This is a genomic window from Neobacillus sp. S1227 (genome assembly GCF_055385255.1).
The window spans coordinates 4,981,553-5,096,895 of sequence record NZ_AP038276.1 but is presented as its reverse complement, the minus strand read 5'-3'; the positions used below and the strand labels follow the sequence as shown (position 1 = coordinate 5,096,895).

Genomic DNA, 115,343 nt, shown 5'->3' with positions numbered 1-115,343 from the left:
CTTGACAATCATTCGATTCAACGGATTTTGCGTGATGTGGACAGCGAAGACTTGTATTTGGCATTGAAAATTGCAAGCGAAGACCTCAAAGAAGCTATTTTTAAAAATATCTCCAAACGACGTGCCGAGGCACTCGAGGAACAAAGCCAATTCGATCGCCCTGTCCGCTTAAAGGAAGCGGAGGAAGCGCAGGGACGGATCGTCCGTATCATTCGCAGGCTCGAAGAAGAAGGCTCCATCATCATAGAGCGAGGGGTGGAGGAAATTGTCATCTAATCTATTTAAAGCAACGTCCATCTCGCCGGTGATTGAAACGAAATACCTATCCATACATAAGGGGAAGGATGGTTATTTCCCCCATTCCGTTCAAAGTGCTGAGGAAATCATGCACGAAGCGGAACAGCAAGCAGAGGAAATCCTTCTGCAGGCACAAATGAAAGCAGCGATGGAAAAAGAACAAGCTGCTGAAGAACTGGAAAAGTGGAAGCAATTAGAGCAAGAAAAAGTCATGGCGGAGCTGGAGGAAATCAAGCGGCAGGGATTCAGGGAGGGCTATGACGAAGGTCTGCAGCAAGCCCATCGCGATTTCGCAGGCAGGATTCAGTTGGCCCAAGAAGTTCTGGATAAAGCGTACGAGGAAAAGAAGCTTATTATCAAGGAATCAGAGCCGTTTGTGATTGATTTATCGATCCAAACAGCAGCCAAGGTGATACAGAAAGAACTGGCAACCAACCCGGAAGTGCTATTGCACTTGATTAAGCAGAGCTTAATGTATTCGAACGAACGCTCAACGATTTCAATTTGCGTCAGTCCGGACGATTATGAGTTTGTGCAAAACCAGCGCCAGCAAATTCTTGAATCGGTGGAAGGACAGGTCGAGGTGAAAATACTGCCGGAGCACTCGATTGAAGAAGGCGGCTGCGTGATCCGCACTTCATACGGAAGTATCGATGCCAGGATTGATGTCCAGTTGAAGGAAATCAAACAGGCACTGCTGAAAACACTGAGGGATGATGTGTACGAACAAGCAATGGAAAATTGATTGTGATTGACTGGCTGCCGCAGCATACATTAAGGGATGATTCTAGTGAACAAGCTCTTGAAAATTGATAAATATCTGCAAACGTTGCAGACCATTAACCCAATCAAATTTAACGGAAAAGTCACACAGGTCATTGGCTTGACGATTGAATCGCAGGGGCCGGATGTGAAGCTGGGCGATGTCTGCCTTATTTATCCGTCTTCCTCTGAGAAGCCGTTAGAAGCGGAAGTCGTCGGCTTTAAAGGAAACCGGGTTCTGCTGATGCCTTTGGGTGAACTTGTTTCCATCGGCCCGGGCTGTGAGGTGGTCTCGACCGGGAAGCCGCTTACCGTCAAAGTGGGCATGGAATTATTGGGCAAGGTGTTGGACGGTTTAGGCAAACCAATGGATGAAAGTCCGCTGCCGTCCGGGTTGATTGAGGTGGATACAAACAACAATCCGCCCAATCCATTGAAGCGGCCAAGAATTCATACACCACTGAGTGTTGGGGTTCGAGCGATTGACGGGCTGCTGACGATTGGAAAAGGCCAGCGGGTCGGCATTTTTGCCGGCAGCGGCGTTGGGAAAAGTACTTTGCTCGGGATGATTGCTCGGAACACTAGTGCAGATGTCAATGTCATTGGCTTAATCGGTGAACGCGGCCGGGAGGTGCTTGATTTTATTGAACGGGACCTTGGCAAGGAAGGTTTGGAAAAATCGGTCGTCGTCGTGGCTACGAGTGACCAGCCGGCACTGGTGCGCATAAAGGGTGCCATTATCGCAACAACGATTGCGGAATTTTTCCGGGATCAGGGCTTAAGTGTCAACCTGATGCTTGATTCTGTCACCCGTTATGCGATGGCGCAGCGGGAAATCGGATTGGCGATAGGCGAGCCGCCGACGACGAAAGGGTACACTCCTTCCGTTTTCGCGATGCTGCCGAAGCTGCTTGAACGGGCTGGAACCGGACCACGCGGAGAAATTACCGCTTTTTACACGGTGCTAGTAGATGGCGATGACATGAACGAACCGATTGCTGATACCGCCAGAGGAATCTTGGACGGACATATTGTGCTCGACCGGAAGCTTGCACAGCAAGGACACTTCCCATCAATCAACGTCCTGAACAGTGTCAGCCGGGTAATGAAGGATATCGGTGACCCTGAGCATCTTCGGAGCGCAGACATTCTGAAACAGCAGATGGCCATTTATAAGGAAGCAGAGGATTTGATTAAAATCGGTGCCTATAAACAGGGAACGAATACTGAAATTGATTTGTCCATTAAACATAAGGCTTGGATAGACAGCTTTTTGAAGCAGGGCGTCAACGAAACCTCTCATTTAGATGATGCGGTCATGACGATGATTCAACAATTTGGAGGAATGGCTACATGAGTTTCCAATTTCGTTTCGAAAAGATATTAATTATGAAGGAAAAAGAAAAAGAATCGGCTTTAAATGAACTGAATGTGGCGCGGAAAAAGAAGCAAATAGCCGACGGAGAACTGCTCGAGCTTGTAGAACGGAAAGAATGTTATTTGCGAGATTTTGAGCAAAAGACTTCTCTTCGAGTGACGGAAATGCTGGAAAGAGAACAATATCTTTACTTTTTGGACAAGCAAATCGAGCGGGGGAAGAGGAAGGTCGTGGATTTGACGAAGGAGTTCAATCTGAAAAACCAACTGCTGCTCGCGAAAAATCAGGAAGAGAAGGTTTGGTCCACCTGGCGGGAAAAGTCCTTTGATGAATATTCTGAGAAAATCAAACGGGACGAGCAAAATATGTTAGATGAGATGGCTGTTATTCGGTATTTTCACAATAGATGATTTCGATTCGCCGATAGAACTGTTCAATTCGCCGATAGAATGCGGAAATTCGCTGATAGAATCGTTGAATTCGCCGATAGAACCCAAAAATTCGCCGATAGAGTGTAATTTAACATAAAGAAACCGACCTGTAATGGGCCTAAATCACGAAAACAGTCTAAATAACCAAGAGGGAGTGCGATCCAATGAGTGAAAAGCAAATAAAACAGATCAAAGCAGTCCAATTTGCCCCTCTTTTTGATGAAGCAAAGTCATCCGGTGCAGGAAATGAGCTAAATTCGATTGATGATGTCAATCTGCAGCTCATCGTCGAACTCGGTAAGACTCATATGAAGGTGAAGGACATCCTGAAGATTAAACCAGGCGTGATTATTCCGGTAGACAAGCTTGCCGGGGAACATGTGGATGTCGTCATCAACGGATCAGCCGTTGCTGAGGCCGAGGTCGTCGTCGTCGATGAGAAGTTTGCCATCCGGATAACCGATATCGTTTCCAAGCAGGAACGTGAAGAAAGAATGCACGATTAGAGGTGGCCCGGTTGCAGATTGTTTCTTTTTTTAAAAAAATAACCCTTGCCTTAACAGTGGTGTTCTTCTTTTCTTCTATTAATAATCATGTCGTTTTCGGACAGGGAAATGGAGGCACCGTGTATGATGCCTATTCCAAGGATCAACAAGCCAAAACAGAGAATCCATCGACTGTCCCTGCAACGGAGCAGCCGTCACTTGTCCCATCCTTTATCAAATTTATATTTTCATTTGCAGCCATCATCATCTTGCTGCTGTTATGTTTAAAATTTTTAAAATCGAAATCGAAACCACTATTATCGCAAGGTCCGATCCATTCGCTGGGCGGATACCCATTAGGCGGCAGCAAGTCCGTACAAATGGTCATGATTGGGAAAACCTTATACATTTTAGGCATCGGAAACGAGGTCCGCCTCCTGCAGACAATCGAACCGGGAGAGGAGCAGGACCTTATCATGCAATCTCTTGTAGAACAGACTGAGCAAAAAAAACAGCCCATTAACATTAGGAAGTTTTTTAAAAAAGGGGCTGTGAAACAACCCCAACAAGCAGAAGACTGGGAGCAGACCCTTCTCTCGCAAATCAATCAAGTGAAACAAACGAGCATTCCAATCAACAAACTAAAAGACTAGACAAAAATGGCGGAGATTTAGTTGGCAAAAAAAATTCTCATTTTCATACCTATTTTCTTTTTTATTTTTCAAGATGTCAGCTTTGCTGCTCTCAATTCCCCTATCCCTGGGATCAATACATCGTCCGAACCCCAGGCAGTGGCCTCGTCGATTAAGATAATTCTCTTATTAACGGTTCTTTCGGTGGCCCCGGCCATTTTGCTGCTGATGACGTCGTTCACGAGGATTGTGATTGTGCTGTCATTTGTCCGCACCTCTATAGGAACGCAGCAAATGCCGCCTAATCAGGTGCTCGTCGGTCTGGCGCTGTTTCTGACAATGTTTGTGATGGGACCCATTTTTTCAGATATCAACCAGAACGCTTTCCAACCGTTGATGGATGGGAAAATTACGCAGGAGCAGGCCTTTGAAACTGCCAGCAAGCCGCTGAAGGAATTCATGGCGAAACAAACGAGGGAAAAGGATTTGAATCTCTTTTTGGATTACTCGAAGACAGAAAAACCGCAAACGATTCAGGATATTCCCTTGCATGTGCTAGTACCGGCGTTCGCTATCAGCGAGTTAAAAACTGCCTTTCAAATGGGCTTCATGATTTTTTTGCCTTTTTTAATCATTGATATGATCGTATCCAGCATTTTAATGGCGATGGGCATGATGATGCTCCCGCCGGTTCTGATCTCACTGCCATTTAAAATTCTGTTATTTATCCTGGTCGACGGCTGGCATCTTATCGTCAAATCCTTGCTTACCAGCTTTTAGGGGGTCAGACCCCCGCTGGTTCACCGCATTAAAGTACCGGGGGTCTGGCCCCTCAAATAACGGAGGTTTTCATCATCATGACACCGGAAATGGTCTTCGAAGTATCTAGGCAAAGCGTTTATACCACTCTATTAGTTGCTGCACCCGTTTTGGGAATTGCTTTGGTGGTCGGACTTGTTATCAGCATTTTTCAGTCTGTAACCCAGATTCAGGAGCAAACTCTAGTGTTTGTTCCGAAGATTATCGCAGTGTTTGTCGGGTTGCTGCTGTTTGGGCCGTGGATGCTCCAGCATCTATTAGACTTTACGCAAAATATCTTGGGCAATCTGTCCCATTATACAGGGTAGTGCAGCAGCATGGACTGGTTGAATCAAATTCCCGACTTTCTGCCTATCCTGGCACGTGTCAGCTGTTTTTTCATCACAGTACCGGTGTTTATGATGAGAACAATTCCGGCACCCTTTAAGATTGGACTCTCATTTTTCATGGCCGTCATTGTATTCATTTCTGTGGAACCGTCACATACCCCACAGGCTTTTTCAGGCGGTTATATCGTGCTACTTATAAAAGAAGGCCTAGTCGGTTTGGGACTCGGCTTCATCGCATCTATTCTCTTTTACGCTATCCAATTGGCAGGGACCCTTATTGACCTGCAGGCTGGCTTTTCAATGGGCGCGGTTTTTGATCCGCAATCGGGTACAAATGCCAATTTAACAGGCAGGCTAAAAAATGTGCTGGCGACCCTGTTCTTTCTGTCAATGAATGGCCATCACCTGCTTCTTCAAGGAGTATTGGAAAGTTACCGCTGGATTCCGATTGAAGCGCTTGTGCCGGCGTTTACAGACGGCAGAATCTCAACGTTCATGCTCGAAACTTTCAAAAACTCGTTTGTGATTGCCTTTTTACTGGCGGCCCCCATCGTGTTTACGTTGTTTTTGGTCGACCTATTGCTTGGTATCATCGGGAAAACCTCCCCGCAAATCAATCTGATGGTGGTCGGTTTTTCCTTGAAAATAGGGGTTCATTTTCTTGTCATGCTTGTGGCATTGCCGAGTTTTTTCCTATTGCTCAATACCTTGTTTTCCCAAATGGTAGAATCACTCAGCGAGATGATTCGCATCATAGGGGCATCATCATGAAGACTAAGGGTTCCTTTTTACTAACAGTAGATTTGCAATTTTTCTCGGAGGAAAAAACGGAAAAAGCGACCCCGCAAAAAAGAAGGGAAGCTAGAAATAAGGGTCAAGTGGCCAAAAGTATGGAGTTGTCTTCGTCTTTGATGCTTGCTTCCTTTTTCTTATTTCTCCTTATTTACGGAAAATATCTTGGAACTCAGCTGCTTTTTCTGTTCCGCGAACTTTTTTCCTCCTATTTAATAAGAGAGCTGTCGCCGGCAGGCACCCATAAGTTGTTTGCAGATTTGACCGTGCTCTGTTTTAAAATAGTCTTGCCGGTTTTGCTTGTTTCGTTCGTAGCGGCGTTATTCTCAAACTACATCCAAATCGGCTTTTTATTTACAACGGAAAACCTTAAATTCAATTTGAAAAAGTTAAACCCCGTCGAAGGGGCGAAACGCATTTTTTCAATGCGTTCGGTGGTGGAGCTGCTAAAAAATATCCTGAAAATCACATTGATTGGGGGTGTTTCCTATTGGCTTTTAAAAAAAGAAATAGGATCCATCCTGCAGCTTTCGCAAATGGGTGATGCAAAAATGATTTCCTACCTGTTTACTGTTATCGTCAAACTGGGACTGATTACCTCAATTCTGTATGTCGTTATCGGAGTGGCCGATTTTATTTTTCAAAAATTTGACCATGAAAAGAAGCTGCGAATGTCGATCAAGGAAATCAAGGATGAGCATAAAAAGAGTGAAGGGGACCCGCTGGTAAAAGGGAAAATCAGAGAGCTCCAGCGGGAGATGTCGATGAACCGGATGATTCAGGACGTACCAACTGCGGATGTCGTCATCACCAACCCGACTCATTATGCGATTGCAATTTCCTATGATGCTTCCAAAGCATTTGCGCCGATCGTCTTGGCAAAGGGTGTCGGTTTCATGGCACAAAAAATCAAAGAAATCGCCAAAGAAAATGGCGTCATCATAACAGAGAATAAACCTTTAGCGCGTGCGTTATATGCCAACGTAGAAATTGGCCAGGAAATCCCGGAGGACTTATTTAAAGCGGTTGCTGAGATTCTGGCCTATGTGTATCGGTTAAAAGGTAAGTTTTGAAGAAGAAGGTGAAGAGATGAAATTTAAAGATATTTCCGTGCTCCTTGCGATATTGCTGATTGTCGTTATGATGGTCATTCCATTGCCGCCAATTCTGTTGGATATTTTACTGATTATCAATATATCGCTGTCGATTACGATTTTATTGGTGGGGATGAATACAAAAGAGCCTTTAGATTTCTCGATTTTCCCTTCTCTCTTACTGATTACGACACTTTTTCGCTTGGCGTTGAATGTATCGACGACAAGGGCGATCTTGTCGCATGGGCATGCGGGCCAAGTTGTGGCTACCTTCGGGGAGTTCGTTATCGGCGGAAATCCTGTGATCGGTTTTATCATCTTTTTAATTCTGATTATTATCCAATTCCTTGTTATTACGAAGGGCTCCGAGCGGGTCGCAGAGGTAGCGGCGCGCTTTACCTTGGATGCGATGCCGGGTAAGCAGATGAGCATTGATGCCGATTTAAACGCCGGTCTCATCAGTGAAAAGGACGCCCGGGCGAGACGGGAAAAGGTCGGTCATGAAGCAGATTTCTACGGGGCCATGGACGGTGCCAGTAAATTTGTTAAAGGCGATGCCATCGCCGGAATCATTATTCTTTTTATCAATGTTATTGGTGGCTTCATCATCGGGATGACGATGATGGGGATGGATTTTGCTCAGGCCGCAGGCACGTTTACCCTCCTTTCTGTCGGGGACGGTCTCGTCAGCCAAATTCCTGCCCTGCTCATTTCAACAGCAACCGGTATTATCGTGACCCGTGCAGCCTCAGATGGAAACCTCGGTGATGACCTGACCCGCCAGCTATTTGCTTACCCGAAGCTAATTTATGTGGTAGCCGGCTGTATCGCCTTGTTTGGTCTAGTGACGCCAATCGGCATCTTGTTAACCTGGAGTATAGCCGGATTGCTTGTGTTGGCTGCTTATAAAATGCAAAAAGCGAAGGAAAAAGAGGAAGATGCACAGGAGGAGGTCAGTGATACTCCTCCTGCGGAAGAAAATAGTCCGGAGAATGTGCTTAACCTTCTTCATGTCGATTCACTTGAATTTGAGTTTGGTTTAGGATTGATTCCGTTAGCTGATACCTCCCAGGGCGGGGACATCTTGGACCGGGTGATTGCGATTCGTAAGCAGGTCGCCTTGGAATTGGGGCTGGTCATTCCGATCATCCGGATTCGCGATAATGTCAATTTGGAGTCCAATGAGTATGTCATCAAATTAAAAGGAAACGAGATTGCTAGAGGGGAAATTTTTCTAAACCATTATCTGATGCTGTCGCCAGAGGATGAAGATCATGGCATTGCTGGAATTGAAACAACCGAGCCGACGTTCGGACTTCCAGCTTTATGGATTCAGGAGGAGATGAAGAAAAGGGCGGAAATTTTCGGCTTTACAGTTGTCGATGCTTCTTCTGTCATTACAACCCATCTTGCGGAAACGATCAAGCGGTATGCGCATGAAATTTTAGGAAGAGAAGAAACGAAGCAGCTAATCGACAAGGCAAAGGAGCACTACCCTTCCCTGGTGGAGGAATTGGTTCCGCAGCTGTTATCGGTCGGGCAGGTTCAAAAGGTATTGCAAAAGCTGTTAAAAGAAAAAATTTCGATCCGGAACCTGCCGGTTATTCTTGAAACACTTGCCGATTGGGCTGTATTTACAAAAAATCCGGATTATTTGGCCGAATATGTGAGACAAGGACTCGCACGGCAAATTACCAGCCAATTGGCCGTCAATAAAATGATTCAAGTGATTACGGTGAATGCCAATGTTGAAAAGGTGATTAGCGAGAATGTACAAGAAACGGAGCAGGGTGTGTATTTAACGCTGGACCCGCAAACGATTCAGCAATTGGTGCATTCCTTAAATGACACGATTCAACAGGTGGTTAATGTGGGAATTCAGCCGATTATCCTGACTTCGCCGGCAATCAGGATGTATCTCAAACAAATTGTCGAACGGATTAATGCTGATATTCCCGTTATCTCGTTTAACGAGTTGGAATCTGATGTCGAGGTCCAAAATATTGGTGTCGTTCATTTTCAACATGCTGGAGTGGTTGCTTAATGAAGATTAAGAGATATATAGTCGATTACCTGCCGCAGGCGATTCAACTGATCCGCCAGGAGTTGGGTGAAAATGCGGTGATTTTAAACACGAAGGAAATCAAAACTGGCGGGTTGTTCGGCTTTTTTCAGAGGAAGCAATTGGAAGTGATTGCTGCTTCAGAGGTAGTGGAGAAGCAACCGGAAGAGCAAAATAAGGCAAAACAGCCCCAAGCGGAAGAATCGGAAGTGCTGAGACGGTTGGAAAATGTGGAGAGGCTGCTTGAGAATTTTTCAAAAAATGATGAACCTGTGGCGGCTATACGATTGGGCCAAAAGCTTCAGAAATGGCGGGTGCGGTTAGAGGAGCAGGAGGTTGACGAGGAAGTCATCTGTTTTATTGAAAAAAAAATCACTGCACAATCCCCTTCGTTAGAGGAACTAACCGAACAACAAGTGGGCGAATTGGTCTACGACGCCATAACGGGGCTGTTTCAGGATGGCATCGCACCTGGTGGGCTGGATTCAGCGGTCAACATGATTACGCTGTTAGGCCCAACGGGTGTCGGAAAAACGACTACGATTGCGAAACTAGCATCCAGACAGGTGCTTTATCAACGAAAAAAAGTTGGCCTATTAACAGCAGATACGTTTCGGATAGCAGCAGTGGAGCAGCTCCGGACCTACGCCAATATCTTAAATGTGCCGATTGAGGTCGCTGATAGTCCTGAACAGGTGAAACTTGCGATGGAGCGCCTAGAGCATTGCCAAATGATTTTTATGGACTCGGCCGGCAGGAATTATCTAGAGGAGCAATATATTGAGCAAATGAATGAGCTTCTCTGTAAAGCGTCCAAGCAGGAAAATCACCTTGTGCTCAGCATGACCTCTAGATGGAAAGATATGAAGCGTATAGTGGAAAAAATGAAATCGCTGCAGATCGACAAAGTCATCCTGACGAAGTGGGATGAAAGCACTTGTTTCGGGTCGGCGTTAAATCTGGTGTATCACTATCCCTACCCTTTATCTTTCCTGAGTTTGGGGCAAGGGGTTCCCGAGGACATCATGCTTGCAGAGGCGCAATTTATGGCGAAAAAGATAATGGGAGTAGATGAACGTGCAGGATCAGGCGCAGAGACTGAGAGAATTGTATCAGCGTTTTAATCGAGTTGAGCAGGAATCAGCTCCTGAAACATCGATAAAGGCCCACGGTGGAGCAGTATCCGAAGCGGCAATTTTTGCCCAACGCGGAATAACACCAAAAGCAGATGCAGTTCCACAACACGAAAAAGCAACAAAGGTAATATCCGTCACAAGCGGCAAAGGCGGGGTGGGCAAATCCAATTTTGCGTTAAACTTTGCCCTCAGCTTGAGCGAATCGGGTAAAAAGGTGGTCTTAATTGATTTCGATATTGGCATGGCTAACCTGGAAATTTTACTGGGCATAACACCAAGGTATCATCTCATCGATATGGTGATGGAGAAAAAAAGCATCTGGGAAGTCCTTGGAAAAGGACCGAACGGACTAGAACTGATTTCCGGCGGGAGCGGCTTTGATAAAATTTTGGATTTAAGTGATGATGATGCCAATTATTTGTTTGCCGAACTTGGAAAACTGCAGGGGTACGCAGATATTGTTCTGTTTGATACAGGAGCGGGTCTATCGAGGGAATCGCAACGCTGCCATTTAGCAGCGGATGAAATTATTCTAGTGACAACTCCGGAACCGACTGCAATTACAGATGCTTATTCAGTGATAAAAATTTTGCATTACCAAGATTCGAACCTGAACGTTCGGTTAGTGGTCAACCGTGTTGCCAATTCCAAGGAAGGAATCGCCATTGCCGGAAGAGTACGGACGGTAACGAAAAGATTTTTAAATAAAGAGATTGAGATTCTTGGATTCATGCCGGACGATTCCCTTGTGTTTCAATCTGTCCTAGAGCAGACACCTTTTTACCTAAACTATCCGAAATCTCAAGCAGCCAAGTGGATGAAGGACATGGTAAATATTTATTTACATAGAGACGGGGACAGCCGCCATGCAGCCACAGGAATTAGAGGGTTTATCCAAAAGATGTCCCGTTTTGCTGCGAAAAAGTAAACTTGTCAGTATTTGAGGGAGGAGGAGATAACATTGAAGCAACAGCATGAAGAAGAGTTATTTAATCGCTATCTGCCGTTAGTTCATAAAATCGTCAAAGCAATGAAAAGAAGTCTGCCCCGCCATGTCGAGGAGGACGAGCTCGTTTCGTTTGGGATGATGGGTTTATTAGATGCCTTCCGCAGATACAACCAGCGTAACAATGTCAAGTTTGAAACCTATGCGACGCAGCGCATCCGCGGCGAAATTTATGATGGGCTCCGTCGCAACGATCCGCTCTCAAGGACATTGCGGAAAAAAGAAAAAGAAGTCATGAAGGCCTTTGAAATATTGGAGCAAAGACTGTTCAGGCAGCCCTCCCTTAATGAAGTCAGCGAATATTTAAAGATAAGTGAGAAAGAATGCAAGGATATTCTTACGCAGGCATCCTTTGAAAAACAAGCCTCCTTAGACGAGCCGGTTGAAGCCGGGGAGGAAAATGTCCTGAAAATCGATTTTCTTTCTGATGACTCGTTTGTTGACCAGGCAAAGCTGGTGGAAGAGAGGGAGCGCAGCCAAATCCTCGTCTCCCTTATCGACGAATTGCCAGAAAAGGAAAGAATCATTCTCTCCCTTATTTACGACGAAAACTTAAGCATGAGCGAGGTGGGAAGAATCCTAAACCTACATAAATCGCGAATTTCCCAAATCCACTTAAGAATCATAAAAAAACTAAAATTGGCCTTTGAAAAAGAATACATGTGAGTCATGGGGGGGCTTGTGCCTCACTCAGTCCCCAATAGTGCATCAGATTTTTATATAAAAATAGGAAAATGGCTCAACGCCGGATGGAAAACGGTCGTTACTAGTATTATTCATTTTATATAAAAATCGTAGGTAAGGGGATTAGGTTGCAATGGTTTTAAAAATGAAAGAGAAGGACTTTAGGGTCAACATCCCATTTCCGATGGAATCAGAACTGACGCTTATGAATGTAGAAGCCAATATGGAAAATGTCGTCGTCGTTGTCGAGAATGTTGGCCCAGGGGGACTAAGATTTATATCCAATTTAGATTTATTACTTGATCAAGAAGTCGTCTATTCTCTTCCATCAGATTTATTAGAAGAAAAAATCCTCCTTCCGGGAACTATCATCTGGAAAGAAGAATTAGCAAACGAGCTGTACCAATACGGCGTCCATTTCAACACACCTGAAACTACACGCGCCTATCTAAACAAACTCATGGCAGTTTGAAGTAAAAAGTCATTAAGAAAAAGGCTAAAGGCTCCCTTTGGGAGTCTTTTTACTATAATACGCACGTTGTACAAGTGTATTCCTTTTCGTTTCGTATAAGTGATAAATCGCTGCATTACGTTTCCAATATCCAGTTGTTCGATTAATTTATTTTGGAGTAGAATGAAACATATAAGATTAGATTGAAGGGCGGCGTAGACTGTTGAAGCAAAAAGTGTATATAACGAAGAAATTGCCGGATGTACTCTATAAGAGACTTACGAGCCAGTTTGAGGTAAGAATGTGGGACGAAGAAGAAACCCCTGTCCCAAGGGAGGTCTTATTGAAGGAAGTAACAGACGTCGACGGCCTTTATTGTTTTATCACAGACACAATTGACAAAGATGTACTCGCGCAGGCTAAAATGCTAAAGATGATCAGCACCTGCTCGGTTGGCTATAACCATATTGATGTCCAAGCGGCAGCTGAAAAAGGTGTCAAGGTGGGTTATACACCTGGCGTCCTTACAGAAACAACTGCCGATTTGACGTTTGCCTTATTGATGGCCACGGCACGGAGAGTGGTGGAGGCCTCGGACATATTACATAACGGCGAATGGGGCTCATGGTCACTCATGCAAATGACCGGTCAGGACATATACGGCGCTACTATCGGAATTATCGGTTTGGGGCGGATTGGCGAAGCCCTTGTGAAACGGGCAAAGGGCTTTGATATGAAGGTTCTTTACAATAGCCGGACGCGAAAGCCAGAAAAAGAGGAAGAGCTTGGTATCGAGTATGCTGACCTAAAGGGCTTATTGCAGCAGTCTGATTTTGTCTGCCTGATGCTTCCATACAGCGCCAAGGTGCATCACCTTATCGGCAGTGAAGAATTAGCCCTGATGAAAAAGAACGCGATTCTGATTAATACGGCCCGGGGCGGAATTGTCGATGAGGCTGCCTTGTATGAGGCCCTGAAAAACGGAGACATTTGGGGTGCCGGCCTTGATGTCTTTGAACAGGAGCCGGTTTCGCTCGACAATCCTTTATTAACCCTGCCAAACGTAGTAGCGCTCCCGCACATTGGCAGTGCCAGTGTCCAAACACGGCTGGGAATGGCAAATATGGCCGCAGATAATCTTATCCATGTGTTAACGGGGGCTGTGGAAAAAGCAAACGTTGTCGGGAGCTAAATCTTTTTAAAAGGAGGACCTTACACAAAGATCCTCCTTTTCCCTATTTTAAAGGATATAACCCTTCGTTTTGCGTCTTATAGAGGAATTTATTTTTATACATCTCATGATCAGCACTTTCCAGGATGTCATCAAGTGTAACTGGCGCACCTGGCTTATAGTGGTAAAACCCGTGGCTGGCGGAAATTTTGTATGGCTTCTGACCGGTCTCGTTCAAGTTCTTGAACGCATCCTCGATATTCATCCAAACCTGCTCGACATCTTCCAATTCTTTTTCAAAAAAGACAATGATGAATTCGTCACCGCCGAGGCGGAAGAGAATATCGCCCCGGACGATTTGGCTCTCAATCGTTTTGCAGCATGTCCTAATCAAATCGTCACCGATTGCATGCCCTAAGTTGTCATTGACCTTTTTTAATCCATTAATATCAAGGAAAAAAAGAATAAACTCGCGGGAATTGGCTCCGGCACTTAACTCTTTCCTAAGCAGTTCAATGCCGCTGCGGCGATTGCGGACGCCTGTCAGAATATCGATGGAGGCACGCTCAATAAGCTCCTGTTCCTTTCGCTTGATGTCGGTAATATCAGTAGTGTCAATCAGGATGCAGGTTTCATCATGATAATCCACTAACTCAAAATGCAAAAGCGACCATTTCTTTTGACCGGGAGCAAGCTGCTGCTCGGTCACGTAATTTTTGACACTTTTCTCCATATACAATCGTTCCATAATATCTTGTCTTTCAGCCGGATTGCCGAACAAGAAACCAGCATCAAGCGCCGCTAATTCTTTTCCCTCCAGTTGATAGTACTGGACCGCTTGCTGATTGACCAGTTGGATTTCGTTGTTCAAATTGGTAAGTATCAACGGATTGGGATTTCGCTGGAACAAGCGGCGGAAGCTTTCCTCGTTTTTTGTTAACTTCCTCTTGTTAAAAAAATCATTTTGTCGAAATCTGTAAAAGGTTAAAGCTATTGTAAACGCGATTATGGCGGCCCCAGTTGAATTGACAAGATTTAAAACGAAAGAATAATTTATATTTCCCAAAAAGGCCACTCCAGCGATAGAAAAGAGATGGGCGCCGAGCATCATCGTGAGCATGTGCTTTGGCCGGATGGGAAAAATAACCGCAACCGCAAATAAAATAATCAGATAGGCGTAGATGTTTCCAGTGTACAGCTGGCTAGTAATTGATGAGACAGCTCCTATCAGCAGATATAGCGAAATATAGGAATGGACAACCCGGCTTTTGGAAACCATATGTCTCCTGCTGCGCCGGTAAATCATGATGAATGCAAGGGAGATGACTAGCCCAAAAAGATGCACCACTATAAGGGTCCATTTAAAGGCAGGCTGCTGGAGATTTTGCAAGAAGAAAAAATCAACAATGAAAAAGCATGGATAGGTGTAGATGAGCATATAGGAAACTAGCTTCAATCTCTCAAAGAGGGTGTCGTAGTTAGATTGTTGAAACTCTCGGTCAGGAACGGAATTCTTTTGCTGTTTTATAGTATTTTTCTTCAAGTCAATCATCCTTTTCCCGCCAAAATCAAATTTTCCCAATGTAGTGTATCATAGGTATGGGGGCCTGTCCACGCAACAATTAAACTATTTTTAAAAGTCATTTTATTTAAATAATGCTGTTTTCAGAGTATTATGGATTTAGTACATATTTTTCAAAAATAAATAGTAATGGAGTGAATGAGATGAAGGCAGTTGTGCATGCGGACAAGGCTGGTTTTGAGGGACTGGCTATTCGTGAAATGGAAGAGTTGAAGCCAGGATTTGGTGAGGTACGGGTCAAGCTGAAAACGGCGGGACTCAATCATCGTGACTTGTTCGTGCTGGTACGCCACAAACCGACAGACCCGCCGCTCATCATTGGTTCAGACGGCGCCGGCGTTGTCGATGCGGTTGGTGAGGGTGTTGTTGGTGTCAAGGTGGGCGATGAAGTGCTCATCAACCCAAGCCTTGGCTGGAAAGAAAAGAGCGATGCACCGCCAGCAGGGTTTGAAATTCTTGGCCTCCCGTTCCATGGAACGTTTGCGGAGCAGGTCGTTGTTCCGGCCGATAACGTTGCCTTGAAGCCTGGCTATCTAAGCTGGGAAGAGGCAGGCGTGCTTTCACTGGCGGCCTTAACAGCCTACCGGGCTTTATTTACACAAGGCCAGGTGCGCGAAGGAATGAAGGTATTAATCCCAGGTATCGGCAGCGGAGTTGCGACTTTATTGCTTCAGTTTGCCAAAGCAGCTGGTGCAGTTGTTTATGTGACTTCCCGTTCGTTAGAAAAATGTCAGAAGGCTTTAGAGATTGGTGCGGATAAGGCGTTTGACAGCAATGAAGAATGGGAGCAAGCGCTTGGCGGTGAAAAAATGGATCTTGTCATCGAATGCGTCGGTGCGGCAACTTTTAATAAGTCATTGAAGCAGCTCCGCCCGGGGGGAACGATTGTGACTTTTGGAGCTTCAGCGGGTGATGTTGTCGAATTCAATCTGCGCGACTTTTTCTACGGCCAGTATAAGTTGTTTGGAACCACATTGGGGAGCGGCGAGGAATACAAGGAAATGCTTGAGTTTGTAACGAAGCATGAAATTAAGCCAGTGGTTGACCGGATGTACTCATTTGAGGAGTTCGGCGCGGCTTTTGAGCGGATGGAAAAAGCAGAGCAGTTAGGAAAAATTGGGTTTTATATTGGATAATATATTTAGGAAATTGCCTGATATCAGCCTTCGGGAGTGGCATCAGGCAATTTTTTTAAAAAATATACCTGTTTTGAGGCATCTAAAGGCGTTTGGCGGATTCTTAATCAGTATAATCATAAAAAAGAACGGGTCCTAAAGAACCCGCTCCATTCATTATTTTACTGCAGCGCCCACTCTTCGCTCGACAAACCGCTGCATTCTCTTCAATGCCTCCTGCAGCTGTTCCATGGATGTTGCATAGGAGCAGCGGATATACCCTTCGCCGCTTTCACCGAAGGCATTGCCTGGTACAACGGCGACTTTTTCCTCCATCAGCAATTTCTCGGCAAATTGCTCGGAGCTCAGGCCGGTTGCCTTAATCGATGGGAACACATAAAAGGCGCCGCCAGGAACATGGCAGTCCAGCCCGATATTGTTCAGAGTATCGACCACATAATTCCGGCGCCGGCGATAGCTATTACGCATAGATTCAACCTCATGATATGTGTTACGCAGTGCTTCAATGGCTCCGTGCTGAAGCATATGCGGCGCACACATAGTCGTATATTGGTGAATTTTTAGCATATGCCCGACAAACTCAGCAGGAGCAGCCAAGAATCCCAGCCTCCAGCCTGTCATCGCAAAGCCTTTGGAAAAACCGTTAATTAAAATCGTCCGATCATACATGCCATCAATTGCGGCAAAGCTAGTGAATTCCTCATCATAGGTCAGTTCCGCATAAATTTCATCCATCACGACAATTAAATCATGTTTTTCAACTGTTCTAGCAATTTCCTCAAGATCCTTACGAGTTAACGCAGTTCCCGTTGGATTGTTAGGAGAACAAATTAAAATGGCTTTTGTTTTGTCCGTAATGGCTGCTTCGATTTGTTCAGTCGTAATTTTAAATCCGTTAGCAGGTGAAGTGGACACAGGGATTGGTGTTCCGCCTGCCAACGCCACCAATGGAGCGTAAGAAACGAACGAAGGTTCTACGATAAGGACTTCATCGCCAGGATTCACAATCGCCCGAAAGGCAAGGTCGATTGCCTCGCTCGCACCAACGGTGACGATGATTTGGTTAACGGGATTGTAATCCACGTTAAAGCCTCTTTGTAGATAGGCTGCAATTTCCTCACGCAGCTCCAGCAAGCCGGCGTTTGCCGTATAGGAAGTGAAGCCTTGCTCGATGGATAGAATCGTTGCTTCACGTACGTTCCAAGGAGTGATGAAGTCCGGTTCCCCGACACCTAGCGAAATGACACCTTCCATGCTGGCGGCCAAATCGAAAAATTTCCGAATGGGTGATGGCTTAAGTTCTTTAGCTGTATGTGAAAGATAGTTCGAAATGCCCTTCGTCATGGTGTAACCACCATTCTGCGGTCTTTTTCGTCGCCGCCGTCAAAGCGTACTCCATCATGCTTGTATTTTTTCAGCATGAAATGAGTAGTTGTGGAAACAACACTTTCAATTGGCGATAATTTTTCAGAAACAAAGGAAGCGACCTCGTTCATGGTTCTTCCCTCGACAGTTATTGATAAATCGTAAGCTCCTGACATTAGATATAAGGAGGAAACCTCTGGAAAACGGGCGATTCTTTGCGCCACTTCGTCAAATCCTACCCCGCGCTTTGGTGTGACCTTTACCTCAATCATGGCAATGGTATGCTCCTGCCCTTCAACCTTGCTCCAGTTGATCAATGTTGGGTAGCTCATGATGATTTTTTTCTCTTCAAGTTTCTTGATTGTTTCGCTGACTTTCTCCTCGCTGCTCATGACCATGGATGCGATTGTCGCTGTAGATATTTTGTGGTTTTCTTCAATGATTTTCAGAATTTCAATTTCTTCGCTATTAAGCTTCATAATGGAGTACCTCCTAAACTAGCTAAACTTAAAAAATCCTACCTATGATTTTAATCCTTCTAAGCATGAAAGTCACTCCCAAATACTGTTATACAACAAATAAATTGTGCTATCACAAAAAACGCAGCCACTCAATAAAAAGTGTCCACGCAGGGAAACAATGTCCACGGCTAGTTGTCAAGAACCAGTGGAAAGACATTAATGCAGGAGACAACAATGAAGGAGCTATCGGAGATAGTAGATAGTAAACACTGATGAAAAAAGCCCGCTCAAAAAGCGGGCTGCCATTTCCTATTAAATTACTAGCTTATTCCACTAAAATGAACACATCCGGAATTCCGGCATTTTTAATGGCGTTCATCCGCTTTTCGGCATTTTCACGGCTGGAGAATGCCCCGGCCTGGGCTCGGTACCAGGCTGTCCCGCTGATGACAACGGTATCGACAAACACTTCGAACCCTTTCGACTTCAGCAAGGCGACCTGCTTGTCCGCGTTTTCTCTGGACTGGAACGATCCGGCGATTACCTTGTAAAGCGTACCGGTGGCAGGCGGCGGGGGAGATGCTGGTTTACGCTGCAAATTAAAAGCCTTGGCAAGCCCGTTTGCATGGCCTTGTGCAATATCTTGACGCCACGTCGCTTGTTTCATAAGCGCGGAATCATGGGCATTGGTAATAAAGCCGTTTTCCGACAGCATCGCCGGCATGGACGATTCGCGGAGGACATGAAAGTTGGCCTTTTTCATTCCGCGGTCGATCAGTTGGTTCATTTTTACAACTTCCCCATGGATGGCTTCGCGGTACTTAGCCGTTTGCGAGGAATCTGACAGACCATTATAAGTGTAATCCTCGTATCCTTGTGCAGTGCTTGAAGCAGCATTAATATGAATTGATAAATAATAATCGGCACCCCAAGCATTTGCCTCGTTTGTCCGCTGGCTTAAGCTTTTCGAGAAATCACCTTCCCTGCTCATCTTTACCTCAACATTTTCAAATTGATTGATTAAAATGCTGCGCAGTCTGAGGGCAATATCGAGCGTTACATCCTTCTCGTTCAATCCATTGCCCTGAGCGCCCGGGTCGGTGCCTCCATGGCCTGGATCAAGATAAATCTTCATTTCATCACCTCCATTCTGATTCACCTATATCTTATGAAAAAAAGTTGGACAAGGTTCGGGCAGGTGTCAGCCAGCCTTGTATCCTTGCCACCTTTTATTTATGAAAAAAGGCCGCAAAAGGACAGGCTATGGATAACTTTATTCTGGAATTCGTTATAAAAAATAGCCCTTTTTTGAAAAAGGGCTTAGAACAAAATCTAATCAAACGTTTGAAGAGGAAATATGCTTGTTTTTGAAAAAATCAGTAAATCAATCTACTCTTATGGCTTCCAAAAGGATAATGCAAACTAATGAAAATAGGGAGAACCACTGCTTGCTTTTCGCCAAACGTTTAATTAGCGGAAACCCTCCTTAATATGGAATCTCCTTTTGGATACTATCCAGATTTTGAATGGAGAAATTCACCATCCGTTTATAAAGGTTTAAAACCAATTGACCATACGTAGTTCCCGGTACGGCCCACTTTCCGTTTAAGGAGGTCCATGTCGGTGCAGTACCCCGATTGACAAGGTGGAAACGAGGATCCACTAAAGGGTATTGGTTTGGCAGCGGGTTCGTGGTTGCATAGGCGAACAAGTGCTGCAGGTGAGCGAGTACCCCTTCTTCAGGTGTTTGGAAGCTGGCCCCCGGATTGTTGGGCCCGGTTGCTCCGATCCCAGCGAAGTTGTCCTGCCCCGGTTTGACGACCCCAGTGAATCGGAAGAAGTTCGTCTCGTGAACAGCCTGTGCAAATGCGACGTCTCCTCGAATTCCGTAATATTCGCCATATTTTAAATAAAGGCTTCCCAAATCAGGGGCGCTTGGATTGACTGTTTTTACAAACCGATTCATATGCTCTGGCGATACAAGGGTTGGCCCGAAAATTGAGTTAATAGATGAATCTTGGCCAGGGGCGCTAGGGGTTTCACTGACTATGTCAGAACGACTGCTTGAGTCAGAATCGCCCCCTAATGCAGTACCGTTATTCGGGTCAGTAGTGTCGGATGGGGCTGATTCACTCGCTTCATTTGGACCGGTGCCGGTATTCGACCCAACATCTGGACTTGGAGCGTTACCTACATCAGCATTAGAGTTGCTGTCTGTCGCTTTGGAATTATCTGTTGGGCTTGCGACAGTTCCACCTGACGGGCTTGCAGCAGTTACGCCGCCTCCTTCGATAATAATGAAAGAATCATTTAATCCGGCAATTTGCACAACTTTCAAGCGCTGCTCGGCGTTTTCCCGGTTTGCAAAAGCACCTACTTGGACGCGGTACCAAGTCCCACCTGAAATGTTTGTGATATCAACAAAGGCATCAAATCCCATGGACCGAAGTTTGGCCACACGCTCGTCTGCATTTTCTCTTGATTTGAAGGAACCGGAATAGACTTTGAAGAGGGTTCCGGACACGGGAGCTGCCGGTGCAGGAGCAGGTGTTTGGTCCGGAGATGGCTGCTGCACAGGTGCAGGATTGTTTTTTCGAACAAGATTAAAAGCTGCTGCGAGACCGTTCGCATGGCCTTGAGCGACCTTCTGCCGCCACGCATCCTGCTTCATCAGAGCGGAATCATGGGCGTTTGAGATAAAGCCATTTTCCGTAAGGACGGCTTCCATATTGGACTCGCGAAGCACATGGTAATTGGCCTGCCTCGTGCCGCGGTCATTTAGCTCGTTTACCTTCATTACCTCTGCATGAATGATACTTTGGATTTGGGCTGTTCGTGAGGACCTGGAAAGGCCGTTATAAATATAGTCCTCATAACCTTGAGCGGAAGCGCCCGCTGAATTGATGTGGATGGACAGGTAAAAGTCAGCGCCCCAAGAATTGGCCTCGCTTGTCCTTGAACCCAGGCTTTTGGTGATGTCACTTTCACGGCTCATTTTTACTTGTACGTTTTCAAAATCATTCACTAAAATGGAGCGCAGCTTCAGTGAAATATCCAAGGTAACATCCTTTTCATTAAGACCGTTTCCTTGAGCACCGGGGTCATTTCCGCCATGACCAGGATCTAAATAAATCTTCATTTCATCTCCTCCATTTCCATTTTTTAATCATATATATCCTATGGCAAGACGGAGAATTGGTTCGGGCCTAGTCCATTCGGCCTATGCTCCTGCCTTCCTAGGCATTGACCGGTTCTTCAAAGCTTCTTGAAAAAATACTAAGGAACCGGAAATAGAGCATCCTTTTTTTAATATGGTATAATACGTAGGTCACGTGAATCTTATATAAGGGGAAATGAACTATGATCCTTGTTGTAGGCGGCGCAGGTTATATTGGCAGCCATCTTGTGAAAGAATTAGTTGAAAAAGATGAAGTCGTCGTATTGGACAACCTGTCTACCGGCCATCGAGAAGCCGTTAACGACCAGGCGATTTTTGTAAAAGGCGACCTTGGCAATGAAGAAGATTTGGACATGATTTTCCATAGTTATCCGATACAAGCCGTGATGCATTTTGCGGCTAACAGTCTCGTTGGCGAGTCAGTCGTGGACCCGATGAAGTATTATCAAAATAATGTCTCTTCTACTTTAACTTTATTAAAGGTTATGATGAAACACAATGTAAAAAACTTTATTTTTTCCTCCACAGCAGCTACCTACGGGATTCCGAATGTGGACATCATTGATGAATTAACTCCAACGGCGCCGATTAATCCGTATGGCCATTCAAAACTGATGATTGAACAAATCCTGGCTGATTTTTCAAAAGCCTATGATTTACATTATGTTGTTTTGCGCTACTTTAATGCAGCGGGCGCTCACGAATCTGCGGTAATTGGAGAGAGTCATGATCCGGAAACTCACTTGATTCCGATTGTTCTGCAGCAGCTGTTAGGCCAGCGGGAAAAGATTTCTGTTTTCGGTTCTGATTACGATACTGAGGACGGCACCTGTATCCGCGACTATATTCATGTCACCGATTTGGCTTCCGCACATATTCTTGCCCTTGAGGCGCTCTTATCAGGAAAGAAAACAGCAGAGATTTACAATCTTGGCAACGGGCTAGGATACTCTGTTAAAGAAGTAATTGAAACGTGTGAACGAATAACAGGCGTAAAGGCCAATGTCGAAATGGCCGACCGCCGTGCCGGCGACCCAGCAAGACTTGTTGCCTCTTCCGATAAAATATTCAACGAACTCGGCTGGAAAGCAGAACGAAACCTAGAACGCATCATCGCCGACGCCTGGAACTGGCATCAGGAGCAAAGGTACTGATGCACGGGGACGGGGCTTTTGCCTTATTTGAATAGACTAGCACCATTTAATTAAAAAAGTCCAATTCGCATCAATTCAGCGGATTGGACTTTTCTCATATTGATGTATATTAATGCTGTAAAAAGGCTAGTTGGATAAAGAACAGCACAGCAAAAACATAGACAAGCGGGTGAACGTCACGCCCTTTTCCTTTGACCAATTTTAATAGCGGATAACTGATAAATCCAAGGGCGATACCAGTTGAAATGCTCGAAGTGAGCGGCATGGCTAAAATCGTCAAGAAAGCAGGGAACGCTTCCTCAAGCTCGCTCCAACGGATTTTTGCAATGTTACCCATCATCAGGCTGCCGACAATAATCAACGCTGGAGATGTAATCGCCGAAATCCCGGAAACAGCACCGACTAGCGGCCCAAAGAAAGCTGACAGGATAAACAGTCCGGCAACTGTAAGAGTGGTTAAGCCAGTCCGGCCGCCAGCAGCAACCCCAGATGTTGACTCAATGTAGGCTGTAGTTGGGCTCGTCCCAAACATTGCCCCAGTGGCAGTAGCCACTGAGTCGGATAACAAGGCGTGGCGGGCCCGCGGCAGCTTGTCACCTTTCATTAATCCTGCTTGGTTTGCAACTCCGACCATCGTTCCAGTCGTATCAAAAATCGTTACTAAAATGAAAGAGAAAACAACCGCGTAAAGGCTGTGATGAATGACATCGCCAACCGCTGTGATTGGATTGGCGACCATCAACCCTTCTGGAAGTGAAGGGAAGGATAGGAATCCTTTATCAAAGGAAAGCTGACCGGTGAAAAAAGCGACGACTCCAGTGATAATCATCCCGAAAAACAAGGCCCCGTTCACTCTTAAAACCATAAGGATAAGAGTAACGGCAAGCCCTAAAATGGTTAACAGAGCAGATGCTGAATGAAGATTGCCGAGACGGACTAGATTGACTGGATCTGCAACGATAATTTTGGTAAGCCGCAGCCCGATAAAGGCGATAAAAAGCCCAATGCCGGCGGTTATTCCGTGCTTTAGGTTCTCCGGAATGGCTTCAATTAATTTTTCCCTGAGTGGAGTTAATGACAAAATGACAAAGATAATACCAGCCACAAAAACAGCGGCAAAGGCGGTGGTGTAACTGATATGCTGCCCGCCGACGACGGAATAAGCAAAGTAAGCGTTCAGCCCCATTCCCGGCGCGATGGCGATTGGATAATTGGCGAACAGTGCCATCCATAGACAGCCCACAACAGTAGCTAAAATAGTGGCAGTGAAAACCTGATCAAACGGAACGCCTGCATCAGCAAGAATAACCGGGTTTACCACGACGATATACACCATCGTGAAGAAAGTAGTTATCCCTGCTATCACTTCTGTTCTCACGTTTGTACCATTTTCTTTAAGTCTAAACATCTTAGTTCCTCCAAAACACGAACGATTGAATAAACACTTTATAATATTATTCGCATTTAAATAAACTTGCAATAGGTAAATTTATATTTCCCATACGTTTTGATGATTATGAAAGGGCTGTCAACAGGGTGTCAGTAAACGTCCGTGGACAAAGGTCTGCCCAGGGTGGACACTTGTCTCGGCGCAGCCTGGTCTAAAATGCTACTATTTGGACGTGTTAAGACATATTCTTTGGTATATAGGCCTTTCCATCGTAAAGGAGTGCATCATGAGGAGAAGAAGAAATGTACCGGTAAAAGGGCTGGTTATGGGGATTTTGTTGATAACTGCGGTTTTATTGTTGGTGAGATGTGCTTTTGTTTCATCGGACCAACAGGCAGTAGCTGTGGTGAAGGAGTTTTATCAATATGAGCAACAGGGGGATTTCGCCAGTTCCTGGTCGCTGTTCCATTCCGAGATGAAGAAAAGATTTGGCAAAGGCGCCTATATTCAGGACCGCGCCCATGTATTTATGAACCATTTTGGAGTTGAAACATTTACTTATACACTTGATGGACCGGAAAAACTAGATAAATGGAAAATGTCTAAAACAGGTCATTCCTTCAAGAATGTCTATAAAATCTTCGTCACCCAAACCTTTAAAGGAAAATACGGCAACTTTGATCTCAAGCAAGAGGTCTTCGCCGTCAAAGAAAAAGAAAAATGGTGTATTCTTTGGAATTACAATGGTCAGTAATAGATGGTGTCAGCACCGGTCGCGGACAGTTGTCCCGGCTATGCCTGTTTTGCTCTTTAGGTTTGTCCTTTAGTATGGAGGAATATAATAGATATTTCCCGAATTTAAGAACAATAAATATAAACAATGTAGTGGAGGTTTAAATGGGATACATAGAAGATTTACGGAAAATCATAGGAACACGGCCGCTGATTTTAGTTGGTGCCTGTGTGGGAGCACTCGATAACAAGGGAAGGCTTCTTCTCCAAAAAAGAGCAAACGGTATGTGGGGACTGCCTGGTGGTCTGCTGGAACTAGGTGAGTCAGCCGAAGAAGCGGCAAGACGCGAAGTTTTCGAAGAAACTGGAGTGGAAGTTGGCGAACTGGAGCTGGCAGGAGTCTTCTCGGGAAAGCAGTATTTTGTCGAGCTGCCGAATGGCGACCAATTTTATCCCGTCACGATTGCATACAAATCAAAAGATATTAAAAACACAAATATCAAAATTGATGGTCATGAAACACTTGATGCTGGATTTTTTGACCTCGGGAATCTTCCGGAACAGACCAGCCCGTTGGTGGCTAGAATTATTAAGAAGTTTGGATGATGCATGTTGGACGGCTCATATGCATCATTTCCGTGGCATATGAGCCCCCCAATCCATCACTCCCGCACTATATCTTTTAATGAACGAAGAGGTGAGGATATGTTAGACAAAATTAAAGGCGCCCTTTTTGGTCTGGCCATTGGCGATGCGCTGGGCGGCACGACTGAATTTTTAACAAGCGAAGAAATTCGCAGAAAATATGGGAAGGTGACCGAGATTATCGGCGGCGGGGTCTGGAACTTGGCCAAAGGGGAAACTACTGACGATACGGCCATGACCGTGGCCGTCGCAAAAGGGATCCTAAAGAACCCAGAAAACCCAATTCAATCAATTGGGGAAGAATTCTTAAAATGGTGTGCGACAAACCCTAAAGATATTGGCAATATCATTCGTGCGGTTATAAGTACATACAGTGAGGGCAGCTGGACAGTCGCTGCCGAAATAGCCCATAACCACTATCTTGGCGGTAAATCTGCCGGCAATGGTACCTTAATGCGCTGCCTGCCTGTTGCCTTAGCCTACCAGGACCTCGAAAGAGTAGAAGAGGTGTCAAGGGAACAATCTAAAATGACACATTACGACTCCTTAGCAGATGAAGCTTGTGTCATCTATAACCGAATCGCCTATCAGGTCCTTCATGGCACAGGACTGAAGGAGGCAATCCAAACCGAAATCAGGGGAACCATCTATGAATCTGCATTAACAGGTAAAAGGCCAACGCCTCCGCCTGATGGTTTCGTTGTGAACACCATGCATTGGGTTTTATACTGGCTTCTCAATTGCGAATCCTTCTTGGATGTTGTGATTGGTGCAGCCAACGAAGGGTATGATACAGATACAGTAGCCGCCATTGCTGGCGGATTAGCGGGTTTGGCCTGCGGCTATAAGGAGCTGCCTCGAGAGTATTGTGATGTATTGCTTGTAAAATCAGATCTAGAAGAGATAGGTGTAAAGCTCTATGAATTAGCTAAATAGAAATAGGCTGAGCCATTCTAAACAAGCGTAAAAAGCTGGTCAAACCCTAGGGGGCGGCCAGCTTTTTTATTTATAGTGAATATCTCTAGATTGCTGTCTAGGTATAAAGCTGCTAACAAACAACGCGATAAAAACGCCGGCGGAATCAAACCCAATATCGAACAGTCTTCCATCGCGGGTAAAATATAATTGTAGAATCTCGGTAAGCACCCCGTAGGAAATGGCGAGAATCAGTGTTGTCCCTTTTGCTTGAAACCGGGATTGCAGCAATATTGTCAGGATGAAAAAAGCACTGAAATGTCCTGCTTTTTGAAGCAGAAAATCAGCATTTAGGCGGGATGGCAATGGCTCCAGTAACACAGATAGGTCTGGATGACGGTCCCACTCAAACCGAATCTCACCAAACCGTATTAATTGATCAAAACAATATGTACACGTAGAAACAAAAATGGCACCAGCACAAAGTAGAATCAGTAAAACCCTCATAAAAATGCCTCCCTTAGCCTCCATTTTGTTCTCCAGGAATTTTTTTTATACTCCGCTTAGACTTGTTGATAGTCCTTGTTATCCTAAATTTCTCCATTTTAACTCATATTCTAAACCATTCTACAAATACTATTTTTGTTTGTTTAAATTTTTGACAGGTAAGGGGGAGGATTTTTCTTTAATGAAGAGGATATCTTTTGTGGCCGTCTTGGTGCTTTTGATAGCCGAGCAGCTCACAGGTCATATTTTTCCGAAATTAGCCAACGCAGTAAGGGAGGATCCTACGGTTCAATTACGCCTGCTTGAAACCACTGATTTACATGTATTTTTGGCAAACTATGATTATTATCAGACGAAAGAAGATAACAAGGTTGGGCTGGTGAAGACGTCCACTTTGATTAAACAAGCCCGGAACGAGGTAAAAAACTCATTGCTTTTTGACAATGGCGATAATATACAAGGGAATCCGCTGGGGGATTATGTTGCAAAGGTAAGAGGGCTAAAAGACGGTGATGTCCATCCGGTAACAAGGGCCTTTAATATGCTCGGATACGATGCGGTGACTGTAGGCAATCATGAGTTTAATTACGGGCTGGACTTTTTAAATCGCGCCTTGGAAGGTGCGAAGATGCCGGTAGTTAACGCTAATGTTTATGACGCAGCAACTGGCAGACATTATTTTGAACCTTATGTTATTCTTAACAAAAATGTGATCGATGATGAAGGGCAGAATCACGTCGTTAAGGTCGGGGTCATTGGCTTTGTGCCGCCGCAAATCATGGAATGGGATAATGCTAATTTAGAAGGGAAGGTTACCACCAAGTCGATTGTAGAATCGGCGAGAAAATTTGTCCCGGAAATGAAGAAGAAGGGGGCCGACGTGATAGTGGCACTTGCCCACACGGGAATCAGCGCTGAACCATATTCACCAGGAATGGAAAATACGGCCTACTACTTAACACAAATCAGGGGCATCGATGCAGTATTGACCGGCCATTCGCATAATTTATTCCCAGGTCCGCTCTATGCGAATTTGCCAAATACCAATCTTGAAAAAGGAACCATAAACGGAAAGCCGGTCGTGATGGCGGGATCATTTGGAAGCCATTTGGGGATCATTGACCTCAAACTGCAAAAAATTCGTGGAAAATGGGCGGTTGCTGGCGGCGAGAGTACGCTCAGACCGATTGCTGATGAAAAAGGAAATTCTCTTGCAGCAACTGACGAAGAGTTAAGGAAAGAGTTATTGCGAGAGCATATAGGTACGACTGATTACGTCAACCAGCCGATTGGCGAGACAACCGCACCAATCTTCAGTTATTTTGCTCTTGTTCAGGACGACCCGTCCGTGCAAATCGTCAATAATGCGCAAACGGAGTATTTGGTTGAAAAATTAAAGGATCCAACCTACAGCAAATTTGCAGGCATTCCGGTCCTTTCTGCGGCTGCTCCATTTAAAGACGGCGGACGCGGCGGGGCGAATTATTACACAGATATCCCAGAAGGAACCCTTGCTATCAAAAACGTCGCGGACCTTTATTTGTATCCGAATACGCTTCATGCTGTATTAGTGAACGGTGCTCAACTAAAGGATTGGCTCGAAATGAGTGCGGGGCAATTCAACCAGTTGAATCCGGCAGCGGGTAGCGAACAGCAGCTAATCAATCCAGATTTCCGCTCCTATAATTTTGATATTATTGACGGGGTTCAGTACCAGGTGGATGTGACCAAGCCGGCAAAATATGATTATAACGGGAAGCTGGTTAATCCGAACTCCAGCCGAATCGGTAGCTTAACGTATCAGGGCAAGCCGGTTACCGCGGACCAGAAATTCATTGTTGCAACAAATAATTACCGGGCGTCCAGCAAAACCTTTCCCGGGGTTAGTCAGGGTGAAGTCATTCTTCAGTCGCCGGATGAAAATCGCCAAATCATTACAAACTACATTCGCGAAACCCAAACGATTAACCCGTCTGCCGACCAGAACTGGTCTATTGCAAAATTTCAGGGCACAGTGGTTCCTGTATTTGAAACTTCACCAAAAGCTCAGGAATATGCAAAGCTATTCAAAAATATTCAATACATTGGGCCATCGAGTGGCGGGTTTGTGAAATACTCGATTGATTTAACAAATTAAGTCTTTTAATGCAGACTAAGGGTTTTTATTGGATGATAATTCCAATAAATGTGGTGAGGGTAAAGGATTTTGTAGTGAGACATTAAAATTTTGTATTGAGAAATCCATTTATGTAGTAAAACCTCGCAATTACGTAGTGAGGCGTAAAAAAAGCAGTCTAACCCTAGGGTCAGACTGCTTTGCTAATTTAAAAAACAATTATTGTGTCACTTTCTGAATAATTGAGATGTTATGTCCCTTTTTAGGCAGTCTTTCCTCATTTTCCCCAAGTTTTTTCATCATAAATAACTTTTTCAAGTTTCGTAAGGGAAGGAAGTCATAGGACTAAATGTACTTAAGCGGGAAATTTCGCCTCCTCCATAAACAATTTTGAAATAATGTTGTATCCTTATTGATAGAACTTAAGAAAAGGACGGTATTTTCATGAAAAAGACGGCAAAGGACATCCTATATATTTTTCTCGGTGCCCTTATTTTTGCGATAGGAGTGAATTATTTTACCATCCCAAACCATCTCTCCGAAGGCGGCATATTGGGGATCACTATTGTGGCTCACTATTTGTTTGGCTGGTCGCCTGGTGTTGTGAATTTCATATTAAATGCTGTACTAATATTAATAGGCTATAAATTTTTTGATAAAAGAGCTTTTTTTTATACACTAGTTTCGCTTGCTGCCTGTTCAGGGTTTTTATTTTTAACAGAGGATATTGGAAAAAAGCTCACGGAGGATACTTTGCTTGCCTCACTGTTTGCCGGATTGCTAGTGGGGGCGGGGTTAGGCTTCATTTTCCGAGCAGGTGGAACATCTGGAGGCACGACCATTTTGGCAAGGCTGGCGAATCAATTTTTTGGGTGGAGCATGGGAAAGGCCATGCTCATCATTGACATCGTGGTGGTGGCAGGGTCGATTTTTATCATAGGCTTGGAAAAAGCGATGTTTACACTGCTGATTGTGTATGTCGGTGCAAAGGCAATTGATTTCATCGTCGAAGGACTAGATGAACGGGTCGCAGTCCTGGTCATTTCCAACTCACCTGAGGTGGTTCTTGCCGGCATTACCGAGAAAATGTCGCGCGGTCTCACTGTCCTCGACGGACACGGCGGCTATACCGGCCAGAAAAAAGAAGTCCTCTACATCGTCATCAATAAACAAGAAATCGTTCAACTCAAAAATCTCATCAGCCAAATCGACCCAAATGCCTACGTCACCGTCCACAACGTCCACGAAATGATGGGGAAGGGGTACAAGGCTGGTTAGGTGTCAGGCACCACGGGAGGAAATTTGTTCACGTGGGGGGATACCGACAAAATATTGTCTGATATATGATAGTTCGACAGGTTTACTGTTTTTGGAATAGTAAATCCAAGGATATTGGAGTATAATTTCTTTAGAAAAAGGAGGTGATTGTGTTGGACGAGAAACGATTAGACAGGTTAGAAGATATGCTATCTCATTTAATTGGTATGGTAGGCGGGATTAAAACGGAACTGTCGGAATTACGAAGGGAACAGCAAGGAATAAAAGCAGAACTTTTGGAATTACGTGCCGAAAACCAAAAACAATTTGCGAATATTCAGGCTAAGCTAACTGACATGCAAGCAGACCAGGACCATATTTGGGAAAAGGCAGCAAGAAATGAACGAGAACTGGCGAAACTTAAAATTCATCTTCAGTTATAATCCCTTCAATTATTATCTGCATATATGACCCGTAACATTTTTCAATAGGGAACCCCATGATTATCTAAAATCAGCGTAAAAAAAGGAAGTGTCCTCATTCTACTGAATTTGGAAACTTCCTTTTATTATAATAGAGATTGGTAAGATGTGGCATTTATGGTGTCAGGAACCCGCATGGACAAATAGGCGTTTTGTCCATGCGGGTCAACATTTGTATTTCTTTAACAGCTCATTGTAGTTTTTCGACTGCTGCCCGGCCTGAGAAGAAGGTGGCACCGCCGCCCATGTCGGCAATTCGGTCAGGAGTGAGGGAGTTAACTAGGTGCTTTGTTGATATGTTTACGGTTGTATCCGATATCCCAGCTCCATCTGCCCATAATCCCTGTGTCACGGCCACCCCCGGAAGAACGCTGTCCCCGACAGCTGCTTTCAGCTCAACCTCGCCGCGATGATTCCAGACTCGGACCCGTTCACCTTCTTCAATCCCCAGCCGTGCAGCATCCTCCCAATTAATAAAAAGGCGCGGCTCCTTTTCCAAGGTAACGTGCTTATCGTTATTAGAGAAGGTCGAGTTCAGGAAATTATGGTTAGGACCAGGGACAAATTGAAACGGAAACTCCCCGCCATCGTCCGCTAACGGTATGTAAGTTGGCAGGGGCGGGTATCCGTCCTTCTTCATTAACTCCGAATATAATTCGATTTTCCCACTCGGCGTCGGCAGCCTGCCCGGGAAGAGTGGCTTAACATTAGCCTTCACATAATAGCGCTCCGCCAGAACCTTGTAGTTCACACCGTCCAAATAAGGATTTCGCGGGTTATTAAGCGCTCCGTTAATCATTTCCGCTTCCGTCTCAGTAAAGGCAGACTCCTTGAAGCCCATCCGCTCAGCGAGCTGCCGGAACACCTCAATATTAGACTTTGCCTCTCCATACGGTTCAATGATCGGCTGCTGCAGCTGTACGAAATGATGCCAGTAAGAAGAATAGAAATCGGTGTTTTCAAACGATGATGTTGATGGAAGTACGATATCCGCAAACTTGGCCGTTTCTGTTAAAAATAAATCGTGTACCACAGTAAACAAGTCTTCACGGGCAAGCCCTTCACGCACCTTTTCACTTGAAGGGGCCACAATCGCAGGGTTTGAACCGTACACATATAGAGACTTTACCGGCGGGTCAAGCGTTAGCAGGGCATCGCCGAGCAGATTCATGTTCACAATGCGCGTGTTTTTATTTTTCAAAAAATCAGGCCGCTGCAGCTGCGAAGCATTATGGGCAAGGTATCCCGAATTGCCTTTGATAGCGCCGCCCCCATTCACCAGCCACTGTCCAGTCAACGCCGGCAGGCAGGAAACAGTCCGGACAAACATGCCGCCATTATCGTGGTGCTGCGGGCCATTTCCAATCCGAATAAAAGAAGGCGATGCTACCCCATACATTCGTGCCAATCTATAGATATCGTCAACTGGAACCCCGGTAATTTCCGAAACAGCTGCCGGGCCATATTGCTTCACATGCTCCCGCAGTTCCTCGTGCCCAACCGTATATTTTTTCAAAAAATCATTTTCGACCATGTTTTCGTCAAACAAAATGTGCATGATGCCGAGGGCCAAGGCGCTGTCCGTTCCCGGCAAAATTGGAATAAACCAATCTGCCAATCTTCCAGTCTGGTTTTTATGGACATCGATGACAATAATCTTGGCGCCATTTTCGCGGCGTGCCTTTTGTGCCAGGGCCACTTGGTGCATATTCGTGCTCACCGCATTAATGCCCCAGAAAATGAACAACTTTGTATGAATCGTCTCCTCCGGATCAATGCCAAGGCTTCCACCCATTGTATATTTGTAGCCCACAGCTCCGGCAGAGTTGCAGATGGTCCGGTCAAGCCGTGAGGCACCAAGCCTGTTCCAAAAGCGGCGGTCCATACCCTCAGCTGCCAGCCGCCCCATATTTCCGTAAAAGCTATAGGGTAGGATACTCTCAGGGCCGTCTAATTGAATTAGTTCCTTCCAACGGTCAGTGATGGTGCGTAACGCTTCGTCCCAGCTAATGCGTGTAAATCGTCCCTCGCCTTTAGCTCCAATGCGCTTCAGCGGATATAGCAGGCGTTTCTCATCATGAATCCGTTCCGCCATGTTCCGAACCTTATTGCAAATGTGTCCTTTTGTCACGGGGTGTTCTGGATCCCCCTCGACCTTGACAATCTTGCCGTCTTTCTTATGTAACAGGAGGCCGCACTGGTCCGGACAGTCAAGCGGGCAAACCGCATGAAAAATCCCATCCCGCGGGAGATTTTCATAGGAAGGCATAAGCATTCTCCTCTATAGAGTTTGATAGATTTATACTATCGCATAAGGGGGTTGATTGTCACGAATCGAGAGATAGGATGGTGAAACATAGTCAGGGTATTTTGGGGCTAGTATGTCACTGCATAAAAGACGTCCAAACCCATCCAACCTCACCGTGACAAAATCAACTGATGATTGCTGTGGTTTGGCGGAACCATCGGGTAGACATTCTCCTCCTCAACCACGTCAAACTCCATCAGTGCCGGTCCGTCCAGTTGCATCGCCTGCGCAATAATCTGTCGGGCCTCTACCTCAGATCGAGCCCTAAATCCAGCGACACCGTAAGCTTCAGCCACCCCTGCAAAATTCGGTGAGCCGATTTTTACAGAAGAATAGCGCCCATGATAAAACAGCTCCTGCCACTGGCGGACCATGCCCAAATAACCGTTATTCAAAATCGCAATCTTGATGGGCAGGCGGTACCTGACAGCCGTAATCAGCTCCTGCAGATTCATTTGAAAGCTGCCGTCACCGGACACGCATAAAATAGGTGACCTCGAACGCGAACGCTCGGCTTCGGAGACCTCAGCCGCAAAATCTGTCACCCCAGCAGCCGCCCCGATTGCTGCTGGCAGTCCATAGCCCATCGTGCCCAGCCCGCCAGACGTCACCAACGTCCGTGGTCTCGTAAACTGATAATGATGCGCGGTCCAAATCTGGTGCTGCCCGACATCCGTCACCACCACTGTGTCCTCTCCGGAAAACTCAGCCAGCGTTCGAATCACCGACTGTGGGCTTAAAACACTCTTTGACTTCTCAAAACGCGGTACCGTCCGCTTCCAATCTACCGCTTCATTTACCCAAATTTCGCCATTTGTCCGGATTTGCTCATAATCAAGGTCCTGTTTTAATTGAAAAAGGAACTCAGCGGCGTCTTTGACAATCGGCAGGTCTACGGAAATGATTTTATTGATCTCTGCTGGGTCTATGTCCACGTGAATTTTTTTCGACTTTGGCGAAAAACCGCTCACCTTTCCGGTCACCCGGTCGCTAAACCGGACTCCAATGGAGATCAACAGATCGCAATGGTGCACCGCTTTGTTGGCAGCAAACGTCCCGTGCATCCCCAGCATCCCTAAAAACAGGGGGTTCCCCGCATTTATCGCTCCAATACCGAGTAAAGAACTGACAACTGGAATCCGGGAGCGCTCAGCGATTTCCCGTAAATGACTGGCAGCCCCTGAAGCAATTACCCCGCCGCCGACAAATAGTACCGGCTTTCTGGCGTTTTCAATTAATTCTTTCGCATGTTTAATAGGTTTCATGCACGTTTCATTAGACCGTTCACCTCTTTGTGCACGGCTATGGTTCATCCGCTCGCCGCCCATCGTTACACTATTAGTAGTCAACTCTACCAAAACCGGTCCGGGCCGTCCTTCAACCGCAAGCCTTAAGGCATTATCAAGTCCCCCCCGCAGCTGCCTTGCTTCAGTTATAAACGAATGCTTGGTAATCGGCATCGTAATTCCCGAGATATCTAATTCTTTGGCAGATTCCCCGTTTAATAGATTAGCTGAAAATGGCCCGGCAATAACAACGATCGGGACAGAATCACTATAGGCGGTTGCAATCCCGGTGATTCCGCTTGTTACCCCGGCAGCCGTTGTCAACAGGACTACTCCGGGCTTACCGGTAGCGCGGGCGTAACCGTCGGCTGCGTGAACGGCTGCCTGTTCATGCCGTAATTGAATGTATCGTGTACCTGAAAGTTCCCTTGGAAACAATCCATCATTATGGCAGCCAAAAACACATGCTACTCCCAGTTCATGAAGGGCCTCAAACATCGAATCAACATTATAAACTTCCGTTAACAATGTATTCACCTGATTTCCTAATTTTTAAATAGTTTAAATTATCAGGTAAAATAAGTATGTGATGTAAATCAAGGATGGGCTGTTTTTTTAAAAAACAAAAATTTAAACGGGTTGTACTTGTGAGGTGCAAAACGGTAAATCACAACCCTAACCACATAGGAAATCACTTAACCTTTCACAACACAAATCACAGTATATTGCACAGTCCATAAGGCTTTGATGAAAATATCTCTAAGCCTTATTTTCTATATTGGACTAAAGCAAACGTAAGTGTACAAGTTCATTAGACAGAGTTTGATAAATAAGGGGAGAAATTTCCCTTAATTAGCAATTAAGATCAAGAATAACTTAAATAGGCGGAGAAATTTCCCCTATTGACTCAAAAAACTTCAGTATTGGGGCTTTTGCTTTGTTTAAGCGAAAAATCTTCCCTTATTTACGCCGGAATGAGCCCTATTCTCCATTTAGCGGAAAAATTTTCGCTTATTTTAGATTACCACTAGTTACTTTTCACCAATCGGCCCACTATCCATAGGATAAAAATAAGTATGGGTGGGAGGTTTTATCTATGTATCCTTTTTCCAATTACCTTGATGCGATAAACCGGCAAGGCAATAAATTGATGGGTGAAGTGGAAAGGGCGATTAATGGCGAATACAGTGCTATCGATTGTTATGCCAAGCTGGCCAATTTGGCTCCAGATAAGGAGGAGCGTAATCGAATCCTTGAAATTCGCCAAGATGAGCTAAAGCATTATCAGCAGTTTGTAGAGATCTACAGAAGATTAGCAGGTCACCATCCGCAACCGAAAATTATCGAGGAATGTCCAGGAAATTACCTGAACGGACTGGAGTTTGCATTAGTGGATGAGCAGCAAACAGTCGATTTTTATCTGGAAATTTCCGATACTGCCAACGATCCGTTTATTAGGGAGGTCTTTCGCAGGGCTGCAGCGGATGAGCAGAACCATGCGGTGTGGTTCTTGTACTTTTTTTCAAAAAGAAAATGAAAAATGTCCCCCGGTAAACAGTATCCTTACCGGGGGACATTTTACTAGATGGTTCATGATTAGTCCTTGCCGCCACCCGAATCGCCTCCACTGTCGGAACTGCCATAATTATTATCGTTATCATTAGAGGTATCATATAAATAGTCTTTATCATCATTATGATGGCCAGAAGATTTTTCTTTCTTAATGCTTGGAAAAATGAGGAGAGCCAAAATAATCAATATGGTCCCAAAGAACTCTTGCGTTCCGAAAATAAGGTATATACCCAAAATCAAGAGTACTGCACCAACCAGCCTTTGAAGCAATCTTATTGCATTCAGAAACATCCCCCCTTATAAAATAATTATTTTCAAGTAGGACTTTTTATGTATTACGAACAGTTTACAGCCTTATGATTCTCTCACGATACCAAGCCCGCAACAGAAGGGACAGAAGCGAACCCTAAATTTGTTAAACAAAAAAAGGACTCATCAACCGAGCCCAAATCATATTGTCCGCCTTGCCCGCACGATCTCCGAACTCGATGGAAGCCCACACATCACAGACCAAAGCATCACAATGGCCATTCGCTTGAACGGAGTTGCATTAAAACGATAGTTCGCCAATTTACAATTTTCTAAGCCTTTCCTTTATGTTTTCTGTATGGGCCAGGATTAGCAGCAATATCATGCCTGAGGAAATGGCAGGGATAATCCAATTATTCGTGTTGAAAACCAAGAACACAGGAATAAATAGGAACGCCCCCAGGCCTGCGAATGTGAAGCTTTTTAAAAAGGGGTAGAGGACGAGAAATGCGAGAACAATAACGGGTGCCAGAAGCGGCTCGAACGCGATGATTCCACCGATAAAGGTGGAAATTCCCATGCCGCCTTTAAACTTAAGAACAACCGGTTTAAGATGGCCAACAATAACAAACACCAATCCTAACAATTGGACCGTCTCTGAAAAATGCAGCAGATATCGCCCGGCAAGTACCACTGCTGCCCCTTTCAAGGCGTCTCCCAGAAAAGTCAGAACAAAGGCCTTTTTTCCATAAACACGCCCAGCGTTCCGTGCCCCGACATTCCCGCTACCCTGCTCCCGGATATCCTGCCCTTTCAACAACTTGGACACTAAGTATCCGAACATGATATTACCAACCAGATAAGAAACAAGATAATACAACCAGACCATTGTCATCACTGCCTATTCAATGCTTTTTTGGTAAACGATACTTTTAACAATTATAATATGTTTCTATTGTTAGAATGGAGATTTATAAGAGGCGGTTAGTGCATAAAATACCAAAAGGGTTCGGCCCCTAATGAACCAAACCCTAAATAATTTATATAAACATAAGCAGACTCAATGCCATCACAGCCATACCGCCAATCAACCCATAGATGGAGAGGTGGGCTTCGTCATATCGTTTGGCGGCTGGCAGCAACTCATCAAGGGAAATGAATACCATAATCCCTGCTACGGCGGCAAAGATAACCCCAAACATAATATCGTTAAGAAAAGGCATTAGGAAAAGGTAAGCAGCTAGCGCTCCGATTGGCTCAGACAATCCCGAAAGAAAGGAAAGCTTAAACGCTCTTTTTTTATCGCCGGTGGCAAAATAGACCGGAACAGAAACCGCAATTCCTTCGGGAATGTTGTGGATGGCAATGGCGACAGCAATGGCGATTCCGAGCTTTGGATCCTGAAGGGCAGAGGTAAATGTAGCAATCCCTTCCGGAAAGTTATGAATGCCAATAGCAAGTGCGGTGAATGTCCCCATTTTTAATAAGTCTGGTTTCTTTCCGGTAGTCGCAGCTTCCCCGCCGGTTGCAGCCATTTCCTCGACTGTACGAAGTTCATGCGGGTTGCTGTGCTTGGGTATAAATTTATCAATGGCTGCAATTAAAAGCATCCCCGCAAAGAAACCGCCGACGGTCATCCAGTTGCCCGGAACGGTTCCCATGGCATCAACTAGTGCTGTTTTTGCCTTTTCAAAAATCTCAATCATGGACACATAAATCATGACACCGGCGGAGAATCCAAGTGTGACCGAAAGAAACTTTGTATTAGTGTGAGAAGTGAAAAATGCAAGTACGCTGCCAATCCCAGTCGCAAGGCCGGCAAATAAAGTTAACCCAAAGGCCAGCAGCAGATTTTGAGTCACCTTTTTACCCCCCTTTATAAAAACAAATTTAGCTTTCTTGATGTTGCTTCTTTCTTTCTAAAATAACATAAAAACAGTTATATTTTTATATGCACAAACCCAGAAATGTTTCCTTTTATGAGGAAGAACCGTCCCTTTGCATCACTAAAAAACTGGCTAAATGGGGAAAGCTGCCCCTTTAGCCAGTCTGGTATTTTTTTCTGTATTTTTTATTGTAATTCCAGTTGCTGCTTTAGTTCGGTTTGAATTCTTGTCTTTTCTTCTGGTGAAACAAGCCCATAGTATATATTATTGATCATGGTCCCGGTTTCTTTGATTTCCATCTGCTGAATCGCTTTTCCGGCGTCTTTATAATTTTTTTGGATATCCACCATTTGGTCAAAGGTTAGATTGGTTTTTACGTTTTTTCCAATGGCTTCAAATATGGAGGAGAAATTTGTTAGACTCGACAGGCTCATGCCTTCTTCAATTACAGACTCAATGATTTGCCGCTGTCTTAATTGTCGTCCGAAATCTCCTCGGGGGTCTTCATGCCTCATTCTTGAAAAACTTAAGGCCTGCTCACCGTTAAGATTTATTTCGCCGATTGGAAAGTGGAAATTCCCTTCGGAAAAATCAATATCATTATAGACCTTGACTCCTCCGACCGCATCCACAATATCCTGAAAGCCTTCCATGTTAATCTGCATGTAATAATCAATCGGAATATCAAGGAATTCCTCAACGGTGGCCATGGACATTGGAATTCCGCCAAAAGCATAGGCATGGTTAATTTTATCTTCTGTTCCTTTACCAACTATTTCAGTGCGGGTATCCCGCGGGATGCTGAGCATTTTAACGGAGTTATTATTTGGATTAACTGCAAGTACGATAATCGTGTCAGAACGGCCTTTGTCACTTTCCCGTTCATCAACACCCAGCATTAAAACAGAAAAGGGCTGCTTTTTTTCCAATGCGACGGGCTGTTCCCGTTTTTCTGGCACGGTCCGTTTAATTGGCTGGTGCATGGTAACTACTGCCTCTTTGACCGAGTGATAAACCATATACCCATAAACCCCCGCCGCAACAAAAACTAGTAAAATAACAATCCCTGTTACTTTTAGCCACTTTCTACCTTTTCTTGTGCGAGCCTCCATAATAGTGGACCTCCAAAATATGTAGTTTAATAGTGTAACAATAAAGTGTGTGTGTTTTTATACTATGGGTGTTAGGTACTGCTTGTAACTATTTGTACGTCTGTAGTGGACTGTTTGTTATGGAGCCGGGAAGTTGATTGCAGTAGTTAGTGAAAGAGTTGAATGTTAGAAAAGACGAGTTGCGTAACCGTTGTGGATGCAGAAAATGAAACTTTTGGTACATTTAAATATATAGTAGTTAGGGATATATTATCATCGTTTGGAAAAAAATCCAATTCGAAAGTATGTTTAGATAGAGATTAAAGATTTGAAGCCAGCCATGGGCACTTTCCCGCAACAAAAAAGGGGATACAGTCTCTTCAGAACTGTGTCCCCTTTTTTGCACATTTTCTCTAGCCCTGTTGTTTACTCCTCATTTTCATCTTTATTTTGTTTTTTTTGCTGCTCCTGCAAGGCGATCAGGAGGTCCTGAATATCTACCCGGCCGTCCTTATTCAGGTCGTTTAAATTCATTTCAGGTGCTGATGGCGTCTGCGGCACAGTAGGTGTCGAGCCCTGCACACCCATATTCGAACTCGGACCAGCAGCCGCGGCTGCCTTATTTTTCGAACCGCCGGCAAAGGTGAACAGCAAAAGAATCAGAACAAGCAGACCGGCCACACCGTCACCAATATAGAAGAAGGTGGCATAATCGGACCAAAGCATCTTACTTTTGCTCATTTTCTCCTCAGAATTGCCAATATACTCCTTTATTTCCGAGTGATTTGGATAAATCCGCTGGACTGCTTCAAATTTATCCAAGGCATGTTTATAGTATCCGCCCCAATACAATTCCAGGCCCTCTTTATACAACCGATTCGTTTCGCTTTTCGTATTTCTGACACCGGCCTGGTTCACAAATTCCTTGACTGTATTTACCGGTACGGCAAAATTAAAGCCCTGCACTTCTTGACCGTTGACCGTATCGCCACGGAATGTTAGAAGCCCAATAATTTGCCCCTTTTCGTTAATGACAGGTCCGCCGCTATTTCCGTGCGTTGCCGCGGCGTTAATTTGAATTACCGGACTTCCTTGATCGGTCTTTTTGTCAGTCGCGGAAATTTGCCCGGCATTCATGGTGGAAACGAGAGATGAATCAGGTGACAGAAGGTCCGAATCGGCAGCGGCCGGATACCCGCTTACCCAAATATTATCCTGGTTTTGGACTTCGCTAGAGTCACCAAGCGGGATGGTCGGCAGGTTCTTTCCCTCTATTTTTACGACGGCGGCGTCCTTCCCTTGGTTAATGGGCGCACCGTAACTCTTAATTTCCCCATCGAGAACATCTCCGCCTGGTAAAATAACCTTTGTGACACGCTTAATTTCGGTATATTGAGTATAGGCAACTAAATAATTAAAGGCAGTATTGTAATCAACTTGGAAGTGGTCCGCCATGATGGTCACCAACTGCCCGAAGGCAGCATCGGCCACCTCTTGGTCTGCCATCTTTCCATATTCGACGACATGGGCGTTGGTCACGATATAGCCATCAGAGCTAATAATCGCGCCAGAACCTGACCCACCGATAAGCGTTTGATATTTTAACTGTTCCAAAACTGCTTCGACTTCAGGGTTGTAGTCATTAAACTGCCACCCAACCAATGCATAGTCAATAATTCGCACTACAGCAGGCTTCGTGTATTCATTCAGCCTTTGGGCTTGCGATACATCCCCTTTGGCAGGCTTGATGTTGATCAGGACAAAGGAAGCGACAATCGCCGCAATCAGCAGCAAGCTGATTGGAATGGTAAATAGGGCCCTCTTCTTCAATGCATGATTCACCTCTATATTCGGGATTTTTGAAAAGCCAACAATGGCAATATATTCGCTGGTTGGTTAATGGGAAGTTGTACCTGAAAATTTGGCTGTGGGTTCTGTTGGCAGGGAAGTCTATATGGATGGAGTGGTAGTTAGCAGTTATTTTTCAAAAAAACATTTGAAAGGTATAATGGTTTGTAGATTAACTATTGGAGGTCTTATTAAATATGCAATTAAAGGTTATGACGGTATTCGGTACGAGACCTGAAGCAATCAAAATGGCGCCGCTTGTGAAGGAGCTGGAAAAGCATCCGGAGCAAATCAAGTCAATTGTAACTGTGACAGCGCAGCATCGCGAAATGCTGGACCAAGTTTTGAATATTTTTGAAATCACGCCTGATTATGATTTAAATATAATGAAAGAAAGACAATCGTTGGTCGGTGTGACCACCCGGGCTTTGGAAGGTCTTGACCAGGTTCTGGCAGAGGTTAAACCAGATATTGTGCTGGTTCACGGGGATACATCGACAACGTTCGTGGCAAGTTTAGCAGCTTTTTATCATCAGATTCCGATTGGTCATGTGGAGGCGGGGCTTCGTACGCACAATAAATATTCACCCTACCCGGAGGAAATGAACCGGCAGCTGACAGGTGTTTTGGCTGATCTTCATTTTTCGCCAACGGTTCAGTCAAAGCAGAATCTATTAGTGGAAAATAAGAAGGCAGAATCTATTTTCATAACAGGAAATACGGCTATTGATGCGTTAAAGACGACCGTTAAAAGCCAATATTCACATCCTGTATTAGATAGGCTGGGCGGAGATAGATTGGTGCTTATGACAGCCCACCGTCGTGAAAACACGGGAAAACCAATGGAGAACATGTTCAATGCCATCCGCCGATTGGTTGAAAAGCACGATGATATCCAGGTCGTTTACCCGGTACATATGAATCCGGTTGTTCGCGAGATAGCCGGTCGAATCTTGGGTGACAATGATCGAATTCATTTAATTGAACCGCTGGATGTCATTGATTTCCACAACTTTGCCTCACGGGCATATTTGATTCTTACTGATTCCGGCGGAGTTCAAGAGGAAGCCCCATCGTTAGGTGTTCCGGTTCTTGTTCTAAGAGATACAACCGAGCGACCGGAAGGGATTGATGCCGGCACGCTGAAGCTCGCAGGTACAGATGAAGAAACCATCTTCGGAATGGCCGACGAACTGCTCTCAAACCCGGCGGCCCACGACCAAATGGCCAAAGCCTCCAACCCATACGGCGACGGTATCGCCTCTGGTCGCATCGTCCAAGCTATCCTCTACCACTTCGGAAAACAAGGGGAAAGACCAGGGGATTTTGGTATTGAATAAAAAGGTGCCAGGCACCTTTTATGGACGACATTAATTGAAGTAAGATTGCTGTAACGTTTGTAGGTACGAAACTTCTAGCCTCCTTGTCTCTATTGTCTAGGCAAGGAGGCTTATTCCTATTTTCTTGTAGAAAGTGTGTTGTATATGAAGCTAAAGAAAATCCATCATATTGCCATAATTTGTTCAGATTATCTAAAATCGAAGGATTTCTATGTCCGTATTCTGGGTTTGAAGCCAATAAGTGAAACTTACCGGAAGGAGCGAGACTCATATAAATTAGATTTGGATGTGAATGGCCAATACCAGATTGAACTGTTCTCTTTCCCGAACCCACCCAAGCGGCCAAGCTATCCGGAGGCTGTCGGCTTACGGCATATTGCCTTTGAAGTAGAAAATATCGAAGAAGCCGTACACCATTTAGAAGAGCAGCAAATTGAATTGGAGCCTATCCGCATCGACACCCTCACCAACAAGAAATTCACCTTCTTTGCAGACCCGGACGGCCTTCCCATCGAACTGTATGAGATTTAGGAAAAGCACCCATCCCTTTCCTCAAAAAATAGGTCTCAGGTCGTAGTTTGTTTGCGATTCAAGTCTATGGCGGGCAGGAGTTTTTTCATGTATTGTGGAATTAATAGATGGAAATAACTTTCATTTGTTGGCAATTCATTCGAAAATGAAACATTCGCTTCTTTCGTACGTATGAATAGAAGTGATGAATAGTCAGGAGTCGATTAAAATGAATCCCATTCTTTCGTTAATTCTCCGCTCGTTTGTGGCTGTACCGGTTACCATCATCGCGGGCTTTGTCAGTTTTTTCTTTATGAACATAAACTTTCTGCCGTCGATTGGCATTGCGATTGCCGCAGGAGTTCTAACTCACTTGATTCTCGGCCCAATCATGACATCCAAGTTTTTGAAAAAACAACAGCTGTCATGGAGGGAATACCGTTATATTCGAAAAAATTTAGCGGATGCCCAGAAAAAGATCCGCCGCTTGAATAAATCGCTGTTCAGCATTCGTGACCTCTCGTCTGTGAAGCAAAGAATTGATATACTTCGTATCACCAAAAAAATTCAAAAGATGGCACTAAAGGAGCCGAAACGTTTTTATCAGGCTGAGCCGTTTTACTTTTCACATCTCGATTCAGTCATCGAGCTGACGGAAAAATACAACTTTCTATCCGCTCAGCCGAAAAAAAGCTTGGAAATTAATCAATCCCTGATTGAAACCCGGCAAACCTTGAATGAGCTTACCAAAGTCCTGGAAGAAGATTTATATCATGTGGTCTCAGATGACGTAGACCATTTAAATTTTGAAATTGATGTTGCCAAACATACGATTAAAAAACAAAAAGAAGCTAAATTTCCTGAAGAAAATAGGTGGTTAAAATGACCGAAAATAATCCATTGCAAAAAGGTGACTTTTTAAACGACATTCTTGCTGACCCGTTTGGCGACGGGCTTCAGCCTGCGAAAAGCCCAGTAGTCCAGCAGCCTGGGGAAAATCCGCGGCCGACGAAACTTATTGATGTCATTCCTGAGGAGCACCGCGCCAAAGCCTATCAGCTAGCTGAACAAATTGACCCGGCCAACCATCAAGCGATGATTCAGTACGGGACACAGGCCCAGGGAAAGCTGCTCTCGTTTTCTCACGCCATGCTTGAGCATGTTCAGCAAAAGGACGTTGGTGAAATTGGAGAAATCATCAGCGATTTAATGAAACGCCTCAACGAAGTGAATCCGGACGAGCTAAAAGATAGCAAGCCGTCCTTTTTTGGAAGGATGTTTGGAAAAATCTCCAGTTCCCTTCAGGAGGTTCTGTCTAAATACCAGAAAACGGGCGCGCAAATCGATCGCATCAGTGTGAAGCTTGAGCGCAGCAAAAACGTATTGTTATCCGATATTAAGCTGCTCGAGCAGCTTTACGAAACAAATAAAGAGTATTTCCATGCCCTCAATGTCTATATTGCAGCCGGTGAAATTAAGCTTGAGGAAATGCATGAAAAGACAATCCCGCAGCTAAAAAGAGAGGCAGAAGCCACAAACGACCAGATGAAGTTTCAAGAGGTCAACGATATGATTCAATTTGCGGACCGGCTCGATAAACGTCTCCATGATTTGAAGCTAAGCCGGGAAATCACGATTCAAAGTGCACCGCAAATCCGCCTGATTCAAAACACAAACCAGGCCTTAGTGGAAAAAATCCAGTCCTCCATCGTCACAGCCATTCCATTATGGAAAAACCAAGTGGCGATTGCCCTGACACTCATCCGCCAGCGCCATGCAGTCGAGGCTCAAAAGCAGGTATCCAAAACTACTAACGAACTGCTGCTGAAAAATGCCGAAATGCTGAAAACAAATACGATTGAAACGGCCAAAGAAAACGAGCGTGGTCTTGTCGATATCGAAACGCTCAAGAAAACACAGGAAAACCTAATTACCACACTGGAAGAGACCTTAAGAATCCAAGAGGAAGGCCGCCACAAACGCCGGATTGCGGAGCAAGAACTTGCCACGATGGAAAACGATCTAAAACTAAAACTCCTTGAAATCAAAGGAAAATAAGAAAAGCCCTCGCAAAGAAAAGTTCAAGATGCGGGGGCTGTTTTTTTTTAGACACAATTGCGCTTAGAAACGCAGCATTTTATTAATTCAAAAAAGGCAAGGGTTCGTCCCCTGCTTTTACTCGTTAGTTCTGTGGGTTTACTCGTCAACTTTAAAGGTTTACTCGCCTAAACTCCAATTTTACTCGCCCACAACCCTGTTTTATGAGTCAACCCCAGAATCCGTTGTCTGCGACCCTAGAACTTTGTCATTTATTCACAGGTACTGCATCATAGTATTCCTCTAGGGTAATCCCATGTTTGGAGATAACTTTGGCAGTGGCTTTACCAACATAACGAAGATGCCATGGTTCATATTTGTACCCAGTGATGGCTTCTTTTCCTTTCGGGTAGCGGATAATGAAGCCATACTCGTCTGCATGGTTCGCGAGCCACTTGGCCTCCAACGTTCCCCCAAAGCAATCTTCCGCAGGGCACTTTCCGTTCCCGCCCGTCACATCGATAGCAAGACCTGTTTCATGCTCGCTTGTCCCAGGCTCGGCACTATACATTTTCGCTTTTTTAAGGCCATCCTGATTAACGTAATAATTGAACAACGCCTTTTGCGTAGTATACGACCGATAGGCCGAAACTCCAGCCAGGCCGATGCCCTGTTCCTCGGCAGCGGCAAATAATTTTTCGATGGCCTTAGCCGCTTCCTTTCGCATTTTTTGTTTTTCTGTTTTTTCATTAGAAATAAACGGAATGTTTGGATACACTATATCCTTAGGCTGGTAGTTTTCAGGTAAGATATTGTACTGATTTACAAGGACTGGAATACTTTCTGGGTTGAACACCTCTCGCGCCGGCTCATCACGCTGTACCTGCTTTTTCTTAGAGGAAGCGGATGAAGTGCCGTCAGTAAAATCAGATTTAGTCCCCGTTGCGCCTTTGTCGTCTTGGGAAAAAAAGCTTTTCCCAATGCAGCCGGTTAAAGGGAAAAGCAGGAGCATCACACTAGTCATCACAGAAAATACTTTTATCATCTCAAACTTCCTTTTTAAAAAAATGAATTTGATAACAGCATGGACACAATAAAAGCATTTTTAAACATGCAAATAAATTAAACCTCAATTGCAACATGGGTCCTTTTCTCTATAAACGAAAGCATGATTCTAATGTAAATAGACAGGTCTTTTGTGAATTTTCAAAAAATTAGTACCGGAGACTCTTTTCATTTTAAAGTAGGTTATCTATGCTGTTTACAAACACATAAATCGTACGAAACGGCAAAGCTATTGAAAAATGGTGACGCAAAGCTATAGGGGCTAATGTTTAACAACGATGCTAGCCAGCTACCGAACACGAATACTCCAGCGGTTTATGTAAAGACAGGTAAGGAGGGTTTCATGTGTTAAAATTATGGCAAAAGGGAAAATATTATTATCATGTCTATCTGTACCGACATAATGAGCTGCTGCAGCAGGATTGTTTATGTGAGAAGCTGAGGTGGAAGTTGAAGATTAAAGCAATCTATCACAATAGCAAAGCGATTGAACTTGGTTTTAAATTAAACCCGTTAACCTGAAAAATAGTTTCTTTTAAGATAGCAAATCCTTTAGGTGAAATAAGATGAAATATGTCAGAGGGACAAGGAATCTTTCGACACTTTTCTTACCACAACAAAAAAGAAATCGGCTGTTCCCCAGCCGATTTCTTTTTTTATCTATACATATTTTAGTGTGACATTACAGCGGTGCCGTCATCATGTCCATCTTTCGTAACCTTCAAAACCGCAGTAGCTCCTTTAGTAGCATGGTTAAATTGGTGGGTTACAATTGGATAGCTGCCTTCTTTTGTGACAGTGAACTCAACCACGGCACCGCCGCTTGCTGGCAGAAGCACGGTTTGCATCCCTTTCATGTGGTTGTATGGATTTCCGTCGATATACACATCGTCAAAGACAGTTCCAACTACATGGAAGCTGGAAACCTCATTCGGCCCCACGTTGTCAACATAAAGTCTCACTCTGTCACCAACCTTGGCAAGGAGCGGTTTGTCAACAAGAGCGCCAACGGTACCGTCTGTATTTGGATCGCCATCTTTTAGTGCCTTCGCGGAAAAGACGACATATTTTGGAACACCATTTGTAAAGTCATCTAAGTTGTTGTATTTATACCATTCGTTTTGCACAAGCGCATATTCACGAGTCACTTGAGAGTCTGTAGGGTAGCCATCTTTTGGTTTCACAATAATCATTCCGTGCATCCCGTTCGCGATATGAGCGAGAACTGGCTTTGTGCCGCAGTGGTACATGAATACGCCAGGATTGTCAGCAGGATAGCTGAAGCTGCCAGTATGATCAGGCATTACATTTGCGAAATCAGCGGAAGGTGCTGCATGTACGGCATGGAAGTCCATGCTGTGCGGAATGGATGGATCCATATTTTTTAAGGTAAAATTGATCTTATCCCCTTGATTGACAACAATCACCGGGCCAGGCGCTTCGCCGTTAAAGGTCCATGCCTTATACATTTCGCCTTTATTGATTTCAATGTCAGTAATTTGGGCAGTCATTTCAATATTGACTTCATGCTCGCTGATTCGGTCGATTTTAATCGGAGTCGGTTTTTGGTTTAGGTCTTTATGGGGTGCGAATACTTCAACTGCAGCCGCTTTGTCAGACTGCGCTTCCACCTTTTTTTCAACCGAAAGATCAGCTTTACCACAAGCACCAAGAATTAATACGGATGTGACAACAGTTGCTGCAACCTTTGTAAACTTACCCATTTTTCTTCCCTCCATTTGAAACTCCTAATTTTTTTGGCTAATAAGAAGATATAAACTTTCTGTCGAAAGCTTTATACTTTCTTAACGCATAAATTCAACTACGCCTCTGTCTTCGTCCTATCGGACTCGCCAATCGACGAGTTTTCATTTATTTGATTAATGATTACACTTTCATTTTACTTTGATTTGAAAAGCCCCCAGTGAGCCAGGTCACTCAAAATGCGGGTGTTCTTGAACGTTTTGTGAAATGGTGAGCAAAGCATTATTTCAACAGTGTAAACACTAATTTCTCAGCTGATAGTGGTAATTCTATTAATAAAAGGAGGCGATTTTTTTGAAAAATAAAAATGAAGAAACAAGTGAAGGATTGAATCAAATACTTGAAATCATTAATGCAAAGGGAGATGAAGGGGAACTGCGGGAGGTTGTTGAAAAAAATAGTCAAAATCCAAACGAACAGCAACAGTAATTCTATTTAGGGAACTAGAAACGTATTTCTAGTTCCTAATTTCGTGAGCAATGTGGATAAGTTGTGGATAAAGCCCTTTGGTTTGTGGGTAACCAACCTATTTTTGTTGGTATTTGACTTTTCAAAAAAACAGGATTTAGTTGTTTAATTGTGAATAACCTCTGTGAAAATGTTGATAACCCTGTGGATTCTGTTGAAAAACTTGTTCATAAACTATGGATAGGTACAAACTCCCTGTGGACAGCTTATTTTCTCCCCTTAAAGAATATGACAATTGTCACCCTATTTTGATGACAATACATATTAAAAAGCAATGCCTCCTCGGCTGCTCCTGCTTCCCAAAAGACGTCAAAGCCTTAATCCAAACATCCAAAGAAACGGGGAGCCCACTATCGATATTGGAAAAGGTTGTTCAAGTTAACGATGAACAACAGCTTTACTTTATGAAAAAAATCAGGAAGGTATTGGGAGGAGACTTGGAAAGCAAAACGATTGCCGTGCTGGGATTAGCTTTTAAAGCCAATACGGACGATACACGGGAATCACAGAGTTTGACCCTGATTGAAAAATTGCGCGGGGAACAGGCTGAGGTTCAAGTCCATGATCAGTCGTAAAATCAGCAGGCTTAATGCAGTTTTCAAAGGTGGAGGAAACAGTGAAGGGCAGTGACGCAGTCATACTTTGTACAGACTGGAATGACTACAAAACTTTAGACTGGGAGGCTCTTAAGCCATTGATGAAACAACCTATCATCTTTTATGGCAGGAACATGCTCAATAAAAAAAATCGAGGAACTTGGCTTTCGATATCTAGGAGTAGCCAATCACTAATTCTTGATAATACAAGGGGACAACTGTCCCCTGTCCCCTTATTATTTTTGACTCTGCAAAACCAGTTGCAATCCCAGGCCAATATAGATGGTCCCAACCACTTTACCCTGCCAGCGGGCAAATCGGCTGTTTCGATTGGAAAAGAGCTGCTTCCCAATGGAGCTTGTCAGAAAGGCTAGGAAAGTTGTATACAAAATACTCATTAATACGAAGGTCAGTCCGAGTGTTAACAGCTGCAGAACAACCGGTGTTCCATTATGTTGAACAAATTGTGGCAGAAAGGCCAAAAAGAACAGCGCTGTTTTCGGATTCAACAGTTCAATGAGCAGTGCTTGGCGGAAGGACGTGACTCCCGATCGTGGTTTAGCTGAAGTGACAGTCTCGGTATGACTTTTTGCTTTTTCTAAAAACGATTTAATCCCGATGAAAATTAAATAGGCAGCCCCTAAATATTTTACGATTTCAAAGGCAAGCGCGGAGGTCATTAAGATGGCCGAAAGTCCAAGCACCGCCGCAATCGTATGGAACAAGTCCCCAACGGCAATCCCAACGCCCGTTATAATTCCGGACTTTCGCCCGCCATTGGCAGTCTGTGTGACGGTTAACAGGACAGCGGGACCGGGGATAAGAAATAGGACAAGCACAACTAAGATAAATGATAGCAATTTTTATCACTCCATGAAAAATTGTGTGGTGATGCCATTTTATCACAATATTGAAAAAACTATAATACCCCAAAGCTTCTGTTCCAATAAAAAAATCCTGCCCGCAAATCGACGGCCAGGAGTTCAACTAATAAATAGATTAACTTATATTCTCAATATAAATAGCTTTATCAAATTCTGGCAAATGGATACAAAGCTTATCATTCCGCCGGAGCCGGTGGCCAGTTTCGGCGTCAATTAACTCACCGCCCATATCAATCGTACAATTTGATTTATTGAGTAGCAGTAAGGTATTATCAGTTATTGCTACGAAGGTAATCTGGTCGGTTCCGGAAAACTCCTGATCAAGTTTGAAGAGCTGCCGTAAGTGAAACTCACCCTTAAACGCCTTTAGTTTTTTCACCCTGTGTACTGTACTTTCGCCAGTATTTTCATCTTTTACCTCTACCACAAGTTGTCCGCTGAACCCACGGTTTTTCTTCCTCCTTTTTGTACAATAGGAGTAGCCCAAAATCACTAGCAGCAATATAGCTGCCGCACCCGTCACTGCGTAAATCCATGGTAACGTTGATGGTTTCTCAGTCATGGCTGCCTTCACGTGCCCTCCGACAGGCTTAAAGTTTATTCCGCCGGCACCTGTGACTTTGATCGTCTGCGGCTTGGTCTCACGGTAAAAGCTGTTTCCTTCCGCCCTCACTGTCACTTCATGCATGCCTGAATCACCAGCTTTATACTCGCCGAAAAACCGGTTCTCTCCAGCCTTAAGAGGGATTTCCTCTATTTTCCCTGAAACTGAATTCTTTACGTAAAGCCCGGCCTTAAGCGTAGGATATAGACCCTTATTAACGATTTTCTTGCCGTTATCCTCAAAGAAAGCTTCAATCTTCACAGTATCGCCAGCTTTAATATTTTTTGCCAGCGAGGCCAGCTTTAGCTGCAGGTCATTATTGAAGACAAGCTTCACATCCACCTTGTCTTGCGGGAACCCTTTCACCTTCAAAGTCCAATTTCCTTGAATGGGATTGAGCAATTTCAGCATCGAGTAATTTTTTGACTTGGTTACCGTTATGTTATCGGAAGGAATGGCTAGTTCTTTCCCGGACGGGGCGACTAGCTTCAATTCAACCGGCTTATTGGAAATCAGCGAAATATTGGCCTCCAGCACATTTTCATTTGGAACGGTAAACGGAACATCCTGAAATTCCTCCGTTGCAGTCACATCCTTAACCGGGACCATTTTTAACTTTAAATGGTCAGCGAAGATTTCACTAAGGATGCCTGGCAGGTCAGTGGCATTATTGGTTTCGAAAAACTTTCCGTTCGTGCGGGCGGCAATATTCTGCAGCAGCTGCTTATTCAGCTTGCCATCGGCATTTAAGCCAATAACATAAATCGGATAGCCCTTCACTTTTGCATCCACTACCGATTGGGCCAACTGTTCATCGGCCTGCTGATTAGTTTTCGGCTTGGTTTTGTCCAAATCATTGTTGCCGTCAGCAAGCACTACGACAAGTGGAATATAGCCAGATTCATGGCCAGTGTCTAAAAATTTAAGTGCTTCTGCCACTCCAACGGAAATATCGGTGTTATTGTATTTTCCAAGCGAATCGATAAAACTCTTTATGGCCTGCTTATCCGCTTCTGATCGGATTTTCGTAAGCTCTTTTTTGCTTTCGACATCATTTCCGTAAGCAATTACCCCAATTTTGTCCCCTTTAATAGAGGACATATCAACAAACATTTTCATCGCTTCATTAGAAAGACCATTCGGGTCACTGGAAAGCATCGACTTGCTGACATCAACCACCAACACTCCTTCAATCCTTGAAGAAAGCTCCATCTGAGCCGCAGCCTCGGCACGGTAAGCACCCACCGAACTAAAGATGAATAGAAACAAAGCAAGAAGGTAAATCCCCTTTTTCATCATCTATGTGACCACCTCTTGTAATCTAGTAATAGAATGTGTTCAGTAAATAAATGTATTGCGTTCTTTATATAATACTATTCTACCAACCCTGCCACATTTTTCATAAAATATTTGTCTAAAAAAACAAAAGTATTATCGACAAATTTCGGCTGACGGGTGATGCATGGGGACGGTTCTCGTGCCTCAAAATGAGGAATTACCGAGGCATATGGGCGGTTTGCGGATAATGGTAAGAATATTTTGATGCTTATCACATAACAATATGTTAAATTATTTCTATTAAACTCAAATTCAAGTAACCATCAAAAAGGGGAAATCGCATGACAAGAACATGGAAGTGGATCATTGCCTGTTTCGTATTCTTGCTTTTATTAAATGGCTTAGGAATCCTGGCTGTGCATTTATTGAGTAAGTAAACTATAAAATCCCCAAAAATTAACCATAGGGAATGACGTTGATGACAACGAATTTAACTAAACCTATTTCAATTAAGCTGTTGATTGGTATGCTGGTTGTGGTCTTTGGAGCCGAAATCCTGCTCTATCTCAACCGTTTCAGCTATCTCGCCGGAACCCTTTATGACGCAGTAATGGTCGCTTCGCTTTTTATCGGTATCAAACTGCACCGAAGGCTCACACTCCCACAGGAGAAGGTCCCAAGTAAAACCAAACGGCAGACGGTCCTTCAGTTTACGGGTGCTTTTTTGCTTTTCGTTCTTGGCAGCACCGTAATCAACGTCTATTCAAGTATGACCTTCGATGACTTTAACTCTGATTATGACCAGTATGTGCAAACCTATACCGAAACGCAAACCTACCAAGAGGAAGAGAAGGGAACCACCGCAACAGCAGAGTCAACATTTTGGTCCTATATGGATAACATCGATACAATTGGCGCTGATCTTTATACAGACACCCTGGCCGGTCTGGAGGAGGTTTGGCGGTTAGCCTACATGATCCTTATCCTCGTCGTCTTCAAAAAGCTTTTTCCGAAACGGTGGGAGAGTGGATCGAGGGATGTCTTCCTAATGGTCGCCCTGTTTTGGACCTCGCTTTTTTTCGGTATCGACCACACGCTTGATACCGAACAGGCATGGACGGTGAAAATAGGGTCCATTGTTACCTTCGCTAACATGGGCTTCCTGTTTGGAATGATCCTTTTATGGACACGAAACCTGTGGTTGACCGTGCTGGTTCACTCTCTCTACGACATTACCGCAACCCTATCATGGTATTACATCGACTATGCTGTCGAACTTTTTGCAGGGATCTTGCTGGTTGTACACATGATCTTATTCCTAATGGAAAAGTCGGAGCAAAAACGCATCCGAGTTCAGTTGGAACAGACCGAGGCGGCGCAACTGGCAGAATAATAGAACAAGAGGCCACAGCGTTCTGTGACCTCTTTTTTTGCAGCCATATAATTAGGTGTCCGCTTCATTCTCCGTAAATGTAAGATTTTCCATTTATCCAATATTCAATCGCACTATTTTCCTGCACATGATATTTTACTTTTTCGCTGTCGAAGGCCTTCAGTAAACTATCCCTGGCCAATTCCTGTTTGACGTCGAGCTCGATTAAATATTTTTGAAAAAGGACGGGGTCGATTGTTTTCGTTTCAGCAAGATACGTGATAATAGAAAGACGCTGTTCATTGACACCAAGCAGATCCAGATTGTATTCACGAAAGCCCGAAGGAATGGGTAAATCCTTTAACATTGTGATCAGTTCCTTCTGCTTCACTTTAGCCGCTTGAAGATCGTGCACTTGATTTTCCAGACTATTCTCCAATAATGTTGAACTTTCTCTCTGGTACCTTTGCTCCCTTTTTAAATAGGAGATAATCCTCTCATTTTTTGGACCTGCCAGATTCATTGCTAATAAAGAAGAAAACAATATTAATAGAAAAATTCCAAAGAGAGTAAGTATCCAATTTTTATTTATATTTAATTGTGTCGGAGGGGGAATTTCACTCATTAGATGGTCCCCATAAGCACTATTTACTTTCAGTTCTTCCAGCTCTTGTTTGACTTTCTGTTGGGCAGGAGTCAGCATGATTGCACCCCGATTTCCGTTGGACTACTATTATCCTACTACAAAAGTAGGAGTTAAATCCATTTATTCCCTAAACTATTTTAATACAATAATTCTACGAATTTAGATATGACGCGGAAATCTTGAGATTATTGAATTTTTATGGAATTTTTTTCTAGTACTTTTGAATTATTATTATATTAACATTATTTACAATATTCTGACATAATGATAGAATTCAAATCAGACTCTTCCAAAAATATGAAAAAAGGAGTCTATTATTAGGGGGGATACATAATGAAGAAGAACTACGGTTTAAAGGTTTTTTCCAGCATTGCGGCGACCACTTTAGCCGCTTCGGCCTTATTTGCAGCGCCATTAGCTGGAACAAAAGCAGCACCCTTATCAACCCAACCTGCCTATGCGGCTGAAGTCCAATCGGCTCCGGTTGACTTGAACATCATTGATCAGGAGCGGCTGGCCAAAGCCTTGCAGGAGCGTGGGCTTATTTCAAAGAACGCTTCTTCTCAGGAAGTAACGAAGGCTGTGAAAGCCTATATCCAACAAAAGCAGGGCGAAAAGCCCGGTAAGTCAGAAAAAGCAGTTACAAAAGAAAAGCAGGAAATGGACAAAAAAACAAAAGACTTTTTAACCAAACAAAAGGACAAGCTGTCTAAGCAGCTTGAAAAAGGTCACGAAAACTTCAAAAAAGGCAAACCGACTGGAGCAGTTAAAGTAGATTCTGCCAAACAGGCATCATATAACGGAAATGTTCGTGAAGATAAGGTTCTTGTTCTTTTAGTAGAGTATGCTGACTTAAAGCACAATAATGTAGAACAAGAAGATGGCTATATGTACGCTGATGACTTCAACAAAGAGCATTACGAAAAAATGCTGTTTGGGGATGAAGACTTCACCTTATTTAATGGAGAAAAGGTAAAAACCTTCAAACAATACTATGAAGAGCAATCCGGTGGCAGCTACACCGTCAACGGTACGGTTTCTGATTGGTTGACAGTACCAGGAAACGCTGCTGAGTATGGCAGTGACAGTCCAGAAGGAGGCCATGATAATAACCCTGACACAAAAGGGGCCCGTGGACTTATTAAGGATGCACTAAACGCTGCTGTAGAATCTGGAATTAATTTAGCGGATTATGATAAATTCGACCAATATGATCTAGATGGTGATGGTGATCGAAACGAGCCAGACGGACTAGTTGACCACTTAATGGTTCTTCATGCGGGTGTCGGCCAGGAGGCTGGCGGCGGAGTAGTTGGAGATGATGCGATTTGGTCACACCGCTGGACATTAGATGGTGTTTATCCAGTGGCGAACACTACAGCTTCCGTAAATTACTGGGGAGGCAATATGGCTGCATATGACTACACTGTTGAGCCAGAAGACGGCGCAGTTGGCGTATTCGCCCACGAATATGGCCATGACTTAGGGGCTCCAGATGAGTATGATACACAATATACCGGCAATGGCGATACGGTTGCACAATGGTCGATCATGAGCGGCGGAAGCTGGAGCGGTCATATTGCCGGAACACAGCCGCCAAGCTTCTCACCACAGGTGAAAGAATTCTATCAGAAAACAATCGGTGGAAACTGGGCCAATATTACGGAAGTAAACTATGATGATATCGACAAAAATGGTCTAGCGGCTGTTATCGACCAAAGTGTTACTAAATCTAAGAACCCTGGGATTGTAAAAGTTAATCTTCCTAAGAAAAAGGTTCCTGGCATTGCACCTGCATTTGGCGCAAAATACTATTACAGTACTAAAGGCGATGACCTTAACACAGCACTGGAAACTCCTGTATTTGACTTAACAAATGCAACATCAGCGAAATTGGATTACAAACAGTATTATAAAGTTGAAACTGAGTATGACTACCTATATGTCAAGGCTGTAACGGAAGATGGCAAGAGCGTAACACTGGATACAATTGGTGATGAAAACACTGCAGGTGGTTTTGAAACGTCCCAAGGCAAATGGGAAGATAAATCTCTAGACCTAAGCCAATTTGCTGGCAAAAAAGTAAAACTAGTATTCAATTATGTAACAGATGGCGGACTTGCACCAGAGGGTTTTGCATTTGACAACCTTCAATTAACAGTGGATGGACAAGTTGCATTCTCTGATGATGCAGAAGGAACACCAAAGGTAACATTAAAGGGCTTTGAAGTTTCTGATGGCTGGATTGAAAAGCCACATTACTATTATCTAGAGTGGAGAAATTACGATGGTTCTGATACGGCACTTCAATACTCTCGTGACGCAAAATATAATACTGGTTTAGTAGTTTGGTATGGTGACGATACGTTTACTGATAACTGGGGCGGTGTCCACCCTGGTGAAGGCTTCCTAAACGTAGTCGACTCCCATCCAGAAGCGCTTAAATTTAACTTAAATGGTAAAGATTCCATCGCTCAAACTACTCGCTACCAAGTGGCAGATGCTGCGTTCTCATTAGATCAGGCACCTGCATGGTATGTGAACTCACCAACTCGCGGAATCTACGATTACAAAGGCCTTCCAGGTGTAACGGAATTTGATTCCACTAAGGCATACATTAACAATGTGATTCCTGATGCGGGAGTCAAGGTTCCATCCCAGTATCCATTGAAGGTCCAAGTCATCGGCGAAGCAAAAGACAACTCCGCTGGGGCGGTTTGGATTCATAAATAATAGTTTGAAAGACATCGGGGGCTGCCTGGTGTCTTTCTGTTTATATACCTATCGGTTATTTCTTTTTATCTGTAAATTATCCCCATATCCCAACCATTTCTTGTTAGAATATCAATTTGTAAAATTCTCAGAATAATAGACGCCAAGCAGATGTAATGGCTTGAAATTTCGACGTTGCAGACTTATTGAACTAACTATTATGCAGGGGATACTTAGTTTGATTAGTATTTTTGCACCCTCAAGGTCATATGCTTGGGATAATCAATACCTTCTATTTATTTCTCAATTGCCAGAATTAAAGAATTGCTGTGAAATTACTAAATTGGCTATGTTGCTTCAATACAAAGTATCAACGTAGATATGATGACTCTTGCCAATCAAATAAAAAAGGATACTACGCCCTGTAGGATAGTAGGTAATACCCTCTACTGAGGTAATCCGAATAAAAAAAGTACCCTATAGAGTAAACACTTAAAAAAGTCTCCCTAGGGTATTTTTTTGTATAATTAAGAAATACAACTTGGAGACTAAGAGAACCATGAGGAAAAAAATATTCATAGATAAAGAAATTAAGCTACTTGCAGCTATTAATACGTTAAATCAGTTAGTTTTTCCAAAGGAATCACATACACGGATGAAATGAAGCATTTATTTATTGCTGAAAAGGATTAAGGTAAACAGCAATAGAGATATTTGAAGAATGTGGTTTTGATATTGACATTTTGGGTATGCAGAGAATTATCTCAGCTGGTAAAAAGCGGCAAAAGGCTTACGATGAGAACGTGTTAAATGGTCTAAGTAACACTAGTGCTAGTAATTCAAGGCGTACGAAAGAAAGGGCACTTTCCCTAGAGGAGAAAAATGCACGCCTAGAAGCTCAAATTAACCTGCTAAAGGTGGAAAATGAACTCTTAAAAAAGATTCGTTTTGCAGAAAGGGGGATGAGGTTATAACACTTCCCCCCAAGCCAGAAATTTATCCTTATTAGCTGTTATTTAGAAATATCAATTAGAGAATATGGTGAGTTACCTTTGTGAAGTAGCAGGAGTTTCTAGAAGTGGTTATTATAATTACTCTTTTCTGAGAAGTCCCAAAAACAAAGAGAACTAAAAGGTGAAAAAGGTGAAGTTCTAAAGGAGCTTATCTTAAAGGTCTTCCATTTCAAAGGGCGGAAAAAAAGGGGCACGCCAAATTAAAATAACTTTGGAGGGTCAATTTGATGTTGTATACAATTTGAAGCGTATACGACGAATCATGAAGAAGTATACGATTATTAGCCCTATAAGAAAGGAAAATCCCTATATATGAATGATGAAAGCCACTCATGAACATTGGGTTGTTCCAAGCCTATTGAACAGGCAATTTTAGCAGGATGTCCCTGGAAAAGTACTCCTAACCGATATCACGTATTTATTTTACGGTAAGGGTCAGAAAGCCTATTTGTCGACCATTAAAGATGGATCTACCACTGAGATCTTAGCCTATCACGTATCAGATAGAATTACCATAGATTTAGCTACAGATCCCCTGCTAAAGTTAAAGAAAAATCGAAACTTTAAAAAAGCAAAAGATGCATTGATACACTCATATCAGAGCACTTACTACACACATCTTGACTTTCCAAAGTTAGTGATGAAGCAAGGATTTACGTCAATCCATGTCCTGATAAGGAAAGTGTTGGGATAACGCTCCCCAAGAATCCTTCTTTGGGCATTTTAAGGACGAGGCTTATATTAAACATGTACGACTTTAAAGTAACTATAACATGAAATTAAGGATTATATGATTTAATACAATCACTACAGATATCAATGGAATATAAATAAGATGACCCCTGTTCAATACAGAGATCATCTTCTTAATGCAGCCAAGGCTTTTTTTAATGTCCTTTACAAAGAGTACACTTTATACTTTTTCTAGTCCTTTTTAATAGCCATTTTAATTGAATTAATAGTTTCTAGAATATTCATTAATTCCATCAGCAATTGCCCTTGCCAAAGTATTTTGATAAGCATCTGTATATAACTTTTGCAGTTCACTTCCATTGCTGATAAAACCAATCTCCAGTAAGGTTGCTGGCATAGCTGCTTCTCTTATAACGGCAAATGACGCTCCATCCGTTCCACGATTATTCGCACCTGTATACTGAGTCATATTATTCTGTATAAAATTTGTAAGTGCCATACTCTTTAATATTCTGTCCGGATTATTGTGCATTGCGCCGTTAATTTTGGAAGGATATGCTGGATCATATTCATAAAAATATGACTCTATACCAGAGGCAGATGTAGGCCCTGAGTTAGTATGGATACTTATAAAAATATCTGCAGGTATATTATTCGCCATTTGAGAACGATCTAACAAGGATACATAAGTGTCATTTTCCCGAGACATAAAAACAGAATAGCCATTGCTCAATAATAATGTCTGGACTTTTTTTGCGACAGCCAGGTTCAAGTCGGCTTCTCTATATCCCCCAGCTGTTGCACCAGGATCATATCCGCCATGTCCAGGATCTAAAAATACTGTTAATGTCTTTTGGCTGAATGTGACGGTTCTCTCAGGCAATGTAGTTACATGGCCGTCTAGTCCTGTTTCCCTAATCGTAATGGTATGTCTTCCGTCACTGAATTTGGCAGTGTCAAGAGTAAAATGATAGCCAGAATATCCATTATTGTAGTCAGGATATATTTTTAGGACATCCGGTCTTGGATCTCCGTATGTTACCTCTCCTACCACTGCTCCATCAACTAAAACCTCAATTTTCTTTACTCCGTTTCCATCCAAGAACCAGCCCCGAACATTTTGTAACCCTTTAAGGGTTGACCCGGATATAGGATTGTCAATAAACCCTAGGGCATTTTGGATTGTTATGATCCTTGCAGGGAGTGTGGTAACGAAGCCATTTGAACCTATTTCCCTAATCTGAATAGTATGCCTTCCATCGTTAAACTGAGTCGTATCAAGGGTATAATGGTACCCGGCATCACCATTGTTGTAGTCAGGATAAACCTTTAGGACATCCCCTCTAGCGTCACCGTAATCTGCTTTCCCAACCACAACGCCGTCAACCAATACCTCAATTTTGTCAACACCGCTTTTGTTCAAAAACCAGCCCCGAACGTTTTGCATTCCAATAAGTGCTGAGTTGGATACCGGCTGATCCATATACCCGAGGACATTTTGAAACGTTACAGTTTTTTCTGGGAGTGTGGTAACGAAGCCGTTCGACCCCGTTTCTCGGACTTTAATGGTATGCCTTCCATCTGGAAACTTTGTTGTATCAAGAGTAAAATGATAGCCGGCATCCCCATTTTGGTATTCAGAATATACTTTTTGGACGTCAGCCCTTGAATCACCATAAACTGCCTCGCCAACCACAACTCCGTCAAGAAGAACTTCAATTTTGGAAACACCGACTTTGTCTAAAAACCAGCCCCGAACGTTTTGGCTTCCAAAAAGTGTTGTGCCAGAAGCTGGTTGATCGATAAACCCGCGGACATTTTGAATGGTTACGGTCTTTTCCGGGAGTGTAGTGACGAAACCATTCGCCCCAGTTTCTCTGATTTTAAGGGAATGCTTTCCATCCGGAAACTTGGTTGTATCAAGAGTAAAATGATAGCCAGCATCTCCATTTTGATATTCAGGATATACCTTTTGGACGTCAGCTCTTAAATCACCATATTCCGCTTCACCAACCACAGCGCCGTCAATCAAGACTTCAATTTTGGAAACACCGCTTTTATCTAAAAACCAGCCCCGAACGTTTTGCATTCCAATAAGTGTTGAGCCAGAAGCTGGTTGATCGATAAATCCGAGGGCATTTTGAATCGTTAGGGTCTTTTCAGGAAGTGTGGTGACGGAGCCATTTGAACCTGTTTCCCTAATCTGAATAGTATGCCTTCCATCTGGAAACTTGGTAGTATCAAGAGGAAAATGATAGCCTGCAAACCCATTTTGATAATCAGGGAAGACTTTAAGGACATCTGGTCTAGCATCACCATACTCTACTTGACCAGCCACTTTGCCGTCAACCAAAACTTCAATCTTTTCAACGCCATTTTGATCCAAAAACCACCCGCGAATGTTTTCAATCCCTATCAGGGTTTTACTAGAAACCGGTTCATCCATAAATCCGATAGGATTTGCTAGGGCAGATGCATATATAGGAACTTTTATGAAAAGCAGTATAAAAATCCCTATAAATAAAAAAACACCAATATTATTTTTGAATCTCATTTCTTCATCCTTTCCCGCACTTTTTAATCCTATACTATAATACAATTCTTCCATTTAAAAATAAATATAATAATAGTATTTTTCTACCACTTTGCTAATGAATATAAACATAAACAGAATGAGCTATCATATTTTACTAGCTTTAGATCAAACGTCGGTTTTAGTGTAATATCTTGTAAATTCTTTTTTATTATGGAATAATTTTATTGTTACAGCCCTACAACGCTTATAATAAGAAATAAATAAAATGGTCTTTGCTAATAAAAAATGCTGAAAGGAAGAGGCTCAAGTGAAAAAAGTTAAAAAAGCAATTATACCTGCGGCTGGCTTAGGAACACGTTTTTTACCGGCCACGAAGGCCATGCCGAAAGAAATGCTGCCAATCGTAGATAAACCGACAATTCAATATATAGTAGAAGAAGCAATTGATTCGGGAATTGAAGATATCATTATTGTTACAGGCAAAGGAAAAAGAGCAATTGAAGACCATTTTGATGTTGCATTTGAACTTGAACAAACCCTACTGAATAAGGAAAAATTCGAATTGTTGGAAAAGGTTCAAGAACCATCCAGAATGGTCGACATACACTATATCAGACAAAAGGAACCAAAGGGTCTAGGACATGCGGTTTGGTGTGCAAGGAATTTTATTGGTAACGAGCCATTTGCTGTTTTACTTGGTGATGATGTTGTCCAGGCAGAGACTCCTTGTCTTAAACAATTAATGAACGAATTTGACAGAACTCATTCATCTGTTATTGGTGTACAACGAGTTCCCGAAGAGGAAACATATCGGTACGGTATAGTTGATCCAATAGATCAGCATGGGTACTCTTTTCAAGTTCGTAACTTTGTGGAAAAGCCTAAATTAGGAACAGCGCCGTCTAATTTAGCCATTATCGGAAGATATATTTTTACCCCTGAAATTTTTATGTTTTTAGACAAGCAGGAAATTGGGGCAGGCGGGGAAATCCAACTTACAGATGCCATCCAAAAGTTAAATCAAATCCAACGAGTATTTGCATATGAATTCGAAGGAAAGCGTTACGATGTTGGAGAAAAATTAGGTTTTATAGAAACAACCATAGAATTTGCCCTTCAAAAGGAAGAATTAAGAGATGATTTATTAAAGTTTATGGGTAAAATACTTGAAAAGTAAATTTTACATCTAAGGAAGAAGTCGAGAATAATTTATTTTTATGGAATGACACCTCTTTAAGGGGTGTTATTTTTTTGTGCTGAAAGGATTTTGTATGATATTGTCATTTTTTGTAACACTTTTATTTCAAATGTCTATTATTGGTTGATATTGTGTGTTTGGCGGATTATAATTTTTAATGGACAAAATTGTCATACTGATAGATAGAAATATTATTAGCTTTTAAATAAATTATAAATAGAAGGGATTGTTAAGTGATTAATAGATCTCAAAGAAATGATACTAAAAAAGGAAGGAAGCACAGATTCCTCAGGATCTTACTGCTCACCCTTTTTGTTTGTACTGTGGGTGCAGGAATTTATTTCTATAATGTATATACTGATGTAGCAAAAGCTGTAGATAAAATGCAACGACCAATAAAGCGAGAGGTTTCACAAAAGCGGGAAGAAAAAGTAGAAGTTCATAAGAAAGACCCTATATCAATTTTGTTGGTTGGGGTTGATGAGAGGGAAGGCGATAAGGGTCGTACAGATTCAATGCTTATTGCCACCATAAATCCCGAAACAAATACTACGAAACTATTAAGTATACCCCGTGATACAAAAACAAGGCTAATTAATAACAGTAATCATAGTAAGGACCAAACAACAAAAATCAATGCTGCCTATGCCTACGGCGGAATCGAGATGACAATTGATACAGTGGAAAACTTCTTAAATATCCCTATTGATTATTATGTCGATGTGAATATGGAGGGCTTCAGAGACATTGTGGACGCCTTAGGCGGGATTGACGTTGATAACAAAATTGCTTTTGAATTAGAAGGTGTCGCACTTAGTAAAGGGCCCCAGCATTTAAATGGTGAAAAGACTCTAAAATATGTACGTATGAGAAAGCAGGATCCAGCTGGAGATTTTGGCCGTCAAAAAAGACAAAAAGAAGTTATTTCAAAGATTATTGAAAAAGGGGCAAGCTTGTCTTCTTTAACCAAATATAATGATATTTTGGAAGCACTTCAGGGAAATATCAAAACAAATTTATCTTTTAATGAAATGATTGGTATACAGGCAGATTATAAATCAGCTACCGGGACTATTGAAAGACTGGAAATTAAAGGTGAGGGAAAATTAGTTTCAGGGGGCTGGTATTACTTCGTTAGCGATGAAACACGGCAAGAAATCTCAAATGAGCTTAGGGCTCAATTAGGTCTTCCTCAAGTAAAAGTAGCAAGATTAAATATTTATGAGGTAAAATAGAAAAAAGAACACCCCCAGATATTGGGGGTATTCTTATAATTTGGACAAATTTTGGAAACCCGAATTGAATAAATTTTTTATAAATCGACAAATTCTTTCAAAAAAATTATATAATAGGTTTTGTCAAATCGTCGTTTGAAAAGGAATGAAAAAATGAATCGTCAAATATATAAAAAAACGAAAAAAAAGATTAGATTGCTAAAAATTTCATTTTGGTTTTTTGTCCTTCTATTAGGATTTTCAGGATTTATTTATTATCAATATTCACAAGGATTAAAGCAAGCCGAAGGAAAATCAATGCTTACGAATAAAGCTTCCAAGGAAACCTTTAACGGAACAAAAAGGAGTACCATGGAAAAGGTTAATATTCTTTTGCTAGGGGTTGACTCCAGAGGTGAGGAGAAATCACGAACTGACACGATTATGATAGCCCAATATGACCCAGAAAATCAAACAGCAAAAATTGTGTCTCTCATGAGGGATATATATGTTAAGATTCCAGGTTACCGGAACTATAAATTAAATACTGCCTACTTTCTTGGCGGCCCGGAGTTGCTCAGAAAAACTATCAAGCAAAATTTTGGTATAGATATTCATTACTATGCAGTTATAGATTTTAAAGGTTTTGAATCTGTGGTAAATACATTGGCACCTAATGGAATACAAATTGATGTTGAAAAGAGAATGTCTGAAAAGATTGGTGTGGTCTTACAGCCGGGCTTTCAAAATCTAAATGGAAAGGAACTGCTGGGATATGCTCGATTCAGAAGTGATGCAAATGGTGATTTTGGCCGTGTAGAGCGACAGCAAACAGTGTTAAAGGCCTTAAAGGATGAAATTGTAAGTATTAACGGTGTCGCCAAACTGCCGAAGTTAGTAGGTACTATTCAGCCATATATTGATACCAATTTAGAAGGGATAGATAGATTGGCGATACTAAAGGACTTTTTATTAAATCCTCCAGAGGATATAGAAACAATACGAATTCCTGTTGACGATACCTTCAAGATGGGAAGTTATGAACATGCTGGTTCAGTACTTGAAATTGATTTTGAGAAAAATAAACAAGCTATTAACCAATTTTTAAATGAAAGTCAAATGGTATCTCAAATGGATACTCCGGAAAAGGAGGGAGAATAATAAGTCTCCAGGCTGCCTTATTAGGTCAACTAAAAATAACCTAAAAGGGCAGTCTTTCATGCTTTTGCAGGTCTTTTTGATAATAATTTTACCGTTTTATTTGATAATATAAATGTAGATTGTACCTTGGGGGTAACAAAATGAAAAAAAATTTACTGCTCTCATTAAGCATGGTCCTTATCCTTTGCATGTTTGGAAGCATGTGCTTTGTTGCATTCTTTGGTAAGAAAGCAACTATTGAAGAGAGCAATATTAATGAAAATATTGAACAAAACCTTCGAATCAATATTAGTAAAGAACCGTCATCATTGCATCCAGGATTAGCGGAAGATGTATCATCATCTTCTGTTCTCCTTCAAACATTTGAAGGTTTAACAAGAATTGACTCATGGGGTCAAACTGTTAATGCGGCAGCAAAAATAATTAAAATTTCTGACGATCAAAAAACCTATACCTTTACACTGCGTGATACAAATTGGTCAAATGGTGACCCAGTCATTGCCGAAGATTTTGAATATGCTTGGAAATGGGCTTTAAATCCTTCAAATCATTCACCAAGTGCAAACCAACTTTATTACATACAGGGTGCAAAAGAGTTTAATAAAGGAAATATTAGTGGTAATAAGGTGGGAGTAAAAGCACTAGATAAGAAAACATTGCAAGTTAGACTAGTAAACCCAATTCCTAATTTCCTTCAATTAACAGCGATGCCTACATACTTTCCAATTAACAGCAAAATTGCAAGGAGACATCCCGATTGGGCAAATGATTCAGGAAATTATCCTTCAAACGGACCTTTCAAATTGTCCAAATGGAAGCATAATAATAAAATTGTCATCGAAAAGAATGATAATTATTGGGATTCCGGCGTGGTTCGGTTGAAAAAAATTACAATGGTAATGATTAATGATCCATTAGCAGAACTGACGATGTTTGAAAAAGGTAAACTTGATTGGGCTGGTGGCCCTGCTGGACACTTGCCATCCGATGGATTAGGGTTATTTGTGGATAATGATAAAGTGGATTCACAGCAAGTCACAGGTGATTATGCTTATAAATTTAATACAAAAATAGAGCCTTTTAATAATGAAAATATACGCAAGGCATTTGCATTATCAATAAATCGCCAAAAGTTAATTGACACTATCGGACTTAAGGGGCTATCGCCGGCAAAAGCCTTGGTACCGCCTTCCTTGTTTCCTGAGAATAAAAAAGGGTATTTTAAAGATGGTGATGTGGAAGCTGCAAAAAAATATCTGCAAAAAGGGCTAGAAGAACTAGGTTATCATGATGTGTCGCAATTACCCTCTATCAATCTTGGTCTGAACTTAATTGATGGGGAACGAAAAATTAGTCAAGCCGAAGAAATTCAAAAGATGTGGAAAAATAATTTAGGGGTAGAGGTAACTATTAAAGATATAAGTAATGAAAAAGCTGACAAGAGTATAAACATCTTCGATTATGAAGTTCCTTTAATAGAGTGGATTGGCTATTATAATGATCCTTTAAATTATCTTGAAATGCATCAGGATGATGCAAAACTAGGCGTGGACGGAACGAACTGGAAAAATGAGAGGTTTCAATTATATCTGAAGAAGGCACAAACTGAAGTAGATCCAAATAAACGCCAAACATTACTTAAGCATGCCGAGAACATCTTGTTAAAGGAAATGCCGGTGATTCCAATTTACTATTTTTCGAATTGTTGGGTTCAAAATAAAAACTTAAATGGAGTAACCTTATCCGGCCTTAGTCACCTTCAATTTAAATGGGCATATTTTAAGGAAGACTGAGACTGTCTTTTGTTTATCGCAAAATGAAACGGATAAAATATAAAAGACTGGTTAGATTTTAATAAATCTAAATCAGTCTTTTCCTATTATAACTATTAATTAAACAAGATAAAAGAGTACACATATACAATCAGGGTGTTAATTTTTTATCAAAAAACCAATGAGTATGATACAATACAACCTGGACAAAAATTTTTTCATTTATCAAGTTTTCAGTTACAGGAGGGGCTTAAAATAAAAGGTCAATATTCTTTACCATCTATACTAAGTGCATTATCCATTGCTTCATTTTTTTTATGTGTATTAGCAATTACCCGACAATACCCTTTTATTCAACTGTCGAAAATTATTAGTATTAGTCTCATTTTTATTTTTATTTTTTCCGTTCCTTTTTTATTGAAAAACTTTTTAAAAAGCGAAAAACTGATAAAGTACTTATTTATTATAAATGTTTTATTTTTATCTCTACTATTGCTATATTCAATTGTGATTGAAAAAAATAACTTTTCATTAGCTGTTCGCTTTTATATTGTCTTGGTTTTAATGCTGGCTGTATTTTTTTTACCAGCAAAGAAATTGTATGTTAACTTTTTTATTATTCTGGCTGTTCTCCATAGTGTATTTCTCATCCTCTTTGAAATATATATCTTAGTTATTGGAGGGCCGGATTTTGCGGAATATATTCGACCAAAAGTAATGAGCCTCGGAATGGGAGATATTTATACATATAATCAGTATTTTTATCGAATACAAATAAAAGGCAATCCTGTATTGCCAATAGCTTTCATTGTTAGTTTATTTGCCATTCAATCAAAACGGATCAAGATTGCTTCAGCGTCCCTTCTATTTGTAGGTACCATTGTTGCAGGGAATTTAGCTTTTCTTCTTTCCATGATTTTCTTTATATGTATGTATGGAGTTATTTTATTTTTGTTAAATAAAAAAGTAGCCGCCTTTCTAAAAAACTTCTTTGCAGACAGAAAAAGAGTAATAATGCTGGCAGCAGTATTTTTGATCATATTTATTGCAGCTGCGCTTTTGATTTATCCATATGCCAGAGAAGTCATAATACGAAAAATGGAATTTTCAATCCCTACCCGATTTGACCAAGTGTTCCATCTTATTAATGATCTAATCGAAACCCCAATTACATTATTATTCGGCAGGGGTTTAGGCCATGTTATTAATGTCATTTCAGATTATCGTGATTATCGAAATGATTATTATTTCGAACTTCAAACGATTTATGTACTAAATCAGGTTGGAGTGCTATATTTTGTCCTTTTTTTAATTACAAAAATCACTTTTATTATAAAGTTTTGGAGAAACAAAATAATATACTTAGTTTATCTATCTTACGTTTTATATGCCTTTACAAATCCTTATTTGTTTGATACAACAAATATTCTAGTATTAATTGTAGTAACCTCATTAAGTAAATTATATTTTAAAGAAGGTAAAAACAGTGGAGCAAAAGTTTAAGGTTTGTGCTGTAATGGTTTGTTTCTATCCTGACACCAATGAGTTATCCGCTAATATTATGTCTATTGTGAAACAAGTAGATAAATTAATAATTGTTGATAATAGTGAAAAACCTGTTAATTTTAATTTTTTGACTGAAAAACATGATATAAATAAAGTGCAATGTGTCCCCTTGAAGGGAAACTTTGGAATTGGCGCCGCTCAAAATGTAGGCATTAAATTGGCAATTGAAGAACAATACGATGGGATTTTACTTTTAGACCAGGACAGTAATCCTCCGGCTAACCTTGTAAGTTCACTTGTAGATGGAGCCCTTTTCTTAAAGGAACAAGGAATCAAGGTTGCTTGCTTAGGACCGGATATATTTAATAAAAACACAAATGAAACATATAAACCTCTTGTAAATAAAGGGACTCAATTAAATGAAGACTTTGTTGAAAAAGATGTATTGATAGCTTCGGGAAAACTAATTTTAGTAGATGCAGTCAAAGTCGTCGGAGATATGGATGAGAGCTTATTTATTGATTTAGTTGATTTTGAATGGTGTTGGAGAGCTAAAAAATATGGGTACAGAGTTTTTAGCAGTAAACGGGTCAGAATGGGACATATGGTTGGACAGAAAAATGTAAAAATTTTAAACGTCTATACTTTATTAATCCCGTCGCCTATTAGACATTATTATCAATTTAGAAATACACTATTTCTTCTAAAAAGAAATTATGTACCGAGCTACTGGAAGTTTAAAGCGCTCGTTGAAAGAAGTATAGAGTTCTTTCTTTATCCTATATTGGTCTCTCCTAGATTACAAAGATTCCGTTATATTCTTAGGGGAGTCATCGACGGCTTATTGAATAGGAAAGGGAAATTTACAAATGGATGAGAGCATGATTACGAATAACAACGTCTGTGCTATTGTTGTAACATTTAACCCAAAAATTGAAGAACTTAAGGAAAACGTTGAATCGTTTATTAAGCAAGTAGGTGGGGTCTGCATTGTAGACAATTCAACGGATTCCTCCCTTCAGGAACAGGTATCCTCATTTAAAACGCTTGAAACCATTCATGTCCTTTCGAATAAGGGAAATTTGGGTATTGCATTCGCACAGAATGTAGGAATGAAATGGGCATTAGAAAAGGGCTATGATGCATTTTTTCTCCTTGATCAGGATAGCAAATTAATGGAAGAGACTGTTTCTAAATTAGTTAGTGAGTATAACTATTTGACAGATAAAAATAAAAGTATTGCGTGTATTGGACCTTTAGCGTTTGATAGAGATAAAACCGAAGAAGATGTTTACAATAATTATCGCAATAGTGATGAAAGAATAATAAAAGTTCCACAAACCTTAAGTTCTGGATCGTTGATTCCTAAAAATGCATTCCTCCAAATAGGTGGTATGGAAGAAGATTTATTTATTGATCTAGTTGATTATGAGTGGTGTTGGAGAGCGGAAAAAATGGGCTACTCCACTTATGTTACTAAGGAAGTAAAGATGGCCCACCGATTAGGGGAAGACAGGTATCACTTTTTGGGAAAAAGTATTGGAGTACCATCACCGATTAGACATTATTATCAATTTCGGAATACCCTTATCATGTTTAAAAGGTCTTATGTACCGATAGATTTTAAACTAAAATACATGATTATTTTACCTTTTAAATTTTTCTTTTTTACTCTTTTTGTTAAGCCTAGAGCTGTACGCTTCAAGATGATTACAAAAGGCATAAAAGATGCCCTCAAGGGGGTTAGGGGCAATATTAATGGAGAAAGACCTAATATAGTTTATGAAACGAATTCATAAACAGGTAAAATGGAGATGAAATGATGAACTTTTCAGTTCTAATGTCAGTATACTTCAAAGAAAAGCCGGATTTTTTAAAAGAAGCAATTGATAGTTTATTACATCAAACATTAAAAGCAAATGAAATTGTGATTGTATTCGATGGAAAATTAACGGAAGAATTGTATGCTTTATTGGACGAATACAAAAAGGCGTACCCGGACCTGTTTAAATATGTACAATTAGAGAAGAATATGGGGTTGGGAAAAGCGTTGGAGATTGGGATAACGGAATGCTCATATGATTTAATAGCAAGAATGGATAGTGATGATATTTGTCACCCTGAAAGGTTTGAGAAACAAATCAACTTTTTGAAAAATAACCCCGATGTGAAAGTACTGGGTTCTTGGATTGCAGAGTTTGAAGAAAATCCTGAAAAAATAGAATCAATCCGAAAAGTTCCAGCCGATTATGAGGAAGTAAAAGAATATGCTAAAACACGCTGCCCTTTAAACCATATGACAGTTGTTTATTGGAAGGAAGAAGTTTTAAAAGCTGGGAGCTATCAGACTTTAATGTGGAATGAGGACTATTACTTATGGGGAAGAATGTTGAACAAGGGCATTAAAATTAAGAATATCCCCGAAGTTCTAGTCTTTGCACGTGCGGGGGCTGATATGTTTAATAGACGCGGTGGATTAAAATATTTTAGGAAAGAAGTAGAGCTTCAAAAGGAATTTTTAAACATGAAATTCATTGACAAGTCAACCTTTATTAAGAATGTTATTACTAGGGGGGCTGTAAGAATACTTCCTAATTCGATTAGAGGGTTTATTTATAAAAAGCTGCTTAGAGCTTAATATTAAGTAAAAGAATAAAAAAATGCTTTATACAATAAGACTGCCGGAAAACCTTTTGGTATTTCCGGCAGTTTTTTTGTGCGCCCTAGTTTAAAATTAGGGCGTTTTTTTAATTAATCATCTGGTAAATAAAATCTCCAGAAACCCAACCAGTACTTGTTGAATTTGGAAGATAAACGTTATACCACCCGTTTTGTGTAACAGGTACACCATTTACTGTAACAGCCTTTAAAAATGTTCCATTACCAACACTGGTCAGTACGCCGGAGCCTGCCGATGCATCGCTGCGGATATTTAACGTACCGCTGTCAAGTTTCACTTGAAAAAGATTTCCGATTGATAAGTATCCCCCATAAAGCCAGCCTGTTTGATCGTTCACATTAACCCTAAACCAATGGAAAGCGTAATTTCCTGTAGTAGCAGGATCATATAGAACGTCAGTGTTATATCCCAATATATTTACGATACTATTTTGTGAGATAGAGCCAATTAATGTTGAGGATGTAACGTAAGGTAAAGACCTAAGATTTAGTGTAGACGTGTTGATTATATTTGCGACAATCCCGCTTGGAAAGTTAATGACAGTATTTTCTGGATTTGGAAGTCCAGCTGGTATATCCCTTACTAATGGAGGTGGAGCAATAGGTGACATCCCTAGTTCGTTAACATTTGAATAGTAGGAACTATCATATGGTTGCATTCTTTTCATAAGATTAGCAATTCCATTTTTCCAATTTTGGTCTGTTGCATATTTTACGTTCATTCCCACTAAATTTGGTCCATTATAATAACTTCCAGATTCACTTAGATAATCTACTCTTACCTGATAAGCTACTCTGAAAATACTATCAGGTACAGACTGGAAGTAATAACCACATGTGAATGGGCAAACATTATAGGCACCGTATCCATAAAGGTTATTTTTATATTGAATTAAGTTTGAACCGCCCCATCCAGTTTCCCAAATAGCATGTGCTACTAGATATTGTGCGTTTACACCATATCTATTCTGGGCATCGATAAAACTTTGGGCATAATTTTTAAGGGGGCTATTGGATTGATTATTTGCGTTAAAGAAATTAATAATATCATTTGCGGTGATATTAGCTGGTTTTTTTAAATTTAATGTAAGATAGGGATTCCCATTACTAACTATAAAGTTAACGGAAAGGCTATGAGTTTTTCCGCTATTTCCGGTTTCCTTAATGGTTAGGGTATGTTGCCCATCACCGAAAAGTAGTGTGTCTAAAGAATATTGGAAACCGGCGTTAGAATTAAAGTATTCTGGGAAAACATTTAGCACATCGGGGCGTGAAAGGCCATACTGTGCATTTCCAATTAAATTCCCATCAACAAAAATTTCAACTTTTGCCACGCCGCTGCCATCTAAATACCATCCGCGGATATTGGTTATTCCGCTAATTGTTGAACCTGATTTAGGTGAATCAATGAACCCCATGGTAGGCAAGTCTTCGAGATTTTGAACACTCACAATAACGGTTTGCAGCTGCTTAGTCGTGCCGTTCATCCCTTTAGCCCTAACTGTTATAGTATGTGAACCATTGGAATAATTCTTAGTGTCGAGAGCATACTCATAACCGCCGTTAGCATTTTGATAATCTGGAAAAATCTTTTGAACGTCAGGCCGTGAAAGGCCATACTGGGCTGGTCCCACAACTTGACCATCAACTAAAACTTCAACTTTTTCAACCCCATTATCATCCAAGAACCAACCACGAATAGTAGTTAACCCCTTAACAATTGAACCATTTGCAGGTGAATCCATAAATCCTATTAATTCCAGATTTTGGACATTGATGCCGACACTTTGCAACTGTTTAGTGGAACCGTTTTTCCCAGTTTCTCTAACTGTAATGGAGTGCCATCCATTTAAAAGTCGATTGGTGTCAAGAGCAAATTCAAACCCAGAGTTGGCATTTTGATACTCGGGAAAAATATTTAGAACATCAGTTCGTGATGTTCCGTACTGAGCCTGTCCAACAGTCTGTCCATCAACCAGGACCTCTACTTTGTCTACTCCGCTAATATCCAAAAACCAACCCCGTATAGTTGTAATGTCTTTAACCGCTGTGCCATTCTTTGGTGTGTCTAAAAATCCAGTTGAAGGCAAATTTTGCACATTAATGGTTTTGGCTTGGAGCTGCTTTGAAGCACCGTTATTTCCAATCCCTTTTACCGTAATTGAGTGCGTTCCATTAGTAAGCATCTTGGTATCAAAAGCAAATTCAAATCCAGCGTTTGCGTTCTGATATTCAGGATAAATCTTCATGACGTCTGGGCGAGAACTTCCATACTGAGCCAGCCCTACCGATTTTCCATCAACCAGAACTTCCACATTTTTAATCCCGCTAACGTCTAAAAACCAACCTCGTACATTAATGATTTCCTTAACTGTAGAATCAGCTGTGGGTGAATCGATGTAACCGGTTGAAGGCGGGTTATTTACATTTACTGATTTGCTTTGAATTTGTAAAGTAGAGCCGTTTTTTAGTGTTCCTTTGACAGCAATGGAGTGTGTACCATTGGTCAGTGTCTTGGTATCAAGGGCAAATTCATATCCGGCATTTGCATTTTGATACTGTGGAAAAACGTTAAAAACGTCTGGTCGTGAGATACCATATTGCGCTTGCCCCACTGATTGTCCATCAACTAGGACTTCTACTTTTTCAACCCCGCTCCCATCCAAAAACCATCCACGAACATTAATAATTTCTTTTACAGTAGATCCTGAAGATGGTAAGTCAATAAATCCCATGGGTTGAAGGGGTTCACTGTCTGCTAATACTCCATTATTATGGACTATAAAAATACTAAAAATAGAAGCAAACAGTAAATATCGGAATACTTTAATGAAAATGTTTTTCACCTCCCTAAAAATCTGTAAAACTATTAAAACATTACAAGGTAAATAGTATCAAATAATAGTTTTGAAGACAATTTATATAGGGCAGTTTTTTATGGAAAAATAGTGGAATTTGAATGAATACCAATAATTAACGCGAATTTTGTCGAAAAATCGAGGTAATAACTTGTCAATTTTGATAAAATAGATAGAGATTTAGGTAAGATAGCGATTATATCAAGAATAACTTTAGGAGGAAAAATGGAAAATATTAGAAAAGGGGCGTTATCCTTTGCGATAACTGCAATTCAAGTCTTGATAGTTGATTTTGTAATTGAATGGATTTATAGAGGGAGTTTTGCGGCAACTTTTGAATGGATTGAGGAAGAAACTAGACACTTTGCTTACAATTTTTTGTTTCTATTTTTACTCTTCGGTTCTTTCCATATTTTCAAAAGAAAGCTTTATATTCTTTTTTCATTTATAACAACAAGTATTTTGTTTATCTTAGCTATAGCTTGTAATATAAAACAATCCTTAAGAGGGGAACCTGTTGTGCCATTAGATCTTTCCTTAGGGCAAGAAGCAGCAAATATGGCCAATATTTTCTCAAATTCCGTTTTAATAGCCTTATGTACAGGGTTTCTAATCATTGTGATTCTTGTAGGATTTGTCATTTATAAAGTTCCAAATCAAGTGAAAAGAAATTGGGTTAAAATTACTACAGCTTTTCTGTTTCTTTTATCTTTTTTATTAATCATTAATAATGAAGTGAAGAATGAAAATACATTTTTAAAAACAAAATTTTTTATTAGAAATAATGTTTGGATTCAAAGTGAGAATTATCAAACAAACGGTGTAGTGGCAAGCTTTATTTTAAATACTCAGTTTTTAAAAATTGATCAGCCGAATAATTATACCAAGAATTCATTGGAAAACATTATTAACAATAATCAGGTATCCGAAAATAATGATTCAGACAAACCTAATATCATTATGATTATGAGTGAAGCATTTTGGGATCCTACAATATTGGAAAATGTAGAATTTAATAAAGACCCGCTCCCGTTTTTTCACAAACTTCAGGAAGAAAATTCTGGAGGCCAACTTTTGGTTCCTGTGTTTGGGGGCTCTACGGCAAATACAGAATTTGAGGCATTATCGGGGATTTCTACGCAATTATTGCCGACAGGATCTATCCCATATTTACATTATTTGAATAGGCAAATTCCGGCCCTTCCATATTTATTAAGGGAACAAGGGTATGATACTACCGCCATTCACTCATTTCATCACTGGTTCTATAACCGTTCCAAGGTATATAAGAATCTAGGTTTTAATCGTTTTATAAGTGTTGAATTTATGGAGAACCCAGTTCCTGTTGGACCATATACTCATGATTCAAGTATTACCGATGAAATCTTGAAAAAGCTAAATATGTCCCAGAATCAACCTAATTTCATTTTTGCAGTTACCACCCAAAACCATGGGCCATATAGTGAAACAGAAAAAATGCCTTATGCTAATATAGAAATTAATAATAAGCAAAAAAAAGGGCTTTCAAAGAAATCCATTAACATGTTAGAGGTATATTCTGATACGCTTTCGGAATCTGATAAGGAATTGGAGAGATTAATAACGGAGCTTGAAAAGATGGATAAAAAGACAATGGTAGTATTTTTCGGAGACCATTTACCGTTATTAGGTGAAAATTATAAAGTGTATAAAGAGAGTGGATATTATCAAGAAAATAAAACGTATGAGGAATACTTGAAAATGTATTCCACTCCAATTATGGTATGGGATAATTTTTCTGGCAAAAGAGAGAAATTGAATATTGGCTCAACGATGGTGTCTCCAATGATCCTTGATCGTAGTGGCCTAAAAGGTGACAATCTCACTGATTATTTGCTTAACCATCTTCACAAGGGTGAACTATCCAAAATGGTTAGAAACGATTTCCGTAAGAAAGATAATACAAATGATCAAATAATAGATGAAATTAAGCTTTTACAATATGATATGCTTTTTGGAAAGCAATATGGATTAGGCAATGAACAGTTAAAACCTAATAACAAATATACTCTCGGATATGGTAAACCGGTTATAAAAGAAGTATCTATTGAAAATGAGGGGGATGAGACCTTTCTACATTTGAAGGGCGAGAATTTTTCTAGTTACAGCAATGTTTATATTAATGGAACAAAAGTGGAGAAACGGTTAGTTGATGGTGCGAATATACTTGTACCTGACTCTGGTTTAACAGGGAAAATTGAAATTGTTGTGAAAGTATCGGACTCATATGAAAAAGTTTTATCTGAGAGCATTCCATATAAAATGAAAAATTGAAGAAAAATACAGCAGTTTCGGCTAGAAATCAAAACTAGATTTCTAGTTTTTTTGTGGAGAAAGCGAAAACTATCTAATTTGTATACGCTGTTTGAAAGCATTATTAGGTAAGTTTTTTGTGGAAATGATACTTTGCATTCATTTAAATTAATTGCTAGAATGTATAGGGTACAATTTTAAACACGGATTTTATTAGCTATCCATTAACAATAAATTGAAAAGGAATATTTATGAATTTACTTAAAACAAGTGTTTTGTCATCTATTGCCACTTTAATTAAAATTATTACCGGTTTTGCAGTCAACAAGGTTTTGGCAATCTATATTGGTCCCGCTGGTATAGCTCAAATGGGAAATTTGCAAAACTTTTATGCGATTGTTTCGAATATAGGCAATGCTTCAATTGTGCAAGGTGTCACAAAGTATGTTTCCTTTCACTCCGATGAACAGGGGTCCCAGAAGAAATATATCAATGCGGCGATTACAATATCGATTGTTGCTTCAATTATTGCAGGTTTATTGACTATATTTTTAAGCAGACCTCTATCTGTTATATTATTCAATTCCAAAGAATATAACGGCGTCATATTTTTTTCTGGTATATCTCTAATATTATTTTCAGTCAATAGCGTTTTGATTGCCATTGTAAATGGCTTTAAAAATATAAGAAAATATACAATTATTAACGTTATCTCTAGTTTTTTCGGTTTATTTATATCGGTATTGATGACTGTAAATTGGCAATTAAAAGGAGCTATGTACGGTTATGTTTTATCCCAAACCGTTATTTTCTTCATCACTGTAATTATATTAATGAAAGAAAAATGGTTGAGGGACATAAGAGTACAAAAGGTCAGCACTTCAATATTAAAAAATTATCTCAACTATACAATTATGGCGCTTATTCATATAATAACTGCCCCGGTTTCTTTCATAATAATTCGTAATTTTATTACCAATACATTATCGCTTGAAGATGCTGGTTATTGGAATAGCATTGTTAAAATCTCAGATACATATTTGATGTTTATCACAATGACACTCAGTGTATATTATTTGCCCCGATTAGCCGAAATTAAAGATAATTATTTATTAAAAAAAGAAATATTTAATGGATATAAACTGATTTTGCCTATTCTAACAGTAGTTCTAATAGCCGTTTATTTTATGAGAGATATCATAATAGTTATTCTGTATTCAAGTAAATTTCTTATTATGAGGGATTTATTTTTATTTCAAATTATTGGAGACTTTTTTAAAATCGCAAGCTGGCTAATATCATTTAATATGGTTGTAAAGGAAATGACAAAATTAGTTATTGTAACTGAGTTGTTCTATTCGATTACATTAACATTAGTATCAATGTTGTTTATCCACTTGTTTGGGTTGGTAGGTGTCACATATGCTTACGCCAGTACTTATTTTTTATACTTTATATTAGTCGTCTTTTTGATGCGGAAAATTGTATTTTTAAGGAAACCTGTATAGATTGGACTGAGTCGAATGAAAAAGATAAAGGTTTTATATGCAACACGCCACGATTGCTTTAGCCATCGTGGGGGAGATACTGTTCAAATGTTGAAAACAAAGGAATTCATTGAAAAAAGCTTCCCTGTTGAAATTGAGATAGCTTTAAATGAACAGGACTTTGAAAAAAATAAAGATGCAGATGTTATACATATATTTAACATACAAACCATCGATGAAACGTTAAGATATGTTGAGTTATGCAAAAAAAACAATAAAAAGTTTGTTGTGTCAACGATTTACTGGGACTTATCCCATTCTATTTTTATCACTTTTTTAACCAATACCTTTAAATACATGGATTTTAATAAGAATAACTATCGATATAAGGATCTTGTTCTTAACCTTAAAAGAAGTGTGGGTGGATTACTGGGGAAAAAAGATCAGTTTGGAAGTAAAAACTATAATTCAAAACGCAGGAAAGTCCTTCAACAAGCAGATGTACTATTGCCCAATTCAAATGAAGAATTAGAAATTATGGAAAAGGAATTTGATATAGAGGGGCTTATGAAAAAAACAGTTGTTGTGCCTAATGCTGTTGATTATACTCCTTCTGCCGAAACAAGGTTATCATTGGAATGGCTAAATAAATTAGAAAATATTGTTTTAGAGGTAGGTAGGATTGAACCTACTAAAAATCAAGCAGGTATCATTAAGGGACTAGAAAAGCATCCCGAAATACCAATCGTATTCGTTGGAAGAGTACAAAATGAACGCTATGCTGAGTATGTAAAAAATCTCGCTGAAAAGAGAGGAAATGTATACTTTATAGATCAAATCGATCATGCTGAAATCTTTGCACTATTTCGGAAAGCCGCCGTACATGTTCTTCCATCTTTTCGGGAATCACCTGGGCTGTCCAGTCTGGAAGCTTTATTCTCAGGCTGTAATATTGTTGTTTCATCAGTAGAATACTGCCCAATTCATTATTATAAATTTGATCAATACGGAGAGACTTGTAATCCATATGATCCCGATTCAATTGGAACTGCTATCCTAAAATCTTTGAAAAAGGCAAAGATTAATTTGCCGAAAGAGTATTATAAAGATTATTCTTATGAAAAAGTTGCAGAATTAACGTATAAAGCCTATACACAATTAGTTTAGGTGAAATGATAAAAATTTATTTGGACTAGTTTTCTTTTAGCCGATATGGGTTTTTATAGTTATTTCTTTAAATATGTTAATTGAAGGAGATGTATTAAATGAAGGGTATTATTCTTGCCGGTGGGAGCGGAACTCGGCTCTATCCGTTAACAAAAGTTGTATCAAAGCAATTATTACCTGTATACGATAAACCGATGATATATTATCCACTTTCAGTATTAATGCTAGCTGGAATAAAGGATATTTTAATCATTTCGACCCCTGAAGATACTTCAAGGTTTGAACAAATATTAGGGGACGGTTCCGATTTAGGAATGAGTTTTTCCTATAAAATTCAGCCTCATCCAGGCGGGTTGGCACAAGCCTTTTTAATCGGTGAAGAATTTATTGGCGACGACAATGTTGCCTTAGTCCTTGGCGACAATATTTTCTACGGACATGGTTTGACAGAATTATTAAGAAAAGCTGCTTCTAGGGAAATAGGTGCATCCGTATTCGGCTATTATGTCAATGACCCTGAGCGTTTTGGTGTGGTCGAATTTGATGAGGAAGGGAAGGCAGTTTCAATTGAAGAAAAGCCTGGAGAACCAAAGTCAAACTACGCAGTAACAGGTCTTTATTTTTACGACAATAGGGTAGTGGAAATTGCAAAGAACATCAAGCCATCCGCCCGTGGCGAGCTGGAAATTACTGATGTTAACAAAGCTTACCTTGATATGGGAGAACTTAACGTTGAATTACTTGGCCGCGGTTACGCATGGTTAGATACCGGTACACACGCTTCATTATTGGAAGCATCACAATTTATCGAAACGGTCGAAAAACGACAATCTTTGAAAATTGCCTGCTTAGAAGAAATTGCATATCGAATGGGATATATTACAAAAGATAAGTTATTGGAGTTGGCAGAGCCATTAATGAAGAATCAATATGGCCAATATTTAGTGAAAGTCGCCAATCAAGGATTGAAATGAGGGATTAAGAATGAACGTCATTGAAACGAAGCTTTCTGGTGTAAAAATTTTAGAACCAAAGGTGTTTGGTGACCACCGCGGTTACTTTATGGAAAGTTATAATAAAAATATATTTGAACAATTAGGTTTACATTTTGATTTTATACAGGATAATCAATCTCTTTCAGCTCCTGTAGGGACTTTACGTGGTTTGCATTTCCAATTAAATCCTAAAGCTCAGACAAAAGTTGTTCGTTGTGTCACAGGAGCAATATATGATGTTGCGGTAGATATTCGAGAAGGATCTCCCACATATTGCCAATGGGTTGGCGTCATTTTGAGCGAGTATAATAAACGTCAGCTTTTAGTTCCAAAAGGCTTCGCCCACGGTTTCTGCACATTGGTGCCTGACACCACTGTAGCTTATAAAGTGGATGAATACTATTCACCGGAACATGACGGCGGCATTCTCTGGAATGACCCCGATCTAGGGATTGATTGGCCAACCACCAATCCCGTTCTTTCGGAAAAAGATACTAAGCACCCAAGATTAAAAGATGCAACCCACCTTAACTTTGTGTTTGAAAAACAGGAGGCAGAAAAATGAAGTTATTAGTAACTGGCGGAGCTGGCTTTATTGGCAGCAACTTTGTCCGCTTTATGGTAAATAAATATCCTGAATACAATATTGTGAATTTGGACTTGTTAACTTATGCAGGGAACCTGGAAAATCTAAAGGATATCGAGAATAAGCCTAATTATAAATTTGTCCGCGGCGACATTGCCGACCGCGATTTTATCCAAGGTCTCTTCCAAGAGGAGAAGTTCGATTATGTATTGAACTTTGCTGCTGAATCTCATGTGGACCGGAGCATTACTGACCCTGGGATTTTTGTCCAAACAAATATTCAGGGAACGTTAGCATTGCTTGATGCCGCAAAATCATTTGGAGTGAAGAAATACCTTCAAGTTTCTACTGATGAGGTGTACGGTACTTTAGGTGAAACAGGTTATTTTACAGAGGAAACACCGCTTGCTCCAAATAGTCCTTATAGTGCGAGCAAGGCAGGCGCGGATTTGCTGGTTCGTGCCTATAATGAAACATTTGGCCTACCGGTAAATATAACTAGATGTTCTAATAACTATGGACCTTTCCATTTTCCAGAGAAGCTTATTCCACTAATGATTATTAATGCCTTGAATGATAAAGAGCTTCCGGTTTATGGGGACGGCTTGAATATCCGCGACTGGCTCCATGTTGAGGACCATTGCCAAGCCATTGATTTAGTACTGCATAAGGGTCGTGTTGGTGAAGTATACAATGTCGGCGGCAATAATGAACGCACTAATATTGATATTGTAAGGACAATCCTTAAGCAACTAGGAAAGCCTGAATCATTAATCAAATTTGTAAAAGACCGTCCAGGCCACGACCGCCGTTATGCGATCGACGCGACGAAGTTACGCACGGAATTAGGCTGGTCCCCTAAGTATAATTTTGACACAGGGATTGAACAAACTATTAATTGGTATTTAAATAATAAGGAATGGTGGGAAAACATCATTTCTGGTGAATATCAGGAATATTTTAAATCCCAATACGGCGATAGACTGGGAGTAGAATGATGAAGGTTGTTGTAACAGGAGCTGCTGGTCAATTAGGTCAAGATGTTCTTTTGGAATTGGAACGAAATAACCATCAAGCTATAGGTGCAGACCGCCAAACATTAGATATAAGCGACGAATCAGCAGTGCAAGGATTCATTCAGGAAGTGAAACCTGATGTTATTCTCCATTGTGCGGCCTACACAAATGTAGATGCCGCAGAACAGGATGAAGAGACTGCCTATAAGGTTAACGGATTGGGAGCTAAATATCTAGCTCAGGCAGCTAAGCAAACCGGCGCGAAGATGATGTATATCAGCACGGACTATGTATTCGATGGAACAGCTTCGGAGCCATATGAGGTTGATCATCCTACAAAACCGCTTGGGGCATATGGGCGTACAAAATTAGCTGGTGAAGTGTTTGTTCAAGAAAATCTAGAGGAATTCTTCATAGTTCGAACAGCATGGGTATTTGGTAAACATGGCAACAATTTTGTCAAAACAATGATTCGACTGGGCAAGGAACGCGGCGAAGTGGGCGTTGTTTCAGATCAAGTGGGTTCTCCTACTTATACAGTTGACCTAGCAAAATTCATGGTGGCACTTGTGGAAACAGACAAATATGGAATTTACCATGCTACTAACAGTGGAATTTGTTCTTGGTACGAATTTGCTGTTGAAATTTTTAAGCAAGCGGAGTTAGATGTAACAGTTCGACCGTTAACAACGGAACAGTTCCCGCGGCCAGCCGCAAGACCGAAATATTCAGTACTTAGTAAGAAGAGGATTGAAGAGGAAGGACTGACACCGCTCCAAAGCTGGAAGGATGCTTTGTCAGATTATCTAGAGGAACTATAAGAATAATCATATAGGGAAAGGGATACGTTAATTGGTCATCTTTGACTTTAATGTATCCTTTTTTTATGTTATTTTATTAAAGGTTAGTTTTTTTCGTTCATTATTGAAACTTTCTTCACAAAGTTTCGTCTGAAATATTGGTGATACAATATTTACAAATGAATTTTTTCCCTTTGAGTAAATTTTGTACATATATCAAATTAATAGTTTCATTGAGAGTAAGTCTATGCTATAATCCATTAGGAGTATTTTATCGAAATTTGGCTTTTTTATACATTTTTTATCTATAAAACTCAAATTCCGGTTATAAAATAAGCACGGAGGGTCTTTATGTTATATGTAACTTTATTTATATGTTTTTGTGCTTCGATCTTCCTTACACCATTAGTGAAAAAATTAGCCTTTAAAATTGGTGCAACCGATAAGCCAAATCAAAGGAAAGTTCATCAGAAAATCATGCCTCGCTTAGGTGGGTTGGCAATATATATAAGCTTTATAATAGGTATACTAATCATCCAACCAATTAAAAATTTTAACATGCTACTCTTAAACCCAATTGGGGATGTACACGTAGCGCTGATACTAGGTAGCTTAATCATTATCCTTACTGGTGCAATAGATGATGTCAAAGAAATTTCACCAAAAGTAAAGCTGTTAGGACAAATAATAGCTTCTTTAGTGATTATACTTCTTGGAGATATAAAAGTTGAGTTCATTAACTTACCGTTTGGCTGGGGAAAGTTAGATTTTGGAATATTTAGCATCCCATTTACAATGGTTTGGATTGTAGGTATTACAAACGCAATAAATTTAATCGACGGGTTAGATGGTTTGGCGGGCGGCGTATCTTCAATAGCATTATTCTCCATCGCAGGAATTGCGTATATTACTGGAAACCCTTATGTAACAATTGTGGCATTAATTGCAGCTGTTTCAACACTCGGCTTTCTAGTATATAATTTTCATCCTGCCAAGATTTTTATGGGGGATACGGGGGCATTATTTTTAGGATTTTTAATAAGTGTTCTATCATTATTGGGTCTAAAGAGTGTTACGGTGATGTCCCTAGTTATTCCAGTCATAATATTAGGTGTTCCCGTTTCTGATACTTTCTTTGCCATTATCCGCAGACTAGTGAATAAACAACCTTTATCTGCGCCCGATAAATCACACCTGCACCATTGTTTGCTAAGAGCGGGTTATTCACACCGGCAAACAGTTTTATTGATTTATGCGATGAGTGCTGTTTTTGGACTAGCAGGATTTATCTTCACGCAGGCAACGATACGTGGATCCGTTATTATTCTTCTCACAATTTTGATTATCATTGAAATTTTCGTAGAGAAAATCGGTCTTGTACGTGAAGACTACAGACCATTGTTAAATCTGATACGAGGTTTTAGACAAGTAAATCTACGTAATAAATAAAGAGTCGCGGGCCTCACTTCCTAGTGAGTTTGCCCGCTTTTATTTTATATAGTAAGTAACCTAATCTTTATAAGTTGTTTTCAATTTCCTTTATTTTACACCTTGCCTGGTGTTTCGAATCCTCTTTAATGGACAAACTTATTTTTAAGGAGGATTTTTACTATGTTTCTTTTCACCTTGATAGTATGTTTTATCGTTTCCATGATTATTACACCACTAGTAAAAAAATTCGCCTTTTTAATAGGAGCTACTGATAGACCTAATCAGAGAAAGGTTCATCAATCGATAATGCCAAGGCTCGGAGGATTAGCGATTATAATCAGTTTTATATTGGGCATTCTCCTCATACGTCCTGAGTACCCATCCTTGTTACCAATATTAATCGGTTGTTTGATAATAACTGTTACTGGCTTATTGGACGATATGTTAGAGTTATCCGCAAAATACAAACTTATTGGACAGCTTGCTGCGGCTTGTGTGGTTGTTTTTTGGGGGAACCTTCAAGTAGCTTTTATCAATTTGCCTTTCGGTGCGCAGCTCCACTTTGGCTTATTAAGTATTCCTTTTACAATTATTTGGATTGTCGGTATTACAAATGCGATTAATTTAATCGATGGGCTGGATGGTCTTGCCGCAGGTGTATCGTCTATAGCGTTAATTTCAATTTCCGGAATGGCAATCATTCAGGGTTATTTAATTGTTGCTACTATAGGATTAATTGTACTGGCAAGTACCCTTGGCTTTTTAATTTACAACTTTCATCCTGCAAGTATTTTTATGGGTGATACGGGTGCACTTTTTTTAGGTTTTATTATTTCAATTCTTTCACTTATGGGTTTTAAAAATGTAACCTTCATTTCATTTGTAATACCAGTTATCATCCTTGCTGTACCAATTTCAGATACTTTTTTCGCTATCTTAAGAAGAATAATCCATAAGAAACCTTTGGGTGCACCTGACAAACAACACCTCCACCACTGCATGTTGCGCATGGGCTACTCCCATCGGCAAACAGTTCTACTCATTTACGCAATGTCAGCGTTCTTTGGTTTGGTTGCTGTAATTTATTCTCAGGCACGTATTGGTGGGGCACTAGTCTTAATTGCTTTGATTGTCTTGTTCATTGAAATCATCGCCGAAAAAATCGGCCTAGTCGGTAGAAACTACCGCCCCATCCTAAATATCCTACAAACATTAAGGGCAAACACAGCCAAAAAGTAAAGGGCCTCGTAATTCGAGTGCCCTTTTAAAATTTATATACTTTTCCCGTCAAAAATAGTCCAGACCTAATATATTTCCCAATTGCCTCCCGCCAAATGTCCTACTATAATTCAAATAAGAACATCCTGAATTACCGAACAAAGTCTTCTTCCAAATAGACCGTTTCGCCCTTGCCAAGCGTACATTGTCCATTGGTCTGCTCGACCATCCAGTCCATAAAGATATTAATCTTATCTTCCTCTACATAAACATCAATTTGGACGATATCTAAGTAGAGAATATCTTTAATTTTGTATTCGGAAGCACGAAGTTCTCTTTCAATTTTCCCAAGCCATGTATAATCGATTTTCACTTGGATAATTTGAACAAGCCGTCTTTCGACGACTCCGACTGCATCTAGGCCTTCAGAAGTAGCTTTTCCGTATGCGCGAATCAGGCCGCCTGCACCGAGTTTGATTCCGCCAAAATAGCGGGTGACCACAACAACCGTGTCCTTTAACTGTCTCTTTTTCAAAACTTCAAGGATCGGGACGCCGGCCGTGCCGCTTGGCTCGCCGTCATCATTCGCTTTTTGGATATGGTCATGCTCACCGATTAGATAGGCTGAGCAGTTATGGGTGGCGTTCCAATGCTTTTTCTTAATGGTTTGGATGAACTCTTGGGCATCTTGTTCGGATTCCACTCTTTTCAATTGAGCAATAAAACGGGATTTTTGGATAATTATTTCATGTTCTCCATACTCTTTTACAGTTAAGTAACGGGGCAGCATGTTAGACTCCTTTCTTAAGTAAAAATGTAACACTAATGTAATATAATATTTTTTAAAAAAATTAATGTAATATACCTATAATATGGGTGTAAAGTTCGAATGATATAATAAATACAGCTTTATAGTACCTTCTAATAGGCTAAAGGTAGTAGACTGATATAGTAATTATACTACTTTTTTACAAAAGTCACGTAAGCAAATATTATGGCTTAGCAAAGTATTTCAAAAAATGGTAAAGTATGTTAAAGGCCTAAGGGAAAAAAGCCCCGGAGGAATCTGAAATGAATATTAAGCAAATAGATTTGAAATCAATTGATGACATTCGCGAAGCGATGATTGAAACCGTCACCTGCAGTAAAAGTGACATCTTCCGTATTAGCGAGCAATGCCGTACAGATTATGACAGCATCACAAGTGAGCTGGATAATATTAAGAATGTTATGGTTAAGTTGATCGAGGAAGGAAATCAGCTGGAGGCGCAGGTTACTACTGCAAGACACAGACTTTCAGAAGTAAGCATGAATATGAAAACCTTCTCGGAGGATGAGGTACGTGACGCCTACGAGAAGGCGCATCAGCTGCAAATGGACCTCTCCATCAATTGGCAATACCGAAAGCAGCTTCTTGAAAAAAGAGAAGAGCTCGAGCACAGGCTTGTTGGTATTAATGATACGATTGAACGTGCCGAGCAGTTGATTTCGCAAATCTGCGTGGTTATGAATTACCTGCAGAGCGACTTGAAACAGTTTGGCGAAGCGTTTGAAAATGCTAAAGCAAAGCAGGACTTGGGCCTGAAAATAATTGAAGCACAGGAGGAAGAGCGCAAGCGTCTCTCGAGAGAAATTCACGACGGGCCAGCACAAATGCTGGCAAATGTCATTATGCGTTCTGATATTGTGGATCGTGTTTTTCGTGAAAAGGGTCCTGACGAGGCATTCGCAGAGATTCAAAGCTTTAAGAAAATGGTTCGCTCAGCACTTTATGAGGTCCGCCGGATTATTTACGACCTGCGTCCAATGGCATTGGATGATTTAGGACTCGTTCCAACCCTCAAAAAGTATTTGCAGACCATTGAAGAATATCATAATCATTCAAAAATTGAATTTGTGAAAATAGGAAATGAGAAGAGACTTCCGCCGAAATATGAGGTTGCCCTCTTCAGGCTCATACAGGAATCGGTGCAAAACGCGCTCAAGCATGCCAAGGCCTGCTCCATAAAAGTTCAATTGGAAATGACGGACACCGATGTGAAAGTGTTAATCAAGGACAACGGCGTCGGTTTCGATACGAACCAAAAGAAGCCGGGTTCCTTCGGCATGATGGGCATGAAAGAGAGGGTCGACCTGCTTGAAGGAGATTTGACGGTTGATTCAAAAATCGGCAAGGGCACCGCTGTTTCCATCCATGTGCCGTTAATGAATTAAAGATTTGATAAAAAAAGAAAGTAACATTCTCTGATGGGGAATTTTTGAAAACTAGGAGGCGTTACACATGACTACAAAGATTATTATTATTGATGATCACCAGCTTTTTAGAGAAGGTGTTAAGAGAATACTAGAATTTGAGAAATCGTTCCAGGTCGTGGCAGAAGGTGATGACGGCAGCGAGGCATTAACGCTAGTTGAAGAGCACCGTCCTGATGTTGTCATCATGGACATCAATATGCCGCAAATGAATGGTGTAGAGGCAACTCGCGAACTCGTTGCTAAATATCCGGATACTAAGATTATCATCCTTTCTATTCATGATGATGAGAATTATGTCACTCATGCACTGCAGACAGGTGCCTGCGGTTATCTGTTAAAAGAGATGGATGCTGATGCGTTGATTGAAGCGGTCCGTGTCGTGGCAGACGGAGGGTCTTACCTGCATCCAAAGGTGACTCATAATTTAGTCAATGAATATCGTAAACTGGCAGCAGGTGTGACGCGCGGGGGTTCTTACGTGCAGACGATTGAAATCCGCCGCCCGCTTCATTTATTGACACGTCGTGAGTGTGAGGTTCTGCAAATGCTGGCTGATGGAAAAAGCAACCGAGGCATTGGCGAAGCGCTTTACATCAGTGAAAAGACCGTTAAAAACCATGTATCTAATATCTTGCAAAAAATGAATGTAAATGACCGTACTCAGGCTGTTGTGGTGGCGATTAAGAATGGCTGGGTGGAAGTAAGATAGTTATTTTTCTGAAAAACTATTTTATGTTACGATTGGAGAGCACGCGCAATGCGTGTTCTTTTTCTTTTTTGGAGAAAGTTTTTTTGATAAAATATTGAGCAAACCAATTAATGTAAAAAATAAGGATGGTAAAAAAAATATGAAAACGGCAATTGTCACAGACAGTACCGCATACATTCCCAAGGAATTACTAGATAAATGGAATATACATATGATCCCGTTGAATGTCATTTTCGGCAATGAAGTCTACCGGGAAGAAATCGATATTAACTGGCAACAGTTTTACGAAGAGGTAAAGGCAAAAGACCTGCCTACTACATCCCAGCCTCCAATCGGGCAGTTTGTGGAGTTGTTTGAACAGTTGGAGGCAGAGGGTTACGATGCGGTTATCAGTATCCATTTATCGAGCGGCATCAGCGGCACATACCAAGGCTCGGTAACAGCCGGAACAATGGTTGAGGGCATCAAAGTGTACTCATTTGACTCGGAAATTAGCTGCATGGTTCAAGGATTTTATGCATTAGAGGCAGCAGAATGGGCATCAAGGGGAATGGATCCTGAGCGGATTATGGCTCGCTTGGAAGAACTGAAGAGCACTGCCCGCGCTTATTTCATGGTTGACGACCTATCGCACCTACAGCGTGGCGGACGGTTATCAGGAGCAGCCGCGTTAATTGGCAGCCTGTTGCAGGTCAAACCCTTATTGCATTTTGTGGACAAAGTAATAGTCCCTTATGAAAAAATCCGCACCCGTAAGAAAGCAATGAAACGGATTGCAGATTTACTTGGAGAGGATGCAATGGGCGGCGGCCGCTACCAGGCTGTAGTAATCCATGCCAATCGTGAGGAGGAAGCAAAGGAGTGGAAAAAAGAGCTTGAGGCTCTTTATCCAAACGTCGACTTCTCCATCGGCTACTTTGGCGCCGTTATTGGAACCCATCTTGGGGAAGGCGCGATGGGCATGGGGTGGATGAAGAAATAGGTTTTTGAAGTTACTTGCCATTCCGGGTTACTGGAATGGTTTTTTTTGTGGGATCAATTTCGTTAGAGTTCTTAAAAAAGGGGCTTGGCGGATAATTTTTAAGATTCAGCGGATACCCAAATATATTTGGCAGATATTGAACTTGGTTTGGCGGATACCCCCCGAATTTCGGCGGAAATCTATTTATAATTGGCGGATAACCAAGTGGGGGAAAGAAATTAAGTTCCAGCCGGTAAGTTAGGCCAGAGGAGCATTAAAAAAAGGTAATATTAAAAATCGGTTAGGCGGATATACTTGAAGATTCGGCGGATTCTCGTCCAGAATCGGCGGATATTGGACCAGGTTTCGGCGGATATCCTCCGTAATTTGGCGGATATCAAACAAGTTTCGGCGGATATCCATACCAATTCCCTCGCACCCTCAAAATCTACAAAATTAACATAGGTTAAAATTCGACAATATTTCCCTGAAAATATAAAATATAGGTAGAATTTCATCGAAAATTTTGAAAAGGAGCGACGATTCCATTGTTAATGAGAGAACTGCCTATACCACAATGGCTTATCTTGACCGAGGTTTTACACTATCGACTCATACCTGGCCATCCCAAACATTTTGAAGTTGAAAAAGACCTCGCCAAAATTAAAGCCGGTTATAAAGGTGAACTTACTTTAAAATATTATGTAAAACAACTTCCGAACGAAAAATATTACATCTTCCACGACCTCCAACTGGAACTCAACGGAATACATTTCCAAATTGACACTCTCCTTATCTCCCGTAATTACATTCTCATAATAGAAGCGAAAAATATAATAGGTACGTTGATGTTCGATAATGTTTTTAACCAATTAATACGTATTAATCAAGACGGTTCAGAAGACGTTTTTGAGGACCCGCGAGTTCAAGCAGAAACGCTGAGGATGCTTCTTGGAAGATTCCTTGCGAAATATGGAATGAACTTTTTACCAATCGACCAGCTTGTTTTTTTCAGCAATATTAAAACCAATTTAAAAACCAACTCCAATGATATCAATGCTTTTAAAAAGGTATGTAAGAGGAGGGACCTTTTTAATAAAATTGAAGTATTTGAAAAAACCTTCCCACTACCAAAGGTCGATGACAATAGCCTCCTTAATATAGCCAATTTCCTTTTAAGCAAGCACAGCCCTAAAAAAATTAATATTTTAGAGAAATACGGCCTCAAGGTAAAAGACATCATTTCTGGAGTCCGATGTCCTCAATGCCTCCACATTCCGATGAATTACAATAGGGGAAAATGGCATTGCCCCGTTTGTCAAACAACTTCAAAAGATGCTTATATTGAGGCGATAAAGGACCACTTTCTTCTGATTAAACCATCCATTACAAATGCCGAATTACGAGGATTCCTCCACCTGCCAACAAATGATACTGCTCAAAAAATCCTCTTCCGTTTACATCTGCCTTACGAAGGAAAAAACAAAGCCCGTCTTTACTTTCCATCAAAACTTTAATAAAAAAAGAAGGTGCCCCATTGCGTTTTCAAAGAAAGAATGAAAAACTCATCCCACAAAGATTTTTCACAGAAGATTCCTATCGAATCACGCAAATACCGGAAATCCCGCAGCCACCGTTAAACCCTAACTTTACGTACAGCCGCGAACTCCAACAGCTTCTCGCAGGGAAGCAGCTCCTCCTTGACGATATCCCGCACCCACTAAATGATATTCAATCGCACTACGAGAATGGCTATGTTACATATCGTAAAGGCATCGATTATATCGGGAAAAAGCCTGTGTGCATGCGATGCGGTAACAAGGATCAACGGATGTTTGCAACCTTCCCGTGCTCCCGGTGCGGAGAAAACTGCCTTTATTGCCGCCATTGTATCATGATGGGAAGAATCAGTGAATGCACCCCTTTCATCGGCTGGAACGGTCCGGCGCCTGACACTACTCTTCCGCAAAAAATTATGGCCTGGAATGGTATCCTTTCAGAAGGGCAGCGGGTGGCTTCAGACATGGTGGTCGAGGCTATCCAGCAAAAAAAGGAGTGGCTTGTTTGGGCCGTTTGCGGAGCAGGGAAAACTGAGGTGCTTTTTGCCGGGATTGAGGCTGCTCTCGCTGCCCAAAAAAGGATCTGCATCGCCACGCCGAGAACCGACGTTGTCCTTGAACTGACTCCGAGACTTGAGGAAGCTTTTCCTGAGATCGGTGTAGCTTCCCTATACGGAGGCAGCAAGGACCGCCATCTTTATGCACCTTTAACAATTGCCACAACACACCAGCTGCTCCGTTTTTATCAAGCATTTGATGCGCTGATCGTGGACGAGGTTGACGCCTTCCCTTACACGGTCGAGGAATCGCTCCAGCATGCAGCGTATCAGTCCCGGAAACCGTCTTCCGCGATGATTTACTTGACTGCTACCCCCAATCAACAATGGCAAAGAGAATGCCGCACTGGCAAACGGTCGTTTACTACTATTCCAGCACGATTTCATCGAAAGCCTCTGCCTGTTCCTGAATTTACGTGGTGCGGCAACTGGCAAAAACAGCTCCAAAAAGGCAGGCTTCCCGCCAATGTCATTCGCTGGATAAAAGACAGGCTCGAAAGCGGCAAACAGGCACTTGTTTTCTTTCCCCATATTCCTTTGATGGAAAAAGCCCTTCCATTACTTCGCAAGCTCGATTCAAGAATCGAAGTTGTTCACGCAGAAGACCCTGAACGGAAAGAAAAGGTACAAAAGATGCGGGCAAAAGAAATTCCATTACTGCTAACCACCACCATCCTTGAGCGGGGCGTTACTTTTCCCAATATTGATGTTGCCGTTATGGGTGCCGAGGATTTGATTTTTACAGAAAGCGCCCTTGTGCAGATCGCTGGAAGGGCAGGACGAAGCAAGGATTATCCAGATGGGGTAGTGACCTTTTTTCATTATGGAAAAACAGAGGAGATGTTGAAGGCTAGAAAGCAGATTGGCATGATGAACCGGGAGGGAGTGATGCGGGGATTGATTGACGTGTGATGGAAGGCTTTCTATTTTTTTCAGAGAAAGGGACAAAACAAATGAATTTTCTCAGTCAAAACCGATGTCTTATCTGTCAAGAAATAATATATCCGGATATAGGATGGATTGCTTTTTTTTCAAAAGAAAAAGAGCATCGTGTATGCGCAAATTGTGATGGGAAGTTTGAAAAAATAGAAGGAGATATGTGCCGGATGTGCTGCAGACCGTTCCGACTGTTGGACGAGCAATTTCGCGACGGGGATTTATGCCATGATTGTACACGCTGGGAAGAGGACCCTGAATGGCAAGGATTCCTTCAAAAGAATACTTCAATTTTTCTTTATAATGATTTCTTAAAAGAGATAATGGCAAAATATAAATTTCGCGGGGATTACGTACTAGCCAAAGTGTTTGCGGATTACTTCCGGGAGGTTACGAAAGGTTGGGAAGCAGATTTATTTGTGCCGATCCCGTTAAGTGAAGAACGGCTTTACGAACGAGGCTTCAATCAGGCTGCGGCAATTTTGACAGAATCGGGAATAATGCCAACTGATATACTTTCGCGGGTCCACACCGAAAAGCAGTCCAAAAAATCCAGGTCGGAGCGAATCCATCTCCCCCAAGTCTTTCAAATCGACTCCCAAACCAACCTTCATGGAAAAAGTGTCATGCTCATCGATGACATCTACACCACCGGTTCCACACTAAGACATGCTGCAAAACTCCTCAAACAAGCAGGCGCTGACACAGTCTGGTCCATAACATTGGCTAGATAGGAGTAATGGTGTTAGGCACCGCGCGAAGACACAGTCCATCTAGGCGAACATTTAAGGGCTATCCTCAATCGTTTCAAATCAATTTCCCATATTCCCAAAGCTTATTAGTGGAAAATTGTCCCAATAAATATTAAAATAAAGATGGACAACCATTCATAATAGTAAATTTCTCCACACAAGTCAAAGGCTGTGCAAAACATTGTCACTATTTTCCCAGTGTTTTTGTCAATAAATCGACAAACAATTTATGTTGATTCAGCAGGATAATCATAGGGTAAAATAGAAATGTAATACATAGCCTTAAAATAAAGGAGGACTCCACACATGAACTATAACGTACGTGGTGAAAACATTGAGGTAACTCCAGCAATCAGAGAGTATGTAGAAAAGAAAATCTCAAAATTGGAGCGTTATTTTACAGAAGCACCTGATGCAAAAGTTAACGTGAATCTTAGATTCAATCCAGATAAAACTTCCAAGGTAGAGGTAACAATTCCACTTCCAAATTTAGTATTGCGTGCCGAAGAAACAAACCAGGATATGTATGCTGGGATTGACCTGATCACTGACAAGCTAGAGCGTCAAATCAGAAAGCACAAAACAAAGGTGAATCGCAAGTTCCGTGAAAAAGGAAATGTTGATTTCCAATTCACAACTCCGAATGCTGCAGATGTCCATGATGATGAGGAGCTGGAATTAGTTCGTACAAAACGCTTCGACCTTAAGCCAATGGACAGCGAAGAAGCAATCCTGCAGATGAATCTGTTAGGCCATAACTTTTACGTATTCACGAATTCCGATACTAACCGTACCAACGTTGTATACAAGCGTAAAGACGGCCGCTACGGTCTAATCGAAGCACATTAATAAACTATTAAAACGCTGCTGGGGCCCCTATCCCTTGGCAGCGTTTTTTAATGGTGTTATGAAAATATTACGGTACCCTAAATTCAGAATCTTCTATATAATAGTAGTAACATAACAATTGAAAGAGGGGTTCTTAAATGAATTTTGATTACCAGTACAATCCGTATCCATCCCGCCGAACGACCGTGTTTGCCCGGCGAGGGATGGTTGCCACCTCTCAGCCGCTTGCTGCCCAGGCGGGGCTGGACATTCTTAAAAAAGGAGGCAACGCCATCGACGCTGCAATTGCGACTGCGGCGGCATTAACAGTTCTTGAACCAACCTCTAATGGCATCGGCAGTGATGCCTTTGCGCTTGTTTGGACGAAGGGCAAGCTTCACGGACTGAACGCCAGCGGCCCGGCCCCAAAATCGCTGACTATTGATGCAGTTAAGGCGCGCGGCTATGATAAAATGCCAGCTCATGGTCTTATCCCGGTAACAGTTCCAGGTGCACCATCAGCATGGGCAGAGCTCTCCCAAAAATTTGGCCGCCTTCCTCTAAAAGAGGTACTCCAGCCGGCCATTGACTATGCCGAAAACGGCTATCCATTGACGCCTGTTCTTGCTAAAAACTGGGGACGCGCCTACATGCATTACAAACAAACGCTCACCAGTGAGGAATTCCAGCCCTGGTTTGACACATTTGCCCCGAAAGGAAGTGCACCAAAGGCGGGAGAAATCTGGCGTTCCCCGGATCACGCAGGGACTCTCCGATCCATCGCCGAAACAAAAGCGGAAAGCTTTTATCGTGGTGAAATTGCCGACCAAATAGCAGCCTTTTCCGAACGTCACAATGGGTTCATCTCCAAAAAAGACCTTGAAGCATACTGGGCCGAGTGGGTTGAGCCGATAAAGCTGAACTACCGGGGCTACGACGTGTGGGAGATTCCGCCTAACGGACAGGGGCTTGTGGCGCTGCTCGCATTGAACATCGTCAAGGGCTTTGAGCTAACCGAAAAGGAAACGATCGATACATATCACAAGCAAATCGAAGCTATGAAGCTTGCCTACACAGACGGCAAGGCCTATATTACCGATCCTTCTTTTATGAAAATGAAGATCGCTGATGTTCTTTGCGACGAGTATGGCGATAAGAGACGTCGGGAAATCGCCGACGAAGCGCTCCAGCCGTTTCCGTATGAGCTGCCGCGTGGGGGAACAGTCTATCTAGCTGCTGCTGATGGTGAAGGGAACATGGTGTCATACATTCAGAGCAACTATATGGGCTTTGGCTCCGGCATCGTAGTACCTGGCACGGGGGTATCTTTGCAGAACCGTGGTCATGATTTTTCACTCGACCCTTCTCATGCTAATGCTCTAAGACCGGGCTGCAAAACGTACCACACCATTATCCCAGGTTTCTTGACCAAAGGAGATCAGCCGGTTGGGCCGTTCGGCGTCATGGGCGGCTACATGCAGCCGCAAGGTCATATGCAAGTTATCATGAATACGGTCGACTTTGGTTTGAACCCTCAAGCTGCGCTGGACGCTCCAAGGTGGCAGTGGATTGAGGGGAAGAAAATTCAAGTCGAGCCGCATTTCCCCAACCACATTGCTCAGGCCTTGGCCCGGAAAGGACATCAGATTGAGGTTGCCCTTGACACAGGCTCGTTTGGTCGTGGGCAGATCATCTGGCGTGACCCGGAAACCGGTGTTTTGATGGGCGGCACTGAACCGCGGACAGACGGGTCCGTTGCTGCCTGGTGATTCAAGGGCGGCGGAAGCTCGGACATGGATTTAAAAAACTCTGTTCGGCGGATAGACCTTAAAATTCGGCGGATAACAATTCTAATTTGGCGGATATTTCCGAGATTTGGCGGATATAACGGCATACTCGGCGGATATCTGCTGTAAATCCGCGGATTACTTCAAAAGGAGAGGCAAACCAAATGACATTTTCAATCGTCGGTTATGACCCGGTAAAAAAAGAATGGGGCATCGCCGTTCAATCTAAATTTTTAGGCGTAGGGGCCGTGGTTCCGTGGGCCAAAGCGGGAATCGGTGCGGTTGCAACCCAATCCTATGCCAATACTTCTTACGGCCCAAGGGCTCTTGAATTGATGGCGCAAGGAAAGTCAGCACAAGAAACACTTGAAGTCATCCTTGCTGATGATCCTGACAAAGAAATGCGCCAGGTTGGACTCGTAGATGCTAAGGGCAACTCCGCAACATATACAGGAAGCGCCTGCTATAGCTGGGCCGGTGGCATCGCAGGACCACACTTTGCAGCGCAGGGGAACATTTTAGTTGATGCTAAAACTGTCCAAGCGATGGCTGAAATTTTTCAAAAAGCGGAAGGAACGCTGGCTGAAAGGCTTCTTGCCGCCTTAGATGCAGGGCAGGAAGCGGGCGGTGACAGCCGTGGCAAACAGTCTGCAGCCCTTTATGTCGTGAAAGAAAAAGGCGGTTACGGAGGCTACAACGACCGGTACATCGACCTTCGTGTAGACGATCATCCTGATCCAATCAAGGAGTTAATGAGAATCTATCAGCTTCAGCAGCTCTATTTTTCACCTGCTAAGAATGAAAAAATAGCAGCAGTTGAAGGAAAGGTTAAAACAGAGGTAACGCAACATTTAAAACGTTTAGGGTACCTTCCGGACGTTGACACCAGTGATGATAAAATCTATCAGGCGCTAACCACTTTTATTCATACGGAAAATTTTGAAATGCGAGAACAAAAGACGGGCTGGATTGACCTAGAAGTTCTTGATTTTTTAAAGGAAAACAAAAAATAAACACTACTCTCCAATTTCTTTTAGCAAAGGGTTCCTTTTTAAAAAGCAGGAACATTCGGCTGTGCTAATTCCAAAATTAATTACACACTTTATATAACTCATTTCGGGTCCGTATCGGGCCCGTTTTATATTTGCCCAGATTCAATCTAGTTATTTTTTACTATCATCATAGTGTTTTTTTCTTAAAATCTATTGAAAATTTGGTAAAAATCTATTAAATTGGAAAAGTATACGATATAGGTCTTTTGGAGGAACAAAGAGGATGGGCAAATCATTTCTAAAAGTTGCATCTGTTTATTTTACAATTGGGGTTTTAGCGGGAATCACGATGGGGATTATCCATGACTTCCGTCTGGCATCAGTACATGCTCACATCAACCTGCTTGGCTGGGTGTCGATGGCAATATTTGGACTCATTTATCATTTTTATCCACAAGCAGCCAACACGAAGCTCGCAAAAACACACTTTTGGTTCCATAATATCGGTTTGCCCGTGATGATGATCGGTATTGCGACGCAGGTTCTAACTGGAAGCAATGCGGCCCTGCCGGTAGCGGTAATCGGCTCCATTGTTGTAGTTGTAGGAGTTATTTGTTTCACAATTAACCTCTTCAAGCATGTTGGAAAAGGTACAAACGTGCAAACTGGTAATAAATTTTCAGTTTAATAGGACTTTTAAGACGGCTATCATTTATTTGATGGTCGTTTTTTTATAATGGAGCAGGTAAATGTACCTCTTTACAAAAACTTTTATTCATCACCTACAAAAAAGAAAAAGACCCGACGTAAAGTTTATTAGAACTTCACAAGGAGGCAATAAAAGACATGAAAAATATGAAACTGACAAACATAGTAACTAGTGGTGTACTGGCATCATCACTTATTTTTTCAGTAGGAGCAGGGGCGGCCTTTGCTACTGGCAATGACACAGCGGAGGATTCTGCAGTAACAGGTACGACTACAGAACAGGTTACAGATCAAACAGCAACAACTACTGAAAACGCAACTGATGAGACCACTACTGAACAAGTAGATAATGCATCGGAAACAACAACTTCCGAAGATGCTGAAACTCCATCAGATGAAGCAACAGTAGAAGACACTGATGCTGACGAAACTGTGGCAGTCGATGACGAAGTAAAGCAAGAAGACCAAGCCCAAACAGAAGACGTTGAAAAAGCAGAAGCGCCATCCTTGGTTCCTGGAGATTTTTTTTATTTTGTAAAAACCATCACAGAAAAAATCCGTCTTGCTTTTACATTTGATGATTATGAGGAAGCAAAGCTTTTGGCTAGTTTTGCGGCCGAACGTATTGCTGAAGCAAACACGTTGATTGTAGATGGAAAAACGGACGAAGCAGAGCAGCTGCTGAAGGACGCTCTTGCAACACAAGAGAAGGCAGCAGAGCAGCTTACAGCTTCTGAAGAAGGTACTGACAAAGAATCCGCTGATGTGGAAAAAGCAGACGACACTCAAACTGCTGATGTTGAAAAAACTGACGATTCACAAACCACTGCTGAAGGTACTGTTGAAGGCAAGTTAGCCAACAACATCGATGCACTACTGGGGGCCCTTAGCCATGTGGAAAATCCGACTGCCCAACAGGCTTTAATGAAAAACATTCAAAAATCATTTGTAAAACTTGAGAAGAAGTTTGCCAAGCTTGAAGAGAAAGATGCGGATTTTGCTGATCAAGTGCAGCAAATTGAAGAAAAAGTTTCGAACGATCAAACAGCAACTGTGAAAAAACATGGTAAAGCTCTAGGAAAGCAAAAGAAACAAGAGAAGACCGAAACAGCAGTTGAAGAAACTACGCAAACTACAGACGAAGTTGCAACTGTAACAGAAGAAAGCAGCCAAAGCGGGGATACTGCAACAGCTCGCCAGGCACAAACTGAAACTACGAATAAAGGGGCAGAGCAACAAGTTGCAGCTCAAGCAAAAGCTGCTGAAAAGCATGCTCAAGCCGCTGCAAAGGCTGCTGAAAAACAAGCTGCAGCAGCACAAAGAGCTCAAGAAAAACAATCCCAGGCAGCCCAAAAGCATGCTGAAGCAGGTAAAAAAGCTGCAGAAGCACATGGAAACGGAAATTATTAATCCTAATAAATTTTAAGAAATGGAAAGGCCTCGGTTATACCGGGATCATTAACACTAAGTCAGGGCGGTACACCCTGGCTCTTTTTCTTTTGTCATGAAATAATGTCGTGAGATCCGGAAGATGTTGAAAGGGAGAAGTGAGGGAAATGGAAAAACCTAAATTATACCAATTTATGTCGTGAGACCTCGTGTTTTTGACGTGAATGTCTAAAATGATGTCGTGAACCTTCGGAACTTGGTTGAAAAAGCCCTAATTTATGTAGTGAGGACCAATACAAATGCTGCAAAATTAGAAAAAGAGCCGGCAATCTGATTGCCGACTCCATCTCAAATATAAAAATTATATCCCTGCCCCATGGCAATTCTTATACTTCTTCCCGCTTCCGCAAGGACATGGGTCATTCCGTCCAACATTGTCCTTATTGACCTTCGGCTTCTTCTTAACAGTCTCGCCGTCTTCCTTCGGGTTTACAGCATGGCCCTGGGCGACCTCTTGGCGCTCAAGGTTATTGCGAATTTCCGCTTTCATGATGTACATGGCCGCTTCATCCTCAATGGATTCCACCATTGCCTCGAACATTGCAAGACCTTCATGCTGGTATTCGCGTAAAGGATCTGTTTGTCCGTAAGCCCGCAGGTGAATTCCTTGGCGAAGCTGGTCCATCGCATCGATGTGGTCAATCCATTTTGAATCTACAGCACGCAATGTAACAACCTTTTCAAACTCGCGCATTTGCTCAGAGGATAGAAGCTGTTCTTTTTCCTCGTAGTGCTCTTTACACTTAGCAAAAATAAACTCGACCATCTCTTCCTGATCCTTGCCGCGCAAGTCTTCAATTGTTACCACGCCTTCCCCAAGCAAGTTTGCATGGGCAAAGTCCACAATACCTTTAAGATTCCATTCTTCCTCATCCATATGTCCAGGCGCATTGACCTCGACGTGGCGCTGAATGGACCGTAAAATCATATTTTGAACGATTTCACGTAAATTCTCGGATTCCAGTACCTCATCACGTTGAGTATAAATAATCTCACGCTGCTGGCGAAGTACATCATCATATTGCAATAACTGTTTACGGGCATCAAAGTTGTTACCCTCCACTCGTTTCTGCGCACTTTCCACAGCTCGAGATACCATCTTACTTTGAATTGGCTGGGTATCATCCATGCCAAGTTTTTGCATCATTGCTTTCATATTGTCAGAACCGAAGCGGCGCATCAATTCATCTTCCATGGATAAGTAGAATTGAGTGATACCAGGGTCCCCTTGACGACCGGAACGTCCGCGCAGCTGGTTATCAATACGGCGGCTCTCGTGACGCTCGGTACCAATTACGGCAAGTCCGCCCAGCTCTTTAACACCTTCGCCAAGTTTAATATCGGTACCGCGTCCGGCCATGTTCGTCGCAATCGTGACTGCTCCTGCCTGACCCGCTTCTTGGATAATTTCCGCTTCACGTGCATGGTTTTTAGCGTTCAAGACATTGTGGCGAACACCCTTTTTCGAAAGCAGATGAGAAATCAGTTCAGATGTTTCAATTGCGACCGTTCCCACAAGTACAGGCTGTCCTTTTTGATGGCGCTCAGCGATATCTTCGACAACGGCATTGAACTTGCCTGCCATTGATGCGTAAATTAAATCGGCACGGTCATCACGGGCAATCGGACGATTCGTTGGAATGACGATAACGTTCATATTATAAATGTTGCGGAATTCTTCTTCTTCTGTTTTCGCTGTACCAGTCATTCCGGATAATTTTTCATACATCCGGAAGTAGTTTTGGAACGTAATCGTCGCCATTGTCATACTTTCGTTTTGAATCTCGACGCCTTCCTTGGCCTCAATCGCTTGGTGCAAGCCTTCGCTGTAACGGCGGCCTTTCATTAGACGGCCTGTAAATTGGTCAACAATGACAATTTCGCCATCCTGCACGACATAATCGACATCTAGGTGCATCGTCACAATCGCCTTAAGCGCTTGGTTAATATGATGGTTCAATGTTACATGGGAAATATCAAACAGGTTTTCAATTCCGAAACTCTTCTCCGCCTTGCTGATCCCTTCTTCTGTCAACATTACGGCCTTTGTTTTTTCATCGTACGTATAATCATGGTCTCTTCTCAGCGTACGGACAAACGCATTTGCCTGCATATAGAGAACCGTGGACTTCTGGGCAGATCCAGAAATAATTAATGGTGTCCGTGCTTCGTCAATTAAAATTGAGTCCACCTCGTCGATTACTGCAAAAAAGAGTGGTCGCTGTACCTTTTGTTCTTTATAAAGGACCATATTATCACGCAGGTAGTCGAAACCAAACTCGTTATTCGTACCATACGTAATATCGCAGGCATAGGCAGCTTTCTTTTCGTCCTTATCCATGCTGTTCAAATTTAATCCGACGGTAAGCCCCAAAAATTCATATAACTGTCCCATTTCGGTGGCGTCACGGCTTGCCAAGTATTCGTTGACAGTAACAACGTGCACGCCTTTTCCGGACAAGGCATTCAAGTATACTGGCATTGTCGCCGTTAAGGTTTTACCTTCACCGGTTTTCATCTCGGAAATATTCCCCTCATGCAGAGAAATACCCCCCATTAGCTGAACATGGTATGGATAAAGGCCAAGCACACGGCGGGCACCTTCGCGGACAACCGCAAACGCCTCAACTAATAGGTCATCGAGCGTTTCGCCTTTTTGGTAGCGGGCCTTGAACTCTTCCGTTTTTTCACGCAGCTGCTCATCGGTCAATCGTTCGGTTTCCGAGGCAAGCGCATCAACTTTTACAGCCAGCTTGTCCAGCCGTTTCAGCTCACGTTTATTTAAGTCAAACACTTTATTTAAAATCCCCATATTTGATGAAACGCTCCTTTTATCTGAGACTCGAAAAGCATTTTTTGAAAAAATAGATCCAATAAAAATAGCTAATTTTCCTATTTAATCTTACCATTTCCACTATGCTGGTGACAACAATGGAAGAAACTCAGCAAAAAATCACTGCCTAACATCATATTATCCACTTCAATTATGACAAATCCATGAAAAATGCATAGAACTTATGGGGTGCCTTTAAGAGTCTATGGTTGTTTGTATATTTTTAAATATTTATGTATAAAAATTAGTTCTAATGCAGTTTTACACTCTGCTTATATTGTTAATAGAACCTTTATATTACAACGTTTATATATTGTTTATTTAGTGGATTGTAGCAATTCTGTGAATGTAAAAATATTCACAAATTGTACATTGGATTCTTCTTTTTTATGTAAGATACTACCTTTAGAGAGGTAGCGATGGAAAATAAATAGAGAACCAATCAAATATGGGAAGGGTGAGGAAAATGGCCTTTTGGGGGAAAAAGAAAAAAGAAACCGATCCCGATGCAAGTGAAAGTGAAGATAGAAAAAAGGTGGGCCTATTTCGCAGACTTTGGCAAAAAGTCAAAAACATAGATTGGAAGGATCCGGTCACACGATGGAAAGTCTTGTTCATTTCACTAATTGGGTTGATTGTTGTTGGTGGCGGGAGTTATGGGGCTCTTACTTTAACCAACTCGCCGACTTTTTGTTCAAGCTGTCACGAAATGGCGCCTGAATATTCTACGTTTACGGCAAGTGCCCACAACAATATCACTTGCGTCCAGTGCCATATCAAACCAGGGACAATCAATATGCTTACACACAAAGTGAAATCCCTGAAGGAAGTTTATTATCACGTCACAGGGGTGCCAAAACAAATTGTCCAAACAGAAGAAGAAGTTGTATCTAACGAAAACTGTATGCAATGTCACTCTAAGAACCGTCTCGTTACCGCTTCCGGGGACCTAAAGGTAAACCACAAAGGCCATATTGAAGAAGGAATCCCTTGTATCTCCTGCCATGCAGGTGTCGTTCACGCTAAAATGGCTGCACGCGGTATTAACACGGATGAGGTTCGTGGAGAGTTTACGAAAGAAACTGCCGAAAAGATTATGGAAAAGAAATATCTGCGTCCAAATATGGGGACCTGTATCGACTGCCATGACAAAGTAAACAATGGCGAAAAACCTTGGAAAGATGTAGCCTACCTTGTTCCTCCAAACCCGGAGGAAGTAGAGAAAAAAATTGATGAAAGCAAGAAAGAGACAGTTAGTGAATCAGCCAAGGAAACAACAACTAAACCTGCAGCGGAAGGAACAACCGGTACTGGAACAGCTGAGGAATTGGCAAAGGCCCATGAAGAAAAAACGCAGGAGCTAATTTTACAAGCCATCGGCAAACAGCAAAAAGACGTTAAGATCTCAATGTCCTGTGAAACCTGTCATAAAAAATTAAACATTCCTAAAACGCACAAAGCAGTTGATTGGAATCAGAACCACGGTACGACAGCTATTCAAAAGCTGGATCAATGTATGAACTGCCACCAGGATTCCAAGTGGATAAGAGAAATTCCGAAGGAAGACATCATTTCCTTGCTTAAAATGGGCAATGAAAAAGTAAAATACACGCCTAACGTTACTCTTGCAAAAGACCAGGCCCGCACCAATAAGTTTTGCGCTGCTTGCCACGCAGATCGTCCAGAAGGACATGGTGAAAGCGACCAATGGCTGACTGCTCACTCCAGCCAAGCAAAAACAGCAGATCAAAAGGCAGAATGTTATGTTTGTCATGATCGTGAAAAACCAGCTGCCGATTCAGCTAGTGCTAAGGCACCGACAGATGTTTATTGTCAATATTGCCATAGAACAGGGTTTAAAGATGAAGTTAAAAATTAATCAATCTTAAAAATGGAGGGACGCATTATGGATGATGAAAAAGAAACACGAACGGCCCCTCCCCGTTTTCGCTATAGAGGATTTAAGTTTTTGACGCTGGCATTGTTCTTTTTGGCCCTGTTCTTCTTTCTAGGATTTTCAGGGCTGGAGGCGTCCTCAAGCTCAAAGTTTTGCGCTTCCTGTCATGAGATGAAACCAGAATATTATACCTGGAAAGCTTCGACGCACAGTGAAGTCGAGTGTGCGAATTGCCATATTGGGTCAGGGGTCGAAAATGTAGCGAAGAATAAAGCCGAGGGGCTATTAAAGGTTTATAAGAAAGAAGCCAATACGTACACTGCACCGATTCAGATGCCGAAAGAGATACCGAATTCAGCCTGCGAGTCATGTCATAATATGAAAACCCGTGAGGTAACCAGCTCAGGGGATCTCATAATCCCGCACGATAGTCACCTTGCGAAGGATATCAAGTGTACCCAGTGTCATAGTGGAGTGGCTCACGGAAAAATTGCGGAACGGAATGTGACGTTTAAATCTGATTACTCAAAGTGGGATACAGCGCTCGGCAAACAGATGATGAGTGATGTGAAGTTTACCAGTCCTAAGATGGAAACGTGTATGGAATGTCATGAACTTCGTAACGTCTCCAATGCATGTGAGACATGCCATAATACTGGAATGGAGCCTAAATCGCACAAGAAGGCTGATTTCAAAACAAAAAATCATGGCACTTTAGCAAAAAAGGATATTAAGAGCTGCAATAAATGCCATGGACTTATGTCCGAAACAGAAGTAGAAGGCATAAAAGAGGTTCCGGCTTCACAGGAATTTTTAAGTAATGGAGCGACCAAATCAAAACAAGTGTCGACTCAGGACTATGCAAAAGAAAACACATTTTGTCAAAACTGCCATACGACGAAACCGGAAACTCACGTAAAAGGATTCGTCAATATACATGGTGCAATAGCAAAGGATAGCAAGGAAAACTGTCTTGCCTGCCACGATTACCAAAAAACCGGTTTCAAGGATAGTAAGACTATTGCATGCAGCAGTTGTCATCCGGCCATGCATGAAGGGAAGAACTATAAGGAACGCCATCCAATTGACCTTACAGGGGTTACAGCACCGACTGAACAGTGCTATACCTGTCACAACAAGCCGAAATGTACATCTTGCCATAAAGAATAATAGTAATTAACCAGATTAGGAGGGCGAACATGGAAGCGAAATTACAGCCTAATGCCCAGGAACCTACGAGGAGTACTCAAAAAGAAAAAAAAATAAAAACCGATCGTTTTAAATGGTGGCAATCCCTTATTCTCCTTGTGGGAACCTTAGCAATATGTTTATCTGCAGGCTATTACATTAGTGAAAAATATTTGTGGAACCAGAAGGATGACGAAATTGCCAAACAATTGACCTATAATAAAACGCTTGTAGAGCAAAAACCAAATGATCCTAGCCTCCGGGTTCAGCTTGGCTATAGCTACTTCTTAAAGGGTGAAAATGACAACGCCATTAAGGAATATAAAACAGCAAAAAACTTGGATAAAAATTATTATGCTGCTTATTTGAATTTGGCGATTGTATATGATCAAGAGAATAGAACTGACGACGCACTGCAAATGGCCACAAAGGCAGCAAAGCTGGCACCGCAGGACTATAAAAGTCTTCTACTAAAAGCTAGAAGCTATAGAAAGCTAAAAATGTACAAAGAAGCAACAGCGGCATTGGAACAAGCAAATCGTTTCAAACCGGGCAATACAGATGTTATTTATGAGACTGGCTTAGTAGCCGAAGACCAAGGAAAGCTAAAAGAGGCAGAGGACATCTACAAAGAATCACTTTCTTACGACCCTACCTTTAAACCAGCAATCAAAGCATTGGATCGTATCAAGTCTAAAAACAAATAATGAAGGAGATGGAAATGCCATGAAAAAGAAGACCACCTATATATGGATGGGATCCATAGTGGCACTTAGCATCGTGCTGTTTGCAGTCATCTACTTTTTCCATCTTCAAGATGACGCAATAAAAGTAGCAGATAATTTGAAGACTGGCGGGCAACCAACATTGAGTTACTATATCCAAGGGGATTTAAATGATCCCCTTGAGAAACCGATGGATGTAACAAAAGTTGGAGAATTCGTTTATGTGACTGACACAAATCACAAACAGGTTCAAGTTTTTGATAGGTCTGGCACGCCTGTTTTTAAATTCGGCAAGGAAGGCACTGACAAAGGAGAATTTAAATTTCCGTACGGCATTGCAGGGGATAAGGATGGAAACATCTATGTGGCAGATTTATACAATGCCAACATTTCCGTCTTTAATGAAAAGGGGAAATTCATCAAATACTTTGAAGTGGCCGATAAAGCAGATCAATTAAAAGGTCCAGGAGGTTTACGGATATATAACAATCAGCTTTATGTAACTGATATTCCAAATAATAGAGTTGTAGTTTTTGATTTACAAGGCAAAAAAATGCTTGAGATCACTACTGCAACAGGAAAAGAAGACCTTCTCAATGCGCCGAATGCAGTGACGGTTGACGATGACAAAAATATTTATGTCTCCGATACAGGAAAGCAACGACTGGTTGTCTATGATAAAGCTGGAAAATATAAGCGCACTATCAATGGCTCAGCAGACAATAAGGGCAGCTCCAAATTCGTTAATCCTCGAGGAATTGGGGTAGCATCAAACGGCACGCTGTTACTGGTTGACAACATGACCCATTATGTTTATGGCTTTGACAAGGATGGAAAGCAAATTTTCCAATTTGGCGGTATTGGAAGCGATAAGAACCAGTTTTATCTTCCAAACGGATTATTCGTGGATGATAAAGGAGAAGTATTAATTACAGATACCGTAAACGCAAGGGTAGGATTTTATTACTAAAAACACTTATGCATTTTAGGAGGTGATGCCTTAAATTGAGGAAAAGATCAAGGTTTTCAGATTAATAGAGAGAGAGAGAAAAAGAGAAAAAGAGCAAGAAAACAGGGAGGTTTCTGAAATGAGTAAGTTTAAACTCAGCTTCTCACTAGTCTTGACGATTATTCTAGTGGGAATACTCAGCACTTCTGTATTTGCTAGAGGCGCCTATTGGGGCAGCTTGACTGGCGACAACAGCGGTTGGTCTTTTAAATTTATCAACACTAGCGATCAAGCTAAAGATTTCACTGTAAAAGTTTATTCAAACGAAGATGGTTATACCAATGCGTTGTATACATCTTCTGAAAAAACAGCAGTAGCTCCTCACCCAGAACCAACTGGCGCTGCGAGCGAATATGTAACAATTACTGTTACACCGGATAATGTTAATTTCCAACTTGGTGTCATTTACAAATTTGTCCTTGTTGATGTAACAGGTGACACTGAGCTAGCTACTGAAACAAAATACGGTGTCACAACTGTAAATGATACTAATAAGAAATTGTATAACGTAGCTGATGACCCTGGAATGGTAGACGTTGACGGTTCAGGGCTTGTAAACGCCAACCATACCGGCGTACCTGGAACTGCCAGCAAAGGCGGCAATAAGCATGGTTTCTACCAAAACAACACAAACTCTTGCGCAGCCTGTCACCAGACCCACACAGGCGCTGATGAATTCTTATTATTTAAAGACGGCGTTTATAGCACATGTTCTGCCTGCCACGATGGTACAACTGGTGCATATAACGCATTTGCAACATCTACTGCAGAAACTACAAAAGAAATCGCTGGTACTTTTAACATTAAAACCGATTCTGCACACAACGGTTCCCTACACCAATCTGACGGCTCTATTAACGTGAGTGCTGCTCCTGGTGGAGGTAAATCGCAAAAAATTTGGGGCGGAGAATTTAACTGTGCAAGCTGTCACGCACCGCACGGAGCAGGTTCCACTATGGAAAACAACTTGAACATGGACCCACAAGGCTGGGGCGGAGTTGAGTACAAAGCATTACCAACAGGTGTAACACCGGCCAATGCAACTGATGACCAAAAGGATTCATTAAACGGTAAATTATTCAAGGACCTTGCTATCATCGATTTAGATGCAAATCCAGCTGGATTAGCTTCATTCATTAAGCCATACGTTGTTGCTAAGAAAACAATCGCAGCTGCCGATCTTTCTGCAGATAAAACAAAAGAAGGTTACTTGTATACCCGCGCAAATGTTCAGGTAGGCCAAAAGGTTATCCAAACATACAGATGGACTGGCAAGTCTTATTCTAGAGACTTCTCTCTATGGTTAAGAGGATCTAGCCGCGAGCCAGCTAATACAGTCTTAACTGGTACTACTGATGCTCTTACAATTGTTTGGAGAGATGGTTTTGCATTTGGTGCTGCTGCAGCTGTTGATGCCGTTTCTAAAGCAACAATCTCTTTAGGTATTGATGTTGAAACTACTACAGATATTAGATCACTATTTGACAGTACTTTTCCAAACTATATTTATGACAGTGGTACAGAAATGAGTAAATATTGTGCTTCTTGTCATACTGATTATCTTTCTAACGTACGTGCTAACCTAACTGGTACTTATGCGCAAGCACACCGCCACACAACTGGCAAGGACAATCTAACTTGTGTACGTTGCCACTATGGTCACGGTACTGATGCTACAATCATGAAAGACGCTAACGATGAATCTTACTTTGAAGGCGATCATGCAGGACAGTTAGATTATTATGTGGATCCGAACCCATCTTCTGCATTAAAACGCTACACTGGTATGTCAGTATGTTACGCTTGCCACGGTTCTGGAGGTCAATTCATCAACAACCCTGCCAACGAAGCAATTGATGGACCTACTAGTCCTATCTATGGTTCTCACGCAGTTGTTAATGATGCCGGAGTTCCTTATGACGACCAGGAAGCTCCGTTAAAACCAGGCCAACCAGGTACTAGATAATAAAAAAAGCCAACAAATAGCGCCACTACTTGTTAGCTTTTGAAAAAGTATGTTTAATTCTCACAAAGAGCAGGGCAGCAATTATTGGTGCCTTGCTTTAATTTTATTATCCTTATCCGACACAAAATTGTCAAACTTTTTGACAAAATATCGTCAATAAATTGCTTCATTTCTGCCTCAATTTCCGCCTATCTTCACTGCTATAATAGATGTGTAATCCCTATTTATAACTCTACAACCTACAATAAATACATAATTCCATAATAAGCGAGCTGATATCTGGTGAAAGTCTTCCCCTTGTATAATAAATCCTATTTTTATATTTTCTTGATCGTTCTGCTTTTAGGAACTACGATTCTGTCGTTTCCAACCATTGATGCATACTCTGCCAGTAATCCTGCCATAACAATTGAGTCCCCTGTCCCGAATGAGGAACTTTCTACTAAAAATGTTGTGATTTCAGGCTCATATACTTCTGAGTTTCCAAAGTCCGAATTGTCATTTACAGCTTCTGAGGATGGAGTCGAAATTGCAGATTCCAATTGGCAGATTGATGAATCAAATCACAAATGGACTTTTTCAACATCTGCCTTATCAGAAGGGGATCATGCTATTACTATTAAGTTGGAAGAATCGTTATCATCAACATCTAATCCCGCAGTGGCATCTATCGCTTTTACTATAAAAATACCAACGGTAATTGTAAAACCTGCTATTTCTATAACAACACCATCACCATCTGAAGTTTTTGATTCAACAAATATTCTAATCTCAGGAACCTATACTGCTGATGTACCACAAACTAACTTGATGTTTACCCTATTGGAAAATGGCAAGAAGATTTCCGAGTCGTCCGCCAATGCAGGCGATTGGAATTTTGATGAAACAAGCTCGCCCAAAAAGTGGTCTTTTACAACAAAGTCATTGCCGGAAGGTACCCATACAGTTTCAGTGGAAATTACCGATAAAACAACAGGTGAAATTGTTAGTGCAACAACGTCCTTTATCCTGGCTTTAACTAGACCATACATCGGCGATACAAAGATAATCTTCCCAGACAATTCAGAAAAGAAATCCGAAGATTTAACGAGCGTTCCGCTTAATTCGAAAATCAAAATAACTGTTGTTGACGATCAAAGAATGGATCTGCTTAAAAGCAAAATTGACACTGGAAGCTATAACCCTATCAAAGTAATATTGGGCCAGGATTCTATTAAAGGAACGACACAAATCGGGGAGCCAGTTTTAAAAAATAATAAATATTATTACGATATCACCTTTACTCCTGCTGCTGGTGAATTAAAAATTAACAGGACATATCTGGTGTACCTAGATCCCGAACTTGCTGATGATTTGGACAATCCGGTATTTACGAAGTTTTTTAAAATTACAACCAAGACAAATGCCGATTGGGATGATATTGACAAGCAGAGTCACACATCGTCCAATCCTCACGGTCATTACAAGCTGAATACAAATATGTGTGCATCTTGTCACAGCACACATACGGATTCACCATATGATAAGCTGGATGGTAAAAGTAAAATAACACCTTCCCGGGAAGGTGGTTCCTATCTAATTGATTTTAATGAAAAGTTAAATGGTAAAGATTCACAAAACTACTGTATGGCCTGTCACGACGGTACTACGAATGCACCGCTAATTGACGGAATAACAAGTAAGTACCATCATGATAATCCGGTTGAGTATTCGTCAACTGGAAAGGACAATTTAAAGGAAGCAACATCATGCACCAGCTGTCATAACCCTCATGCGGAATGGTCAGAGGAAAACCCGAATTTGTTGAAAGACCATTATGTTTATAAACATAATTCAAAAGATCAAGAGAAAATGGGAGCTACCTCATTAACGGTGGACAGTTTGGATACATCTTGTGAAACTTGTCATGATAATACGATAAATTTTGCTGGAATACCTGCGGATAAAGGAATGTATGAGCTATTAAAATATAACAAGTCTTTAACTGCATTAGGCACTGAAACAACTAAATTTAATCAACCTACAGATTTTGATGTTCCTAACAAAACGATTTCAGATTATTCCTTATGCCTAAGGTGCCATAATCTTGATAAGAAAAAACAAAATAAGGTTAGTTCAGATATCGAATCCTTTTATCTTGACGCCAATTCCGGCCATAATTTTAACGTTTCGGTGAATGCAACTACTCAAAGAGATGGCAGCCAATTAAATGGCCCAATCCCATGTGCGGAATGCCATGAAACACATGGATCGAACAATCTGTATAATTTGCGGGAAATATTGGGTAATAATCCAACAGTAACTGATAAATATAGAACTTCAGGGACGTCATGGAATGCGGTAAATGAACGGGAGTTCTGTACCAAATGCCATAATGGGTCAACTGAAATTTACGGTATAAAGGGCAATTCGATTTATGATGATGCAGGTCAGGCCATTAATTCAATTGTTGGCCATAATAAAAATGATATTGATCAGGCATGTTCCAAATGCCATAGCACCAATAACTCATTTATCGAGGCCGCCCATGCACCTAAGAAGCAGCCGTAAAAAACGAGAGGGAAATTTCCTCTCGTTTTTGTGCGTTTGGGAAAGAAAATAATATTAGCATCTTTAAAATGGGTATAAATACCCATAAAAAGATACTTGCATAAGCAAAAAGGCTCAATGTCGATATTTTTGCAGGATTATATTTACATTGGGACTTCCTCATTACCGTGTGTTTTTCTGTTATTAAATTCATTGTATTATCCAAAATTAGTGAATTAGATCTACTAGTTTTAGATCTTTTTTAATCAATAAAACAAAAGGGGGGATAGGATGGGAAATGCCATTTGGTTTAAAGAAAAGTAAATAGAGAAGAGAGACAAAACATGTCTCACAAAATGGGGGAGTTTTAAGATGAGTCGTAAATCGATTGGTATCAGCGTGGTGTTTATTGCTGCTATATTGATGCTAAGCACATTTTATGTTTCCGCTTTAAGTAACAATTTTTCGAATTACAAGCCTACTAGTAATGGTACGACTACCATTTCAAATCCAGATATATCTACCTATGTAAAAAGTGCAAATGATTTGGTTGATCAAAGCTTGAGCATGAAAATAAACGGCACTCAGGTAAATGCGCAACTTTCGTACAAAGTAGAACGCAAGGAAGGGACCATCTTCTATAAAGCATCCGATTTAAAGGATGGAACCAATACGGTAGAAGTCAGCATCAATGACAATGCAGGGAACACTCTTAATGATTCCTGGTCCTTTATCGTAAAGGAAGCGCCTAAGTTCAGTAATCTCAGTCCTGCAGATAAAAGTGAACAGGCTAGTTTGAGTCAATTATCTGCAACAATTAAGGATAATAAAGCAGTTGATTGGAGTTCTGTAAAGCTCAAATTAAATAATAGTTATGTGAGCACTGCTTCCATAAATGTTAACCCCGAAACTGGTACTGTAACATATAATAGAAATTTTGCCAGCGGCAGTTACACTGCGGCTCTGGAAGCAAAAGATATGAATGGTAATTTAAGTACAAAAACCTGGAGCTTTGTAGTTGACAATACTCCGCCAAGTCTTGACTATTTTAGCGGCTTAAAAGACGGGTCCACCATTGACTATAGCAACTTGAATATTTCTGCAAAATTAAAAGATTTAACGGATATTAACGATAATGTAAGTTTAACATTAGACGGAGCACCTGTAGATTTTGATTTTAAATATGAAGGTAATTCCGATTATGACGATGATTATGTTGTTACATCCCGGAAAACTGTTTACATTACGTACACCGGTATGATCCGAAACGGTCAACACACCATGTCCTTATATACAGAAGACAAATTGGGCAACAAAATAACACGCAACTGGAAATTTACTGTATCTGTCAAACCAGTGGTTTCAAATACCACTCCTTTTAAATACGGTGTCGATAATCTAAAACCAGCGATTTCTGCAACAATAACATCACCAAACGGTACAATTAATGGTGATTCCATCATATTTAAATTGGATGGACAACCTGTTGGTTTCAAGTATGATGCAGGTTCCGGTTTAGTAAGCTACACTCCATCTGACGCCTTGGAAAATGAAGCTTACCATACCGTTTCTATCGCAGCGTCCGACTTGTCAGGTACATCTATTAATAAAGAGTGGAAATTCTATACCAATACCTACCCGGATATGAAGGATTCAAATATTTCGAACTGTACTTCCTGTCACCAGGCCAATAGCTTTGATGGAAGCAATGGGGATTTGGAAAATGTTCATATTAAAAAGCTATATTTTAATGGAACACATTCAAATAATCGTTGTGATAACTGTCACAATTATATATCCGTCCCGTCTAACTGCAGTCAGTGCCATGAAGACCCTGATGGTACATTTGCTTACGCGCCTCATGGATCTACACCATCGATTAAATATCAGCCAACCAATGTGGATCCTGCAATGCCGTTAAGGGTAACGGAGAATCGTGAAATGAATGACTGTATCCTTTGCCACCAGCCAGGATCACAGGTCAAAGGCTATACAAGGTATCAGTCTACACCAACCAGACTTTTGAACAATCATGATATTCCTGAACTTCATAAGGCAAATAATGAACCGGATTGTACAGGATGTCACGCAAAATCACTAACGCACGAACATGCTCGCGATGGCAGACAAGATGCAAATGGCAACCCGATCACTTGCAATACTTGCCACCAAAGTACGAACCCAGCAGTGGTGCAAGCGATTATAGATAAAAATACATCTTGTACGTCCTGCCACTCCAGGGATACTGTCCATAAGGACATCCATTCGAAGTGTGCAAACTGTCACTCCAAGGGCAGTTACGAGGATTCACGGCATGCAAATTAATTCATCAACGGAAAAATAGATAAAGGGGTTTTCCAGAAAGTCATATTATTCGGCTTTCTGGTATCCCCTTTTTAGCATTTAATATAAAAGCATATTTTTCTCTAATTTGGTAAATGCATCTAACGGCTACTTTTTCCATCAATCTCAGAATTTTTGCCATACTTTTGATTTAGACTTCTTTATTATAGCTTTTTCAACCATTCCTTCAGCCCGTCAACCTTCCCCCACAAATGCAAATACATCGCAGCATACACAATAGCTTCGTTCTCATCCCCGAAACCGTAATATTCAGGAGTTTGATTTGGCAGCTTCTTTTTCCCGGTTAGGTAGTATGACACAAACCTATTAAGTTTTTTTGCCTGTTTCCCCAATGTTTTTGCTTTTACGGTATAACCGTTCACAAGCAGCTCTAGCAAAAGCTTATTGTAAACGGCTTCTGTTGTTTCCACATCATATTTTTCCAACAGGGCTTCGGCCATTTCATATTCTTCTTTTTCCATGTAAGCTAAAAACAAGGAAGTGCGGACACCCTGATTATCCATAGGGTTCAACTTAAGCAGTTCCTCATAATGCCGGATCGCCTCTTCAATATTCCCTAATAAAAAGATTTTCTCGGCATAATTGAATTTGGCCCGCATGTACGGTCTTGTTTCAATCAGCCCCCAAAAGTAACCTTCGTTTTCTTTAAAAAACTCATTGCCGAGTTGTTTTTCACCAACTTGCATGCCATGCCTATACAATTCCACAGATTCTTCAGGCTTTTGAGCAATATCACCGAGTAAAACAAAAGCATCTACACAATACGGATTAATATTGATTGCTTCTTGAATGAGGTGGAGCACTTTTTCCCCATCAGCACGCAAGGCCTCAAAAACCAATTCCTGAGCACGGTCTTCATTTCGTCTTGAAACCTTCTTTGGCAATTTACCGGGAATAGTTATAGTAAAGGTGGAAGCCTTACTGGGGTTTCCTCTACGTGCCTTTTCATCTTTTCCTTTTGGAAACTCAATGACTTCCGCTTCTTCAAATTGTGGTTCCTCCTCAAGCCCGTACACAATATTCATCATTTCGCTTATTTCTTGGCTCAGGACATTTTCCATGTCCGATGAGATGGTGGAAATGGACCTTGCTGACACACTGTATATCTGCCCAAGCTCCTTTTGTGTAAATACTTTTTCCAGCATCGGCATCATTTTTTGCATTAAATAATGCAGCCCGGCGGCATATAGATTCGGGTTCTGAATCCGCTTTTTCCGCTTTTGGCAAAAACTAAACCAAAGCACAATCCCCGCGTCCACAACTGGCGCAGGCGTATCGAAAACTTCTGCCTGTGCTTTGAAGAGGTCAGCAACTTCTTTGTAAATTGGTGCCGGCCATTCAATGTCATCCGTTTCGATTAGGCCGCCAACCATCGGCAGTTCACTCAAAACTTCAATAAAAAAATGATCTAAATACTGTTGTGGGGACGGATAGTCGGCGGCTATGCTGCTATCCTCAATATATGAAAAAGCTACCTCAGGTTTTAAATCCGGCAAATCAAATGGGGCTGGAAAAAACGCAAAGTTTTGGTCAAATGGTACTAACATTCCCAAAAGGAAAGTGCCTCCTTCAAACTCTGCCGGCGTACCCGTAATAATTGTATCAATCTGTTCTCCCGTAAAGCCATCCACTACTGTCAGCTTGTTGTCTTCAACTTTTAAGACTTTCCCGGCGATTGTACGCCCCTTTGTCCATGTTTGAAAAATTTGTTTCAGCTTTGGCCGCTTAATTTTTCCAGCCTCAGCAGCTATAAATTTCTCAATAACTTTTTTTCCGTCATCCAATTCTTCAAAAAGGGAAAACCAGATGGCATGAACCACTTCATAGAATTCCCGTTCTTCTTCATCCTCTAACTCGAGGCTGCTATACTCCATAAACATTTCAAAATCATCTTCGATTTCCGCGCCAAAATAATTGAACGCAAAATGAATCATTTGCTTCTGCAGCTCGTCGGCTTCACTTTCAAGTAAATGAGTGATGGACACAGCTTCACTTGCGCCGCAGCATTTTTTATACTTTTTTCCGCTCCCGCAAGAACAAGGTTCATTCCGGCTTGGTTTCTCCATCGTGCTTTACACCTCTTTTTTCTCTATATACTCTAACTATTCTTCCATTTCCTTTCTTTGCATGTTGATATTCAAAACGTTCCTTCAATATGTATCAATCGATTCATCTATGAAAATACATTATCATCACCTGATATAAATTTAATAGTAGCATTTTTGACAGATAGATAAAGGAAAATACAAAAAATTTAGTATGTAAGTGGTGAATATTTCTAACCATTTGAAACGCAAAAAAAGTCCGGCCGATTATTAAGTGTATAAACAAACGACCGGAACCTTTGAAAATAGAGGAGTCCGTCCATGCTAAGGTACAAAATTAAACCTGCCATTGGTTAGGAAAGGTTTTTCTTCTATCTTCATGAGGGAAGTATTTCAACCATCCGGATTTCTTTTGTTCGGGAATTCAATTATCTTTGTTTCCTCAATGGGAGACCCTTCCTCATTTCCATACACAATACCCACCAGCTCATTAATCTCTTCCGTTAATGTGATTTTCATCTCAGAGGAAATCGAGGATACAGAACTCGGGGAAACACTGTATATTTGTGCAAGCTCCTTTTGAATTAACACTTTTTCTGGAGGAATAATTTTCGAAAGTAAATAATGCAGTGAGGCAGCATAAAGAGATGGATTTTGAATGTACTTCCTCTTTTTCTGGCAAAAGTCGTACCAGAGAAGAATCCCTATATCAATAAATGAGGGAGGCAAGTCCAACGTTTCTGCCTTTGTTTTGAAAAGGGTGGCAACTTCTTTGAAAATAGGAACTGCCCATTCCAAATCATCAATTTCAACCAATCCCATAACCATCGGCAGTTCACTTAAGATTTCTACGAAGTAATCAGTTAAATATTGTTGAGGAGAGTCAAATTCAGAGGCAAAGCTGCTTTCTTTAATAAAGGAAATGGCATGCTCAGGTGTTAGGTCCGGCAGACCAATTGGTGATGGGAAAAATACATAGTTCTGTTCAAAAGGTACAAGAATGGCTATAAAGAAGCAACCTTTATTAATCTGGATAGGAACTTCGGAAGTAATGGCTATAAGATGTTCGCCGGAAAAACCATCCTTCACGGTCAGTTTGTTTCCTTCAATTTTTATAACTGTACCGGCAATTGTTCTGGCCTTTGTCCAGGTTTTTAATATTTGTTTTAGTTTAGGCTGCTTAATTTTTGCAGACTCCACAGCAATGAATTTCTCAATGATTTTTGTTCCATCTTCAAATTCTACAAAAAGGGAAACCCAGATGGCGTGGATCAATTCAAAAAATTGCTTTGTTTGTTCGTCCTCAAATTCGATATTCATGTACTCTTGGAATACCTCAAAATCTTCTTCCACATCATCGCCAAAATAATTGAAAGTAAAATAAATCAGTTGTTTTTGCAGGTTGTCTATTTCGCTTTCAAGGATTTGTGAAATGGAAATGACATTACCCGAGCCGCAGCAATTTTTATACTTTATACCGCTCCCGCATGGACATGGTTCATTCCGGTGTGGTTTTTCCAATAACCTCTCACCTCTATATTTTTTATTTATTATATATCGTATTACGATACGAGAAAGTCCGATAAATATATACAACCATTATCCTGAAAAAATTCAATCTAATCGGTCATTTTAAAAATTAATAGAACCTTTTTTCTTCGGTCAATTTTTGAACTTTTCCCGTTTCTCAAGTTATAATGGACAAT

The 115,343-nt window shown here is 41.4% G+C and carries 95 protein-coding genes, 3 pseudogenes and 1 riboswitch (1 of these 99 cut by a window edge); of the genes and pseudogenes, 72 read left to right on the top strand and 26 right to left on the bottom strand.

Features of this window, described 5'->3' with window-relative positions:
- The 16 genes from fliG to ACZ5AE_RS25505 form a co-directional block, all read left to right on the top strand.
- Positions 1-276, top strand: partial view of a flagellar motor switch protein FliG gene (fliG, locus tag ACZ5AE_RS25580; RefSeq protein ID WP_464567303.1) — the end only. It extends 723 nt beyond the left edge of the window; only the last 276 of its 999 coding nucleotides appear in the window; its start codon lies off the left edge, out of view; its stop codon occupies positions 274-276.
- Positions 266-1,042 (top strand): FliH/SctL family protein, encoded by a 777-nt coding sequence (locus ACZ5AE_RS25575; RefSeq protein WP_464567302.1) that lies wholly within the window; start codon positions 266-268, stop codon positions 1,040-1,042. The genes fliG and ACZ5AE_RS25575 overlap by 11 nt, the downstream gene beginning before the upstream one ends.
- A 36-nt stretch (positions 1,043-1,078) precedes the next feature.
- Positions 1,079-2,416, top strand: coding sequence for a flagellar protein export ATPase FliI (gene fliI, locus ACZ5AE_RS25570; RefSeq protein WP_464567301.1), 1,338 nt, complete (start codon positions 1,079-1,081; stop codon positions 2,414-2,416).
- On the top strand, positions 2,413-2,847 hold the full coding sequence (gene fliJ, locus ACZ5AE_RS25565) for a flagellar export protein FliJ (protein WP_464567300.1): 435 nt from the start codon (positions 2,413-2,415) through the stop codon (positions 2,845-2,847). Before fliI ends, fliJ begins: the two co-directional genes overlap by 4 nt.
- 185 nt (positions 2,848-3,032) lie before the next feature.
- Positions 3,033-3,374, top strand: a complete 342-nt coding sequence (gene fliN / locus ACZ5AE_RS25560) for a flagellar motor switch protein FliN (protein WP_464567299.1) — start codon at positions 3,033-3,035, stop codon at positions 3,372-3,374.
- Between the two features lie 11 nt (positions 3,375-3,385).
- A complete protein-coding gene (locus tag ACZ5AE_RS25555) occupies positions 3,386-4,006 on the top strand; it encodes a flagellar biosynthetic protein FliO (protein WP_464567298.1) in 621 nt (206 codons plus the stop codon).
- Between the two features lie 63 nt (positions 4,007-4,069).
- Positions 4,070-4,765: a flagellar type III secretion system pore protein FliP gene (fliP, locus tag ACZ5AE_RS25550; protein WP_464573736.1), complete on the top strand. Its 696-nt coding sequence runs from the start codon at positions 4,070-4,072 to the stop codon at positions 4,763-4,765.
- 77 nt (positions 4,766-4,842) lie between these two features.
- Entirely contained in the window at positions 4,843-5,112 is a 270-nt protein-coding gene (gene fliQ / locus ACZ5AE_RS25545) for a flagellar biosynthesis protein FliQ (protein ID WP_464567297.1), read from the top strand.
- A gap of 9 nt (positions 5,113-5,121) precedes the next feature.
- Positions 5,122-5,904, top strand: coding sequence for a flagellar biosynthetic protein FliR (gene fliR, locus ACZ5AE_RS25540; RefSeq protein ID WP_464567296.1), 783 nt, complete (start codon positions 5,122-5,124; stop codon positions 5,902-5,904).
- Positions 5,901-6,998, top strand: coding sequence for a flagellar biosynthesis protein FlhB (gene flhB / locus ACZ5AE_RS25535; RefSeq protein ID WP_464567295.1), 1,098 nt, complete (start codon positions 5,901-5,903; stop codon positions 6,996-6,998). Before fliR ends, flhB begins: the two co-directional genes overlap by 4 nt.
- A 16-nt stretch (positions 6,999-7,014) precedes the next feature.
- Positions 7,015-9,063 carry a flagellar biosynthesis protein FlhA gene (flhA, locus tag ACZ5AE_RS25530; RefSeq protein ID WP_464567294.1) on the top strand — a complete coding sequence of 683 codons (2,049 nt, stop codon included), beginning with the start codon at positions 7,015-7,017 and terminating at the stop codon, positions 9,061-9,063.
- The gene (gene flhF / locus ACZ5AE_RS25525; protein ID WP_464567293.1) at positions 9,063-10,205 is read left to right on the top strand and encodes a flagellar biosynthesis protein FlhF; all 1,143 of its coding nucleotides are present in this window, start codon (positions 9,063-9,065) and stop codon (positions 10,203-10,205) included. Before flhA ends, flhF begins: the two co-directional genes overlap by 1 nt.
- Complete coding sequence (locus ACZ5AE_RS25520) at positions 10,159-11,145, top strand: MinD/ParA family protein (protein WP_464567292.1); 987 nt, start codon at positions 10,159-10,161, stop codon at positions 11,143-11,145. Before flhF ends, ACZ5AE_RS25520 begins: the two co-directional genes overlap by 47 nt.
- A gap of 33 nt (positions 11,146-11,178) precedes the next feature.
- Entirely contained in the window at positions 11,179-11,889 is a 711-nt protein-coding gene (locus ACZ5AE_RS25515) for a FliA/WhiG family RNA polymerase sigma factor (protein ID WP_464567291.1), read from the top strand.
- Positions 11,890-12,040: 151 nt separating this feature from the next.
- Complete coding sequence (locus ACZ5AE_RS25510) at positions 12,041-12,379, top strand: PilZ domain-containing protein (protein ID WP_464567290.1); 339 nt, start codon at positions 12,041-12,043, stop codon at positions 12,377-12,379.
- Positions 12,380-12,581: 202 nt separating this feature from the next.
- Complete coding sequence (locus ACZ5AE_RS25505) at positions 12,582-13,550, top strand: 2-hydroxyacid dehydrogenase (RefSeq protein ID WP_464567289.1); 969 nt, start codon at positions 12,582-12,584, stop codon at positions 13,548-13,550.
- A 43-nt stretch (positions 13,551-13,593) separates the two neighbouring features.
- Here the strand turns inward: ACZ5AE_RS25505 and ACZ5AE_RS25500 are convergent, their stop codons facing one another.
- Entirely contained in the window at positions 13,594-15,081 is a 1,488-nt protein-coding gene (locus ACZ5AE_RS25500) for a sensor domain-containing diguanylate cyclase (RefSeq protein WP_464567288.1), read from the bottom strand.
- Positions 15,082-15,254: 173 nt separating this feature from the next.
- Between ACZ5AE_RS25500 and ACZ5AE_RS25495 the strand changes: the two genes are divergently transcribed.
- Positions 15,255-16,247, top strand: coding sequence for a zinc-binding dehydrogenase (locus tag ACZ5AE_RS25495; RefSeq protein ID WP_464567287.1), 993 nt, complete (start codon positions 15,255-15,257; stop codon positions 16,245-16,247).
- A 156-nt stretch (positions 16,248-16,403) separates the two neighbouring features.
- Here ACZ5AE_RS25495 and ACZ5AE_RS25490 read toward each other — a convergent pair whose 3' ends face one another.
- From ACZ5AE_RS25490 to ACZ5AE_RS25475, 4 genes are all read right to left on the bottom strand, one after another.
- Positions 16,404-17,591, bottom strand: coding sequence for an aminotransferase (locus ACZ5AE_RS25490; RefSeq protein WP_464567286.1), 1,188 nt, complete (start codon positions 17,589-17,591; stop codon positions 16,404-16,406).
- Positions 17,588-18,091, bottom strand: coding sequence for an Lrp/AsnC family transcriptional regulator (locus ACZ5AE_RS25485; protein WP_464567285.1), 504 nt, complete (start codon positions 18,089-18,091; stop codon positions 17,588-17,590). The genes ACZ5AE_RS25490 and ACZ5AE_RS25485 overlap by 4 nt, the downstream gene beginning before the upstream one ends.
- A 307-nt stretch (positions 18,092-18,398) precedes the next feature.
- Entirely contained in the window at positions 18,399-19,208 is an 810-nt protein-coding gene (locus tag ACZ5AE_RS25480) for an N-acetylmuramoyl-L-alanine amidase (RefSeq protein ID WP_464567284.1), read from the bottom strand.
- Positions 19,209-19,559: 351 nt separating this feature from the next.
- A complete protein-coding gene (locus tag ACZ5AE_RS25475; RefSeq protein ID WP_464567283.1) occupies positions 19,560-21,212 on the bottom strand; it encodes an N-acetylmuramoyl-L-alanine amidase in 1,653 nt (550 codons plus the stop codon).
- A 221-nt stretch (positions 21,213-21,433) separates the two neighbouring features.
- On the opposite strand from ACZ5AE_RS25475, the gene galE reads away from it, so the two are divergent.
- Positions 21,434-22,405 (top strand): UDP-glucose 4-epimerase GalE, encoded by a 972-nt coding sequence (gene galE / locus ACZ5AE_RS25470; protein ID WP_464567282.1) that lies wholly within the window; start codon positions 21,434-21,436, stop codon positions 22,403-22,405.
- A 109-nt stretch (positions 22,406-22,514) separates the two neighbouring features.
- Here the strand turns inward: galE and ACZ5AE_RS25465 are convergent, their stop codons facing one another.
- Positions 22,515-23,813: an NCS2 family permease gene (locus tag ACZ5AE_RS25465; protein ID WP_464567281.1), complete on the bottom strand. Its 1,299-nt coding sequence runs from the start codon at positions 23,811-23,813 to the stop codon at positions 22,515-22,517.
- 268 nt (positions 23,814-24,081) lie between these two features.
- On the opposite strand from ACZ5AE_RS25465, the gene ACZ5AE_RS25460 reads away from it, so the two are divergent.
- The 3 genes from ACZ5AE_RS25460 (at position 24,082) to ACZ5AE_RS25450 (ending at position 26,108) form a co-directional block, all read left to right on the top strand.
- Entirely contained in the window at positions 24,082-24,549 is a 468-nt protein-coding gene (locus ACZ5AE_RS25460; protein ID WP_464567280.1) for a hypothetical protein, read from the top strand.
- Between the two features lie 143 nt (positions 24,550-24,692).
- A complete protein-coding gene (locus ACZ5AE_RS25455; RefSeq protein ID WP_464567279.1) occupies positions 24,693-25,133 on the top strand; it encodes an NUDIX hydrolase in 441 nt (146 codons plus the stop codon).
- 99 nt (positions 25,134-25,232) lie between these two features.
- The gene (locus ACZ5AE_RS25450; RefSeq protein WP_464567278.1) at positions 25,233-26,108 is read left to right on the top strand and encodes an ADP-ribosylglycohydrolase family protein; all 876 of its coding nucleotides are present in this window, start codon (positions 25,233-25,235) and stop codon (positions 26,106-26,108) included.
- A gap of 66 nt (positions 26,109-26,174) precedes the next feature.
- Here ACZ5AE_RS25450 and ACZ5AE_RS25445 read toward each other — a convergent pair whose 3' ends face one another.
- Positions 26,175-26,594 carry a VanZ family protein gene (locus tag ACZ5AE_RS25445; RefSeq protein WP_464567277.1) on the bottom strand — a complete coding sequence of 140 codons (420 nt, stop codon included), beginning with the start codon at positions 26,592-26,594 and terminating at the stop codon, positions 26,175-26,177.
- A gap of 181 nt (positions 26,595-26,775) precedes the next feature.
- On the opposite strand from ACZ5AE_RS25445, the gene ACZ5AE_RS25440 reads away from it, so the two are divergent.
- The 3 genes from ACZ5AE_RS25440 (at position 26,776) to ACZ5AE_RS25430 (ending at position 30,410) form a co-directional block, all read left to right on the top strand.
- Positions 26,776-28,731: a bifunctional 2',3'-cyclic-nucleotide 2'-phosphodiesterase/3'-nucleotidase gene (locus ACZ5AE_RS25440; protein WP_464567276.1), complete on the top strand. Its 1,956-nt coding sequence runs from the start codon at positions 26,776-26,778 to the stop codon at positions 28,729-28,731.
- A 423-nt stretch (positions 28,732-29,154) separates the two neighbouring features.
- Entirely contained in the window at positions 29,155-29,988 is an 834-nt protein-coding gene (locus ACZ5AE_RS25435) for a YitT family protein (protein WP_464567275.1), read from the top strand.
- A gap of 152 nt (positions 29,989-30,140) precedes the next feature.
- The gene (locus tag ACZ5AE_RS25430; RefSeq protein WP_464567274.1) at positions 30,141-30,410 is read left to right on the top strand and encodes a hypothetical protein; all 270 of its coding nucleotides are present in this window, start codon (positions 30,141-30,143) and stop codon (positions 30,408-30,410) included.
- Positions 30,411-30,639: 229 nt separating this feature from the next.
- On the opposite strand, the gene ACZ5AE_RS25425 is transcribed toward ACZ5AE_RS25430, so the two are convergent.
- Both ACZ5AE_RS25425 and ilvB read right to left on the bottom strand, forming a co-directional pair.
- On the bottom strand, positions 30,640-32,718 hold the full coding sequence (locus ACZ5AE_RS25425; RefSeq protein WP_464567273.1) for a molybdopterin-containing oxidoreductase family protein: 2,079 nt from the start codon (positions 32,716-32,718) through the stop codon (positions 30,640-30,642).
- Between the two features lie 149 nt (positions 32,719-32,867).
- Complete coding sequence (gene ilvB / locus ACZ5AE_RS25420; protein WP_464567272.1) at positions 32,868-34,580, bottom strand: biosynthetic-type acetolactate synthase large subunit; 1,713 nt, start codon at positions 34,578-34,580, stop codon at positions 32,868-32,870.
- Between the two features lie 559 nt (positions 34,581-35,139).
- Between ilvB and ACZ5AE_RS25415 the strand changes: the two genes are divergently transcribed.
- On the top strand, positions 35,140-35,580 hold the full coding sequence (locus tag ACZ5AE_RS25415) for a ferritin-like domain-containing protein (protein WP_464567271.1): 441 nt from the start codon (positions 35,140-35,142) through the stop codon (positions 35,578-35,580).
- Between the two features lie 59 nt (positions 35,581-35,639).
- On the opposite strand, the gene ACZ5AE_RS25410 is transcribed toward ACZ5AE_RS25415, so the two are convergent.
- The 5 genes from ACZ5AE_RS25410 to ACZ5AE_RS25390 all read right to left on the bottom strand — a co-directional run bounded on the left by ACZ5AE_RS25410 (position 35,640) and on the right by ACZ5AE_RS25390 (position 40,671).
- Entirely contained in the window at positions 35,640-35,885 is a 246-nt protein-coding gene (locus ACZ5AE_RS25410) for a hypothetical protein (protein ID WP_464567270.1), read from the bottom strand.
- 301 nt (positions 35,886-36,186) lie between these two features.
- Positions 36,187-36,753 carry a glycerol-3-phosphate acyltransferase gene (locus ACZ5AE_RS25405; RefSeq protein WP_464567269.1) on the bottom strand — a complete coding sequence of 189 codons (567 nt, stop codon included), beginning with the start codon at positions 36,751-36,753 and terminating at the stop codon, positions 36,187-36,189.
- 151 nt (positions 36,754-36,904) lie between these two features.
- On the bottom strand, positions 36,905-37,726 hold the full coding sequence (zupT, locus tag ACZ5AE_RS25400) for a zinc transporter ZupT (RefSeq protein WP_464567268.1): 822 nt from the start codon (positions 37,724-37,726) through the stop codon (positions 36,905-36,907).
- Between the two features lie 209 nt (positions 37,727-37,935).
- Positions 37,936-38,862: a polyisoprenyl-teichoic acid--peptidoglycan teichoic acid transferase TagU gene (gene tagU, locus ACZ5AE_RS25395; protein ID WP_464567267.1), complete on the bottom strand. Its 927-nt coding sequence runs from the start codon at positions 38,860-38,862 to the stop codon at positions 37,936-37,938.
- A 405-nt stretch (positions 38,863-39,267) separates the two neighbouring features.
- Positions 39,268-40,671 carry a S1C family serine protease gene (locus tag ACZ5AE_RS25390; RefSeq protein WP_464567266.1) on the bottom strand — a complete coding sequence of 468 codons (1,404 nt, stop codon included), beginning with the start codon at positions 40,669-40,671 and terminating at the stop codon, positions 39,268-39,270.
- 215 nt (positions 40,672-40,886) lie between these two features.
- Between ACZ5AE_RS25390 and wecB the strand changes: the two genes are divergently transcribed.
- From wecB to ACZ5AE_RS25370, 4 genes are all read left to right on the top strand, one after another.
- A complete protein-coding gene (gene wecB, locus ACZ5AE_RS25385) occupies positions 40,887-42,029 on the top strand; it encodes a non-hydrolyzing UDP-N-acetylglucosamine 2-epimerase (RefSeq protein ID WP_464567265.1) in 1,143 nt (380 codons plus the stop codon).
- 144 nt (positions 42,030-42,173) lie between these two features.
- Positions 42,174-42,560: an SMU1112c/YaeR family gloxylase I-like metalloprotein gene (gene gloA2, locus ACZ5AE_RS25380; RefSeq protein WP_464567264.1), complete on the top strand. Its 387-nt coding sequence runs from the start codon at positions 42,174-42,176 to the stop codon at positions 42,558-42,560.
- Between the two features lie 208 nt (positions 42,561-42,768).
- The gene (locus tag ACZ5AE_RS25375) at positions 42,769-43,425 is read left to right on the top strand and encodes a 5-bromo-4-chloroindolyl phosphate hydrolysis family protein (protein WP_464567263.1); all 657 of its coding nucleotides are present in this window, start codon (positions 42,769-42,771) and stop codon (positions 43,423-43,425) included.
- Positions 43,422-44,597: a toxic anion resistance protein gene (locus ACZ5AE_RS25370; protein WP_464567262.1), complete on the top strand. Its 1,176-nt coding sequence runs from the start codon at positions 43,422-43,424 to the stop codon at positions 44,595-44,597. Before ACZ5AE_RS25375 ends, ACZ5AE_RS25370 begins: the two co-directional genes overlap by 4 nt.
- Positions 44,598-44,844: 247 nt before the next feature.
- On the opposite strand, the gene ACZ5AE_RS25365 is transcribed toward ACZ5AE_RS25370, so the two are convergent.
- Positions 44,845-45,621: a M15 family metallopeptidase gene (locus ACZ5AE_RS25365; RefSeq protein WP_464567261.1), complete on the bottom strand. Its 777-nt coding sequence runs from the start codon at positions 45,619-45,621 to the stop codon at positions 44,845-44,847.
- 232 nt (positions 45,622-45,853) lie between these two features.
- Positions 45,854-45,938, top strand: a riboswitch (cyclic di-GMP riboswitch).
- A gap of 48 nt (positions 45,939-45,986) precedes the next feature.
- Here ACZ5AE_RS25365 and ACZ5AE_RS25360 point away from each other — a divergent pair.
- Positions 45,987-46,163: a hypothetical protein gene (locus ACZ5AE_RS25360; protein ID WP_464567260.1), complete on the top strand. Its 177-nt coding sequence runs from the start codon at positions 45,987-45,989 to the stop codon at positions 46,161-46,163.
- A 149-nt stretch (positions 46,164-46,312) separates the two neighbouring features.
- Here ACZ5AE_RS25360 and ACZ5AE_RS25355 read toward each other — a convergent pair whose 3' ends face one another.
- Positions 46,313-47,365, bottom strand: a complete 1,053-nt coding sequence (locus tag ACZ5AE_RS25355) for a multicopper oxidase domain-containing protein (RefSeq protein WP_464567259.1) — start codon at positions 47,363-47,365, stop codon at positions 46,313-46,315.
- Positions 47,366-47,699: 334 nt separating this feature from the next.
- Here ACZ5AE_RS25355 and ACZ5AE_RS25350 point away from each other — a divergent pair, with 334 nt between their 5' ends.
- The 3 genes and pseudogenes from ACZ5AE_RS25350 to ACZ5AE_RS25340 form a co-directional block, all read left to right on the top strand.
- Entirely contained in the window at positions 47,700-47,834 is a 135-nt protein-coding gene (locus ACZ5AE_RS25350) for a hypothetical protein (protein ID WP_464567258.1), read from the top strand.
- Between the two features lie 290 nt (positions 47,835-48,124).
- A complete protein-coding gene (locus ACZ5AE_RS25345; RefSeq protein ID WP_464567257.1) occupies positions 48,125-48,448 on the top strand; it encodes a UDP binding domain-containing protein in 324 nt (107 codons plus the stop codon).
- Between the two features lie 14 nt (positions 48,449-48,462).
- A pseudogene (locus tag ACZ5AE_RS25340) lies at positions 48,463-48,600 on the top strand (UDP binding domain-containing protein); the annotation flags it as partial.
- A gap of 105 nt (positions 48,601-48,705) precedes the next feature.
- On the opposite strand, the gene ACZ5AE_RS25335 reads toward ACZ5AE_RS25340, so the two are convergent.
- Both ACZ5AE_RS25335 and ACZ5AE_RS25330 read right to left on the bottom strand, forming a co-directional pair.
- Positions 48,706-49,329, bottom strand: a complete 624-nt coding sequence (locus ACZ5AE_RS25335) for a LysE family translocator (protein WP_464567256.1) — start codon at positions 49,327-49,329, stop codon at positions 48,706-48,708.
- Between the two features lie 139 nt (positions 49,330-49,468).
- Positions 49,469-51,256, bottom strand: coding sequence for a vWA domain-containing protein (locus ACZ5AE_RS25330; RefSeq protein WP_464567255.1), 1,788 nt, complete (start codon positions 51,254-51,256; stop codon positions 49,469-49,471).
- Positions 51,257-51,713: 457 nt separating this feature from the next.
- On the opposite strand from ACZ5AE_RS25330, the gene ACZ5AE_RS25325 reads away from it, so the two are divergent.
- Positions 51,714-52,628, top strand: a complete 915-nt coding sequence (locus tag ACZ5AE_RS25325) for a CPBP family glutamic-type intramembrane protease (RefSeq protein WP_464567254.1) — start codon at positions 51,714-51,716, stop codon at positions 52,626-52,628.
- Positions 52,629-52,692: 64 nt separating this feature from the next.
- Here the strand turns inward: ACZ5AE_RS25325 and ACZ5AE_RS25320 are convergent, their stop codons facing one another.
- Complete coding sequence (locus tag ACZ5AE_RS25320) at positions 52,693-53,310, bottom strand: hypothetical protein (protein WP_464567253.1); 618 nt, start codon at positions 53,308-53,310, stop codon at positions 52,693-52,695.
- Positions 53,311-53,586: 276 nt separating this feature from the next.
- Between ACZ5AE_RS25320 and ACZ5AE_RS25315 the strand changes: the two genes are divergently transcribed.
- From ACZ5AE_RS25315 to ACZ5AE_RS25305, 3 genes and pseudogenes are all read left to right on the top strand, one after another.
- Positions 53,587-55,986, top strand: a complete 2,400-nt coding sequence (locus ACZ5AE_RS25315; RefSeq protein ID WP_464567252.1) for an immune inhibitor A domain-containing protein — start codon at positions 53,587-53,589, stop codon at positions 55,984-55,986.
- 274 nt (positions 55,987-56,260) lie between these two features.
- Positions 56,261-56,376: pseudogene (locus ACZ5AE_RS25310) on the top strand (C39 family peptidase); the annotation flags it as partial.
- Positions 56,377-56,524: 148 nt separating this feature from the next.
- Positions 56,525-57,906: pseudogene (locus tag ACZ5AE_RS25305) on the top strand (IS3 family transposase).
- Between the two features lie 27 nt (positions 57,907-57,933).
- Here ACZ5AE_RS25305 and ACZ5AE_RS25300 read toward each other — a convergent pair.
- Positions 57,934-60,279, bottom strand: coding sequence for an N-acetylmuramoyl-L-alanine amidase (locus ACZ5AE_RS25300; RefSeq protein ID WP_464567251.1), 2,346 nt, complete (start codon positions 60,277-60,279; stop codon positions 57,934-57,936).
- A gap of 235 nt (positions 60,280-60,514) precedes the next feature.
- Between ACZ5AE_RS25300 and galU the strand changes: the two genes are divergently transcribed.
- The 8 genes from galU to ACZ5AE_RS25260 all read left to right on the top strand — a co-directional run bounded on the left by galU (position 60,515) and on the right by ACZ5AE_RS25260 (position 69,696).
- Positions 60,515-61,384 carry a UTP--glucose-1-phosphate uridylyltransferase GalU gene (galU, locus tag ACZ5AE_RS25295; protein WP_464567250.1) on the top strand — a complete coding sequence of 290 codons (870 nt, stop codon included), beginning with the start codon at positions 60,515-60,517 and terminating at the stop codon, positions 61,382-61,384.
- A gap of 254 nt (positions 61,385-61,638) precedes the next feature.
- Positions 61,639-62,640, top strand: a complete 1,002-nt coding sequence (locus tag ACZ5AE_RS25290; protein ID WP_464567249.1) for an LCP family glycopolymer transferase — start codon at positions 61,639-61,641, stop codon at positions 62,638-62,640.
- 153 nt (positions 62,641-62,793) lie between these two features.
- Positions 62,794-63,780: an LCP family protein gene (locus ACZ5AE_RS25285; protein WP_464567248.1), complete on the top strand. Its 987-nt coding sequence runs from the start codon at positions 62,794-62,796 to the stop codon at positions 63,778-63,780.
- A 140-nt stretch (positions 63,781-63,920) separates the two neighbouring features.
- The gene (locus ACZ5AE_RS25280; RefSeq protein WP_464567247.1) at positions 63,921-65,573 is read left to right on the top strand and encodes a peptide ABC transporter substrate-binding protein; all 1,653 of its coding nucleotides are present in this window, start codon (positions 63,921-63,923) and stop codon (positions 65,571-65,573) included.
- A gap of 135 nt (positions 65,574-65,708) precedes the next feature.
- The gene (locus ACZ5AE_RS25275; RefSeq protein WP_464567246.1) at positions 65,709-67,055 is read left to right on the top strand and encodes a hypothetical protein; all 1,347 of its coding nucleotides are present in this window, start codon (positions 65,709-65,711) and stop codon (positions 67,053-67,055) included.
- Positions 67,039-67,935 (top strand): glycosyltransferase family 2 protein, encoded by an 897-nt coding sequence (locus ACZ5AE_RS25270; protein ID WP_464567245.1) that lies wholly within the window; start codon positions 67,039-67,041, stop codon positions 67,933-67,935. The genes ACZ5AE_RS25275 and ACZ5AE_RS25270 overlap by 17 nt, the downstream gene beginning before the upstream one ends.
- Positions 67,928-68,857, top strand: a complete 930-nt coding sequence (locus tag ACZ5AE_RS25265) for a glycosyltransferase family 2 protein (RefSeq protein ID WP_464567244.1) — start codon at positions 67,928-67,930, stop codon at positions 68,855-68,857. Before ACZ5AE_RS25270 ends, ACZ5AE_RS25265 begins: the two co-directional genes overlap by 8 nt.
- Before the next feature lie 41 nt (positions 68,858-68,898).
- Entirely contained in the window at positions 68,899-69,696 is a 798-nt protein-coding gene (locus ACZ5AE_RS25260; protein ID WP_464567243.1) for a glycosyltransferase, read from the top strand.
- A 109-nt stretch (positions 69,697-69,805) separates the two neighbouring features.
- Here ACZ5AE_RS25260 and ACZ5AE_RS25255 read toward each other — a convergent pair whose 3' ends face one another.
- Positions 69,806-72,583, bottom strand: coding sequence for an Ig-like domain-containing protein (locus ACZ5AE_RS25255; RefSeq protein ID WP_464567242.1), 2,778 nt, complete (start codon positions 72,581-72,583; stop codon positions 69,806-69,808).
- Positions 72,584-72,820: 237 nt separating this feature from the next.
- On the opposite strand from ACZ5AE_RS25255, the gene ACZ5AE_RS25250 reads away from it, so the two are divergent.
- From ACZ5AE_RS25250 to ACZ5AE_RS25210, 9 genes are all read left to right on the top strand, one after another.
- Entirely contained in the window at positions 72,821-74,908 is a 2,088-nt protein-coding gene (locus tag ACZ5AE_RS25250) for an LTA synthase family protein (RefSeq protein WP_464567241.1), read from the top strand.
- A 230-nt stretch (positions 74,909-75,138) separates the two neighbouring features.
- Positions 75,139-76,395, top strand: a complete 1,257-nt coding sequence (locus ACZ5AE_RS25245) for an O-antigen translocase (RefSeq protein ID WP_464567240.1) — start codon at positions 75,139-75,141, stop codon at positions 76,393-76,395.
- A 15-nt stretch (positions 76,396-76,410) separates the two neighbouring features.
- A complete protein-coding gene (locus ACZ5AE_RS25240; protein ID WP_464567239.1) occupies positions 76,411-77,541 on the top strand; it encodes a glycosyltransferase family 4 protein in 1,131 nt (376 codons plus the stop codon).
- A 98-nt stretch (positions 77,542-77,639) separates the two neighbouring features.
- Positions 77,640-78,515, top strand: a complete 876-nt coding sequence (gene rfbA / locus ACZ5AE_RS25235; RefSeq protein ID WP_464567238.1) for a glucose-1-phosphate thymidylyltransferase RfbA — start codon at positions 77,640-77,642, stop codon at positions 78,513-78,515.
- Between the two features lie 10 nt (positions 78,516-78,525).
- Positions 78,526-79,101: a dTDP-4-dehydrorhamnose 3,5-epimerase gene (gene rfbC, locus ACZ5AE_RS25230; RefSeq protein ID WP_464567237.1), complete on the top strand. Its 576-nt coding sequence runs from the start codon at positions 78,526-78,528 to the stop codon at positions 79,099-79,101.
- Positions 79,098-80,120 carry a dTDP-glucose 4,6-dehydratase gene (gene rfbB, locus ACZ5AE_RS25225; protein ID WP_464567236.1) on the top strand — a complete coding sequence of 341 codons (1,023 nt, stop codon included), beginning with the start codon at positions 79,098-79,100 and terminating at the stop codon, positions 80,118-80,120. Before rfbC ends, rfbB begins: the two co-directional genes overlap by 4 nt.
- Positions 80,120-80,959: a dTDP-4-dehydrorhamnose reductase gene (gene rfbD / locus ACZ5AE_RS25220; protein WP_464573735.1), complete on the top strand. Its 840-nt coding sequence runs from the start codon at positions 80,120-80,122 to the stop codon at positions 80,957-80,959. The genes rfbB and rfbD overlap by 1 nt, the downstream gene beginning before the upstream one ends.
- Positions 80,960-81,289: 330 nt before the next feature.
- Positions 81,290-82,387: a glycosyltransferase family 4 protein gene (locus tag ACZ5AE_RS25215; protein ID WP_464567235.1), complete on the top strand. Its 1,098-nt coding sequence runs from the start codon at positions 81,290-81,292 to the stop codon at positions 82,385-82,387.
- Between the two features lie 162 nt (positions 82,388-82,549).
- Positions 82,550-83,608, top strand: a complete 1,059-nt coding sequence (locus ACZ5AE_RS25210) for a glycosyltransferase family 4 protein (protein WP_464567234.1) — start codon at positions 82,550-82,552, stop codon at positions 83,606-83,608.
- 130 nt (positions 83,609-83,738) lie between these two features.
- Here ACZ5AE_RS25210 and ACZ5AE_RS25205 read toward each other — a convergent pair whose 3' ends face one another.
- Positions 83,739-84,377, bottom strand: a complete 639-nt coding sequence (locus ACZ5AE_RS25205; protein ID WP_464567233.1) for a YigZ family protein — start codon at positions 84,375-84,377, stop codon at positions 83,739-83,741.
- A gap of 281 nt (positions 84,378-84,658) precedes the next feature.
- On the opposite strand from ACZ5AE_RS25205, the gene ACZ5AE_RS25200 reads away from it, so the two are divergent.
- The 3 genes from ACZ5AE_RS25200 to ACZ5AE_RS25190 all read left to right on the top strand — a co-directional run bounded on the left by ACZ5AE_RS25200 (position 84,659) and on the right by ACZ5AE_RS25190 (position 87,534).
- Positions 84,659-85,801: a sensor histidine kinase gene (locus ACZ5AE_RS25200; RefSeq protein ID WP_464567232.1), complete on the top strand. Its 1,143-nt coding sequence runs from the start codon at positions 84,659-84,661 to the stop codon at positions 85,799-85,801.
- A gap of 67 nt (positions 85,802-85,868) precedes the next feature.
- A complete protein-coding gene (locus tag ACZ5AE_RS25195) occupies positions 85,869-86,552 on the top strand; it encodes a response regulator (protein WP_213117639.1) in 684 nt (227 codons plus the stop codon).
- A gap of 139 nt (positions 86,553-86,691) precedes the next feature.
- Positions 86,692-87,534: a DegV family protein gene (locus ACZ5AE_RS25190; RefSeq protein WP_464573734.1), complete on the top strand. Its 843-nt coding sequence runs from the start codon at positions 86,692-86,694 to the stop codon at positions 87,532-87,534.
- Positions 87,535-87,771: 237 nt separating this feature from the next.
- On the opposite strand, the gene ACZ5AE_RS25185 is transcribed toward ACZ5AE_RS25190, so the two are convergent.
- Positions 87,772-87,936: a hypothetical protein gene (locus tag ACZ5AE_RS25185; protein ID WP_464567231.1), complete on the bottom strand. Its 165-nt coding sequence runs from the start codon at positions 87,934-87,936 to the stop codon at positions 87,772-87,774.
- A gap of 131 nt (positions 87,937-88,067) precedes the next feature.
- Here ACZ5AE_RS25185 and ACZ5AE_RS25180 point away from each other — a divergent pair, with 131 nt between their 5' ends.
- The 8 genes from ACZ5AE_RS25180 to ACZ5AE_RS25145 all read left to right on the top strand — a co-directional run bounded on the left by ACZ5AE_RS25180 (position 88,068) and on the right by ACZ5AE_RS25145 (position 97,042).
- Positions 88,068-89,030: an NERD domain-containing protein gene (locus ACZ5AE_RS25180; protein WP_464573733.1), complete on the top strand. Its 963-nt coding sequence runs from the start codon at positions 88,068-88,070 to the stop codon at positions 89,028-89,030.
- Between the two features lie 20 nt (positions 89,031-89,050).
- Positions 89,051-90,541 carry an ATP-dependent helicase ComFA gene (locus ACZ5AE_RS25175; RefSeq protein ID WP_464567230.1) on the top strand — a complete coding sequence of 497 codons (1,491 nt, stop codon included), beginning with the start codon at positions 89,051-89,053 and terminating at the stop codon, positions 90,539-90,541.
- A 41-nt stretch (positions 90,542-90,582) separates the two neighbouring features.
- Positions 90,583-91,299 (top strand): phosphoribosyltransferase family protein, encoded by a 717-nt coding sequence (locus tag ACZ5AE_RS25170; RefSeq protein ID WP_464567229.1) that lies wholly within the window; start codon positions 90,583-90,585, stop codon positions 91,297-91,299.
- Between the two features lie 324 nt (positions 91,300-91,623).
- The gene (hpf, locus tag ACZ5AE_RS25165; protein WP_464567228.1) at positions 91,624-92,166 is read left to right on the top strand and encodes a ribosome hibernation-promoting factor, HPF/YfiA family; all 543 of its coding nucleotides are present in this window, start codon (positions 91,624-91,626) and stop codon (positions 92,164-92,166) included.
- Between the two features lie 137 nt (positions 92,167-92,303).
- Positions 92,304-93,914, top strand: coding sequence for a gamma-glutamyltransferase family protein (locus ACZ5AE_RS25160; RefSeq protein ID WP_464567227.1), 1,611 nt, complete (start codon positions 92,304-92,306; stop codon positions 93,912-93,914).
- A 182-nt stretch (positions 93,915-94,096) separates the two neighbouring features.
- Positions 94,097-94,945, top strand: a complete 849-nt coding sequence (locus tag ACZ5AE_RS25155) for a DUF1028 domain-containing protein (protein WP_464567226.1) — start codon at positions 94,097-94,099, stop codon at positions 94,943-94,945.
- Positions 94,946-95,207: 262 nt separating this feature from the next.
- A complete protein-coding gene (locus tag ACZ5AE_RS25150; protein WP_464567225.1) occupies positions 95,208-95,612 on the top strand; it encodes a cytochrome-c oxidase in 405 nt (134 codons plus the stop codon).
- Positions 95,613-95,770: 158 nt separating this feature from the next.
- Positions 95,771-97,042 (top strand): DUF5667 domain-containing protein, encoded by a 1,272-nt coding sequence (locus ACZ5AE_RS25145; RefSeq protein WP_464567224.1) that lies wholly within the window; start codon positions 95,771-95,773, stop codon positions 97,040-97,042.
- Positions 97,043-97,382: 340 nt separating this feature from the next.
- Here ACZ5AE_RS25145 and secA read toward each other — a convergent pair whose 3' ends face one another.
- A complete protein-coding gene (gene secA / locus ACZ5AE_RS25140) occupies positions 97,383-99,893 on the bottom strand; it encodes a preprotein translocase subunit SecA (RefSeq protein WP_464567223.1) in 2,511 nt (836 codons plus the stop codon).
- Positions 99,894-100,380: 487 nt separating this feature from the next.
- On the opposite strand from secA, the gene ACZ5AE_RS25135 reads away from it, so the two are divergent.
- The 7 genes from ACZ5AE_RS25135 (at position 100,381) to ACZ5AE_RS25105 (ending at position 111,553) form a co-directional block, all read left to right on the top strand.
- Positions 100,381-101,793: a NapC/NirT family cytochrome c gene (locus ACZ5AE_RS25135; RefSeq protein ID WP_464567222.1), complete on the top strand. Its 1,413-nt coding sequence runs from the start codon at positions 100,381-100,383 to the stop codon at positions 101,791-101,793.
- Between the two features lie 27 nt (positions 101,794-101,820).
- Positions 101,821-102,981, top strand: coding sequence for a cytochrome c3 family protein (locus tag ACZ5AE_RS25130; RefSeq protein WP_464567221.1), 1,161 nt, complete (start codon positions 101,821-101,823; stop codon positions 102,979-102,981).
- Positions 102,982-103,010: 29 nt separating this feature from the next.
- Entirely contained in the window at positions 103,011-103,706 is a 696-nt protein-coding gene (locus ACZ5AE_RS25125) for a tetratricopeptide repeat protein (protein WP_464567220.1), read from the top strand.
- Positions 103,707-103,725: 19 nt separating this feature from the next.
- The gene (locus ACZ5AE_RS25120; protein WP_464567219.1) at positions 103,726-104,694 is read left to right on the top strand and encodes a 6-bladed beta-propeller; all 969 of its coding nucleotides are present in this window, start codon (positions 103,726-103,728) and stop codon (positions 104,692-104,694) included.
- 118 nt (positions 104,695-104,812) lie between these two features.
- On the top strand, positions 104,813-106,699 hold the full coding sequence (locus ACZ5AE_RS25115; protein WP_464567218.1) for a cytochrome c3 family protein: 1,887 nt from the start codon (positions 104,813-104,815) through the stop codon (positions 106,697-106,699).
- A gap of 297 nt (positions 106,700-106,996) precedes the next feature.
- Complete coding sequence (locus tag ACZ5AE_RS25110; protein WP_464567217.1) at positions 106,997-109,249, top strand: multiheme c-type cytochrome; 2,253 nt, start codon at positions 106,997-106,999, stop codon at positions 109,247-109,249.
- A gap of 351 nt (positions 109,250-109,600) precedes the next feature.
- On the top strand, positions 109,601-111,553 hold the full coding sequence (locus ACZ5AE_RS25105) for an Ig-like domain-containing protein (RefSeq protein ID WP_464567216.1): 1,953 nt from the start codon (positions 109,601-109,603) through the stop codon (positions 111,551-111,553).
- Between the two features lie 182 nt (positions 111,554-111,735).
- Here ACZ5AE_RS25105 and ACZ5AE_RS25100 read toward each other — a convergent pair whose 3' ends face one another.
- Together ACZ5AE_RS25100 and ACZ5AE_RS25095 are read right to left on the bottom strand one after the other, a co-directional pair.
- On the bottom strand, positions 111,736-113,658 hold the full coding sequence (locus tag ACZ5AE_RS25100) for an SEC-C metal-binding domain-containing protein (RefSeq protein WP_464567215.1): 1,923 nt from the start codon (positions 113,656-113,658) through the stop codon (positions 111,736-111,738).
- Positions 113,659-114,030: 372 nt separating this feature from the next.
- The gene (locus ACZ5AE_RS25095; protein ID WP_464567214.1) at positions 114,031-115,158 is read right to left on the bottom strand and encodes a YecA family protein; all 1,128 of its coding nucleotides are present in this window, start codon (positions 115,156-115,158) and stop codon (positions 114,031-114,033) included.
- Positions 115,159-115,343 lie beyond the last annotated feature (185 nt).

Excerpts from the sequence above, each read along its gene's own strand:
- rfbA (WP_464567238.1), top strand. The coding sequence starts at position 77,640 with ATGAAGGGTATTATTCTTGCCGGTGGGAGCGGAACTCGGCTCTATCCG.
- ACZ5AE_RS25300 (WP_464567251.1), bottom strand. The coding sequence starts at position 60,279 with ATGGAAGAATTGTATTATAGTATAGGATTAAAAAGTGCGGGAAAGGAT.
- ACZ5AE_RS25450 (WP_464567278.1), top strand. The coding sequence starts at position 25,233 with ATGTTAGACAAAATTAAAGGCGCCCTTTTTGGTCTGGCCATTGGCGAT.
- ACZ5AE_RS25480 (WP_464567284.1), bottom strand. The coding sequence starts at position 19,208 with ATGAAGATTTATCTTGATCCAGGCCATGGAGGCACCGACCCGGGCGCT.
- ACZ5AE_RS25455 (WP_464567279.1), top strand. The coding sequence starts at position 24,693 with ATGGGATACATAGAAGATTTACGGAAAATCATAGGAACACGGCCGCTG.
- ACZ5AE_RS25120 (WP_464567219.1), top strand. The coding sequence starts at position 103,726 with ATGAAAAAGAAGACCACCTATATATGGATGGGATCCATAGTGGCACTT.
- ACZ5AE_RS25265 (WP_464567244.1), top strand. The coding sequence starts at position 67,928 with ATGGATGAGAGCATGATTACGAATAACAACGTCTGTGCTATTGTTGTA.
- ACZ5AE_RS25315 (WP_464567252.1), top strand. The coding sequence starts at position 53,587 with ATGAAGAAGAACTACGGTTTAAAGGTTTTTTCCAGCATTGCGGCGACC.
- ACZ5AE_RS25445 (WP_464567277.1), bottom strand. The coding sequence starts at position 26,594 with ATGAGGGTTTTACTGATTCTACTTTGTGCTGGTGCCATTTTTGTTTCT.
- ACZ5AE_RS25240 (WP_464567239.1), top strand. The coding sequence starts at position 76,411 with ATGAAAAAGATAAAGGTTTTATATGCAACACGCCACGATTGCTTTAGC.
- ACZ5AE_RS25415 (WP_464567271.1), top strand. The coding sequence starts at position 35,140 with ATGTATCCTTTTTCCAATTACCTTGATGCGATAAACCGGCAAGGCAAT.
- ACZ5AE_RS25115 (WP_464567218.1), top strand. The coding sequence starts at position 104,813 with ATGAGTAAGTTTAAACTCAGCTTCTCACTAGTCTTGACGATTATTCTA.
- ACZ5AE_RS25100 (WP_464567215.1), bottom strand. The coding sequence starts at position 113,658 with ATGGAGAAACCAAGCCGGAATGAACCTTGTTCTTGCGGGAGCGGAAAA.
- ACZ5AE_RS25490 (WP_464567286.1), bottom strand. The coding sequence starts at position 17,591 with ATGACGAAGGGCATTTCGAACTATCTTTCACATACAGCTAAAGAACTT.
- ACZ5AE_RS25365 (WP_464567261.1), bottom strand. The coding sequence starts at position 45,621 with ATGATAAAAGTATTTTCTGTGATGACTAGTGTGATGCTCCTGCTTTTC.
- ACZ5AE_RS25370 (WP_464567262.1), top strand. The coding sequence starts at position 43,422 with ATGACCGAAAATAATCCATTGCAAAAAGGTGACTTTTTAAACGACATT.
- ACZ5AE_RS25285 (WP_464567248.1), top strand. The coding sequence starts at position 62,794 with ATGAATCGTCAAATATATAAAAAAACGAAAAAAAAGATTAGATTGCTA.
- fliI (WP_464567301.1), top strand. The coding sequence starts at position 1,079 with ATGATTCTAGTGAACAAGCTCTTGAAAATTGATAAATATCTGCAAACG.
- tagU (WP_464567267.1), bottom strand. The coding sequence starts at position 38,862 with ATGGAGGCTCGCACAAGAAAAGGTAGAAAGTGGCTAAAAGTAACAGGG.
- flhF (WP_464567293.1), top strand. The coding sequence starts at position 9,063 with ATGAAGATTAAGAGATATATAGTCGATTACCTGCCGCAGGCGATTCAA.
- ACZ5AE_RS25475 (WP_464567283.1), bottom strand. The coding sequence starts at position 21,212 with ATGAAGATTTATTTAGATCCTGGTCATGGCGGAAATGACCCCGGTGCT.
- ACZ5AE_RS25135 (WP_464567222.1), top strand. The coding sequence starts at position 100,381 with ATGGCCTTTTGGGGGAAAAAGAAAAAAGAAACCGATCCCGATGCAAGT.
- wecB (WP_464567265.1), top strand. The coding sequence starts at position 40,887 with ATGCAATTAAAGGTTATGACGGTATTCGGTACGAGACCTGAAGCAATC.
- ACZ5AE_RS25180 (WP_464573733.1), top strand. The coding sequence starts at position 88,068 with ATGAGAGAACTGCCTATACCACAATGGCTTATCTTGACCGAGGTTTTA.
- ACZ5AE_RS25405 (WP_464567269.1), bottom strand. The coding sequence starts at position 36,753 with ATGGTCTGGTTGTATTATCTTGTTTCTTATCTGGTTGGTAATATCATG.
- ACZ5AE_RS25510 (WP_464567290.1), top strand. The coding sequence starts at position 12,041 with ATGGTTTTAAAAATGAAAGAGAAGGACTTTAGGGTCAACATCCCATTT.
- ACZ5AE_RS25130 (WP_464567221.1), top strand. The coding sequence starts at position 101,821 with ATGGATGATGAAAAAGAAACACGAACGGCCCCTCCCCGTTTTCGCTAT.
- ACZ5AE_RS25250 (WP_464567241.1), top strand. The coding sequence starts at position 72,821 with ATGGAAAATATTAGAAAAGGGGCGTTATCCTTTGCGATAACTGCAATT.
- ACZ5AE_RS25460 (WP_464567280.1), top strand. The coding sequence starts at position 24,082 with ATGAGGAGAAGAAGAAATGTACCGGTAAAAGGGCTGGTTATGGGGATT.
- ACZ5AE_RS25375 (WP_464567263.1), top strand. The coding sequence starts at position 42,769 with ATGAATCCCATTCTTTCGTTAATTCTCCGCTCGTTTGTGGCTGTACCG.
- ACZ5AE_RS25185 (WP_464567231.1), bottom strand. The coding sequence starts at position 87,936 with ATGGATATCCGCCGAAACTTGTTTGATATCCGCCAAATTACGGAGGAT.
- ACZ5AE_RS25215 (WP_464567235.1), top strand. The coding sequence starts at position 81,290 with ATGTTATATGTAACTTTATTTATATGTTTTTGTGCTTCGATCTTCCTT.
- ACZ5AE_RS25105 (WP_464567216.1), top strand. The coding sequence starts at position 109,601 with ATGAGTCGTAAATCGATTGGTATCAGCGTGGTGTTTATTGCTGCTATA.
- flhB (WP_464567295.1), top strand. The coding sequence starts at position 5,901 with ATGAAGACTAAGGGTTCCTTTTTACTAACAGTAGATTTGCAATTTTTC.
- fliR (WP_464567296.1), top strand. The coding sequence starts at position 5,122 with ATGGACTGGTTGAATCAAATTCCCGACTTTCTGCCTATCCTGGCACGT.
- ACZ5AE_RS25190 (WP_464573734.1), top strand. The coding sequence starts at position 86,692 with ATGAAAACGGCAATTGTCACAGACAGTACCGCATACATTCCCAAGGAA.
- ACZ5AE_RS25280 (WP_464567247.1), top strand. The coding sequence starts at position 63,921 with ATGAAAAAAAATTTACTGCTCTCATTAAGCATGGTCCTTATCCTTTGC.
- ACZ5AE_RS25325 (WP_464567254.1), top strand. The coding sequence starts at position 51,714 with ATGACAACGAATTTAACTAAACCTATTTCAATTAAGCTGTTGATTGGT.
- ACZ5AE_RS25160 (WP_464567227.1), top strand. The coding sequence starts at position 92,304 with ATGAATTTTGATTACCAGTACAATCCGTATCCATCCCGCCGAACGACC.
- hpf (WP_464567228.1), top strand. The coding sequence starts at position 91,624 with ATGAACTATAACGTACGTGGTGAAAACATTGAGGTAACTCCAGCAATC.
- ACZ5AE_RS25435 (WP_464567275.1), top strand. The coding sequence starts at position 29,155 with ATGAAAAAGACGGCAAAGGACATCCTATATATTTTTCTCGGTGCCCTT.
- ACZ5AE_RS25260 (WP_464567243.1), top strand. The coding sequence starts at position 68,899 with ATGTCAGTATACTTCAAAGAAAAGCCGGATTTTTTAAAAGAAGCAATT.
- ACZ5AE_RS25170 (WP_464567229.1), top strand. The coding sequence starts at position 90,583 with ATGAATTTTCTCAGTCAAAACCGATGTCTTATCTGTCAAGAAATAATA.
- rfbC (WP_464567237.1), top strand. The coding sequence starts at position 78,526 with ATGAACGTCATTGAAACGAAGCTTTCTGGTGTAAAAATTTTAGAACCA.
- gloA2 (WP_464567264.1), top strand. The coding sequence starts at position 42,174 with ATGAAGCTAAAGAAAATCCATCATATTGCCATAATTTGTTCAGATTAT.
- ACZ5AE_RS25245 (WP_464567240.1), top strand. The coding sequence starts at position 75,139 with ATGAATTTACTTAAAACAAGTGTTTTGTCATCTATTGCCACTTTAATT.
- rfbB (WP_464567236.1), top strand. The coding sequence starts at position 79,098 with ATGAAGTTATTAGTAACTGGCGGAGCTGGCTTTATTGGCAGCAACTTT.
- secA (WP_464567223.1), bottom strand. The coding sequence starts at position 99,893 with ATGGGGATTTTAAATAAAGTGTTTGACTTAAATAAACGTGAGCTGAAA.
- ACZ5AE_RS25495 (WP_464567287.1), top strand. The coding sequence starts at position 15,255 with ATGAAGGCAGTTGTGCATGCGGACAAGGCTGGTTTTGAGGGACTGGCT.
- fliN (WP_464567299.1), top strand. The coding sequence starts at position 3,033 with ATGAGTGAAAAGCAAATAAAACAGATCAAAGCAGTCCAATTTGCCCCT.
- rfbD (WP_464573735.1), top strand. The coding sequence starts at position 80,120 with ATGAAGGTTGTTGTAACAGGAGCTGCTGGTCAATTAGGTCAAGATGTT.
- galE (WP_464567282.1), top strand. The coding sequence starts at position 21,434 with ATGATCCTTGTTGTAGGCGGCGCAGGTTATATTGGCAGCCATCTTGTG.
- ACZ5AE_RS25355 (WP_464567259.1), bottom strand. The coding sequence starts at position 47,365 with ATGGGTAAGTTTACAAAGGTTGCAGCAACTGTTGTCACATCCGTATTA.
- ACZ5AE_RS25125 (WP_464567220.1), top strand. The coding sequence starts at position 103,011 with ATGGAAGCGAAATTACAGCCTAATGCCCAGGAACCTACGAGGAGTACT.
- ACZ5AE_RS25485 (WP_464567285.1), bottom strand. The coding sequence starts at position 18,091 with ATGAAGCTTAATAGCGAAGAAATTGAAATTCTGAAAATCATTGAAGAA.
- ACZ5AE_RS25500 (WP_464567288.1), bottom strand. The coding sequence starts at position 15,081 with ATGATTGACTTGAAGAAAAATACTATAAAACAGCAAAAGAATTCCGTT.
- ACZ5AE_RS25195 (WP_213117639.1), top strand. The coding sequence starts at position 85,869 with ATGACTACAAAGATTATTATTATTGATGATCACCAGCTTTTTAGAGAA.
- ACZ5AE_RS25200 (WP_464567232.1), top strand. The coding sequence starts at position 84,659 with ATGAATATTAAGCAAATAGATTTGAAATCAATTGATGACATTCGCGAA.
- ACZ5AE_RS25145 (WP_464567224.1), top strand. The coding sequence starts at position 95,771 with ATGAAAAATATGAAACTGACAAACATAGTAACTAGTGGTGTACTGGCA.
- ACZ5AE_RS25210 (WP_464567234.1), top strand. The coding sequence starts at position 82,550 with ATGTTTCTTTTCACCTTGATAGTATGTTTTATCGTTTCCATGATTATT.
- ACZ5AE_RS25330 (WP_464567255.1), bottom strand. The coding sequence starts at position 51,256 with ATGATGAAAAAGGGGATTTACCTTCTTGCTTTGTTTCTATTCATCTTT.
- fliJ (WP_464567300.1), top strand. The coding sequence starts at position 2,413 with ATGAGTTTCCAATTTCGTTTCGAAAAGATATTAATTATGAAGGAAAAA.
- ACZ5AE_RS25425 (WP_464567273.1), bottom strand. The coding sequence starts at position 32,718 with ATGCCTTCCTATGAAAATCTCCCGCGGGATGGGATTTTTCATGCGGTT.
- ACZ5AE_RS25465 (WP_464567281.1), bottom strand. The coding sequence starts at position 23,813 with ATGTTTAGACTTAAAGAAAATGGTACAAACGTGAGAACAGAAGTGATA.
- flhA (WP_464567294.1), top strand. The coding sequence starts at position 7,015 with ATGAAATTTAAAGATATTTCCGTGCTCCTTGCGATATTGCTGATTGTC.
- ACZ5AE_RS25320 (WP_464567253.1), bottom strand. The coding sequence starts at position 53,310 with ATGCTGACTCCTGCCCAACAGAAAGTCAAACAAGAGCTGGAAGAACTG.
- ACZ5AE_RS25150 (WP_464567225.1), top strand. The coding sequence starts at position 95,208 with ATGGGCAAATCATTTCTAAAAGTTGCATCTGTTTATTTTACAATTGGG.
- fliQ (WP_464567297.1), top strand. The coding sequence starts at position 4,843 with ATGACACCGGAAATGGTCTTCGAAGTATCTAGGCAAAGCGTTTATACC.
- ACZ5AE_RS25440 (WP_464567276.1), top strand. The coding sequence starts at position 26,776 with ATGAAGAGGATATCTTTTGTGGCCGTCTTGGTGCTTTTGATAGCCGAG.
- ACZ5AE_RS25155 (WP_464567226.1), top strand. The coding sequence starts at position 94,097 with ATGACATTTTCAATCGTCGGTTATGACCCGGTAAAAAAAGAATGGGGC.
- ACZ5AE_RS25205 (WP_464567233.1), bottom strand. The coding sequence starts at position 84,377 with ATGCTGCCCCGTTACTTAACTGTAAAAGAGTATGGAGAACATGAAATA.
- ACZ5AE_RS25345 (WP_464567257.1), top strand. The coding sequence starts at position 48,125 with ATGACAATACATATTAAAAAGCAATGCCTCCTCGGCTGCTCCTGCTTC.